Source organism: Salmonella sp. SSDFZ69 (assembly GCF_004010755.1).
GTDB classification, from domain to species: Bacteria; Pseudomonadota; Gammaproteobacteria; order Enterobacterales; family Enterobacteriaceae; genus Salmonella; species Salmonella enterica.
This window is the reverse complement of the sequence record NZ_CP034831.1, coordinates 573,640-688,982: the sequence shown is the minus strand read 5'-3', so window position 1 is coordinate 688,982 and position 115,343 is coordinate 573,640. Positions and strand designations below refer to the sequence as shown.

Below are 115,343 nucleotides of genomic sequence, written 5' to 3'. Positions count from 1 at the left end.
TATTCCTGAAGGTCTGGCGGTTGCCGGTCCGGTTTATGCCGCGACGGGCTCAAAACGTACCGCGATTTTTTGGGCCGGTATCTCCGGCATGGCGGAAATTCTTGGCGGCGTGCTGGCGTGGCTGATTTTGGGCAGTCTGGTTTCGCCAATCGTTATGGCGGCTATCATGGCGGCAGTCGCCGGTATTATGGTGGCGCTCTCTGTCGATGAACTGATGCCGCTGGCAAAAGAGATCGATCCTAACAATAACCCCAGCTATGGCGTGCTTTGCGGTATGTCCATCATGGGGCTCAGTCTCGTCATTTTGCAGACGATAGGTATCGGTTAAGAGAAACGTCGCGCCGGATGCAGGCCTTTAGCCAAGCAACATCCGGCTGCCCGTCAAGGATATGCGCTATTTCTGCTCATTCATCACGCTGTCGCCTTCGCTCGTCTGGCGAAAACGTTTCGTTCGCGCTTCAAGTAATGCATCTCTGTCCTGCCGAAACGCTCTGCAATAACGCTTCATATGGCAAATATACCCTACTACCACCAGAACGATTAATATTATCCAATACCAGGCAATAAACATCCTTTTTACCCTTAAAATTTAACATCACTAAACATTTAACGTTAAAATTTTACATACCCTTATTTTGACGTATTCATATACTGGCATATTTGTGGAACAAATAAATGATTTTGATCATATAAATCAGTGGTGAAACACAATAATGAAAGAGGTATTAAGCAGAAAACAATGTCGATAAGATCACACTTCGTACTAATTTATATTGTTCTTAAAATATCACACTCCTACTATCGACTCACTCAGGCAATTAAAAAATATTGATACAGAATATACTTTAAAATAAGTAATAGCATTATGACTTATATTTAAAGACCAATCATTTACCTCATTTATCATTCATAAAAACATAGTATATTCAGAAGTATTATATTTAGAAGTTGTATATAAGGAGATATATCCATGTTTGACCAATACCGGAAAACAATACTTGCCGGCGCCGTCGCACTGACATGCGGACTCACCGCAGCCAGTACATTTGCTGCAGGTTTTCAACCGGCGCAGCCCGCAGGGAAATTAGGCGCAGTCGTTGTCGATCCTTACGGTAATGCCCCTCTCACCGCACTGGTGGAATTGGATAGCCATATTATTTCAGACGTTAAAGTTACTGTACATGGTAAAGGGGAAAAGGGCGTTCCCGTTACTTATACCGTTGGGAAAGAATCTTTAGAAACCTATGACGGTATTCCTATTTTTGGCCTTTATCAGAAATTTGCCAACAACGTCACGGTAGAATATAAAGAAAACGGCAAAGCCATGAAGGATGACTATGTGGTGCAGACGTCCGCCATCGTCAACCATTATATGGATAACCGTTCTATTTCAGATCTCCAGCAAACGAAAGTTATTAAAGTCGCGCCAGGATTTGAAGATCGTCTTTATCTGGTAAATACCCATACCTTTACGCCGCAGGGCGCTGAATTTCACTGGCACGGCGAAAAAGATAAAAATGCGGGCATTCTTGATGCCGGTCCGGCGGGCGGGGCTTTGCCTTTCGATATCGCCCCTTATACGTTTGTGGTCGACACCCAGGGTGAATACCGCTGGTGGCTGGATCAAGATACCTTCTACGACGGCCACGATATGAATATCAACAAACGCGGCTATCTGATGGGTATTCGTGAAACGCCTCGCGGCACCTTTACCGCGGTGCAGGGCCAACACTGGTACGAGTTTGACATGATGGGGCAAATTCTTGCCGATCATAAACTGCCGCGCGGGTTCCTGGATGCGTCTCATGAATCCATCGAAACCGTGAACGGCACCGTACTGCTGCGCGTCGGCAAACGCGATTACCGCAAAGAAGACGGCATACATGTTCATACTATTCGTGACCAAATCATTGAGGTCGATAAGTCTGGCCGCGTAGTAGACGTTTGGGATTTAACCAAAATCCTCGACCCTATGCGTGATGCGCTGCTCGGCGCGCTGGATGCGGGCGCAGTATGCGTGAACGTCGATCTGGCCCATGCCGGACAGCAGGCGAAACTTGAACCGGATACGCCGTATGGCGATGCGCTTGGCGTTGGTGCCGGTCGTAACTGGGCGCACGTCAACTCTATCGCTTATGACGCGAAAGACGACTCCATCATCCTTTCTTCCCGCCATCAGGGTATTGTAAAAATTGGTCGCGATAAGCAGGTGAAATGGATACTGGCACCGTCTAAAGGCTGGAATAAGCAGCTAGCCAGTAAATTGCTGAAACCGGTAGACGATCATGGTAAGCCGTTGACCTGTGACGAAAATGGCAAGTGTAAGGACACCGATTTCGATTTCACCTATACCCAACATACGGCATGGCTTTCCAGCAAAGGCACGTTAACGGTCTTTGATAACGGCGATGGTCGCGGCCTGGAGCAACCGGCTCTACCGACCATGAAATATTCCCGTTTTGTCGAATATAAGATCGATGAGAAGAAAGGCACCGTACAACAAGTTTGGGAATACGGTAAAGAACGTGGATATGATTTCTATAGTCCTATTACCTCGGTTGTTGAATATCAAAAAGACCGCGACACCATGTTCGGCTTTGGCGGTTCTATTAACCTGTTCGACGTTGGTAAACCCACAGTCGGCAAACTGAATGAGATTGACTATAAAACGAAAGAAGTGAAAGTTGAAATTGATGTGCTGTCGGATAAGCCCAACCAGACTCACTATCGTGCGTTACTGGTTCATCCAACGCAAATGTTTAAATAAATCACGGGAAGGAATTAATATGTCATCTAAATGGATTACCTCTTTATTTAAAAGCGTAGTATTAACCGCGGCATTGGTCACTCCTTTTGCGGCATCGGCTTTTACCGAGGGCACAGATTATATGGTTCTGGAGAAACCGATTCCTAATGCGGATAAAACGCTGATTAAGGTATTTAGCTACGCCTGCCCTTTCTGCTACAAATATGACAAAGCCGTAACAGGTCCGGTTTCTGATAAAGTAGCCGATCTCGTTACGTTCACTCCGTTCCACCTGGAAACAAAAGGCGAATATGGCAAACAGGCCAGCGAAGTATTTGCAGTCCTGATCGCCAAAGATAAAGCTGCCGGGATTTCGTTATTTGATGCTAAATCACAATTCAAAAAAGCGAAGTTCGCCTGGTACGCGGCTTACCATGATAAGAAAGAGCGCTGGTCAGATGGGAAAGATCCGGCGGCATTTATTAAAACCGGGCTGGACGCCGCAGGCATGAGCCAGGCTGATTTTGAAGCGGCGCTGAAAGATCCTGCCGTTCAGGAGACTCTGGAAAAATGGAAAGCCGCCTATGACGTTGCCAAAATTCAGGGTGTTCCGGCTTACGTCGTCAACGGCAAGTACCTTATCTATACCAAAAACATCAAATCCATCGATTCTATGGCTGAACTCGTTCGGGAACTGGCCACTAAAAAATAAGCAGGGAAACGATTATGGATTTTATTAAGGGATTATGGCGAGACCTACGCGCAAGACCAGTAGATACGCTGGTGAGATGGCAGGAACAGCGCTTTCTGTGGCTGTTAATGGCCATCGCGATGGGAGGGTTAATTATCCTGGCGCACTCGTTCTTCCAAATCTATCTCTACATGGCGCCGTGCGAACAGTGTGTTTACATTCGTTACGCGATGTTTGTGATGGTAATTGGCGGGGTGATTGCGGCGATAAATCCCAAAAATATCGTGCTGAAGCTGATTGGCTGCATCGCGGCGTTTTATGGCAGCATTATGGGCATTAAGTTTTCTATTAAGCTTAATGGTATCCATCATGCGGTACATAATGCGGACCCCGATTCACTTTTTGGCGTGCAAGGATGTTCGACTGACCCGACCTTTCCTTTCAACTTACCGTTGGCGGAATGGGCACCGGAGTGGTTTAAACCTACCGGAGACTGCGGTTATGACGCGCCTATCGTCCCTGATGGCGTAACGCTCAGTAGCGTACAGCAGTGGTTTGTCGATCTCTACCAGCAGTCCGAAGGCTGGTATCTGCTTCCGCCCTGGCACTTTATGAACATGGCGCAGGCATGTATGTTGGCCTTTGGGTTGTGCCTGATTCTGCTGCTGGTGATGAGCGGCGCCTGGGCATTGAAACTGGCCAGAGGCAAATAACCTGAATAGATAAACCAAAGCAGAGGTCTGCATTCAGGCCTCTGCTTTTCTCACAATAATTTTACCATTCAGCTTATTCGTCGTTCTTTGAAACTGAACAATATGGCACCGAAGGAATACAAAAAAGCCGATGACATCTCATCGGCTTTTTTCAACCATGATCCGTTCGATCAGCTGGCTTTGCGCTCATGCGCCTGGCGGTAAGCCACCAGATCTTCAATCGTGACTACCGCCATATTATACTGGCCTGCAAACGCGATACACTCCGGCGCGCGCGCCATCGTCCCATCGTCGTTAGTCAACTCGCACAATACACCTGCAGGTTTAAAACCGGCCAGCGTCATCAGATCGATGGTCGCCTCCGTATGACCGCCGCGCGTCAGCACGCCGCCCGCCTGAGCGCGCAGTGGGAAAACGTGCCCCGGACGGTTAAGATCGGACGGTTTTGCGCCATCCTTAATTGCCGCACGCACCGTAGTGACACGGTCAGCGGCGGAAACACCGGTGGTCACGCCTTCTGCGGCTTCAATGGTCACGGTAAAACCGGTGCCGTAGGCGCTGGTGTTGTTTTCCACCATCATTGGCAAGTCGAGCTGCTTACGACGGTCTTCAGTAATACACAGGCAAACAATACCGCTACCGTGACGAATGGTTAACGCCATCTGTTCTACGGTCATCGTCTCTGCGGGGAAAATCATATCGCCTTCGTTTTCACGATCTTCATCATCAAGCACCATCACACCGCGTCCTTCACGCAGCGCATCCAGTGCAAGTTCAACACGTTCAAAAGGCGTACCAAAAGAGGAAAGTAGCGTCTGATTCATGGTAAAAAAACCTCATTAACATTATGGTTACCAGAATCAGGGCAGTCTTAGGAGTGCCGACAAGCGGCAAAAAAATAACGTGAGCGGGTCCATGCCCGACTGGATCGTTACCCTCTCCCATCCGGACTTTAACCGTCGGCCCCGGAATTACACCGGATCTGCTGACCTTTTCGCTATGGCAAAAAGCGCTCGCGGGCTTTCAACCTGCTCTCCGCGTTCCGTCACGGCGCGCCGTGATGAGAAATGCGTTAAACATCGCTGATTTACCGCCGGTGGGGAATTTCGCCCCGCCCTGAGAATAAGCGGGTTAACTATAACGCTATTGATTACCTTCATCAACGCCTTTACTCCGTATGACGTCACACAATTCTGGTTTATGGCGTCCACATATCGCACTACAATAAGAGCTAACACTTACCAGTTCAGGGAAACCACAATGATTGACCCGAAAAAAATTGAGCAAATCGCACGCCAGGTTCATGAGTCAATGCCGAAAGGTATTCGCGAGTTCGGGGAAGATATCGAGAAAAAAATCCGTCAAACGCTGCAATCTCAGCTGACGCGTCTCGATCTGGTGAGCCGCGAAGAGTTTGATGTCCAGACTCAGGTCTTGCTGCGCACCCGGGAAAAACTGGCGCTGCTGGAGCAACGCCTCAGCGAACTGGAAGCTCGCGACAAGCCTGAAGAAGTAAAACCTGCGCCCGCCATCCCGCCAGTCGATCCACAAGAGTAAAAACGTGAACGGGCCTGACGGCCCGCTCATATAAGATCTGAATAATGTCCTGCGCCTGTATAAGGGAGCCTGCATTAGTGTTCTAATTCTAACCTTTTCGCCTGAGTCGCCTGCTGGCAGTAAAGCGCGTAACGCTTGCAAAACCAGTCGCGATGCTCCTCGTCCATATTGCCGGTTACCGCCTGGATATCAACAGGACGCCCCTCCGCCTGCATTCTGGCAAAACTGCGCGCCAGAAAATCAAAATTATTTAGTGAATAGACGTTATTGTTGTTCATCAGCATACCCTCCAGTTATTGAATTCTGTTAAGGCTATATGCTTTTTCTGATTTCAGTATTTCCCTATATGTACGGCGGTTTTATACATAACGTGCGCAAATTTAATGCGCAAAATCACAATATTCACCAAAGATAACGACGGATAAATCGCTTTTCGGACTTAAGGAGATATGGGTCACATGATATTGTAACGCAGTGAAATAACAAGCATGAAAATTATCACGCGAACACCCTTCTGAAGGCGGCGACAAGGATAGAAAATATGACCTTATTTGCGGAGTATAACAGCCCCTATCTGTTTGCCATTGCGTTCGTTTTCTTTATCGGCGTGCTGGAGATGATTTCTCTGATTTTTGGCCACTTTCTTTCAGGCGCGCTCGACGCCCATCTCGATCATTATGACGCCCTGTCATCCGGCCCTGCGGGCCAGGCGCTTCATTATCTGAATATTGGACGCGTTCCCGCCCTGGTCGTCCTCTGTCTATTGGCCGGTTATTTCGGCCTCTTCGGCATTCTCATCCAGCATGGCGGGATCATGCTCTGGCAAGCGCCGCTCAGCAATCTGCTGCTGGTCCCGTTGAGCATTGTCCTGTCGGTCTTTGCCGTGCATTACAGCGGAAAAATCCTCGCGCCCTGGCTACCCAGAGATGAAAGCTCCGCCCTCCGGGAAGAGGAATTTATCGGCGGCATGGCGATAATTACCGGCCACGCCGCCGTCGCCGGTACACCTTGCGAAGGAAAATTTACCGATAAGTTCGGCCAGATTCACTATTTACTGCTGGAACCTGAAAAGGGAAAAGAATTTAAAAAAGGAGACAAGGTGCTGATTGTCTGCCGACTTTCCGCAACGCGTTATTTGGCTGAGCGTACCTTCTATGTCTAATTGAGAGGAACTTACATAATGGATGATGTTTTTGGCATATTGCCATCATGGATGTTTACCGCCATCGTGGCGGTTATCGTCTTACTAATTATCGGGATCATTTTTGCTCGCCTCTATCGCCGCGCATCTGCGGAACAGGCGTTTGTCCGTACCGGGCTTGGCGGGCAAAAAGTGGTGATGAGCGGCGGCGCTATTGTGATGCCAATCTTTCACGAAATTATTCCGATCAATATGAATACCCTAAAACTTGAAGTCAGCCGTGCTACCGTCGATAGCCTGATCACCAAAGATCGTATGCGCGTTGACGTGGTCGTCGCTTTCTTCGTGCGTGTAAAACCCTCTGTTGAAGGTATTGCTACCGCCGCACAAACGCTTGGCCAGCGAACGCTGTCGCCGGAAGATCTTCGTATGCTGGTTGAGGATAAATTCGTTGACGCCTTACGCGCTACCGCAGCCCAGATGACGATGCATGAGCTACAGGATACGCGTGAAAACTTCGTTCAGGGCGTACAAAACACCGTTGCGGAAGATTTGTCGAAAAACGGCCTGGAGCTGGAAAGCGTCTCCTTAACCAACTTTAACCAAACGTCCAAAGAACATTTCAACCCAAACAACGCCTTTGATGCCGAAGGTCTGACGAAACTGACGCAGGAAACCGAACGCCGCCGTCGTGAACGTAATGAAGTGGAACAGGATGTGGAAGTGGCGGTGCGCGAAAAGAACCGCGACGCGCTTGAACGCAAGCTGGAAATCGAGCAGCAAGAAGCCTTTATGACTCTGGAGCAGGAGCAACAGGTTAAAACCCGCACCGCCGAACAAAACGCTAAAATTGCCGCTTTTGAGGCCGAGCGCCATCGTGAAGCAGAACAGACGCGCATTCTTGCTGAGCGGCAGATCCAGGAGACGGAGATCGAACGTGAGCAAGCAGTACGGTCCAGGAAAGTTGAGGCCGAGCGTGAAGTACGTATTAAAGAGATCGAACAGCAACAGGTGACAGAAATCGCCAACCAGACGAAATCTATCGCCATTGCCGCCAAATCCGAGCAGCAATCACAAGCAGAAGCGCGCGCCAACGACGCGCTGGCCGATGCGGTTCGCGCCCAGCAAAACGTAGAAACCACCCGCCAGACCGCCGAAGCGGATCGCGCCAAGCAGGTCGCTCTGATCGCCGCGGCGCAGGATGCGGAAACCAAAGCGGTCGAACTGACCGTTCGGGCAAAAGCAGAGAAAGAAGCGGCAGAATTGCAAGCCGCCGCCATCATCGAACTGGCGGAAGCAACGCGTAAAAAAGGTCTGGCGGAAGCCGAAGCGCAACGGGCGCTGAATGACGCTATCAACGTACTATCTGACGAACAAACCAGCCTCAAATTTAAACTAGCGCTCTTACAATCGTTGCCTGCTGTTATTGAGAAGTCTGTTGAACCGATGAAATCCATCGACGGCATTAAGATTATTCAGGTCGATGGCCTCAATCGCGGCGCGACGGCGGGCGACGTCGCCGCTGGCGGCGCTAACGGGGGAAACCTGGCGGAACAAGCGTTATCTGCCGCGCTCACCTATCGTACCCAGGCGCCGCTGATCGATTCGCTGTTAAACGAGATTGGCATCGCTGGCGGCTCGCTAAAGGCGCTGACCACGCCGTTGGTTTCATCGGCAACGGATGAGATTAATCGCGAAGCAACGATAAAAGAGCAATAACCCCCCGCCATATCTCCTGTCCCTGGTCATAAGACCGGGGATTTTTTTATCTTTTTTCCACCTTGTCTGTACAAAGCGTTATGACCAGCAGGCCATTTTGCGTGGGCGATCCAGTAACGCAAAATCGGCGGGAGAAAGCCCTTGCGCCAGACAGGCCACTCACCAACAATCGCGATGTCAGCAAGGGGCTGAAACGGGAAAGCCCCTCCCGAGGAAGGGGCTTTAATAAGGAAAGGGTTATGATGCACCAGGTCATCATACTGATTGTTCTGTTACTGATAAGTTTCGCAGCTTACTAACAGACAATCAGAGGGGGGAGAGATCCCCTCTCACCCTTATTCCTTTACTTTAGGTCGAAAAAAAAGCAGCGTCAACCGCGAGATACGCGTCGAAACAAAATGTCCGACGCGCCTTCAAAATCAGCGCCCGCTGCGTCTGTAACGCCTGATGACGCGGTTTTACTTCTCGCTCTCGGTCTGGATCTTTTTGATGATATTGGTCGTGGAACAACCATCTTCGAAGTTCAGCACCATGACTTCACCGCCGTTGGCCCAGACCTCTTCGCTGCCCGCGATCTCTTCCGGCTTATAGTCGCCGCCTTTTACCAGCAGATCCGGCAGAATACCGGCAATCAGTCGTTGCGGCGTATCCTCTTCAAAAGAGACAACCCAGTCGACCGACTCCAGCGCGCCCAGCACGATCATACGCTGTTCGAGCGGATTAACCGGACGGCTTTCGCCTTTCAGACGTTTAGTCGAGGCGTCACTATTGACCGCAACAATCAGGCGGTCGCCCAGTTTGCGCGCGTTCGCCAGATAAGAGACGTGGCCCGCGTGCAGAATATCGAAAACGCCGTTGGTCATAACCACTTTCTCGCCACGCTTACGCGCGCTGGCGACGGCCTGTCTCAACTCCTCTTCGGTCATGACGCCGAAGCCGGTATCCGCGCGTCCGCGCACTGCGTTTTCCAGCTCAATAGGGGAAACCGTTGACGTCCCGAGTTTACCTACCACTACGCCCGCCGCCGCATTGGCGAAATAACACGCCTCTTCCAGAGTATTTCCCGCCGCCAGCGTCGCCGCCAGCACGCCGATCACCGTATCGCCCGCACCGGTAACATCATAAACTTCCTGCGCCTGCGTCGGCATATGTAGCGGCGCTTTATTCGGTTGCAGCAGCGTCATTCCCTGTTCGGAACGCGTGACCAACAGCGCGGAAAGGTCGTAATCGGCAATGAGTTTCATGCCACGTTCAACCAGTTCGTCTTCGCTTTTACATTTCCCCGCGACCGCCTCAAATTCAGAAAGGTTTGGCGTCAGCAGCGTGGCGCCGCGGTAACGTTCAAAATCCGTTCCTTTCGGATCGATGAGCACCGGCACGCCCGCCTGGCGCGCCAGGGAAATCATAGTCTGCACGCTGGTCAGAGCGCCTTTGGCATAATCGGACAATACCAGCGCGCCGATCGATCCCAGCGCCTGGTTGATACGCTCATGCAACGGCTGCGGGTCCACGCCCTCAAAGCCTTCTTCAAAATCAAGACGAATGAGCTGCTGATTACGTGATAGTACGCGCAGTTTGGTAATCGTCGGATGCGTCGGCACAGAAACGAAGTCGCACTTCACATTGACCTCCGCCAGCGTTTTGCTCAGCGCGCGCGCGGCGTCATCAATACCCGTCAGGCCGACCAGACGGGCGTTCGCTCCCAGAGACGCAATGTTCATCGCCACGTTCGCCGCGCCGCCCGGACGTTCCTCAACGGTATTTACCTTAACCACGGGCACCGGCGCTTCCGGTGAAATACGGCAAGTGGGGCCATACCAATAGCGATCCAGCATTACATCACCCACAACCATGACGCCTGCACGTTCAAACGCTGGCAGATTTACTTTCATTCCTGTCTCCTGAGAGATTCAAAATTTGCGCGCGATAATAGCATAATTCAAACGGCTACCAGCCACTTCCGCCAGCTTGCCTGCACCAGCGCGCGCTCTTTGCTAAAACATGTCTGCGCCACATGACCGGGAAGCTCCTGCAACGCCAGGTGGTGCAGTTCATCACGCAGTGTGGTGTAGGCTACCGTCAGCGCCTGCGCTTCGTGTTCATCCATAATGCCGTTTTGCGCCAGAAGCTCCAGGATGCGCACGTTATCAGACCAGCGCGTTAATTTAGGTTTTTCATGAGCGTAGCGCAGTACCAGATATTGCGCGATAAACTCAATATCCGTAATACCGCCTTCATCAGCTTTAATATCAAAACGATCGCGATGCTTATTGCCGAGATGCGCCCGCATTTTCTCGCGCATTTCACGCACTTCAGTCTGCAATGTCTTGCCGTCACGCGCCGTCGTCATGATAGTGCGGCGCACCTCATCAAACTGTGAGGTAAGCTGCGGGTCGCCATATACCACGCGAGCGCGTACCAACGCCTGATGTTCCCAGGTCCAGGCTTCATGCTGCTGATAATCGGCAAACGCGTCCGCTGAAGTCACCAGCATTCCCGCCGCGCCAGAGGGGCGTAGACGCGCATCCACCTCATACAAAATGCCGGAGGAGGTGCGCGTACTGAACAGATGCATAATGCGCTGCGCCAGGCGCAGATAAAACTGCCGCCCGTCGATTTCGCGTTCGCCGTTGGTCATGACGTCCATCGGACAGTCATGCAGGAAGATGAGATCCAAATCGGAACTGTAGCCCAGCTCCCATCCGCCCAACTTGCCATAACCGACAACCGCAAACCCCCGCCCCTGGCGCTCGTCCAGATGCGCTGGCTGACCATAACGCGCAACCATTTGCGTCCACGCCTGCTGCACCACAGCATCAATCATCGCCTCCGCCAGCCATGTGAGGTGATCGCTTACTTTCATCACCGGCAGCGTACCGGCAATATCCGCCGCCGCAATCCGCAAAAGCTGTGCCTGTTTAAACTGGCGTAATGCCTCCAGTTGTTGTTCTTCGTCTTCTTCCGGCACGCGCAGTAAATATTGGCGTAATTCGTCGCGGTAAGCGTCGGTAGCCGTCGGCTGATAAAGCGTGCCGGGGTCGAGCAGTTCATCAAGCAACAACGGATAACGCGCCAGTTGGCTCGCTATCATTGGCGAAGCGGCGCAGAGCATAATCAGGTGTTTCAGCGCGCCGGGAAATTCGCTCAGCAGCTCCAGATAGGTGGTGCGAGTGACAATCCCCGCCAGCAACGGCGTTATCCGCGATAGCGTAACAGCGGCGTCTTCGCGAGAGCAGACATCAGCAAGCAGGTGCGGCATCAGTTGGTCCAGCACTTGCCGCCCGCGCGGGCCGATAGGGCGTTTATCCAGTTCCTTACGGAAGTCAGCGATGAGGGTCAGAACTTGTCGCCGATCCTCATCGGCTAAATGCGCCAGCACTGGCGTCGAATCATCCTCCTGTAGCGCATCCTGCCATACTTCACGCCACGGCTCTGAACGTTCTTCCTCCTGCGGGGTATCTGCTTCATCATCGCCAATTAATTCGTTGAATACGCGGCGTACATTAGCCATATGATCCGTCAGTTCGCCAACAAGCTGCGGCCAGTTCTCCGCCTTCATTCCCCAGGCCAGCCGCGCCCGATTCAGATCGTCGGCAGGCAACGTTTGCGTCTGTTCGTCATTGATGCTTTGCAGCAGATTCTCCAGACGACGTAGAAAAAGATAGGCCACGCGCAGTTGCGCCACGTCATTCTCAGGCAGCAAATGCAGCGCAGCGATAGCATCCAGCGTTGGCAGTAACGAACGCGACTGTAGCGACGGCTCGCGTCCGCCGCGGATGAGCTGGAATACCTGCACGATAAACTCAATTTCACGAATACCGCCCGCGCCAAGTTTAATGTTGTCTTTCAAACCGCGGCGTCGCACTTCGCGGGCGATCATCCCTTTCATATTACGTAGCGACTGGATGACGCTGAAATCGATATAGCGGCGGAAAACGAAAGGCCGCAGCATGGCGCGTAATTCACGAGACCAGGCGTCGTCGTTATCGCCCATTAGCCGCGCTTTCACCATGGCGTAGCGTTCCCAGTCGCGTCCTTGCTCCTGATAGTAATCCTCCAGCGCGGCAAAACTCAGTACCAGCGGGCCGCTGTCGCCAAACGGTCGCAGGCGCATGTCCACCCGATAGACAAAACCATCCATTGTGGGCTGATCCAGCGCTTTGATCAGCCGCTGCCCGAGACGCGTAAAAAACTGGGCGTTATCGAGTTCACGACGCCCGCCCCGGGTCTCGCCATGTTCCGGCCAGGCGAAAATCAGATCGATATCAGACGAAAAATTCAGTTCGCCGCCGCCCAGCTTGCCCATGCCTAAAATCAACAGCGGCTGCGGAACGCCCTGCGGGTTACAGGGGGTTCCCCATTCGCGGCAACAGGCGGCATACAGCCAGTCGCGCGCCCCCACAATGAGCGTCTCCGCCAGATGGCTCAACTGTTGTAAAATAGTCTCATCGTCCACCAGCGACAGCGTCTGCGCCCAGGCGATGCGTACCATGATGCGACGACGAAAAAACCTCAGTTCACGCATCAGCGAGGCGTCGTCACAGACACCTGCCAACGCCTCCTGTAACCAGCCAGCATAATGTCGCCATTCATCAGCCTGCGGCGATGCGGATTCCAGTTCGGCAAGCCACTCCGGATGCGCTATCACGCTATCCAGCGCAAAATCGCTAAATGTAAGTACTGACTTCGCCTGCACGCTAAGCGATGTCTCAGTAAATCCTTCTGGTAGGCGCTCAACAACGGTCTGCCAGTACTGCGATAAGGGTGAAGAGAGCGGCGTCATTTAGGGGATATCCTTTAAATAATGCCGGATGGCGGCATTTCGCCTGACCCGGCCTACAAGTCCGCATACCGTAAGCCTGATAAGCGCAGCGTCATCAGGCGCTTTCTACGGTTCTGATTATCGTTTTCCGCTGTGCAACCAGAACGGCTGCTGGTTAATGGCCTCATTACGGAAATGTTCAATTTCAATACGTTGTCCGGTAATAATGGCGTGACGCAATCCCTGCCAGTTTTCCAGCCATGCCTGCGCGACCATCGCATCATAATACCCGGCCAGCAGTAAAACGCTGTCGATATCGCGAGTCAAACGCGGCAACTGGTCGCGATACTTATCACCCAGCGGTTGTCCAAAACTTTTTTTAATTCAGCAGCATGACGAGAAAGATGAATGTCGGCGAAACGCTTAAAAGAATCGGCCATTTTGGCCTGCGCCTTCGCGTCCAGAAATGGCTGCCAGGCTTTCGTCACCAGCCATTCCGTCAATGCCAGTTTCGCCATCGCCGTTTGCGTACTATAAACGGCTGTGACGGCGGACACCGCGGATGTCATCGTCGCTTCCGCCTGGGTAAGTAGATCACGTAAGTGAGCGCTCGCTTTACGTGGAACAATGCCCCCAAAGAGCATTAAGGCATGGCGCACTAATCCCATAGCATCCAGCACGTGTTCTTTCGCCGACTCGTCGCCGCGCAGCCAGAGCTCTTCATGGTACTGCCACTGTGACAACGCCAGATCCAGCGAGGCCTCCAGCCCTTGCTCTACCGTGGCTTTCGCGGCGGTCCGCAGAATTGCCGTTGGTGTATTCTCTCGCGGCGCATTCCCCTGCGCCAGGTGATAACCTCGAGCCGCCTTACTCAGACTGCCCTGACGCAAACCGGTTTGCGACAGCAGTTGCTTCGCCAGTTTTAACACGGCGCGCGTATCGCCGCGAAGCAACTCAAGCTCCAGCTCACAAATCGGTTCGGCAAACTCGCCCGCTTTTACGTCGCCGAGATCGAGCGCAATTTCAATCCTGCTGCCGTCAACGTCCAGACACCATTTTTCCCGGTAAAAATCGGTACTGAACAGCGGCTGTACGCTTGATGCCAGGCCGGCGGGCAGGTTACCATCCGGCCAGACCTCCGCCGGAAGTTGCGTCAGATCCAGCACGGGTTCGCTTAGCGCGACATTGTATTCGGGTCGCTGGTGCAGCCCGCCCGTTACCCGGCCGGCAATTTTCATGGTCATTTCATAGCGCCCATTTTCACCACGAATACGCAGCCCCATATCATGGCGGCGTAGCCAGTTATCAGGCGTTTCGAAGTAGATATTCAGCAACTGGCTGGGCGCATGATGCTCGCCGCCGAGCGTATGAAGATGATTTCGCAGCGCATCTACGGCGTCGTGATTGACGATAAACTTTAATTCGATTTCCTGAGCCATGGCCTTGTACTTATGGGTTATGTCACATCTGGGAAGATTCTTGGCGAACTTACCCGCATTATTTTTGTCAGTAGATAGTATTTTGCGCCAAATTGCCATGCAACGAGCAATTTGACGGGCGTAAAAGTTTGACGTAGCGGCAAAGGCGACACAGATGATTCCGATTGATGTCGACTACTTTGCGTAGCGACACTGATGCCGTTACTATCGTTCCACTTTCTCTGACAATAACGACAGCCTGATGCCAAAATTACGCCTGATTGGACTAACTTTACTTGCGCTTAGCGCCACCGCCGTCTCTCATGCTGAAGAGACGCGTTACGTTTCTGATGAACTGAATACCTGGGTCCGCAGCGGTCCGGGAGATAATTATCGCCTTGTGGGTACCGTCAACGCCGGCGAGGAAGTCACGCTCTTACAGAGCGATGCCAACTATGGTCAAATTAAAGACAGTTCTGGTCGTACTGCCTGGATACCGTTAAAAGAACTGAATACCACGCCAAGCCTGCGTACCCGCGTGCCGGATCTGGAAAATCAGGTCAAAACGTTGACCGATAAACTCAACAATATTGATACCACGTGGAATCAGCGCACCGCCGATATGCAGCAGAAAGTGGCGCAAAGCGACAGCATCATCAACGGGCTAAAAGAAGAGAACCAGAAGCTGAAAAACGAGCTGATTGTCGCGCAGAAAAAAGTCAGCGCCGCGAATCTGCAACTGGATGACAAACAGCGCACCATTATTATGCAGTGGTTTATGTATGGCGGCGGCGTATTGGGTATTGGCTTGCTGTTAGGGCTGGTGCTGCCGCATATGATCCCAAGCCGTAAACGCAAAGACCGCTGGATGAACTAAATCGCCTTCTCTGCGGCACTGTCTTATCATTAGAGGATGATCGTTTTTAAAAGGAAAGTGGCGTGAAGATTTATCTGGTCGGTGGTGCGGTTCGGGATGCGTTGTTAGGGCTACCGGTTAAAGATAAAGATTGGGTCGTTGTCGGCGCCACGCCGCAGGAGATGCTTGATGCGGGCTACCAGCAGGTAGGCCGTGATTTTCCTGTGTTTCTCCATCCGCAAACTCACGAAGAATACGCGCTGGCGCGTACTGAGCGTAAATCCGGTTCCGGCTACACGGGCTTCACCTGTTATGCCGCGCCGGACGTTACCCTGGAAGCCGATCTCCAGCGTCGCGATCTGACCATTAATGCTCTGGCGCGCGACGATGACGGCCAGATTATCGACCCTTACCACGGGCGCCGGGATCTGGAGGCACGTCTACTGCGCCATGTCTCTCCCGCGTTTGGCGAAGATCCCTTGCGCGTATTGCGCGTGGCGCGTTTTGCCGCCCGTTACGCTCATCTTAGTTTCCGTATCGCCGATGAAACACTGGCGCTAATGCGCGAAATGACCGCGGCAGGCGAGCTGGAACATCTGACGCCGGAACGGGTATGGAAAGAGACGGAAAATGCGCTTACCACCCGCAATCCGCAGGTTTACTTCCAGGTATTGCGCGACTGCGGCGCCCTGCGCGTCCTGTTTCCGGAAATCGACGCCCTGTTTGGCGTACCCGCGCCGGCAAAGTGGCATCCGGAAATTGATACCGGAGTTCATACGCTGATGACGCTGTCGATGGCCGCCATGCTCAGTCCGCAGCTTGATGTCCGTTTCGCCACGCTTTGTCATGACCTGGGCAAAGGCTTAACGCCGAAAAACCTCTGGCCGCGCCATCATGGTCACGGCCCGGCGGGCGTGAAACTGGTCGAACAGTTATGCCAGCGTTTGCGCGTCCCCAATGACCTGCGTGATTTAGCTAAACTGGTCGCCGAATACCATGATCTGATCCACACCTTTCCGATACTCCAGCCGAAAACGATCGTTAAGCTGTTTGACGCCATTGATGCATGGCGTAAACCGCAGCGCGTCGAGCAGATTGCGCTGACCAGCGAAGCCGATGTCCGTGGACGTACCGGATTTGAAGCGTCGGATTACCCGCAGGGGCGCTGGCTGCGCGAAGCCTGGCAGGTGGCCCAAGCGGTACCGACGAAAGAGGTGGTGGAGGCCGGATTTAAGGGCATTGAGATTCGCGAGGAGCTGACGAAGCGACGAATTGCAGCGGTCGCCAGCTGGAAAGAGAAGCGCTGCCCGAACCCCGCCAGCTAAACGCCATCCGGCACGATAAATTGCCTGATGGCGCTGCACTTATCAGACCGACAAAACAGTTAGGCCGGACAAGGCGGTACTCCGCCATCCGGCACGGTCAATCATCAGAAGAAGACAACGTAAACGGCAGCCGCCACCACAAAGCGGTAAATCGCAAACGGAATAAACGAGATACGCTTAATCAGTTGCAGGAAGGTCTTGATAGCGATCAGCGCCACCACAAACGCCGTCACAAAGCCCACTGCGAACATCGGAATATCCGCTGCGGTCAGGAATGACCAACTTTTGTAGAGATCCAGAACCGTTGCGCCCATCATCATCGGCACAGCCAGTAAGAACGAGAACTCAGAGGCGGCGTAACGGCTGACGCCCATCAGCATCCCACCGGAAATGGTCGCTCCGGAACGCGAGAAGCCCGGCCACAGCGCCAGACACTGGAAACAGCCAATCATAAACGCCTGACGATACGTCATATCATCCAGCCCCGGCGCGCGCGGTTCTTTCGGCTTCAGGCACTCGGCGGCAATCAGCAACAGACCGCCTACCACCAGCGCGTACATCACGTTAATCGGGTTAAATAGCGACTTGATCGTGTCATGAAAGACTAACCCCAGCACCACCGCCGGAATCATGCCCAGCAGGATGTGAATCAACGTTAATCGACCTTTACTTTCACCTTCACGCTGTAGCGGGCGGCCAAAGTGAATACCGATGAGACCAAACAACCGCCGCCAGAACATCACCACGACCGCCAGAATAGATCCAAGTTGAATCACCACTTCGAATGTCTTGGCCGTATCGCCTTCAAACCCCAGCAGATGACCCACAATAATCATATGGCCCGTGCTGGATACCGGCAAAAACTCCGTCAATCCTTCGACCACACCCAAAATTGCCGCTATCAGCAGCGAGTGCATATCGCTCATCAATAAACCCCTAAAATGAAAAACACTGCAAAAATGGATCTCGCGTTAAGACCCCATATATAACCGTTTGGTTTAAAAAATATAAAATTATTTATTTTTATTTCAGATTATTGCCACGCTCAATAATTACCCCTACGTTCGCCGCGCGCGCGACGGCGCCAGGCTTGCTCAGTTTGATGCGAACCCACGGAGAATTAAATCGGCTAAGCAGCAGATCCGCCACCTCTTCCGCCACGCGCTCGACCAGAGCAAAACGACCGCCTTCGACATGATTTATCACCGTGTCGGCGATATCCGCATAGCTTAGACAATCTGCGACATCATCGCTTTTCGCCGACTTGCGGTTATCCCATGCCATTTCGATATCGAACACCAGTTTTTGCTCGATAGTCTGTTCCCAGTCGTAAACACCGATAGTGGTGATTACCGAAAGTTGCTCTATAAATACAATATCCATCACGACCCGCCTGCTTTTTGGCTAACCCGGATACCACTTCCGGCGAAATGTGCGTATTATCCACAGAAATAGTAAATAAAACGACACTTTCAATACGGAACAGCTTATGAGTGCAATCGCGCCTGGAATGATCCTCTTCGCGTACCTCTGCGGCTCAATTTCCAGTGCCATTCTGGTTTGCCGCATCGCCGGGCTGCCCGATCCGCGAGAAAGCGGTTCCGGCAACCCGGGCGCGACGAACGTATTACGAATCGGTGGCAAGGGAGCGGCTGTCGCGGTACTTATTTTTGACATCCTTAAAGGTATGTTGCCCGTCTGGGGCGCGTATGCGTTAGGAGTTACCCCTTTCTGGCTGGGGCTTATCGCTATCGCCGCCTGTCTGGGGCATATCTGGCCGGTCTTTTTTGGCTTTAAAGGCGGGAAAGGCGTAGCAACCGCGTTTGGCGCCATTGCGCCCATCGGCTGGGATTTAACCGGCGTTATGGCTGGCACCTGGCTGCTGACGGTCCTGTTAAGCGGTTATTCATCGTTAGGGGCGATTGTCAGCGCCTTGATTGCGCCGTTTTACGTCTGGTGGTTTAAACCGCAGTTCACCTTCCCGGTGTCGATGCTGTCATGTCTCATTTTGCTGCGCCATCATGACAACATCCAGCGTCTGTGGCGTCGCCAGGAGACGAAAATCTGGACGAAGCTGAAAAAGAAACGCCAGAAAGATTCGGAGTAGTTTTTTTGCGCTATCGCCGGATAAATAGCTCGGTGATAGGCGTACATATCGAATCCGCCGCGCGTCACCCTTCCACCATTGGCGTGGTTAGGCGCGATTTTCGGCCTGATCTTCCTGGTGCTGCTGATCGTCACCGGGCTGTTGTGGATGCCCGTCGTTTTACTGTAAACCCGTTGGGGCGGCATGATGTCGCCCCCTTTTTTCCGCTTTTACGCCGCCGGCAGCTCGGCCAGCGGCCAGCGCGGACGTACCGTTACGCCAAGATCCGCCGTAACGCCCGCCTTAAACCGCACCATTCCGGCATAAGCGATCATCGCCCCGTTGTCAGTACAAAACTCCGGACGCGCATAGAACACTTCGCCGCGGCGTTTTTGCATCATTTCGGCAAGCTTCGCGCGCAGCGTGCGGTTAGCGCTGACGCCGCCCGCCATGACCAGACGCTTAAAACCGGTGCTTTCCAGCGCGCGCTTGCACTTGATCATCAGCGTATCCACGACCGCATCTTCAAAAGCGCGCGCGATATCAGCGCGAGTTTGTTCGTCGTCGCCATTACTACGAATGGTGTTAGCGGCAAAGGTTTTCAGACCGGAAAAACTAAAATCCAGCCCCGGGCGATCGGTCATCGGGCGCGGAAAGACAAAACGTCCCGCCGTCCCCTGCGACGCCATTTTCGACAGCATCGGGCCGCCAGGATAATCCAGCCCCAACAATTTGGCGGTTTTATCAAACGCTTCACCGGCGGCATCGTCAATCGACTCTCCCAGCAGTTCGTACTGACCGATTCCGGTCACGCTAATGAGCTGCGTATGTCCGCCGGAGACCAGTAGCGCCACAAACGGGAAATCCGGAGGGTTATCTTCCAGCATTGGCGCCAGCAGATGACCTTCCATATGGTGTACAGGAATGGCCGGCACATTCCAGGCAAATGCCAGCGAACGCCCGACGGTTGCGCCGACCAGCAGCGCGCCGACCAGGCCCGGGCCTGCGGTATAGGCCACCGCGTCGATATCGCTCGCCGTCAGACCGGCTTCTTTTAATGCCGCCTGAATCAGCGGCACGGTTTTACGCACATGATCGCGGGAAGCCAGTTCAGGCACTACGCCGCCGTAGTCAGCATGTAATTTCACCTGACTATACAATTGGTTGGCTAACAGACCTTTTTTGTCGTCGTAAATAGCGATGCCGGTTTCATCGCAGGATGTTTCAATACCCAGTACACGCATGACTTGTTTTACCTCGCTCTAATACCGCGCAGTGTAGGTCGAATGCGGGTGGATGTATACCCTCAGTCCCGACTTCGTGTATACTCCCTCACCTTATAAAAGTCCCTTTCAAAAAAGGCCGCGGTGCTTTACAAAGCAGCAGCAATTGCAGTAAAATTCCGCACCATTTTGAAATAAGCTGGCGTTGATGCCAGCGGCAAACCGAATTAATCAAAGGTGAGAGGCACATGCCGGTAATTAAAGTACGTGAAAACGAGCCGTTCGACGTAGCTCTGCGTCGCTTCAAGCGTTCCTGCGAAAAAGCAGGTGTTCTGGCGGAAGTTCGTCGTCGTGAGTTCTATGAAAAACCGACGACCGAACGTAAGCGCGCTAAAGCTTCTGCAGTGAAACGTCACGCGAAGAAACTGGCTCGCGAAAACGCACGCCGTACTCGTCTGTACTAATCTTTTGAGAGCAGGCTGCTCTCAATTCAGATCGAGTTGTAGTTGTAAGGCCGTGCTTCCGAAAGGAATGCGCGGCTTGTTTTCGTTTATGCATTAGCATATACACAAAATCATTCATGCTGCGTCCAGGCGGCAAGAGAGCGAGTCCCCGGCGCTTACGCAAGTCAGCGACAGGGGTGAGCGAACGTAGCCAACACTACGGCAGCCTGAAGAATGACGTGTATAAAAGGGGCATATGGCTGGACGAATCCCACGCGTATTCATTAATGACCTGCTGGCGAGAACCGATATCGTCGATCTGATCGACGTGCGCGTAAAACTCAAGAAACAGGGCAAGAACTATCACGCGTGTTGTCCATTCCATAATGAGAAAACCCCTTCTTTCACCGTAAACGGTGAAAAACAGTTTTATCACTGCTTTGGATGCGGCGCGCATGGCAATGCGATCGACTTTTTGATGAATTACGACAAGCTCGAATTTGTCGAAACCGTCGAAGAATTAGCGGCCATGCATAACCTGGAAATTCCCTATGAAGCAGGCACCGGGCTTAGCCAGATAGAGCGCCATCAACGGCAAAACCTCTATCAGTTGATGAATGGTCTGAATGACTTTTATCAGCAGTCGCTAACCCATCCTGCGGCAAAACCTGCGCGTGACTATCTGCAAAAGCGCGGTCTGAGCGCTGAAATTATTCAGCGTTTCGCCATTGGCTTCGCGCCGCCTGGTTGGGATAACGCGTTAAAGCGCTTCGGTAATAACAGCGATAACAAGGCATTGTTGCTGGATGCCGGAATGCTGGTCAATAACGAGCAGGGCAGCACTTACGATCGTTTCCGTAATCGGGTCATGTTCCCTATTCGGGACAAACGCGGCAGGGTGATTGGTTTTGGCGGCCGAGTTCTGGGGAACGACACGCCGAAATACCTTAACTCTCCGGAAACGGACATTTTCCATAAAGGCCGCCAGCTATATGGTCTTTATGAGGCTCAGCAATATAGTGCTGAACCGCAACGCTTGCTTGTGGTCGAAGGTTATATGGATGTCGTCGCACTAGCGCAATACGACATTAACTATGCGGTCGCTTCGCTGGGTACCTCAACCACGGCAGACCATATGCATATGTTATTCCGGGCGACGAACAACGTGATTTGCTGTTACGACGGCGACCGGGCTGGCCGTGATGCCGCCTGGAGAGCGCTGGAAACAGCAATGCCTTATATGACCGACGGTCGGCAGGTACGCTTTATGTTTTTACCTGACGGCGAAGACCCGGATACGCTGGTGCGTAAAGAAGGCAAGGCGGCTTTTGAAGCGCGGATGGAGCAGGCGCAGCCGCTCTCTACGTTTCTGTTTAATAGCCTCCTGCCGCAGGTGGATTTAAGCTCGCCGGATGGCAGCACGCAGTTAGCCGCGCTGGCGCTGCCGCTCATTAATCAGGTGCCTGGCGACGCGCACCGTATTCAGCTGCGCCAGACGTTGGGGCTGAAGTTAGGCATTTTCGATGATAGTCAGCTTGATCGTTTAGTGCCAAAACAGGCGGAAAGCGGCGTTTCCCGCCCGGCTCCGCAGCTAAAACGCACGACCATGCGTATACTGATAGGATTACTGGTGCAAAATCCGGATCTCGCGCCGTTAGTGCCGCCCTTAGACGCGCTGGATCAGAATAAGCTGCCTGGACTTGGCTTATTTAAAGAATTGGTCAAAACTTGTTTGGCTCAGCCAGGTCTTACTACCGGACAACTTCTGGAACTCTACCGTGGCACAAATGATGCTGCGACCCTTGAAAAATTATCGATGTGGGACGATATAGCAGATAAGGCGATTGCCGAAAAAACCTTTACCGACTCACTCAACCATATGTTTGATTCGCTGCTGCAACTGCGACAAGAAGAGCTGATCGCTCGCGATCGCACTCACGGTTTAAGCAGCGAAGAACGCCGAGAGCTCTGGACGTTAAACCAGGAGCTGGCCAGAAAATGAATTTAACGGCTTAAATGCCGCATATCGATCGGGAAGCCCCCGACAGCCGCAGTGAGAGGCAGCGGCCAAAATATAAGTATGCCCTCGCTTTAAATGTCGACAGCTATACCGTCGACACCAATCAAACGAATAAGTGTGGATACCGTCTTATGGAGCAAAACCCGCAGTCACAGCTGAAACTTCTTGTCACCCGTGGTAAGGAGCAAGGCTATCTGACCTATGCTGAGGTCAATGACCATCTGCCGGAAGATATCGTCGATTCAGATCAAATTGAAGATATCATCCAAATGATCAACGACATGGGTATTCAGGTAATGGAAGAAGCGCCTGATGCCGATGATCTGCTGCTGGCTGAAAATACCACCAGCACCGATGAAGATGCGGAAGAAGCTGCTGCACAAGTTCTGTCCAGTGTTGAGTCTGAAATCGGTCGTACGACTGACCCGGTACGCATGTATATGCGTGAAATGGGCACTGTTGAACTGTTGACCCGGGAAGGCGAAATCGACATCGCTAAACGTATCGAAGACGGGATCAACCAGGTTCAATGCTCCGTTGCCGAATACCCGGAAGCCATTACCTATCTGCTGGAACAGTACGATCGCGTTGAGGCTGAAGAGGCTCGTTTGTCCGATCTTATCACCGGCTTTGTCGATCCGAACGCGGAAGAAGAGATGGCGCCGACCGCAACTCACGTCGGTTCTGAACTCTCCCAGGAAGACCTGGATGATGACGAAGACGAAGATGAAGAAGACGGCGACGATGACGCCGCCGATGACGACAACAGCATTGACCCTGAACTGGCACGCGAAAAATTCGCTGAGCTGCGCGCGCAATACGTCGTTACGCGCGACACCATCAAAGCGAAAGGCCGCAGCCATGCTGCCGCGCAGGAAGAGATTCTGAAGCTGTCTGAAGTGTTCAAACAGTTCCGTCTGGTACCGAAGCAATTCGACTATCTGGTCAACAGTATGCGCGTGATGATGGATCGCGTGCGTACTCAGGAACGTTTGATCATGAAGCTCTGCGTCGAGCAGTGCAAAATGCCGAAGAAGAACTTTATCACGCTGTTTACCGGTAACGAAACCAGCGAAACCTGGTTCAATGCCGCTATCGCGATGAACAAACCGTGGTCGGAAAAACTGCACGATGTCGCGGAAGAAGTGCAACGCTGTCTGCAAAAACTGCGGCAGATTGAAGAAGAAACCGGTCTGACCATCGAACAGGTGAAAGATATCAACCGTCGCATGTCTATCGGGGAAGCGAAAGCCCGCCGTGCGAAGAAAGAGATGGTTGAAGCGAACTTACGTCTGGTTATTTCTATCGCTAAGAAATACACCAACCGTGGCTTGCAGTTCCTTGACCTGATTCAGGAAGGCAACATCGGTCTGATGAAAGCGGTTGATAAATTTGAATACCGTCGTGGTTACAAGTTCTCCACCTACGCTACCTGGTGGATTCGTCAGGCGATCACCCGCTCTATCGCGGATCAGGCGCGCACCATCCGTATTCCGGTGCATATGATTGAGACCATCAACAAGCTCAACCGTATTTCTCGCCAGATGCTGCAAGAGATGGGCCGCGAGCCAACGCCGGAAGAGCTGGCTGAACGGATGCTGATGCCGGAAGATAAAATTCGTAAGGTGCTGAAGATTGCCAAAGAGCCAATCTCCATGGAAACGCCGATCGGCGACGATGAAGATTCGCATCTGGGTGATTTCATCGAGGATACCACCCTCGAGCTGCCGCTGGACTCTGCCACTACCGAGAGCCTGCGCGCCGCCACTCACGACGTTTTGGCTGGCCTGACCGCTCGTGAAGCGAAAGTGCTGCGTATGCGTTTCGGTATCGATATGAACACCGACCACACGCTGGAAGAAGTGGGTAAACAGTTCGATGTTACCCGCGAACGTATCCGTCAGATCGAAGCGAAGGCGCTGCGTAAACTGCGCCACCCGAGCCGTTCTGAAGTGCTGCGCAGCTTCCTCGACGATTAATTCGCCGCACACGTATAAACGCCGCCGCAAGGCGGCGTTTTTTTGTCTATGGAAAACCCCCAGCTAGGCTGGGGGTTCCGGAAAGCTTTCAGCTTTAAGCCAGTTATTAAAACCCCTTTTGATTTGTTAAAACATCTTGCGGTCTGGCAACTGCAAAAGTTCAACAAGAAATCAAAAGGGGGTCCCAATGGGGGACGAAAAGAGCTTAGCGCACACCCGATGGAACTGTAAATATCACATAGTTTTCGCGCCCAAATACCGAAGACAAGCGTTCTATGGAGAGAAGCGTAGGGCAGTAGGCAGCATATTAAGAAAATTGTGTGAATGGAAAAACGTACGAATTCTGGAAGCAGAATGTTGTGCAGATCATATTCACATGCTTCTGGAGATCCCGCCGAAGATGAGTGTGTCGAGCTTCATGGGATATCTGAAGGGTAAAAGTAGTCTGATGCTTTACGAGCAGTTTGGGGATCTAAAATTCAAATACAGGAACAGGGAGTTCTGGTGCAGAGGGTACTATGTCGATACGGTGGGTAAGAACACGGCGAAGATACAGGACTACATAAAGCACCAGCTTGAAGAGGATAAAATGGGTGAGCAATTATCGATCCCTTATCCGGGCAGCCCGTTTACGGGCCGTAAGTAACGAAGTTTGATGCAAATGTCAGATCGTATGCGCCTGTTAGGGCGCGGCTGGTAAGAGAGCCTTACAGGCGCATCTGAAAAACCTCCGGCTATGCCGGAGGATATTTATTTATCAGGCCATGCGCAAGCGCCCTATTTGGCCTGCAGAATTTCTACACAGCGCGAGTATTCGCGCCCTCATTCCCCATTGCTATAGCCCACGCATAATGAGCGCTTGATCCAGTTCGCGATAGGCCTCGACCAGTTTTTCCGTTTTAATTCGGTTTAAGCCACTGGGATTCGGCAACACCCACACCATCGTCGCGCCAATGGCGATCTTTTGTTTACCCCAGGCGATACCGCGCTGGCTGAATCCCTGTTCAAAAGCCTGTTTACCAAGCACCGCCAGCGCCGCGGGCTGGTAGTCCTCTATCTTTTCAATCAGGTTTCGTCCGCCGCTACGTAATTCATGCAACTTCACCTCAGTCGCTTGTACCGTCGGTCGGTCGACGAGTTTCGTTACCCCGCAGCGAAAATCCAGTAATTTTTCCGCCTCTTCCGGTTTCAACTGTCGATCGGTGAAACCGGCCAAATGAATAACTTTCCAAAAACGATTCGCGGGATGCGCAAACGGAAAGCCGGTATTCGCCGAGGAGAGTCCCGGATTGATGCCGCAAAAAACCACCCGTAGCCCTGGCGCCAGTATGTCCTTAACCATTATTACTCCTGAGCAATACAACGTTCTTTAAGTATAACGGGTTGAAAACACATTGTTTATAAAAACAGCACCCGCACGGTTACGGCTGGATTACAGCGTAAAGTTACATTATAATCCACCGCCACGGCCCCTTAGCTCAGTGGTTAGAGCAGGCGACTCATAATCGCTTGGTCGCTGGTTCAAGTCCAGCAGGGGCCACCAAATTTTAGCTTTAAAATCATATAATTAAGCCACTCTAAAGAGTGGCTTTTTTGTTTCTAACAGGGCTCGCCCCATACCGTTATTTACGATGCCAATAGGCTGCCGCACGTACCAGGTGTGGATCAAACCCCTTTTCAAAGCACTGACTTAAACGTTTTACCGTTTTGCCTTCGCCAGTAATCCAAATGAAATAGTCTGATTCTGGTATTGCCAGCTGCGACAGGCGCGTTTGCATTGCCTGTTCATCGTCGCCAACAACATATTCCACAGTAATGTCCGTCAAATGGGCGAGATAATCGCGGTATGCCGCATCCTGAATGCTCACCAGCGCGGTTACCGCAGGGCGCGCAGGCAGACGACTAAGCGATTCCAGACGACGACGTAGCGCAGGCATACCGGACTCATCGCAGACATAAACCTGACAAGCATAATCTTCCGGCACCACCAGCGAACCGCGCGGCCCGCCAATCGTCAGTGTATCGCCTTCACGGGCTTCCATTGCCCAACGGCTGGCTACGCCGCCATCGTGGATAAAGAAATCCAGCGCCAGCTCGCGACGCGCCTCGTCATACAGCGGCGTGTAATCCCTGGAGACCGGACGAACGCCCTCCCCCCAGATAATGCCTTCCTCAGTGACTGTCGGGGGCGTAAAGCGACAGCCTGGCTCAGGGAAAAAAACTTTCGTGTGATCGTCAAAGCCCAGGGAGGTGAAACCGTCCAGCGCCTCGCCGCCAAGTACGATCCGCTGAAAGCCTGCGCTAATACGTTCTACCCGCAGAACGGTCAGCTCGCGAAAACGCAGTTCATTACGAACACGCTGTGGGTAGCGTACGGATGATGTCGTCATTTTTTGCCTTCGTGAAGTAATACGATATATCTAAATTAAAGTTTTAAATGATAATGATTGTTAATCAGTAAAAATGCAACTGTTTTTTGATAGTGCTCTGGCAACGCGTCGCTAACTATAACCTTAAAATAAAACCTTATAAATTAATACATTATAGAAACAAGCGCTTTTGCCCTTGCTAAAACCCATCATTTAGATATAAATTAGATATATCTAAATAAGCAGGAGGCAATGATGCAAAATCAACATGAAGGGTGTTGCAAAAACCAGGATCATAAGCACGATGGTTGCTGCAAAGATCGAGAACATCAGCATGAAGGCTGCCATAACGCGCATCAGCATGAGAACGCCAGTTGCGGCGGCGAACACCGTCACGGACACGGCTGTGGTCGTCATGGACAGGGCGGTGGTCGACGTCAGCGATTTTTTGGCCACGGGGAACTTCGGCTGGTCATTCTTGATATCCTGACCCGGGACGCCAGCCACGGCTATGAACTGATTAAAGCGATAGAAAACCTGACGGGGGGCGGCTATACGCCAAGCGCTGGCGTGATCTACCCTACGCTGGATTTTTTACAGGATCAGCAATTTATCACGATTAGCGACGAAGAAGGCGGGCGGAAAAAAATCGCGATTACCGCGAACGGCGCGCAATGGCTTGATGAAAATCGCGAACACCTGACGCATATTCAGGCGCGGCTAAAAGCCCGTTGTGTGGGCATGGAGTTACGTAAAAATCCGCAGATGAAGCGGGCGCTGGATAACTTCAAGGCCGTGCTGGATCTGCGGATAAACCACAGCGATATCAACGACGCGCAAATCAAACGCATTATCGGCGTGATTGATCGCGCGGCGCTGGAAATCGCCGAACTGGATTAAGCGGGCTGCGTGTCCTCTTCGCGGACGCGGAACACGTTAACCAGCTCTTTTAAATGTAACGCCTGTTCGTTCAGCGACGCCGCGGCGGCAACAGACTCTTCCACAAGGCAGGAGTTTTGTTGCGTGGCGGCGTCAATCAGGCCAATCGCGCTGTTAATCTGCGAAATACCGTCAGTTTGCTCGCGGCTGGCCTGCCCAATCTCACGTAATATCACATCCATCTCTTCGACGTTATCCACCATGCCATTAATCAGGGCGCTGGCTTTCTCCACCAGGTGCATCCCTTCCTGAGTCTGACTGGTTGAATCTTCAATCAAATTACGGATTTCACTGGCTGACGAGGCGCTCTTTTGCGCCAACTGGCGAACCTCTCCGGCGACAACGGCAAAACCACGTCCATGTTCGCCCGCGCGCGCCGCTTCAACCGCCGCGTTCAGCGCCAGAATATTGGTCTGAAAGGCAATGGAATCAATGATATTGATGATATCCGACATACGATTTGCCGTGTCGTTAATGACGCGCATTTTCTGCGTCACTTGATTCATCATCTCCCCGTTGTTTTTCACTACGCTGGCGGCGCCGGCAGAGAGTTTGGTCGCTTCACTGGTATGGTCAGCCGTATTTTTAACCGTGGCGGTAATCTGTTCCATCGACGCCGCCGTTTCTTCAACCGAGCTGGCCTGCTCTTCCGTACGCGCCGCCAAATCCTGGTTACCGGCGACAATTTGCGCCGCCGCCGTGGAGATACTCTCCGAACCGTTTTGCACTTCCTGTACGATATCCAGCAGACGCGTTTTCATCGCCATTAATGCTTGCAGTAGTACGCCTGTTTCATCTTTATAGTCGGTGGTGATATGACGAGTCAGATCGCCATCGGCGATCGCCTCGGCAAAGCGTACCGCGTCATCAAGCGGTCGGGTAATAGAACGCACAATATACCATCCCATTACGCCTCCGGCGGCGATGCTTATCAGCGCCAAAGTGATTAACAACGTCCGATTATTTTTAAAATCCTCTTTGACCTGCACGCTCGCTTCATGCATCTGCGCGTCCTGAACAGCGATAAGTTCCTGGACTTTGTCCTTATAGACTTTTTGCACCTGCACCGTTCTGGTCATCATCTCCTGAATGGCCGCCTGACGATTATTGCTTTGAATATCTTTCAAAATACGGAATCTGGACTCCAGGTATTGCTGGCGCGCTTCACGGATCTCATTAATGATTTTCTGTGAATCCGCATCGTGACTATTTTCCCTGGAAAGCTCATCCAGTAGCGCCGAAATGCGCTGGCTTATCTCACTGAGTTCTTTCTGCGAGCTCTGGCTCCAGCGCCCCTCTTCATCCAGTAACATGAGCTGCTGCGCGATGATGAAATCATTAAAATTATCGATTAACAGATTGGCTTTTACCGTGGTGGGATAATCATTGGTAATAATGTCCTGCATACCCGTATTAGCCCGATCAAGGCTAAACAAAGACAGAGCGGAACTCACCACCATGAGAACAATGAATAAGCCAAAGGCCATAAATAATTTTGAACGTATTTTAATGTTATGCAAAAACATATTTTCTCCCTGGGATTGCATATCCTCATACAGGAAGATTTATCGGCAATAATGTTACTAACTTTATGATATTGATCGCTTTTTATTTCGGAACATTATTAGTAAGTAATATTTATTGTTCACGGAAAGATGAACCAAAAGTGACATAAATTGGCACTAATAATGAAAGAAATACGCTAAAAGGTTAACCATTTCTTATTTATCAACTGAGCTTATACCTATTAATAGGTAGGCAAGAAGAAGGAATAAATATCACATTATTTTTAACATCACAGGCCACTGATACTCTCTATGATGGCAGGCACCGCCTTCTATCAGAGCGCATCCGCCCGGTAAGCTTGTTGCTACCGGGCGGATGTCATTACCGTTGCTACCTACAAATAAATTTAATGCAGTACCGTGACCGCATCCTCCAGCCGGCTGGCACGGTGTTTTACCATCGCGGAGACTTGTGCGCTCTCTTCCACCAGCGCCGCATTCTTCTGGGTTATGCGGTTCAACTCGTCCACGGCGCGAGTCAGGCTGGAAAGCCCATCTGTCTGTTCCTGCGTCGACTGGCTGATCCGTGCGATAAGCAAGGTGACATTTTGCACCTGGGCTACAATGTCATCCATGGTACGGCCTGCGGCGTGAACCTGCTCGGAGCCTGACTGCACCTTTGTTGCGCTGGCGTCAATTAATTTACGAATATCGTTCGCCGCATTAGCGCTACGGCTGGCAAGATGACGTACCTCGCCAGCAACCACGGCAAACCCTTTCCCCTGCTCGCCCGCTCTCGCCGCTTCTACCGCCGCATTCAGCGCCAGGATATTCGTCTGAAAAGCGATATCGTTAATTAGCGTGGTGATCGTCCCGATACGTTGCGTACTGTGAGCGATATCATCCATCGTTTTAATCACCGTATCCATCGCCTCACCTCCCTGAGTCGCCGCGCTACTGGCCGCCATGGAAAGCTTATCCGCAGCGGAAGCCGTCTCGGAATTGAGCTTCACGGACTCCGCCATCTGGTTCATGGTCGTTACCGTTTCCTGAACATTCTCCACGGTCTGACGGGTGTGTTCGTTCAGATCATTGTTACCCTTCGCCAGCCTTTCACTGCCGTTTCTGACGCTGGAAACCTGACTTGATACGTCATTGATCAGCCAGCGGCACATCAAGCCAAGCTGCCCCACGGCCCTCAGCGTCAGCCCCAACTCATCGCTACGATTAAGATGTTGTACGCTGTTGCGTTCGCCGGTCGCCACTTTCAGCGCCTGCGTCGCCACATTTTCAATGGGACGCACAATTTGCCATTCAAATAGCGCCGTACCTGCCAGAATCGCCAACGCGCCCAACAGCAACGTCTGCCATGAGGCATCCGTACCGAACAACGCCAACGCCAGCATTACGGCCATTAGCCCCATAATGCTACGCACTCGCCAGCGAACAGGCATAGCGGGCAGTTTGCCCAGCAAGCCCTGACGAACCACTAAGCCTTTATGAATTCGTTTACTACACCGCCCTTCATTTAGCGCCTGATATAAAGGCTCGACGGCGGCAATCTCATCATCCGTGGCGCGGGTACGGATCGACATATATCCCGTCACACGCCCTTCACGTATCATCGGTACCGCGTTGGCCCGCACCCAATAATGGTCGCCGTTTTTACGCCGGTTTTTCACAATGCCGCTCCACGGTTCGCCCTGTTTTAGGGTATACCACATATCTGCGAAGGCAGCTTTCGGCATATCCGGATGACGCACCAGATTATGTGGCTGCGCCAGTAACTCGTTTAACTGATAGCCGCTCACCTGGACAAAAGTGTCATTGGCGTGAGTGATATAGCTTTCCAGGTCGGTCGTAGACATCAGAGTGGTATCATCATCCAGCGGGGTATTTAGCTGGCTGACGTAGGGATGAGAAGACATGATAGCGTCCTGTGCAGGTTATCTGGATGTTAATTTTTCGCTCAGATGTTATTTCGGCGCTAATCTATTTATCTTTAGTTGTTAAAATTGATCTGGATCGCAATTTGCGATTAATCCTTAATATTTGTACGATTTTCACCTCATCCTGCGCCTTATTTTCATTATGAAATTGTTTAGCGTGGACAACCTTTTTCTTTAAAATCTGCCCTGGCTCACCTTTTTCTCACGCCGCCGCTAACGCAACACACCGTAAACCGTAAAACAAGATCTGCTCAAAATGCATCCAATTGTTAACGTATGACATTAAATGTTGTGTAAATGTGATTATTCCTGGTGTTTATCCCGATTTTCACTATGGGCTTAGACCCCCGCTAATCCCTGCAATACTTAATTCAGTATCATGTGATACACGGCCCTCTGGAGCTCATTTTGAACAGGTTACCTTCCAGCGCATCGGCTTTGGCCTGTAGCGCGCACGCACTGAATCTCATCGAGAAGCGAACGCTAAACCATGAGGAAATGAAAGCACTAAACCGAGAGGTCATTGACTACTTTAAAGAGCATGTAAATCCAGGATTTCTGGAATACCGGAAATCTGTTACCGCCGGCGGGGATTACGGAGCCGTAGAGTGGCAAGCGGGCAGTTTGAATACGCTTGTCGACACCCAGGGGCAGGAGTTTATCGACTGTCTTGGGGGGTTTGGCATCTTTAACGTGGGGCACCGTAATCCTGTTGTGGTATCCGCCGTCCAGAATCAACTCGCAAAACAACCTCTCCACAGCCAAGAGTTACTTGATCCCTTGCGGGCGATGCTGGCAAAAACGCTGGCGGCGCTGACACCGGGGAAACTCAAGTACAGCTTTTTCTGTAACAGCGGCACCGAATCCGTCGAAGCGGCGCTAAAACTGGCAAAAGCGTATCAGTCGCCGCGCGGCAAGTTTACCTTTATCGCCACCAGCGGCGCATTTCACGGCAAATCATTGGGCGCGCTCTCCGCCACGGCCAAATCCACCTTCCGCAGACCCTTTATGCCTTTACTGCCGGGCTTCCGCCATGTGCCGTTTGGCAATATCGACGCGATGAGCATGGCATTTAGCGAAGGCAAAAAAACGGGCGACGAGATAGCAGCCGTGATTCTGGAGCCTATTCAGGGTGAAGGCGGCGTGATCCTGCCGCCGCAGGGATACCTGACAGAGGTACGTAAGCTCTGTGACGAATTCGGCGCGCTGATGATTCTGGATGAAGTACAAACCGGCATGGGGCGTACCGGCAAGATGTTTGCCTGTGAGCACGAAAATGTGCAGCCTGATATTCTGTGTCTGGCGAAAGCCCTGGGCGGCGGCGTGATGCCGATTGGCGCCACCATCGCGACTGAAGAGGTGTTTTCGGTTCTGTTCGACAACCCCTTCCTGCATACCACCACTTTTGGCGGTAATCCGCTGGCTTGTGCTGCCGCGCTGGCGACCATTAACGTCCTGCTGGAACAAAATCTCCCGGCCCAGGCGGAACAAAAAGGCGATACGCTCCTGGATGGTTTTCGACAACTTGCGCGTGAGTATCCCAATCTGGTACACGATGCGCGCGGCAAAGGTATGTTGATGGCCATTGAATTTGTTGACAACGAAACGGGCTACCGTTTTGCCAGTGAGATGTTCCGTCAACGCGTGCTGGTCGCTGGTACGCTGAATAATGCGAAAACAATTCGTATCGAGCCACCGCTCACGCTAACCATTGAACTGTGCGAACAGGTATTGAAATCAGCGCGTAATGCGCTGGCGGCGATGCAGGTGAGCGTTGAAGAGGTTTAAAAACGATGCCGGATGGCGCTATGCTTATCCGGCCTGTTTTCCCCGGGTCGCGGCCTCTTTTTTGAATCCCATCACAATCACCACATTCCCCTTTTCCCTTTTACCTCGCGACGGCTACAGTAGTAACTCATCCGACCACATAACAATAATTTTACATACTGGATACGCTTATGAGCTACCCATCGCTGTTCGCCCCGCTCGATCTGGGCTTTACTACTCTCAGAAACCGCGTGCTGATGGGATCGATGCACACGGGTCTGGAAGAACATCCTGATGGCGCCGAGCGCCTGGCGGCATTTTATGCCGAGCGCGCGCGACACGGCGTAGCGTTAATCGTCACCGGCGGTATTGCGCCCGTTCCCTCCGGGGTCGTGATGACCGGCGGCGCGATGCTGAACGATGCCAGCCAATTAACGCCTCACCGCGTGGTGACCGATGCCGTACATGCGCAAGGCGGTAAAATCGCGCTGCAAATTCTGCACACTGGACGTTACAGCTATCAACCGCACCTGGTCGCGCCGTCGGCAATTCAGGCGCCAATCAACCGCTTTATGCCGCATGAACTGACGCATGATGAAATCTTGCAGTTAATCGACGACTTCGCGCATTGCGCGCAACTGGCGCGGGAAGCAGGCTACGACGGCGTAGAGGTGATGGGATCAGAGGGCTATCTGATTAATGAATTTCTCACCCGGCGAACTAACCATCGCGATGACGAATGGGGCGGCGACTATGCCAGCCGTATGCGCTTCGCGGTTGAGGTAGTACGCGCGGTACGCCAGCGGGTAGGGAACGACTTTATTATTATCTATCGCCTGTCGATGCTCGATCTGGTGGAAAATGGCGGCACGTTCGACGAAACGGTACAACTGGCGCAAGCCATTGAAGCCGCAGGCGCAAGCCTAATTAATACCGGCATTGGCTGGCATGAGGCGCGAATCCCGACCATCGCCACGCCAGTACCGCGTGGCGCCTTTAGCTGGGTGACGCGGAAACTTAAAGGTCATGTGTCGGTTCCGCTGATCGCGACCAATCGCATTAACGATCCGCAGGTCGCCGAGACGATCCTGACGCGCGGCGATGCCGATATGGTGTCGATGGCGCGTCCCTTCCTTGCCGATGCCGAATTCCTGACTAAAGCGCAATCCGGACGCGCAGATGAGATCAACACCTGTATCGGCTGTAATCAGGCCTGTCTGGATCGGATCTTCATCGGCAAAGTGACCTCCTGTCTGGTGAACCCACGCGCCTGTCACGAAACCCACATGCCGATAACGTCGGCCATACGCAAAAAGAATCTGGCCGTTGTCGGCGCAGGCCCGGCGGGGCTAGCTTTCGCGATTAACGCCGCGTCGCGCGGCCATCATGTCACGCTGTTTGACGCCCAGAGTGAAATTGGCGGCCAGTTTACTATCGCCAGGCAGATCCCGGGTAAAGAGGAGTTTTACGAAACGCTGCGCTACTACCGTCGAATGATCGATATTACTGGCGTTACGCTGAAACTGAACCAACGGGTGAACGCAGAGGATCTTCAGCCGTTTGACGAAGCGATCCTCGCTTGTGGAATAGTACCGCGCCGCCCGCCGATAGACGGTATCGATCATCCAAAAGCATTGACCTACCTGGAGGTATTGCGCGATAAGGCGCCGGTTGGTAAGCGAGTGGCGATCATCGGCTGCGGCGGGATCGGTTTTGACACGGCCATGTATCTGAGCCAGCACGGCGAATCCACCAGCCAAAATATTGCTGAATTTTGTACGGAATGGGGAATTGATACCAGCCTGCAACTGGCAGGCGGTCTGCGCCCGGAAGGCCCGCGCCTGGCACGTAGTCCACGGCAAATCGTCATGCTGCAACGCAAAGCCAGCAAGCCGGGCGAAGGGTTAGGTAAAACCACCGGCTGGATCCATCGCGCGACGTTACTGGCGCGCGGCGTGAAGATGATCCCGGCGGTCAGTTACCAGAAGATCGACGACGACGGATTACATCTCTTGATCGGCGGCGAACCGCAGTTGCTGGAAGTGGATCATGTGGTGATCTGCGCCGGACAAGAACCCCGCCGCGAGCTGGCGGACCCGTTACGCGCCGCAGGTAAAACGGTACATCTTATCGGCGGATGCGATGTCGCGATGGAGCTGGATGCCCGACGGGCGATTGCCCAGGGCACCCGACTGGCGCTGGAGATTTAACGACTTTGCCTGATGGCGCTGCGCTTATCGGGCTTACGCCGTCATACCGGTTTTATAGGCCGGTATGACGCTTGAGCGCCTTATCGACGGCGTCCTTGCTTCACCGCTTTCAGAATAACAAATTTATTGTTGGTTGCTATCGTCGCGCAATTACCGAAAATCTTCTTCAGCTTGTGGAAATAGTCCAGATGGCGGTTCGCCACAATATACAGTTCGCCGTTGATTTTCAGGCAGCGGCGGGCATGATGGAACATCTCCCAGGCGATATTATCCGTCAGCGCATGTTTCTGGTGGAACGGCGGGTTGCAGAACACAGCGTTAAAACGGAACGGCTCCACGCCGGAGAGCGCGTTGTTGATCATAAATTCGCAGCGTTCGAACGCTTCCGGCAGGTTCGTTTCTACATTCAAACGGCTGGAATCTACCGCCATCGGCGATTCATCGACAAATACCACGTTCGCCTGTGGATTTTTCGCCAGTAAGCTCAGGCCAATCACCCCATTGCCGCAGCCGAGATCGACAATCTCCCCGTCGAGGTTTTCCGGCAAATGCTGCATAAAGAAGCGCGCGCCGATATCCAATCCGGTACGAGAAAACACATTCGCGTGGTTGTGAATCGTCCAGCCTGTATCTTCCAGTTTCCAGCTTAGCGTTTGCGGCGCGTCGGCCAGTTGCGGATGACTGAAGGTACAGTTAATCAGGCGCGCTTTCTTCCACGCCAGCGTCGTCGTGGTTGGGCCCAGCACTTTTTCAAACAGTTCCAGCGTAGAGGTATGAATATCACGCGCTTTCGCGCCGGCGATAATACGCGTTTGCGCCGTAACGACCTTACGCAAAGCGCGTAACTGCTGTTCCAGCAACGCCAGCGTTTTCGGTACCTTAATCAATACCACGCCCGGCGCCTGCGGGTAGTCAGCGGTACTGTCGAGAAACGTTACGCTGGACTCCGCAATGCCGTTATGGCGTAAATTCTCTCGCGTACCCAGTTCGCTTAAATACGAATCGCCAATACTGTATGGCGAATGCTCCGCCAGCGCACAGCTTAGCGCGCCAAACGTATCATTCAGGATCAGCACCGGGCCGCGAATTTCCGTCTCATCCAACTGTTGCAGCAGATACTCATCGGCCGCCTCCCACGCCAGAAGCGGGTTAACATCATCCGTTTGCGGAAAACGTTTCAGCGTCAGTGAACGGAAACCGTCGTCTACGTGGCTCATTAGGCCTCCTGAATGGTAAAATTGCGGCGTTATCCCTGAAAAGGGTGCGTGAGTATACACTTTTTATCAGCAACATGGAGCTTTGATGACCTCACTAACTTACCTTCAGGGGTATCCGGAACATCTCCTTGCCCAGGTGCGCACCTTAATCGCCGAGCAGCGCCTGGGAGCGGTGCTGGAAAAACGTTATCCCGGCGCGCATGATTACGCCACTGACAAAGCGCTATATCACTATACTCAGGAACTGAAAAGTCAGTTTCTGCGCAATGCGCCGCCCATCAATAAAGTGATGTATGACAGCAAGATCCATGTGCTGAAAAATGCGCTGGGACTGCATACCGCTGTCTCGCGCGTTCAGGGCGGCAAGCTCAAGGCAAAGGCGGAGATCCGCGTCGCCACCGTGTTTCGTAACGCCCCGGAGCCATTCTTACGGATGATTGTGGTTCACGAACTGGCGCACCTGAAAGAGAAAGATCATAACAAAGCGTTTTATCAGCTCTGCTGCCATATGGAGCCGCAGTACCATCAACTGGAGTTTGATACGCGACTGTGGCTGACGCATCAGGCGCTGTCGGCACAATAAATTCTGAAAATGCCCTTTCCCCCGTATCTTTTTAACGGCGTGGGCATAAAATCGGCGCGTTCACATTTCGCTCATTGCCTGCCGCCACGTCAAGGATGACGATCTGTAGAGGGTATTTTTTATCCACCGCCAACGGAACCGCGCAACGACCATGCTCCCACAATGTGTCCGTTTTATCCGCCGCCTCTGTTTTACACGCCGGGCGTTAACAGTGGCGTGCTTTCTGCTTGTCGCGGCAGGCGTCGCGCTTTTCTATTCTAACTGGCTTATCGTTAACGCCTCACAGCATCTGACATGGAATGATATTCAGACCGTTCCCGCCCGCAACGTCGGGCTGGTATTAGGCGCTAAACCCGGCAATCGGTATTTTACCCGGCGGATTAATACTGCCGCCGCGTTGTATCACGCCGGTAAAGTGAAGTGGCTGTTAGTCAGCGGCGATAACGGCAAAAAAGAGTACGATGAACCTTCGGCGATGCAGCAGGCGCTGATAGCGAAAGGTGTGCCGGAAGCGGCCATTTTTTGTGATTATGCCGGATTCTCCACGCTGGACTCCGTGGTTCGCGCCCGGAAAGTGTTTGGCGAAAGCCGCATTACGATTATCTCGCAAGCATTCCATAATCAACGGGCGATCTGGCTGGCGCAACAATATGGCATTGACGCTATCGGCGTTAACGCGCCGGATCTGAATAAAAGGCACGGAACCTACACACGACTTCGGGAAAAGCTGGCGCGGGTTAGCGCGGTGCTGGATGCCAAAATTTTGCACCGTCAGCCTAAATATCTGGGCGCTGGCGTCACTATTGGGGCTGATAGCGCACACGGGTGCCCTTCTCGCCAGTAAAATGCCAGAGTGCGTCGCAGCGCACTGGCAAGGGCGGAAAGGCGTGCTACATTGACGAAAAATCCCTTTCTGGAGTCCGCTGACGTTTATGATACGTTTCGCTGTAATTGGGACTAACTGGATCACGCGCCAGTTTGTCGACGCCGCCCATGAAACCGGCAAATTCAGGCTCGCCGCCGTTTACTCCCGTAGTCTTGAACAGGCGCAGTCTTTCGCAAATGATTATCCCGTCGAGCATCTGTTTACCTCGCTGGAAGCGATGGCGCAAAGCGACGCGATAGAGGCGGTTTATATCGCCAGCCCGAATTCCCTGCATTTCTCCCAGACGCAGCGCTTTTTGCAGCATAAAAAACATGTCATGTGCGAAAAGCCGCTGGCTTCTAACCTGGCGGAGGTTGATGCCGCTATCGCCTGCGCGCGCGATAATCAGCGGGTACTGTTTGAAGCCTTTAAAACCGCCTGCCTGCCCAATTTCCTGCTGCTGCGGGAATCGTTGCCGAAAATCGGCAGAATGCATAAAGCATTCCTAAATTACTGCCAGTACTCTTCACGTTATCAGCGCTATCTGAACGGTGAAAATCCGAATACGTTTAATCCGGCCTTCTCCAATGGTTCGATTATGGATATCGGGTATTACTGTCTGGCGTCGGCGATCGCGCTATGGGGCGAGCCGCGCAGCGTTCAGGCGTCGGCGAATTTATTGGAAAGCGGAGTAGATGCGCACGGCGTCGTGGTTATGGATTACGGCGATTTTAGCATCACGCTACAGCATTCCAAAGTCAGCGACTCGGTACTGGCCAGTGAAATTCAGGGCGAGAGGGGATCGCTGGTCATTGAAAAGCTGTCGGAATGCCAGAAAGTGTGTTTTGCGCCGCGCGGCGCGCTGATGCAGGATCTGACCCAGCCTCAGCATATTAATACCATGCTGTATGAAGCCGGGGCGTTTGCCCAGCTTATTGAAAACCACGCCGTGGAACATCCGGGGTTGTCGCTAAGTCGCGCCACGGCAAAATGGCTGACAGAAATACGCCGTCAAACCGGGGTCATCTTCCCGGCGGACGATCTGACCCATCCCCTTACTGCGTAAAATTATGTAAATCATATGTTACAGGTCATTGACTCTACGCGTGGCCTGTCATACTTTGTTACGCGCAAAGGGGAGTAACTTCATTGCCGGTCGATCGTCATTACGATGTGTGCAAAACCACATCCGGTCACCGGGCAGCCATAAAGGAATGCGTCAGCGTATTCCTTTATTGTTGTAAGTGAGACCTTGCCGAATGGCAAGGTCTATGCATAAAAGCAACGGCTAATGCCATTCGGCGTTAGCCGTTTTTTTTTGCATGGGGAGAAATAATGAATACTGTTGGTACGCCATTATTATGGGGTGGATTCGCGGTTGTTGTGGTGATAATGCTATCCATCGACCTGTTGTTGCAGGGACGCCGTGGCGCACATGCTATGTCGATGAAACAAGCGGCAGGATGGTCAATCCTGTGGGTAACGCTCTCGCTACTGTTTAACGCCGCTTTCTGGTGGTATCTGGCTGAAACGCAAGGGCGCGAAGTTGCTGACCCGCAGGCATTAGCGTTCCTTACCGGCTATCTGATTGAAAAGTCGCTGGCCGTAGATAACGTCTTTGTCTGGCTGATGCTGTTTAGCTATTTCTCCGTCCCTCCGGCTCTGCAACGCCGGGTGCTGGTGTATGGGGTTCTTGGCGCGATCGTGTTGCGTACTATCATGATTTTCGCCGGCACCTGGCTTATCACTCAGTTCGAATGGCTGCTGTATGTGTTCGGTGCCTTCCTGCTGTTTACCGGCGTAAAAATGGCGCTGGCGAAGGAAGACGAATCCGGCATTGGCGAAAAACCGATGGTGCGTTGGCTGCGCGGGCATCTGCGCATGACTGATACGATCGAGAACGAGCACTTTTTCGTACGTAAAAACGGCCTGCTGTATGCCACGCCGCTGCTGCTGGTGCTGATTATGGTTGAGTTCAGCGATGTGATCTTCGCCGTTGACAGTATTCCGGCGATCTTTGCGGTCACCACCGACCCGTTCATCGTACTGACCTCTAACCTGTTTGCCATCTTAGGACTGCGCGCGATGTACTTCCTGCTGTCCGGCGTGGCGGAACGCTTCTCGATGCTGAAATATGGTCTGGCGGTCATTCTGGTCTTTATCGGCATTAAGATGCTGATCGTCGACTTCTACCATATTCCTATCGCGATTTCGCTGGGCGTAGTGTTTGGCATTCTGACCATTACGCTGGTGATTAACGCCTGGGTTAACCATCAGCGCGATAAGAAACTACGAGCGCAATAATCTTTTATCGGGGTAAACCTGCCCCGTCAAAAACGCCCGGCAGCGCACACCTGTCGGGCGTTTTTGTTTAACATGTCACAATACTGTTAATATAAAGTTATAAAACATGATCACAGCAAAAAATCCAGGATATTTCGCTTCCCGAACCTTCAACTTTCCTTATACTCAACCAGGCAAACACTTTGTTACATCCTGAAAGATGCGCCGTAAGAGCGTGCAGGGGATGACCAGCAACACAATACAAGGAACATGAAATGGCTACGCAACGAGCATCAGGGCTACTGCAGCGTTTAGCGCAAGGCAGTCTGGTTAAACAAATTTTAGTGGGTCTGGTACTGGGGATTTTACTGGCATGGATTTCTAAGCCTGCGGCAGAAGCGGTTGGTTTGCTTGGCACCCTGTTCGTCGGCGCCTTAAAAGCGGTCGCCCCCGTTCTGGTGCTGATGCTGGTAATGGCCTCGATCGCCAACCACCAGCACGGCCAAAAAACCAATATTCGCCCTATTCTCTTTCTTTACCTGCTAGGCACCTTTTCAGCCGCGCTGGCGGCCGTTGTGTTCAGCTTCGCCTTCCCTTCAACCCTGCATCTGTCCAGTAGCGCCCAGGATATCGTGCCGCCGTCCGGCATTGTAGAAGTCCTGCGCGGTCTGCTGATGAGCATGGTGTCGAACCCCATCGACGCGCTGCTGAACGCTAACTATATCGGGATTCTGGTGTGGGCCGTCGGTCTGGGATTTGCCCTGCGTCATGGCAATGAAACCACCAAAAACCTCGTGAACGATATGTCTAACGCCGTGACCTTTATGGTGAAACTGGTGATCCGTTTCGCGCCAGTCGGTATTTTTGGTCTGGTTTCATCAACGCTTGCAACCACCGGCTTCTCCACCCTGTGGGGCTATGCGCACCTGCTGGTCGTCTTGATTGGCTGTATGCTGCTGGTCGCGCTGGTGGTCAACCCGCTGTTGGTATTCTGGAAAATTCGTCGCAACCCTTATCCGCTGGTGTTCGCCTGCCTGCGTGAAAGCGGCGTTTATGCCTTCTTTACCCGCAGCTCTGCCGCCAATATTCCAGTGAATATGGCGCTGTGCGAAAAGCTGAATCTGGACAGGGATACTTACTCCGTTTCCATTCCGCTGGGCGCCACTATCAATATGGCCGGCGCGGCAATTACCATTACGGTTCTGACGTTGGCGGCAGTTCATACGTTAGGCGTCCCGGTGGATCTGCCTACAGCGCTGCTGCTGAGCGTGGTGGCCTCGCTGTGTGCTTGCGGCGCCTCCGGCGTGGCAGGCGGTTCATTGCTGCTGATCCCGCTGGCGTGCAACATGTTTGGCATCCCGAACGATATCGCGATGCAGGTAGTAGCGGTCGGCTTTATTATCGGCGTATTGCAGGATTCGTGTGAAACGGCGCTGAACTCATCTACCGATGTTCTGTTCACTGCGGCAGCCTGCCAGGCAGAGGACGAACGTCTGGCGAATAACGCCTTGCGTAGCTAAGTGATTATTGATGCCGGATGGCGTATGCCATCCGGCGTGACGATAGATCTGAATCTCCCAATCCGTAGGCTGTGACGTAAAGCGAATTTATATCCACACGCAACATCCTCGCGTAACGTTATATGTAGATGGCGTCTGCCGCGGCGCTCGGTCAGCGTACAGTATAAAGTGTCAGCCTGTGTAAATCCTCTCGCCACCCTCCCTTGCGATAAGCAAAATCAAAGCTCAACGACGCGTAATTTCTATAACGGACTTCGTTGACCTTTGTTACAATTAGATGCATTTTGAATTTTTGTGTGTTAGTGCTTGCTTACTTCACAACTTAACAAGGAATAGTTCAGGCCGCGAATTTGCCGTTTCCGCAACGCTGATAAAAACTCCAACTCTGTTGCGGCAGTGCAAACCTCAGATCACCGGCGTGACGTTAACCGATTCTCCAGGAATACTGAATGGAACTACTGACTCAATTGCTGAATGCCCTGTGGGCTCAGGACTTTGAAACACTGGCCAATCCTTCCATGATTGGCATGTTATATTTTGTGTTATTTATGATTTTGTTTCTGGAAAATGGGCTGCTCCCTGCCGCCTTTTTGCCTGGCGACAGCCTGTTGATCCTGGTCGGCGTGCTGATCGCCAAAGGCGCGATGGGTTTTCCACAAACCATTTTGCTGCTTACCGTCGCGGCCAGCCTGGGTTGCTGGGTGAGCTATATTCAGGGCCGCTGGCTGGGGAATACCCGCACCGTGCAAAACTGGCTCTCTCATCTCCCCGCACATTATCATCAACGCGCCCATCACCTTTTCCATAAACACGGCCTGTCGGCATTATTGATAGGCCGTTTTATCGCGTTTGTCAGAACGCTGCTGCCCACCATTGCCGGCATATCCGGCCTGAATAACGCGCGCTTTCAGTTCTTCAACTGGATGAGCGGCTTGTTGTGGGTGCTTATCCTGACGTCGCTGGGCTATCTGCTGGGCAAAACGCCCGTCTTTATGAAATATGAAGATCAGTTAATGTCATGCCTGATGCTGCTGCCCGTGGTGCTGCTCTTTTTTGGCCTGGCGGGTTCACTGGTCATGCTGTGGAAAAAGAAGTATGGGAGCCGGGGATAACTTATGCTTAAACCACGCATAACTGCCCGACAACTCATTTGGATCAGCGCTTTTCTACTGATGCTGACCATACTCATGATGACGTGGTCAACGCTGCGTCAGCAAGAGTCGACGCTGGCCATTCGCGCGGTTAACCAGGGCGCCAGTATGCCAGACGGCTTCTCAGTTCTGCATCATCTGGATGCGAACGGCATTCATTTTAAAAGCATTACGCCTAAAAATGACATGTTGCTCATTACCTTCGATTCCCCTGCGCAAAGCGCCGCAGCAAAAACAGTGCTTGATCAAACGTTACCACACGGTTATGTCGTCGCTCAGCAGGACGATGACAACGAAACGGTACAGTGGCTGTCCCGCTTACGGGAAAGCTCACACCGCTTTGGCTAACCTCCAGGAATCCGAATCATATCACTCACTTTGGTGATTTCATTGTTTAATGACTATGATTAATAAAGCGGTGTTTAACCCACCGCGTTATTATCGGGATCACCGCCCCGGACAACGGGTCCGAACATAAGGGAAAGTTCAGGAATGAAATACCGCATCGCTTTGGCTATCACGCTTTTTACACTTAGCGCCGGTAGCTACGCTAATTCGCTTTGTCAGGAAAAAGAGCAGGATATACAAAAGGAAATTAGCTACGCTGAAAAGCACAACAATCAGCGCCGTATTGAGGGTCTGAACAAGGCGCTCAGCGAAGCACGCGCCAATTGTACTGACAGCAAGCTGCGCGCCGAGCATCAGAAAAAGGTCGCTGAGCAAAAAGAAGAGGTAGCCGAACGCCAACGTGATTTAGCCGAGGCAAAAGCAAAAGGCGATGCGGATAAAATAGACAAACGTGAACGTAAGCTGGCCGAGGCTCAGGATGAGCTAAAAAAACTTGAGGCCAGAGACTACTAAATTAACGCCGAATGTAAATACTCACTCACCTGGAGAAAACTATGTCGAAAGATAACACTACGGAACATCTGCGCGCTGAGTTGAAATCCCTGACCGATACGCTTGAAGAAGTGCTGAGCTCTTCGGGCGAAAAGTCGAAAGAAGAGTTGAGTAAGATTCGTAGCAAAGCCGAGCGCGCGCTGAAAGAGAGCCGTTACCGCCTGGGCGAAACGGGTGATGTGATTGCCAAACAGACTCGCGTCGCCGCCGCCCGTGCCGATGATTATGTGCGCGAAAATCCCTGGACAGGCGTAGGCATTGGCGCCGCTGTCGGTCTGGTGTTGGGCGTACTGCTGACGCGTCGTTAATTATGGCGGACTCTCGACAGGCACAAGGACCAGGCAAAAGCGTACTGGGTATCGGGCAGCGGATTGTCACCATTATCGTTGAGATGGTGGAAACCCGGCTGCGACTGGCGGTAGTAGAACTGGAAGAAGAGAAAGCGAACCTCTTTCAGCTTTTGCTGATGGTAGGTCTTACCATGCTCTTCGCGGCGTTTGGCTTAATGAGCCTGATGGTTCTGGTCATCTGGGCTATCGATCCTCAGTACCGTTTGAACGCGATGATCGCTACCACAGTTGTGCTGTTAGTGCTTGCGCTAATCGGCGGCATCTGGACTTTGCGCAAAGCGCGTCAGTCCACGCTATTGCGCCATACGCGGCACGAACTGGCTAACGATCGGCAAATTCTGGAGGACGATCAGTCGTGAGCAGCAAAGGCGAACGCGAAAAACGTAAAGCGCTGCTTCTCAGTCAGATCCAGCAGCAACGGCTGGATCTGTCCGCCAGCCGTCGCGACTGGCTGGAGACCACCGGCGCGTACGATCGCGGCTGGAATACGGTGTTAAGCCTGCGCTCCTGGGCGCTGGTCGGTAGCAGCGTAATGGCCATCTGGACCATCCGTCATCCTAATATGTTGGTACGCTGGGCGAAACGCGGCCTGGGTATCTGGAGCGCCTGGCGCCTGGTAAAAACTACCCTCCGTCAACAACAGCTCCGCGGTTAATATCTTTTCTTTTATAGCATCGCGCCATCAGGTTATCGCCCGATTACACCTGGTGGCGCGATACTTTTATGCATATCGTCTCTTTATCAATTACTCAAATTTTTTGAAAAAATTTGGCAATTTTCCTTGCTAACAATTCCTACACGCCACGTTTATGATTCTCTCCAGCGATAACAATGATGCGCCAAACCGCGTCATTGCTCATGAAAATAGCAGCAGCCGCCGAATCGGCCTCCTGGAGAATAAAATGAAAAAATTAGAAGATGTTGGTGTACTGATAGCGCGTATTTTAATGCCAGTTCTGTTTATTACCGCAGGATGGGGAAAAATTAGCGGCTATGCGGGCACACAACAGTATATGGAAGCGATGGGCGTACCAGGATTCCTGCTGCCGCTCACCATACTGCTTGAGTTCGGCGGCGGTCTGGCGATTCTGCTGGGGTTCCTCACCCGCACCACTGCGCTTTTTACCGCTGGTTTTACGTTGCTGACGGCATTGATCTTCCATAGCAATTTTGCAGAAGGTGTAAACTCGCTGATGTTTATGAAAAACCTGACCATTGCCGGCGGATTCTTATTACTGGCGTTAACCGGGCCTGGCGCGTTCAGCCTTGACCGTCTGCTGAATAAAAAGTGGTAAGCAATCTATACTCAATTAAAAAAGCGAGGGAATAGCGCCTCGCTTTTGTCATCTGAAGGAGAGAGACATGGGACAACTGATCGATGGCGTCTGGCACGATACCTGGTATGACACCAAATCTTCCGGGGGGAAATTTCAGCGTTCAGCGTCGGCTTTCCGCAACTGGCTTACCGCTGACGGCGCGCCCGGACCTTCCGGCGAAGGCGGATTCGCCGCAGAAAAAGATCGTTACCATCTGTACGTTTCCCTTGCCTGCCCCTGGGCGCATCGCACGCTCATTTTCCGTAAACTGAAAGGTCTGGAGCCATTTATTCCGGTTTCCGTCGTGAATCCATTGATGCTGGAAAACGGCTGGACGTTTGATGATACTTTTCCGGCGACCACCGGCGATACCCTCTATCAGCATGAATTTCTCTACCAGTTGTATCTGCACGCCGATCCACACTACAGCGGCCGCGTCACCGTACCGGTCTTATGGGATAAAAAAAATCATACTATCGTCAGCAACGAGTCCGCCGAAATCATTCGTATGTTTAACTCCGCTTTCGATGGGCTGGGCGCTAAAGCCGGGGATTACTATCCCCCCGCGCTGCAAAGCAAAATTGACGAGTTAAACGGCTGGATTTATGACAACGTTAATAACGGCGTTTATAAAGCAGGCTTCGCCACCAGCCAGCAAGCGTATGATGAAGCGGTAGAAAAGGTGTTTACTGCGCTGGCGCGCCTGGAGCAGATTCTCGGACAGCACCGCTATCTGACGGGCGACCAGTTGACCGAGGCGGATATCCGCTTATGGACGACCCTGGTACGCTTTGATCCGGTTTACGTGACTCATTTCAAATGCGACAAATACCGAATCAGCGACTACCTGAATCTGTACGGTTTCCTGCGCGATATCTATCAAATACCGGGCATTGCTGAAACCGTTAATCTTGACCATATTCGTCACCACTATTTCCGTAGCCATAAAACGATTAACCCCACGGGTATCATTTCTGTCGGACCGTGGCAGGATCTGCTCGAACCTCACGGGCGCGACGTGCGCTTTGGCTAATTTCAGGCGTCCTCCGGGACGCCTTATTAATAAATACCACAAATATTTACCAACATTTCATTCGCGGCTATTCTTAGTTTGATTACTTTAAAAACAAGTGATTGAACCATTATTGAGGCGAAAATGGATTGGTATTTAAAGGTTTTAAAAAATTATCTGGGATTTGGCGGCCGCGCGCGACGCAAAGAGTACTGGATGTTTATTCTGGTCAATATCATCTTTACCTTTGTGTTGGGCCTGCTGGACGCCATGCTTGGCTGGCAACGCGCCGGGGGTGAAGGCGTTCTGACCACCATTTACGGCGTTCTGATCTTTTTACCGTGGTGGGCCGTGCAGTTCCGTCGTCTGCATGACACTGACCGCTCCGCATGGTGGCTACTGTTGCTACTTATCCCCATTATCGGCTGGCTTATCATCATCGCGTTCAACTGCCAGAATGGTACGCCGGGCGACAACCGCTTCGGCCCCGATCCGAAACGTTTTTCCTGATGGCGGCGCGGCGCCGCTTTTAAAGCGCCGCGCGCTATTTATTTTCCGGCGAATAGCTTCGGTATTTCCCGCAGGCACCAGGCTTTTGCCTCCCCCATACTGTCGCGCCGCCAGGCCATAATAATATCGATTTCGCTGGTCGATTCCGGGCTGACCACGCGTAGCCGCCCTTCGGCAATATCCTGTTCCACCATCGAATATGGCATGGTCGCGACGCCAAGCCCGGCCAGCAGCGCCTGACGTTTATCTTCAATCGTGCTTACCGTCAGACGTGGCTGCTTATCCAGCAGTTGCACCGTTAATACCGGCCGCTCGCGCGCGGTATCCGCTACCGCTACGCCGCGGTATTTAACCCGCGTCACTTCCGAAAGCGGCTCCGGCTCCTGATGAATAGGGTGGTCAGGCGCGGCGACATACACATTCATTAACGTATACAACTTACGGGAGTTAATTTCCGACGACGATCGAAAATGCATATCCGGGGCGATAACGATATCCGCCCGCCCCTGCTCAAGCCGCTCCCATGCGCCAGCCAGTACTTCGGTAATCAATGAAAGCTGCGTATTGGCTTTAGCGGCCAGCCGGTCGATCAGCGGAAAAAAAGCAGGCGTCGGTACCAGAGCTTCAGTGACCAGCGTCAGATGCGTTTCCCAACCGCGGGCCAACGCTTCAGCATCCGTCGTTAACTTGTCTGCCGCTTCCAGCAATACCCGCCCGCGTTCCAGCAGCATACGTCCGACGTTGGTGAACTTTGTACGATGGCCGGAGCGATCGAACAGTACAACGTCCAACTCTTCTTCCAGCTTCTGCATGGTGTAACTCAGCGCGGAGGGCACCCGCCCCAACTCATCAGCCGCTGCGGCAAAACTGCCCCGGCGGTCAATGGCGTCCATCACACGCAATGCTTCAAGCGTCAGCGCTCTCTCTTTAGCCATAACGTTCTCATTCAGGAAATTTGAACATACCGGGCAGAATATCTGGCTAACAATGCAGCGTCCAGCCCCTTAACATAAAAGGAAGTAAAGAGAGGTTAATAACGATGATTACGACCCGAACCGCCAAACAATGTGGACAGGCAGACTACGGATGGCTACAGGCCCGCTATACCTTCTCCTTTGGACACTATTTCGACCCTACACTGCTGGGCTACGCGTCGTTGCGCGTACTGAACCAGGAAGTGCTGGCGCCGGGCGCCTCTTTTCAGCCTCGAACTTATCCAAAGGTGGATATTTTAAACCTGATTCTGGACGGCGAAGCGGAATACCGCGACAGCGACGGCAACCATGTACAGGCTAAAGCGGGCGAAGCGTTACTGCTCGCCGCGCAGCCGGGCATTAGCTACAGCGAACATAATCTCAGCAAAGTTAAGTCGTTAACCCGAATGCAACTGTGGCTTGACGCCTGTCCTGAACGGGAAAACGCGCTGGTACAAAAAATCCCACTCCTGGCGGCGCAACAACAGCTTCTTGCCTCGCCCGACGGTGAGCAAAACAGCTTACAACTGCGCCAACATGTATGGGTACATCATATTACGCTGGAGAAAGGCGAATCGCTTAATTTCCAGCTTCACGGGCCGCGCGCCTATTTGCAGTCGATTCACGGTACGTTCCACGCGATGACGCACAACGAAGAACGCGAGGCGTTAACCTGCGGAGATGGCGCATTTATTCGTGATGAACCTAACATTACGCTGGTTGCCGATACGCCGCTGCGCGCATTACTGGTAGATTTACCGGTGTAGCCAGCCAGAAAAGGAGTCGCAAGATGAGCAAAAAATCGGCGAAGAAACGTCAGCCCGTGGTAAAACCTGCCGTACAGGAGGCGATGAGCGCCACTGTGCCGCTGGGCTATGAAGAGATGCTAACCGAACTGGAAGCCATCGTGGCGGACGCCGAAGCCCGGCTGGCAGAAGAAGAGGCCGCAGCCTGAAATCATGCCGGATGGCGACGCAAGCGCCCGATCCGGCTGATAACGGGTAGACCCGATAAGCGCAGCGCCATCGGGCAACACGCTGCCCCGACGTCATGCCGGGGCGTTATTATTAATGCGCTTTACTGGCCATAATCTCGATGATCTGCTTGTCTGTCTGCTGCATTGAGCGACACGCCAGCGAACACAAATTCGAAATAGATTGTTCGACATTGTGCGCCACAATCCCTTCGTTTCCGGTCACCGCCGTATCATCCAACGCCATCAGTACGGCTTTCCACGCCGCCGACGCGCTGGTAGAGACTTTCATCGCGCAGCTATTCGACGCGCCATCGCAAATCATCCCGCTGACATCACCAATCATACTGCTGATAGCCATTGCGATAGTGTCGTAACGACCATCTATCAGCCACGCCATACCCGCTGCCGCGCCCATCGCCGCCGTAGTTGCCGCGCACAGCGCCGACAAACGCGGAAGCTGATGGTGAATATAGATAGCGCTCAAATGCGATAACATTAGCGCGCGCGCCAGGCGTTCGTCATCGGCGCCGACATGTTCAGCAACCACCATGACTGGCACCGTGGCGGTAATCCCCTGGTTGCCGGAGCCGGAGTTGCTCATCGCGGGCAACGTGGCGCCGCCCATTCTGGCGTCTGACGCCGCGCTGGTACGGATCAAAATCGCCGTGGAGAGATCTTTCGCCAGCAGACCGCGATCGCACTGTTTGGCCAGCGTCGAACCAATATGCAGCCCCCAGGAACCACGCAAGCCCTCCTGCGACAACGCGCCGTTTAGCCTGGCCGCATCGAGAATAAAGCGGATAGCGTCAAAGGGCACCGCATTCACAAACGCCAGGATCTCTTCCAGCGAGGTATGAGACAGCACTCCCAGTGGCGAGGTTTTTTCTTCTTCCTGCGCATTATCGGCCTGGGTAAATATCACGCCCTTGTCGGTTTCTATCCGCACAATATTTGTATGATCGCCGACGATCGTGACACATGCCCAGCTATCGCCGCTATACACTTTCGCCCGTGAAAACAGGATATCGTTACATGGCTCCTGCAACATCACTGCAACATGTCCGGCGGCCAGCATCGCTTTTGCATCGGCAACGGCTTTAGCGGAAGCGTCTTTTAACACCTCCAACCCGGCTTTCGCATCACCGCCCAACGCGCCAAGCGCCGCGGCGATCGGTAGCCCTACCATTCCCGTTCCTGGAACGGTAACGCCCATACCATTTTTCATCAGATTAGGCGAAACCCACGCGTCAATGCGTTCAACTGTGCCGTCAAGTTCAGCCGCCGCCGCCGCTGCCGCCAGCGCCAGTGAAATTGGCTCAGTACACCCCAGCGCCGGTTTTACTTCTTCCTGTACGGCCAGGATAAAACTTTGCCACAATGGATTTATTTTAGATTCAAACATAACAACAACCTTAATCTCAGGTATATCAAGAGAATGCCAGGAACGGAGAAACGCATAGCAGCAGACCGGTAATAATAATCAGGTACAACGAAGCGCCTTTATATTTGTGCAATGCGGGAACCTTGTAGACCAACCATGCCGGAATTAAACAGCCCACCATACCGAAGATAGGGCTACAAATAGAGGTGAAGCTCAGTACCGGCGCGTTGAGCACAATGGCGCTCCAGGCCAGCAAAATAGCGAAAATCATAATGCCGCGCTGTACCAGATTTTCCTTAATCTTCTCGGCGGGCATTTTGCGGCGCAGGATATTCATCACAATGCCTTGCGTCGCTTCGCGGAATCCTAAATAAACGCCAAAGAAGGCGGTCATGACGGCAAAGATGTTCAGAATTACGCTAACCACTTTGACCCAGCCAGCGCCATCGCCGCTAATAAATTGCGCGGCGATCGCCAGGGCGGAAATATTCTGCTCGTAGGCTTTCACCGCTTCGTCATGCCCCATCGCCAGGGTGAAGGAAACCGCATAGAAAAATACGGTAACGAACAGGATGCCAAACGCGATATTCATGGCACGCAGCGCTTTATGGCGTGCGACCTCAATAGATTTTTCGCGTGAACGGTAAGAGATCACCATTGGGCTTAACGTCTGGATAAATAAAATCGAGGTCAGCGTAAATGGCAGGGTAATAATGGCGTTTTTAATCAGCAGGGCCATCGGCGGCAGCGCGCCAATGTTATACAGATGCCACATACCCACCATAGAGACGCCCAGCGCCGCCACTACCAGTAGCTTGGTCAGCACCATGCCGGTGGAGATTTTGAACAGTAATTTTTCACCGCGTGAGGAAATCGCGACCAGGATGCAGATCAGCACCAGACCATAAAATGGACTATCGGAAAGTAATCCTTCCGTTACGCCGAAAGTATGCAGATAAGAGGCGCTGTCGTTAGTAATCGCCGTAGAATAGACGAACATCCAGATGACGAGCATCACAAAGTACAGCGCACCTAATAAAATACCCCAGTTTTTGCCCAGATAGCCGCTGATCACGCTGGGGTAGTCTTTACATTCCGGGGATTCCGCCAGCGTATTAATAAACAGCCGCTGGAACAGGTACATGGCCGGATAACCAATAATAGAAGAGAGTAAAAAGACCCAAAGTCCCATCAGGCCAACCTGGACAGGAAGAAAAACGATCCCTGCGCCGATCGCCATCCCGATACTCATAATGACCCAGCCGGTGTCGGTACTATCAAATTTGATGGCTTCACGCCATTCGCTTTCTGTCATCCCTGCCCGACGCGCCGGGGCTGATGCGTCGAGGATTACGCTGGTATTACTAGCCGATTCCATAAAATTCTCGCTCAATGTGTAGGTAGAGGTTTTTTTATTTTTCGTGCCGCAGCAAGGCGATATGCAGAACGTGAGGTGCAGGTACTTTCTTGTAATAAGAAAATCATACGCGCACGATAAGAGAAAAACTTACCAATAAAACGCCTGCATTTCTTGTGGGTTAAGAATTATTTTCTATTTACTATTTATTTAATATTGTTATTTTCTCTATTTGACGCGTATCACAACAAAAAAGGGCGCACGTTGGTGCGCCCTTTTCTCAGCTTCTGTCTTCTGCGTTATCCCATAGCCTGCTCACTCTGCGCCTGTCGGGCCTATCCACAAACGACTTTAATCGCCAGACCGCCGCGCGACGTCTCGCGATATTTGTCGTTCATGTCTTTACCCGTTTCGTACATGGTTTCGATCACTTTATCGAGCGAAACCCGCGGCTCAGAGGTACGGCGTAGCGCCATTCGCGCCGCATTCACCGCTTTAACGGCGTTAATCGCATTACGTTCAATACAAGGGATTTGTACCTGACCCGCCACCGGGTCACAGGTGAGGCCAAGGTTATGCTCCATCGCAATTTCCGCCGCAATACAGACCTGCGCCGGGCTACCGCCCAGCAGTTCTGTCAGCCCCGCCGCCGCCATCGAACACGCGACGCCAACCTCGCCCTGACACCCCACTTCCGCGCCGGATATCGAGGCGTTCATCTTGTACAGCATGCCAATCGCCCCCGCCGACAGCAGATAGCGGGCGATAGAGTTGGCATTGACCGGGCGACGGAATTTGTCGTAATAGGCCAGCACCGCGGGAATAATGCCGCACGCGCCGTTGGTCGGCGCGGTGACAACTCGCCCGCCCGCCGCGTTCTCTTCGCTCACGGCCAGGGCGAACATGTTAATCCAGTCAATGACGTTCATCGGATCGCGGGAGAGATTATCGCTGGAGACCAGCAGACGCCGTAACGCTACCGCGCGGCGTGGAACGTTCAGCGGCCCCGGCAGCACGCCCTCAGTATTCATGCCACGTTCAATTCCGGTCGCCATCACCTGCCAGATGCGGGCAAAGCCAGCGTCAATCTGCTCTTTGCTCCGCAACGCCAGTTCATTTTGCATCATCAGGCCGGAAACCGAGAGCCCCTGTCTTTCACACAGCGTCAACAGTTCGCTGGCGGAATGAAAATCATACGGCACCGATTTTTCTACGTCGTGCGACTGACCAAAACGCTCCTCTTCGACAATAAAGCCGCCGCCAATAGAGTAATACGTTTTGTGTAAAAGCGGCGTTTGCCCGTGCCAGGCGGTAATTCGCATACCGTTTTCATGGCGCGCCAGGGTTTCAGCGTGAAAGAGAATACTGTCGGCGACGGGAAAATCCACCACATGCGCGCCACCCGCCACCGATAAACGGCTGCTGCGGGCAACCTCCTGGATAAACGCCGGAATGCTATCAATATTGACATCCTGCGGCGTATTGCCTGCCAGGCCCATAATGATGGCAGTATCGGTCGCGTGGCCTTTGCCCGTCAGCGATAGCGATCCGTAAAGATCAACCGTGATGCGCGTCGTTCGCGGCAGGTCGCCGCTGTCGATCAGCCGATCGATAAAACATTTTCCTGCATTCATTGGCCCTACGGTATGGGAGCTTGAAGGTCCAATGCCAATCTTAAAAATATCAAATGCGCTAATCATATCTCCCCCTAAGATTACCGTTCAGTGAAGATCCGTCGCGGGGCGATCCACACGATCGCCCCGTTCACGTTACATCGCCTGAGTAAAGGTGCGCGAAATAACGTCCTGTTGCTGCTCACGAGTCAGCGCATTGAAGCGCACGGCATAGCCGGAAACGCGGATCGTCAGGTTCGGGTAGTTTTCCGGATGTTCAATCGCATCCAGCAACATTTCACGGTTCATGACATTGACGTTCAGATGCTGCCCGCCTTCTACCTGTGCTTCATGATGGAAATAGCCGTCCAGCAGGCCGACAAGATTGGTTTTCCGCACCGCATCTTCTTTCCCGAGTGCCGCAGGCACAATCGAGAAGGTGTATGAAATACCGTCTTTGGCGTAGGTAAACGGCAGTTTCGCCACCGACGTCAGCGAGGCTACCGCCCCTTTGCGGTCACGACCATGCATCGGGTTCGCCCCCGGCGCGAATGGCGTTCCGGCGCGGCGTCCATCCGGCGTATTGCCGGTCTTCTGCCCGTACACGACGTTCGAGGTGATGGTCAAAATGGACTGCGTCGGCACCGCATTGCGATACGTCGGCAACACGCTAATTTTTTGCATAAAGCGTTTCACCAGGTCGCAGGCGATGCTGTCCACGCGCTCATCGTTGTTGCCGTACTGCGGATACTCGCCTTCAATAGCAAAGTCGATGGCAAGGCCGTTTTCGTCGCGGATCGGCTTCACCTGAGCGTACCTGATGGCGGACAGGGAATCCGCCGCCACCGACAGTCCGGCGATGCCGCACGCCATCGTCCGATACACATCACGGTCGTGCAGCGCCATCAGCGAAGCTTCATAGCTGTACTTATCGTGCATGTAGTGAATGATGTTCAGCGCGCTAATGTACTGCACCGCCAGCCAGTCCATAAAATGGTCGAGGCTCTCCATTACTGCGTCATAATCCAGCACCTCATCCGTTAACGGCGCGGTTTTCGGCCCGACCTGGATTTTCAGTTTCTCATCAACGCCGCCATTGATAGCGTACAGCAACGTTTTGGCAAGGTTGGCGCGCGCGCCGAAGAACTGCATCTGCTTACCGATGACCATCGGGCTGACGCAACAAGCGATAGCATAATCGTCGCTGTTAAAGTCGGTACGCATTAAATCGTCATTTTCATACTGCAAAGATGAGGTCACGATGGAGACCTGCGCAGCATATTTCTTGAATGCCACCGGCAACGCTTCTGACCACAGTATGGTCAGGTTCGGCTCCGGCGCTGGCCCCATCGTGTGCAGGGTATGCAGATAACGGAAAGAGTTCTTCGTCACCAGCGTGCGGCCATCAAGCCCCATCCCGCCAATAACTTCGGTGGCCCAGATCGGATCGCCGGAAAAGAGCGAATCAAATTCCGGCGTGCGCAGGAAGCGCACCATGCGGATCTTCATGATGAAATGGTCGATCAGTTCCTGCGCCTGCTGCTCTGTCAGAAGGCCCGCGTTGAAATCGCGCTCAATGTAGATATCAAGGAACGAGGCGGTTCTTCCCAGCGACATTGCACCGCCATTTTGCGATTTTACCGCCGCCAGATAAGCGAAGTAGAGCCACTGTACCGCTTCCTTCGCGTTCCGCGCCGGGCGGGAGATATCGTAGCCGTATTTCGCCGCCATCTCCTGCATTTGCAGCAGCGCGCGACGATGCTCCGCCAACTCCTCACGCAGGCGAATCGTCGCCTCAAGATTCTGTCCCTGCTCCAGATTCGACTGCAGATCGGCGAATTGCAGCTCGCGTTCGCGCACCAGATAACGGATGCCATACAGCGCGACGCGACGATAATCGCCAATAATGCGCCCGCGACCATAACCATCCGGCAAACCGGTTAATACGCCGGATTTACGGCAGCGCAGCATATCCGGCGAGTAAACATCGAATACGCCCTGATTATGGGTTTTCCGCAGATCGGTAAAGGTATATTCAAAATCGGCGTCCATTTCGCGGCCATAAGCGTGGAATGAACTTTTGATCATGTTAACGCCGCCAAACGGATGCAAAGCGCGTTTAAGCGGCTTATCCGTTTGTAAACCGACGATTTTTTCCAGCTCTTTTTCAATATACCCCGCATCGTGCGCGGTAATCGTCGTCGCGATGTTGGTATCGAAATCCACCGGCGCATGGGTCGCGTTCTCGATACGTATTCCCGCCATCACCTTTTCCCACAACGCTGTGGTCGCTGGCGTCGCGTCGGCGAGAAAAGATTCATCCCCCTCATAGGGCGTATAGTTATGCTGAATAAAATCACGGACATTAATTTCTTCTTTCCAGTCCGTACCTTTAAAATCACGCCATGCTTCGGCATACAGCATATCGCTGGTATCGATATTTACCTTCATGAAAAATAATCTCTCTACAGAACAACCGTTAAGTTATGCAAATTCCACTGGTGCTTTCACGTTGCCTAAATGAATGGCATCAAGGGCAATCATTTTCTCTTCATTCGTGGGAATAACAGCGCAAATAACCTGAGAAGGGTTAGCGGAAATAATGCGCTCGCCGTGAGAATTCGGCTGCTTATTCATTTCAACGTCTAACGTAAGCCCCAGTACGCCCAGATGTTCAATGACCAACTGGCGAATTAATACTGAATTTTCACCAATACCGCCGGTAAAAAGAATGCCATCCAGTCGATGTAACGATGCCGCGTGTCCGGCAATATGACGGGCGATACGGTGGACAAATGTTTTTATCGCTAACCGGGCGCGCTCATGTCCTTCGTGCCAGGCTTTTTCCAGGACTCTAAGGTCGGATGACAACCCGGAGATGCCGAGCAAACCGGACTCTTTATTCACCACTCGCTCCAGATCGCTCAACGTCTGCCCGGTTTCTTTGGCTATCCACGCCATCGCGCCGAAATCAACGTCGCCGCTGCGAGTACCCATCATCAGCCCCTCAAGCGGCGTCATCCCCATTGAGGTATCCACGCTCTGACCATTGCGTACCGCGCAGATAGACGCCCCATTGCCCAGATGCGCGACAATCAGACCCGAGTTTTTTTCATCGAGGTCAAGCAGTTCATACGCGCGCCGCGAAACATAGCGATGCGACGTACCGTGAAAGCCGTAGCGACGCACACCCAGACTGGAAAAATACTCCCACGGCAATCCGTACAAATAGGCTTCCGGCGCCAGCGTCTGGTGGAAACTGGTATCAAATACCGCCACCTGACACACGGCCGGGAAAAGGTGTCGCGCCGCGTCAATGCCGCTTAAATTAGCGTAATTATGCAGCGGCGCTAAAGGTGATACCCGACGAATATTATCGATAATCTCATCGGTAATAATGACGGACTGTGTAAATAGCTCTCCACCGTGCGCGATACGGTGACCAATTAATGCCACGCTATCCGTTAAATCACGTTTTTCCAGCTCAAAGGCAATGGCTTTTAACGCGTCCTCATAATTAGAGTGCGAGAGGTTTATCGGCTTATCGCCATTAATAGATAAAAAGGCGTTTTCAGTATTCATTCCATCTGCTATTCCCGCCATTAAAACATCACAGGTAGCGACATCCAGTACAGAGAATTTGATAGAAGATGATCCGCAATTAATGACCAGAACGACCGGAAATTCATTCATGTAGTGCCTCCGTCGATGTCAGCCTGCGTCCACGCCCTGGGGCGGAACGCAGGCTAAACGTGAGGATTAGAACAATTTGTAGACAATATTCAGGATGGTCAGCAGACCAATCAGGGTGACGAACACGTTATCCAGACGACCACGGTACTTCGCCAGCGACGGCGCTTTACGAATGGCGTACATCGGCAGCAGGCATAACAGCGAGGCGATAATCGGCGCGCCCATCGCTTCAATCAGGTCCAGAATGTTCGGGTTTGCGTAAGCTACGACCCAGGTAGACCCCATAATGAAGATCATGCTGATGGTGTTAAGCTTGCCCATAGAGACTTTGGTTTTATCGCCTTTATAACCGAATTTCAGCACCAGGCCGTTCAGCCCTTCCAGCGTCCCCAGGTAGTGACCGAAGAAAGATTTGAAAATAGCAACCAGCGCGATGATAGACGCGCCATACTCCAGCACCGTTGCAAAAGTGGATTTTGTCCCCGACAAAGAGGCGAAATGGTTGGCCAGGTAGGAAAGTACCGGAATGTTCTGCGCTTTCGCATCCGCCATGTTCTGTGGAGAGAGCGTAAACAGGCAGCTAAAGGCGAAGAACATCACCACGGCGACCATCAGCATACTGGCGCGCGAGATGATCTGTGAACATTTACGCTCGGTAAATTCGCGGCCAAACTCTTTCTCATACTCTTCCCGCTTAGACACCACGAAGGAAGAGACGATGGGCGAAAAGTTAAAGGAGAACACCATGATAGAGATGCCCAGCCACACCGTAACCAGTATGCCATCGTGCCCGGTCAGCGCGATATTACTGAGATCAACCTGATCGATAACCGCCGAGTTCCAGTAAGGAATCAGCGATAATGAGATTAGCACCAGGCTGGCGATAAACGGCCATACCAGGTAACTCATCACCTTAACCATCAGATCTTTACCAAACCAGATCACAAAGGCCATCAGCAGCAGCAAGAACAGCGCCACGAAACCGCGATTCAACGCTGGCATCTGCAACTGGTTTTCCCAAAACGTCATGAACGTGTTAGTGATGGTGACGCCATAAATCCACAGCAGCGGACAAATCGCAAAGAAGTAAAGGAACGTGATAACTACCCCGCCCGTTTTACCAAAGTGCTCTTCGACCGTTTCCGTAATATTGCCGGACGGATTAGATCCGGATAAACACAGACGCGCCAGCGCCCGGTGACAATAGAACGCAATGGGGTAAGCTAAAACCAGCATCAGCAGAATGGGGATAAGCCCGCCAAACCCGGCGCGGATAGGGAAAAACAGCACCCCGGCGCCAATGGCGGTACCAAATAAACCCAGCGTCCACGTCGTGTCCGATTTACGCCATGACGACTGTTTTGCCTGGCTGGATACAATGCTATCAGTAGTACTCATATCCTATCCTCACGAAAAGATTAAGCGTCAACTAAACCCGTAATTTGTGATACACGAGAAAGATCGATATTGCCGCCAGAAATAATACTGACCGTTTTTCTGTTCTGAATATGGCTATCTAATTTCCCGCTTAATAGTGCGGCGCAAGCCAGAGCGCCAGCGCCTTCAGTAATAACCTTATTGCGCTGAATTAAAGCGATCATGCTGTTACGAATTTCATCTTCGCTAACCAGGACAATGTCATCGACTAATTCACGAACGATTTCATAGGTTAAATTACCCGGGCGGGAGACATCACAACCATCCGCCAGGGTGCCGGTCGTTCGGTGCGTGGTTATTTCGCCAGCGTAATAAGACGCCGCCATACCGTGAACATTTTCGGCCTGTACGCCGATAACTTTAATGGTCGGGTTAATCGATTTAATCGCAATGGCAATACCTGCAATTAAACCGCCGCCGCCAATAGGCACGATGACATTATCGACATCGTACAGATCTTCCATAATTTCCAGACCAATAGTGCCCTGCCCGGCAATGACTTTTGGATCGTCGTAAGGCGGAATAAAAATGCGGCCTTCGGTTTCGACAATTTCACTCACCTTAGCAATGGTGTCATTGAAGTTGTCACCGTGGAGCACCACTTCCGCCGAATAATCACAGGTGGCCGCCACTTTTGACTTTGGCGCGCCCTTCGGCATCACGACTTTGCCGTCAATACCCAGCATTGCGCAAGAAAGAGAAACGCCCTGTGCATGATTACCTGCGGAACAGGCCACGACGCCTTTACGTTTTTCCGCCTCCGTTAACGAGCTAAGTTTGTTAAAAGCGCCACGAATTTTAAATGAACCCGTACGCTGCATATTTTCAAACTTGAGAAATATTTCGCCTTTGCAACGTTCACTAAAATAGTTAGAGCGAGGCATTCCCGTTTTATATATCTTCCCCGCCAGTCTTTTTTTCGCTTCGAGGATATCTTCAATTGCAACCGGGAGATCGTATGTAATGTGCATTATAACCTCTTAACTTGGGTATTAAAAATAAGTTACCGTTGCCCACTGTTCAAAAGAAACAGGTGACGTCAATTTCGCTAAATATGTTTATTCCATATCATTCAATTTCTATTAACTGCCTGCGTCTGCATCCATTATATGATGAATATTGTTTAGCCAATTCTACTAATACTGAAGCGGCTTTTTTGATACGATAATTTTTAGACCATACCGCCGCATAACGTGCGACGGGTAATGTGTCTTTGATTGGTATCGTGATAAATTGATTAGAGCCAAAAGGCGTGGTCATATCGCAGGGAATAACAGTTAAGAAATCAGCATTGAGAACAAGATTATATATTGTGACAACGGAATCTGTTTTAACAATGTTTTCGATGCTGATGCCATTTCGTTGTAGAGTGGTGAGTAATTCGCTGTAGTAGCCCATATTCGTTTGCGGCAACACCCACTGTTCGTCTTTTAACGATTCCAGTGTGATGGTGCCGGTGCATGTTCGGGACTTGCTGGCTACCAGGACAAACTCTGATTCAAACAGCGGCTCGACATGCAGATCCTGTAGTTGCATTTCATTACTGAGCGTACCGATAGCAAAGTCCAGCCGCCCGTCGCGCAGGGCCGGCAGGAATGAAGAGAGCTGGGCTTCGTACATGGATACCTGCGCTTTTGGAAATACCTCTTTGAACTTATGAATCATATCGGACATGAAGGTAAAGCCAATCAGCGAAGGAAAGCCAAACGAGACGTCGACAATGGTATTGCACGTCATACTGTTCATCTCGTTGATCATGTTTTTCATTTCGCGGGTGATAGATTCAGACCAGGAAAGCAGTACCTGTCCCGCTTCGGTCAACGTAACGCCGGTATTTTTACGTACAATTAGCTCAACGCCAAAATAGGCCTCAACATCGCTAATGATTTTACTGACGGCGGGTTGGGTTAACCCTAACGATTTTGCGGCAGAACCGATAGAACCACTTCTAATGACTTCCTGAAAGACCACCAAATGCTGTGTTTTAGGGAGAACAAGAGTATTCATATCTACCGCTCTGAAATAACATTGTGAACGGCAGGAAGTGTAGCAAATTAAATCTTAAAGGTTATGTGCGACCACTCACAAATTAACTTACCGCAGTTTTTACATGGTCTTTATTAAATAAAGAAAACCCATTAATTCAATGAGTTACAAAAACAAAACAGCAACTTAGCCTGATTTCAATCAAAAAATAGGGTCGGGATAACGATATATTATGGCGATAACCAGCCTATTTTATCTCCTATTTTCGACATCCCATGAAGACGATATTTCAATCAATTACGGGACATTTTATCGGCAATTCCAGCGTTAAATTTAAAGCGTAATTTCTCAAATTTAAGTATAAACCGAAGGTAAATGCGCTTAAAAACCGTTACACGTCACATTTTTTTACCTTATTTGTTTGTAAAGAAACATTTAATAAAATTTTAACCAAAATATTTCATACATTTAATTTTCATTTACAACAAATAATTTACACCGATTTCTTGCTGTTTTTCAGGATGTAATTTTGTGAAAGAAATCGATTGCTTTTCACTTAAACTAAAAAGAGCGCAATCCATAGCGTTTTGTGTTTCTCATCACAAAAACAAATAATATTATGTCACCACGGCTGTCAATTAATTGCCGGATAGTGACGCTGGCGTCTTCTGCAACCTCTATACCCTTCACCGGCCTGATAAGCAAAAACCCGCCGAAGCGGGTTTTATGAAGAGGTGAAACTGACCGATAAGCCGCTTTCTTTTGGGTATAGCGTCGTGGACAGCCATTCATCCTGCCGCCCGGTAAAAGCATAAACCCGCCAGCTTACACTGACGGGTTTTTGCATGAAGAAGTGAAACTGACCGATAAGGCGGCTTCGTTCAACTATACGCTAGGTATCTACAGCGCTTAGATTGTGTTGTGTCGCAGACTGTATCGCAACAGAAGTCCTAAGATCTTACTCCCTATCAGCAGTATCGAAAGTCCTACTGTATGGACAGTGCTTCGACTTGGTGATGTAAGTAAACGTGTAAATGCTGTTTGAGTAGACGCACAGGGTACGACTATTCTCTGTGGTGGTCTGTTCCGGGTTACGCATGGTTATACGCCCTGCATTGGCGCTGAACGACAACAATAAACTGCAAAATATCAATAGATTACCTTTCACCCCTAACCTCTCAATGTCATTGTTCATCAATCATGACTATTTAGTAGCCTTCTCTCGCACAGGCAATTATAGTAATCACGTTAATCAATTTTAACAATCGATTTTAAAATTTCTATCGATTTAACCAATTGAATGTGGGTTGGCTTTTGCCGTTTTGTTTTACAACTCCAAGTCGGTGTGAAAACCTGAAAGTTCTATATCACAGCATGAAAGGATGATGGCTTTGACTACTAACCAACTGAAAAAAAAGAATCTGTACTTCTATCTCTACATGGCGATCCCGCTACTGTTCCCGGCTACTTACTTTCTCACCATGAATGATAAGGCTGCTCTTGCTGTTTTTTATGTAACCGCCATCGCCTGTATGATTTTCGACCAAAAGGAGATGGTTAAGGCTGGCTACGAATCCGAACCATAATTTGTCGGGTCGGCTCTGGGGATTATGGTTTTTCCACCTCTTTACGTTTACGGCAGGGTTAAAGCTGCTGGCGAAAATTTGAGTAAACGATGGGCGTGGTTCCTCGCATATATTGCAATTGCGTTGGGTTGCTCCTCCATTGCCGTTGTTTGGGATAACAGCGAAGCACTAAAGACGAGCGCGTGTGAGATTACGACTTCAATATTCAAAGACAAGGGGAGTGAGGTGAAGTGTCTGGTTGTGGAGGACGTGAAGAAGGTTTCAGACAAAAACTATCGAGCGAAAGCGGTGTTGAGTAATGGCATTGATATGCCCATCACCATTGAAGAACGCGATGACAATTACATTTACGTGACGTTAGCGCCGTTGAGTGGTTTGCTTGAGTAGTTGACCGACACAGGGGGAGTCATCCCCCCGCCCCTCCGCAGAGCGGGTCCGCGAAGTCCCCCCACCTTGTACACAGCCAGCGGTGCAAATATCACAGTCGCATCCTCAGCACGGCCTAACGGATTTTCTCTGATCGCAATAGCCGCACTGGATCTTTGGCAAATATCTGTAACGGGTGTTAGTGATTGAGACGAGTAACGTTTAAAGTTAATCCGTAACAGGGCAAAGTATGTGCGACAAAAAAGGGAACTGGTACAGGCACGCGGTTTCGATTTGCCGCCGAAGTTCCGCCTCATCATCGGTGTGCCGACCAAGGCTCAGATAGTAATTTTTACCTTCATGGATGGCATAAATAATCCAGTGTCCAGTGATTTTTTGTTCGTTGGAGCGTCGCAACCAATTCTCCTTCACAGCCTCATGGGCGATCAGGGCCGCATCTTCGGCTGTAAAATACCGTTCTTCACCTGATTCAATGACTTTTTCAACCTCTGCTTCTAATCGCGGTAAACCGTAATTTTTCAGGGCGATTTGTATATTCCTAGCCATAACATCTATACCAGCACTGTGATAGTGCTTGTGCCATAGTCCCCGAAGATAAGGCTTCCGGTTAAACATTGTTGGTGGTTTGGTTCTGCTTTCGCCCCGTAAAGGATTGCCTTCCAGGCAAGAAATTTCATCAACGATAATGAACGGGTTTTCGCTTCTGGATATGAAAGAACCGTAAAGTTGCAAAATCAGCAGCCCGCTAATTCTGGTAAGCATTTCCTCTTTTATTCCGAAGCGAAGGATGGTGTTTATTATTTCTTCCGTTTTGTCTTCTTCGCCATTCATAAAGCGGTGGGGATAGCTCATTGATAATGCACCTCAGTTGAACATGACAGGTACATGCTATCACGCAAGTCTAGAGGTAAGTAGTTGGCACATTTAGTTAATAGTGCGTTGAGGTATTTTTGGCAGGTGGAGGAGGAAATGTACTTGGTATCAACAATTGAATCATAATTGATCGCTGGTATCTTTAAGTCAATATGGTAATTTATTGATACCAGATTTGTAGGAGATAGATTGGTATCGTAAAACGTTCCGTTTTTGATACCACTTGAGAGGATGTTATGAGCCGTACTTTTGCATATTGTCGTGTGTCCACCAGCGAGCAAGCGACCGAAAACCAAATCATAGCGATCCGTCAGGCGGGTTATGATGTACTCGATAACCGTGTAGTGTCGGAAGTTGTTTCCGGTGGGGTACAGGCAATGAAGCGTAAAGCTTTTGCCGATATGGTAAATCACAAGCTGGAGTCAGGTGATCGGCTTATCGTGCTCAAACTAGACCGTTTGGGCCGTGATAACATAGACGTACAACAAACTATTGATATGCTTGTTAAGCGTGGCATTGAAGTTGTTTCATTGGATCTGCCCGTTCGTAATCTCACGAGTGCAGAAGGAAAGTTAATGCTACAAATGTTCTCTGCTTTCGCTGAGTTCGAAAAATCCCGAATAATAGAACGAACCAAAGAAGGTCTTGATCGTGCAAAACAGGAAGGAAAACGGTTAGGCCGTCCTGTTGCTACAGACACACGAGAACGTGTTCAAAGAGCCAAAGCTAAAGGTTTGAGCCAGTCCAAAGCAGCTCTTGAATTAGGTGTAAGCCTTCCAACCATAAAGCGGAACTGGAACATCGTAGCGGAATAATATAGCTATAAAATCTACTGGATTGTACTGTTGCTGATATATTTTAGCCGTGAATATAGCTTAAAATTACACCTCTTTCGCATCTAATCCATACTCAGGTCATTTTCAGTGGAGTGTATATTTATCAAATGAACGCAGTGACGAAAGAAAATATTGCTAAACGAGCGTTGAAATGTATTGAATTTATTAATCGACAACTCCTTCGATTTGCAAAAATGCCGCCCAATGAACTGATGGCCTACTTACGCAAACATCCCAGAGAGGCTTTCTGCCAAATCCCCCATCCGAAAGGAAATGGTAACCTCCAGTGTGGTTCTATCGCATGGAACAAGTTAGGTGAACTTGCAGATTTGGCTCTTAAATTGGACACCTGCCTAGGTCGTCGCGTAAGTAGCCAACAAGCAAGAAAAGCCGTAACTGATGCTTTTGTATCAAAGGTATTGCAGGAAGCACGTGAAGCTAATCAGGAGACGGCGATGATGGTTCTCCAAGATGCTTTGGCAATTTTAAGAAATAAGCTCGTAGTCAGGGAACACTACCTACCATGCGTACTCTTCGGCGATGATGCTCCCACAGAGTTTACCGTTGGTCCAGTCACATTCACTCAAAACGCCATGTTCTTCAGGGACAAAAAGTCAGTGTTCAGACATAGCGTTGATATAAACACGAATGCTCATATTAAGAGTGTAACTTCTGCGATCACTCAAGGATTCTTTCGAGAGAATGTGCCCACCCCAGATGAATCAAGAAAATTTGTTGGAGAATTTCAGAAACGCGCTATCAAGATATATAAAGACTATCCGTGGGTTGCAAGTATTAAAGTCACTGATTGTGACGAAGTGACCTCTCAAGAACGGGCCATCCAAGCAACTGAATTGGCAATTCATATTATCCGTATCCTCTTGGGAGCTGAACCAACTCGGAAAATCAGACTAGCATGGTCTCGAAGTAATGCCTTAAATACAGCTCATTTATACTCTGACGCGGATGGTGTAATTCACGCAAGTGTCGGCGCTAATTCTTTAGGACCTGTCGGGATAATCAATTGGTATAAGGCATTGATGAAATGCGATTTAGAGTTAGAAATCCTTGGTTCTGCCTTGTTACCAATAGTCAATCCCATAGAAACCAATCATCTCCATCAACGTCTCATTGATGCTATTAATTGGTTTGGAGACGCGGCAACGGATTCAAACCCGTCTTCGAGTATTGTTAAGTACGTATCTGCAATTGAGCGATTGTTCTTCGGAAAATTTGAGTCGGGACGCACTAAAGTATTTGCAGGAAGAATCAAGTATATTCTGGACGCATTCGGTTGTGACGGCGATCACCAAGTCTACGATCAGGCCCTCAAAGTATACAGAGCCCGTTCTATTTTGGTTCATGGAGAGATATATCAGACCGAAGATGAAGCAAATGAAAGTATTTGCCTTGCTTCATCACTGAGCAGGATGTGCCTTCTCTGTTCTGCTCAGCTGTATTCAATGATGCAAAATGCGTTTGATAATCCAGATGCTCTCGCCTTAGAAGAAATAATGAAACGTATTGGTGCTGAGGGTTTAGATTGGCTGGTAGATGCTGCGGGATTTCATAAGTGAAAGCTAGTGCTGACTAAAGTACGTAGTGATTGTTTAGTGCTCTTAATTACATTATTTTTGTTATACTTTTGTATAATATCGCGGATTATCCAAGGGATAAACTGAGAAAACAAAAAGGGCTACGCCGATGTGAGCGGCAGCCCTCAGGTCATTTGCTAAGCATGATTGAGAATAATGCTTAGTAATTTAAATGCAAGTAGAGGTGATGTATAAAGCAGTCTGCCAAGCAGTCCGTGTAGCTCCCTGAGAGGGTTTTACTATATAGGTAATGTGATGGTACTGCTTGCAATTCAAAATTGAATACAGAGCTTCCTGTGAAGGATTCTAATGCAGCGTATTAGCCGTCTTAAATTTACCCTCGACGCAGAGAATGTTTGCTGCCCTTTACCATTAGAATACTTCCCGCGATTCTTGGCAAGATATGAAATCCGTTTGGTTGGGCTGACTCCATCTTGGACGATTTTACAAGAGAAATGAACATAGTGAGACGGGAAGATATAAACCTTGCCCTACTGGCTGAATCGCAACCCAGAGAAATGAGAAAAAAGCCGCCTGAAGGTAGTCGGAAATGAAGGAAGTAACGGTTGCCACGCTTTAGAATATTCGGGATGGAACAACCGTTGGTGTGCCTCGTTTGTATCACAGTCTGTGTCACATTTTCACCCAGGAAGGGCTGAGACACACCAACGTATTGTTTTAGAATGAGGTGAAACTGACCGATAAGCCGGGTTCTGTCGTGGACAGTCATTCATCTAGGCCAGCAATCGCTCACTGGCTCAAGCAGCCTACCCGGGTTCAGTACGGGCCGTACCTTATGAACCCCTATTTGGCCTTGCTCCGGGTGGAGTTTACCGTGCCACGGACTGTTACCAGCCGCGCGGTGCGCTCTTACCGCACCCTTTCACCCTTACCTGATCCCACTTACGTGGGCCATCGGCGGTTTGCTCTCTGTTGCACTGGTCGTGGGTTTCCCCCCCAGGCGTTACCTGGCACCCTGCCCTATGGAGCCCGGACTTTCCTCCCCTCCGCCCGTCTCCCCGAAAGGACGACGACGAAGCGGCGACTGTCTGGTCAGCTTCGGCGCGCAGTATAGAGGGTTCGCGCGACTTTGTCACCCTGCGCTGCGCATTCCTATCGCCAGAGCGGCAGCAACATTTCTGGATGCCCGATAAATATTGTCAAAAGCGCCCCGAAAAGCCTCCTCCAGCGTCACGATGCGCGTGAGTACGCTAAAGACAGCGTCGATGCCATAATGATGCACTATCCCTACATCGTGCGTCAGGCTGCCGGCAATGCCAATCACTGGCTTATGATATTTTTTCGCCACATTCGCGACGCCAATCGGCACTTTACCGCGAATACTTTGGCTATCAATCCGCCCTTCTCCCGTCACCACCAGCGTACAGTCGTGGATATGCTCCTCCAGGTTCAGTGCCGCCGTGACAATTTCGATCCCGCTGCGTAACTCCGCACCGAGAAAAGCCATTAACGCCGCCCCCATACCGCCTGCCGCGCCTGCGCCGGGCGCCGCCTTTACGTCGACATTCAGCGATTTTTTTATGATGTCGGCATAGTGAGCAAGATTTCTGTCCAGCTCAACAATGTTCTCTTCGGTCGCGCCTTTCTGCGGCCCAAAAATTCGTGATGCGCCGTTGTCGCCGATCAGAGGATTAGATACATCGCATGCGACACGAATCGCGCAGAGTTTTAAACGGGGATCGAGCTCTGAAATATCAATGTCGCTTAGACAATGAAGGCTTCCGCCACCGTAACCGATATCCGCGCCGTTTGCATCGCGCAGTTTTGCGCCCAGCGCCTGCATCATCCCTGCGCCGCCGTCATTTGTCGCGCTGCCGCCAATGCCGATAATGATATTGCTTGCGCCGCTTTCCAGCGCCTGCAATATCAGCTCCCCCGTTCCCCGCGAGGTAGTAATCAAAGGGTTGCGTTTTTCTGGTGGAACCAGCGCCAGTCCGCTGGCCGCCGCCATTTCAATAAACGCGGTTTTACCATCCCCGGACATTCCCCAGCAGGCTTTCACTTTTTCACCCAACGGCCCGGTCACCCATGCGGTGCGTTCAACGCCCTGCGTCGCGGCAATCATGGCTTCGACCGTTCCTTCGCCGCCATCGGCAACCGGAACAGAGACATATTGCGCATCGGGGAAAATTTCCCGAAATCCTTTTTCTATCGCCTGCGCTACCTCGGCGGCAGAAAGGCTTTCTTTATAGGAGTCGGGGGCAATTACGATTTTCATAGTGGTAGCCTGTTACTGCACAACGCCGGATGGCGTTTCACTTATCCAGCCTGAAATTCAGGCCCGGATCGCTACACGCCATCCGGGCACAACGTCGTTAGCGAGTGACTTCCACTTTCGCCAGTTTTTCGTAGTAGCACGCCAGCGCGCTATGGTCGTCATTACCGTGTCCATCCGCGCGTAACGCCTGCATCATTTCCATAACGGCGGCGGTCAGCGGGAGCTGCGCGCCAACGCCGTGGGAGGTATCCAGCGCATTCGCCAGATCTTTAATGTGCAGATCGATACGGAAACCTGGCTTAAAGTTTCTGTCCATGACCATCGGCGCTTTCGCATCCAGTACCGTGCTGCCAGCCAGACCGCCGCGAATCGCCTGATAGACCAGATCCGGGTTGACGCCCGCTTTAGTCGCCAGCGTCAGCGCTTCAGACATGGCGGCGATATTCAACGCCACGATCACCTGGTTAGCCAGTTTTGTGACGTTGCCTGCGCCGATATCGCCGGTATGCACCACTGAACCCGCCATCGCTTTCATCAGGTCGTAGTACTTGTCGAAAATGGCTTTATCGCCCCCCACCATCACCGACAGCGTGCCATCAATCGCCTTCGGCTCGCCGCCGCTGACCGGCGCATCCAACATCTCAACGCCCTTCGCCTTCAGCGCATCGCTGATTTCACGGCTTGCCAGCGGCGCGATAGAACTCATATCAATCAATACGGTTCCCGGCTTCGCGCCTTCGATGATACCGTTCTCGCCCAGCGCAACCTCTTTCACATGCGGAGAGTTAGGCAGCATCGTGATGATGACGTCACACTGTTCAGCGATCGCCTTCGCCGTAGAGGCCGTTTCCGCGCCTGCGGCAATGACGTCAGCAATCGCTTCAGGATTACGATCGGACACCACCAGCGAATACCCTGCTTTCAGTAAGTTTTTGCTCATGGGCTTACCCATGATGCCTAAGCCAATAAAGCCAACTTTCATCGTCATAGCGTTCTCTCTTTCCATACCAGGATTATTTTTTAAAGGTGTCGGCAAGCTTCTGCGTGCTGGCGCGGAATGCGCCTAAATCGCTGCCAACGGCGACAAAGGTCGCGCCCCATTCCAGATAACGGCGGGCATCCGCCTCTACCGGCGCCAGAATGCCGCACGGTTTACCGTGCGCTTTAGCGCGGGCGAAAATATGTTGAATCGTCTGCTGCACGTCAGGGTGAGAAGCATTGCCGAGATGACCCAGCGCGGCGGCCAAATCGCTTGGGCCGACAAAAATGCCATCAACGCCTTCCGTTGCGGCGATGGCATCAACATTGTCGACACCCAACTGGCTTTCGATTTGAACAATAATGGTGATGTTTTTGTTCGACTGCGCAAAGTAATCAGGCACCGTACCGAACATATTCGCGCGGTGAGAAACGGAGACGCCGCGAATGCCTTCCGGCGGGTAACGCGTCGAGGCGACGGCGCGAGCCGCTTCCTCTTGCGTTTCAACAAAGGGGATCAGGAAGTTATAAAACCCAATATCCAGCATCCGTTTGATAATGACCGGTTCATTGGTTGGCACACGTACCACAGGCGCGCTGGCGCTGCCTTTCAATGCCATTAACTGCGGAATTAAGGTGGTCACATCGTTCGGCGCATGTTCGCCATCCAGCACCAGCCAGTCAAATCCCGCCAGACCAAGAACTTCGGTGGTGATTGGGCTTGCCAGTGCAGACCAGCAGCCAATCTGCACCTGTTGCGCCGCTAGCGCCGCTTTAAACTTATTCGGGAAAATAGCGTTATTCATCGCTTATACCTTCGCTTATTTCTTTAATTCTCTACATGTGATGCCGCCACCATAACTTATAGCAACGACAATAAAATGCTTATCTGAAATCAGAATGGGTCTCCGCATTCTATTTCTAATGTGGTACACATCCTGTAGCACAATATACCGTTCTGATATCTTTATCGTCTTTTATTATTATCATGGTATTTTCAAATAACTCGTCAGATACACTGAATTCGCCATTCAGTATAAACAGCCTATGGCGGATAATCATTGTGCAAACGCTCATTAAAAAGGGATTATTTAACGCTTATTTTTGAGCATACGCCCATGATACTGGGCGCTAATGCACACATTTACGCTTTACCCGGCCTACATAAAAAATTTCATAATTTGCGGTGATCTGGATCACATTCTTATATTTATACTCCTGTCATTCTTATTTCATTATGCATGAACTTTATTTCTTATATTGAGATTTAACGATTTAACCATAACCAAAATAGATAATCCTATTTCTATCATCCAGGCTGGAGAATGTTGAACAATGGCCAATATCGAAATTCGCCAGGAATCGCCATCGGCGTTTTATATAAAAGTACATGAAACCGATAATGTCGCAATTATTGTTAATGACCACGGTCTTAAAGCCGGAACACGTTTTCCGGATGGCCTGGAACTGACTGAACATATTCCGCAAGGCCATAAAGTTGCTCTGACGGATATCCCCGCTCACGGCGAAATCATCCGTTATGGCGAAGTCATCGGTTATGCGGTACGCGACATCCCGCGCGGAAGCTGGATCGACGAGTCGCTGGTTGAACTGCCAAAAGCGCCGCCGCTGAATACGCTACCGCTGGCGACCAAAGTACCGGAACCGCTACCGCCGCTGGAAGGCTACACGTTTGAGGGCTATCGTAACGCCGATGGCAGCGTCGGCACCAAAAATCTGCTTGGCATTACCACCAGCGTGCACTGTGTGGCGGGCGTGGTCGATTATGTGGTGAAAGTAATTGAGCGCGATCTGCTGCCCAAATACCCGAATGTCGATGGCGTTGTAGGGCTAAACCATCTGTACGGCTGCGGCGTGGCAATCAACGCGCCAGCGGCGGTCGTGCCGATTCGCACGATTCATAATATCGCGCTCAACCCCAATTTTGGCGGCGAAGTGATGGTGATTGGCCTCGGTTGCGAAAAACTGCAGCCGGAACGACTGCTGGAAGGCACCGAGGATGTTCCCGCCATCGCCGTTGAAAGCGCCAGTATTGTGCGTTTACAGGACGAGCAGCATGTCGGCTTTAAATCAATGGTCGACGATATTTTGCAGGTCGCCGAACGCCATCTGACGAAACTGAACCAGCGCCAGCGCGAAACCTGCCCGGCCTCCGAGCTGGTCGTCGGGATGCAGTGTGGCGGCAGCGATGCGTTTTCCGGCGTCACGGCAAACCCGGCGGTGGGTTATGCTTCCGATCTGCTGGTACGCTGCGGCGCGACAGTCATGTTCTCGGAGGTCACCGAAGTGCGCGATGCCATTCATCTTCTGACGCCGCGCGCCATCAACGAAGCCGTGGGTAAACGCCTACTGGATGAAATGGCCTGGTACGATAACTACCTTGATATGGGGAAAACCGATCGCAGCGCTAACCCGTCCCCTGGCAACAAAAAAGGCGGCCTGGCGAATGTGGTGGAAAAAGCGTTGGGCTCTATCGCTAAATCGGGTAAGAGCGCCATTGTCGAAGTATTATCGCCGGGTCAGCGCCCCACCAAACGCGGCCTGATTTACGCCGCGACGCCCGCCAGCGATTTCGTCTGCGGCACGCAGCAGGTCGCTTCCGGCATTACCGTACAGGTCTTTACCACCGGACGCGGCACGCCGTACGGGCTGATGGCGGTGCCGGTCATTAAAATGGCGACGCGTACCGAGCTGGCGAACCGCTGGTATGACTTAATGGATATCAATGCAGGCACCATCGCCACGGGTGAAGAGACAATCGAAGATGTGGGCTGGAAGCTGTTTCACTTTATTCTCGATGTCGCCAGCGGCCGGAAAAAGACTTTCTCGGACCAGTGGGGCCTACATAACCAACTGGCGATATTTAACCCGGCGCCAGTGACCTGATCCAGTCAGTACCCTTCTCCGACCAGGGTATAACCGCATAATCTGTAGACCGGGTAAGCGCCAGCGCTACCCGGTATTTTTTCGCCCTTAGTCTGTAGCCTGAAGTATGTCTGCCCGACATGCTTTTTTTACTCCTGACTTTCGATAACTTCCACTTTATTTCGAAACTTTCATTTATCAGATCAAAATCACAAAAAAACATTCCGAAAGCCTATAAATTCTTTCACAGAAAACAAACGAAAGATTTCGGAGGAAGGATGTTTATCATTTCAGGCAGAACAATGCTAAAGAAGGCGCAGCAGGAAGGTTATGCTGTGCCGGCGTTTAACATCCACAACCTGGAGACATTGCAAGTGGTGGTGGAAACCGCCGCAGAATTGCGCTCTCCGCTGATTGTCGCCGGTACGCCAGGCACCTTTAGCTACGCAGGCGTCGGTAATATCGTGGCCATCGCCGCAGAACTGGCGAAAAGCTGGAACCATCCTCTCGCGGTACATCTCGATCATCATGAAAAACTGGCCGACATCAAAATGAAAGTCGCCGCCGGGGTACGCTCGGTCATGATCGACGGGTCGCATTTCCCCTTTGCCGACAATATTGCGCTGGTGAAAAGTGTGGTTGATTACTGTCATCGCTACGATGTCAGCGTTGAAGCTGAACTTGGGCGTCTCGGCGGGCAGGAAGACGATCTTATCGTTGACGGTAAAGATGCGCTTTATACCCATCCGGAACAGGCCCGGGAATTTGTAGAAAAAACGGGTATCGACTCGTTAGCCATTGCTATCGGCACCGCTCACGGCCTCTACACCGCTGAACCAAAACTTGATTTTGAACGACTGACGGAAATTCGTCAGCGGGTTGATGTCCCCTTAGTCCTTCACGGCGCCTCTGGCCTGCCGACCCGCGATATTACCCGCGCTATTTCGCTGGGCATTTGCAAAGTTAACGTCGCCACCGAGCTTAAAATCGCCTTTTCCGGCGCGCTTAAAAACTATTTAACGCAACACGCAGAGGCCAGCGATCCCCGCCATTACATGATCCCGGCGAAAGCGGCCATGAAAGAGGTTGTACGTAAAGTGATTGCCGACTGCGGTTGTGAAGGGAAGCTCTAAAGCCCCCGGATTTAGCACGGCAAAGGGCGTTTTCATAGCTGGATCACGAAAGCCATTATTATCCTTTGCCTTCAAACCAAAAATATTATGAAGATAAACAAAAGATATCGGAGCCAGAAGTGAAAGAAATAATTTCTCGTCACAAAGCAGGGGAACAGATAGGGATCTGTTCCGTATGTTCAGCACACCCGCTGGTGATTGAATCCGCATTACGTTTTGATCTGAATAGCGGGAACAAAGTTCTGATCGAAGCGACCTCTAACCAGGTTAATCAGTTTGGCGGTTATACCAGAATGAAACCAGCTGACTTTCGTGATTTTGTCTATGGCATCGCCCAGGAAGTGGGTTTTCCACGCGAACGGCTTATTTTAGGCGGCGATCACCTGGGACCTAACTGCTGGCAAAACGAACCTGCGGATACGGCGATGGAAAAATCCGTCGAACTCATTAAGGCTTACGTCGCTGCTGGGTTTAGCAAAATCCATCTTGATGCCTCTATGTCCTGCGCTGACGATCCGACGCCGCTGGACCCAATGGTTGTCGCTAAACGCGCCGCCCTGCTTTGCCAGGCAGCGGAAACGACGGCGACCGACGAACAAAAACGCCATTTAACCTATGTTATCGGCACTGAAGTTCCGGTTCCGGGCGGAGAAGCCAGCGCCATTAACGCCGTACATGTTACCCGCGAACAGGATGCGGCCCGCACGCTGCAAACGCATCAGGCTGCTTTTCGCGCCCTGGGGCTGGAGGAGGCATTGAACCGGGTTATCGCGATTGTCGTACAGCCGGGCGTAGAATTCGACCATACACAGATTATCCACTATCAACCGCAGGCCGCTAAAGCGCTTTCCGACTGGATAAAAGAAATGCCGATGGTCTATGAAGCACACTCCACCGATTACCAAACTCGCCAGGCCTACCGTGCGCTGGTACGCGATCATTACGCCATTCTGAAGGTCGGCCCGGCGCTCACTTTCGCGCTGCGCGAAGCCATTTTCGCACTTGCGCAAATGGAAAACGAGCTGATCTCCCCGGAACAACGTAGTCGGGTACTGGAGGTCATTGATGAAGTTATGCTAAACGAACCGGGCTACTGGAAAAAATACTACCGTCCAACCTGGAGCCAGGCGATGGTCGACATCCACTTTAGTTTGTCTGACCGTATTCGCTATTACTGGCCGCACCCGCGTATTCGTCAAAGCGTAGAGAAGTTAATCGCCAATCTGAACAACGTCACATTGCCGCTGGGATTAATTAGCCAGTTTATGCCCGTACAGTTTGAACGCCTGTCTGAGGGCGTGCTCACCCCCACGCCGCATAACCTGATTATTGACAAAATTCAGGATGTTCTGCGCGCTTATCGCTTCGGTTGCACGCCGGATGTCGCCTGAATAATGGAGAATTTATGAGCCAACTATTTGTCCGAACCGGAATCACATTCGACTCGAGCCAACAGGCGCTGGCGCACATTGGCAAAGAGATGCTGGCGAAAGGCGTGGTACATGATAGTTATCCGCAGGCGCTGGTGGAACGTGAAGCGTCTTTTCCTACCGGCATTGCGCTGGAGCGTCACGCCGTCGCTATCCCTCATTGCGAGGCGGTTCATGCGAAATCACCCGCTATCTATCTGATTCGTCCAGATAAGCCGGTCATGTTTCAACAGGCGGATGATGACGAAGAGATTGCCGTTTCGTTAATCATCGCCTTAATCGTTGAAAACCCGGCGGCACAGCTAAAACTTCTGCGCCGCCTGTTTAGTGAGCTACAGAACCCAAGCACCCTCGATGCCCTGTTAAGCGCGCCGGATGCCGAACTGGCGATACGCTTTCAGGAAACCATCCTTGAGCCTGAGCAGTGCGTCCAGGTTTGATAATAAATTGATAATAATGAGGAATACCCTATGAAACGTAAAGTAATTGTGGCCTGTGGCGGTGCGGTTGCAACCTCAACGATGGCTGCGGAAGAAATTAAAGAGCTATGTGATGCCAACCATATTGAGCTCGACTTAGTGCAATGCCGGGTCACCGAAATCGAAACCTATATGGACGGCGCCGATCTTATCTGTACCACTGCCAGGGTCGATCGCGCCTTTGGTGATATTCCCGTCGTTCACGGTATGCCTTTTGTTTCCGGCGTGGGTATTGAAGCATTACAGCAAAAAATTCTGTCCATTCTCATGGGGTAACGTATGTTTAGCGAAATAATGCGTTATATCCTCGACTTAGGCCCAACGGTGATGTTGCCTCTGGTGATCATCGTGTTCTCTAAACTGCTGGGAATGAAGCTTGGGGATTGTTTTAAATCGGGTTTGCATATTGGTATCGGCTTCGTGGGTATTGGTCTGGTCATCGGCCTGATGCTGGATTCTATCGGCCCCGCGGCGAAAGCCATGGCGGAACATTTCCAAATCAATCTCCACGTTATTGACGTCGGCTGGCCAGGTTCATCGCCCATGACCTGGGCGTCACAAATCGCGCTGGTCGCGATCCCTGTCGCCATTGGGGTTAACGTCCTGATGCTGGTGACCCGCATGACCCGCGTGGTGAATGTCGATATCTGGAATATCTGGCACATGACCTTCACGGGCGCCATGCTGCATCTGGCGACCGGTTCATACTGGCTGGGGATTCTGGGCGTTGTGGTTCATGCCGCCTTTGTCTACAAACTGGGGGACTGGTTTGCCAAAGATACCCGCGACTATTTTGGCCTCGAGGGGATTGCTATCCCACACGGCTCATCCGCGTACCTGGGCCCCGTGGCGGTGCTCGTTGATACCATTATCGAGAAAATTCCGGGTCTCAATCGTATTCACTTTAGCGCAGATGATGTCCAGAAACGCTTCGGACCGTTTGGCGAGCCGGTGACTGTCGGCTTCGTGATGGGGCTGGTGATTGGTGTACTGGCAGGCTACGACGCCAAAGCCGTTCTGCAACTGGCGGTCAAAACCGCAGCGGTGATGCTGCTTATGCCACGCGTCATTAAACCTATTATGGATGGCCTAACGCCTATCGCGAAACATGCGCGTAAACGTCTACAGGCCAAATTTGGCGGGCAGGAGTTCCTGATAGGCCTTGATCCAGCGCTACTGCTCGGTCATACCTCTGTTGTCTCCGCGAGCCTGATATTCATTCCGCTGACCATCCTGATTGCCGTCTTAGTACCGGGAAACCAGGTGCTGCCGTTCGGCGACCTCGCCACCATCGGTTTCTTTATTGCGATGGCGGTCGCGGTACACCAGGGCAACCTGTTCCGCACGCTGATTTCAGGTGTCATTATTATGGGTATCACCCTGTGGATAGCCACCCAGACGATTGGCCTGCATACCCAACTGGCTGCCAATGCCGGAGCGCTAAAAGCAGGCGGACAAGTCGCCTCGCTGGATCAGGGCGGTTCTCCCATCACCTGGCTGCTGATTCAACTTTTTACCTGGCAGAATATCGTCGGCTTCGCCGCCATTGCCATTATCTATCTGGCCGGCGTACTGCTGACCTGGCGTCGCGCCCGACAGTTTGTCGCGGCTGAGAAAGCCACGGCGCTACAGCAAAGTCAAATCGCCTCTTAATTTTAGGGGAGCAATCGCTCCCCTCACCTTCCTGGAGAATGTTATGAAATCAGTGGTTATTCACGCTGAGGGAGACGTGCGCGTTGAAGAACGTCCCTTACCACAACTGCAAGCCGAGGACGATGTGTTGGTCAAAGTCGTTAGCTCAGGGCTTTGCGGGTCGGATATCCCGCGTATTTTCGCGCAGGGCGCCCATTATTATCCTATTACGTTAGGCCATGAATTCAGCGGCTACGTTGAATCCTACGGCACAGGCGTAACGGATATGCAGCCTGGCGATGCCGTCGCTTGTGTCCCGCTTCTTCCCTGCTTTCACTGTCCGCAATGCGAACGCGGTTACTTTTCTTTATGCAAACAGTATCAGTTTGTAGGATCGCGCAGCGAAGGCGGTAATGCGGAATATGTGGTGGTCAAACGGGCCAATCTTTTCCGCTTGCCGTCTGATATGCCGATTGAAGATGGCGCGTTTATCGAACCGATTACCGTGGGCTTACACGCCTTTCATCTGGCGCAGGGCTGCGAGGGGAAAAACGTAATTATCGTCGGGGCCGGGACAATTGGCCTGCTGGCCTTACAGTGCGCGCGGGAACTGGGCGCGCGAAGCGTAACGGCGATTGATATCAATCCGCAGAAACTGGAACTGGCGAAAGCGCTCGGCGCAACGCATACCTGTAATAGCCGGGAAATGACCGCCGACGACATCCAGACCGCGTTGTCCGACATTCAGTTTGATCAACTGGTTCTCGAAACGGCAGGAACTCCCCAGACCGTCTCGCTGGCTATCGATATCGCCGGGCCGCGCGCGCAACTGGCGCTGGTGGGGACGTTACATCACGATCTCACCCTGACAACGCGTACATTCGGGTTAATTTTGCGTAAAGAGCTCACGCTCCTCGGCAGTTGGATGAACTACTCCGCGCCATGGCCAGGAGAGGAATGGGAAACCGCAGCGCGCCTGTTGGCTGAAAAACGTCTTCAACTGGCCCCTCTCATTGCCCATCGCGGCGATGCGGAAAGCTTTGCAGAAGCAGTCAAAGCGCTTAATGGCGCGCCCATGCAGGGCAAAATCTTACTTCAACTTTCCTGATGGTACGAGCCAGCAACCTGCGCTGGCTCACATTTCCTTTCGAAATTTAGCGTTCACCTTTCGCAATCCTTCGTTTAAACTAGTTACAGTTAATTATCAGGCAAATCAATATGAACTCATTTGAGCGAAGAAATAAAATTGTCGACCTGATTAATACGCAAGGCAGCGTGCTGGTGATGGACCTTTCAAATACCTTTGGTATTTCTGAAGTGACTATCCGTGCTGACCTGCGTCTGCTGGAAGAGAAAGGCCTTGTCACCCGTTTTCATGGCGGCGCGGCAAAACCGGGAAGTCATCTGGCGGAAGGCGACAATCAGGAAGTCATTCTGGAAGATCGGTATCAACTCGCCAGCGATCCGAAAAAGCGGATTGCCCAGGCGGCTGCGGCAATGGTTGAAGAAGGAATGACCATCATTCTGGATAGCGGGAGCACAACATTACTGATTGCGGAAGCGCTCGCGCGAAAAAGCAATATTACGGTGATCACTAACAGCTTGCCTGCCGCTTTTACGCTATCAGAAAATAAAGATCTCACGCTGGTGGTTTGCGGCGGTACGGTACGGCATAAAACCCACTCAATGCACGGCACGATTGCGGAACGATCGCTACACGGCATCAGCGCCGATGTCATGTTTGTCGGGGCGGATGGCATTGATGCGACAAACGGTATTACCACGTTTAACGAAGGTTATTCCATTAGCGGCGTCATGGCGGCGGCTGCACACAAAGTTATCGCGGTACTGGACGCGACCAAATTTAACCGTCGCGGCTTTAACCAGGTATTGCCGATGGACAAGATCGACTGTGTGATAACCGATGACACCATCAGCAAACAGGATAAAGCGGCATTAGCGAAAACAGGCGTGGAATTAATGATCGTCTAAAAAGGAGTCGGTTATGCGTTGCTGATCGCGAGAGTAAGCCCGAAGGAAAGGCCCGGCCCGCTATCACCGCCCAATGCCCCCATCACTTTACCCACATCAATCACCTGATTGAGTATTAACACGATGGCGATAAAAGGCGGTTCCCGGGCGCTCGCTTTTACTCTTCCTGCTGCCCCAGCGCATACTTATACAGCGCATTTTTCTTCACGCCGTGAATTTCTGCTGCCAGCGCCGCCGCTTTTTTCAGCGGCAGTTCTGCCTGTAGCAGCGCCAGCGTGCGCAGCGCGTCGGCGGGCAGGTCGTCTTCTTGCGCTTTATGGCCTTCGACAATCAGCACCATTTCGCCTTTGCGACGGTTTTCATCTTCTTTGACCCACGCCAGCAGCTCGCCGACCGGCGCGCCGTGAATGGTTTCCCAGGTTTTGGTCAGCTCACGCGCCAGCACCACATAACGGGATTCTCCCAATACCGCGACGATATCTTCCAGGCTATCTAACAGGCGGTGGGTTGACTCATAAAAAATCAGCGTTCGCGGTTCCGTTTCAATGGCTTTTAGCGCATCACGGCGGCCTTTGGATTTCGCCGGTAAAAAGCCTTCATAGCAGAAACGGTCAGATGGCAGGCCAGCGGCGCTCAGGGCGGCAATCGCCGCACATGGCCCTGGTAGCGGCACCACGCGAATCCCCGCTTCACGGCAGGTACGCACCAGGTGATAGCCGGGGTCATTAATTAGTGGCGTACCGGCGTCGGAAACCAGCGCAATGTTCTGCCCTTCTTTTAGCTTCGCGACCAGCGTTTCCGCTTTTTGTTGTTCGTTATGGTCGTGCAGCGCGAACAATCGGGCATTAATCCCAAAATGTTGCAGCAATAAACCGGTGTGACGAGTATCCTCGGCGGCAATCAGATCTACAGCCTGTAACACCTCCAACGCACGCTGGGTGATATCCGCCAGATTACCGATAGGAGTAGGTACAATAAAGAGTTGGCCCTGAGAATTATCCGCCGATTCGTTTTGTTTCATTGTGTCGTCCGTATTGCCGATTTAATATTGAGCATTGCGTAAAAAAATATCACTGGATACAGTATGGTACCCTCAACATTTTCTCGTTTGAACGCCGCACGCGCGCTGCCTGTCGTCCTGGCTGCGCTACTTTTCGCCGGGTGCGGCACCCAGGCGCCAGATCAAAGCGCAGCCTATATGCAGGGTTCAGCGCAAGCTGACTCCGCCTTTTACCTGCATCAGATGCAGCAAAGCGCAGATGATAGCAAGACCAACTGGCAATTACTCGCCATTCATGCACTGCTGAAAGAAGGAAAAAGCCAGCAGGCCGTCGACCTGTTCAACCAACTCCCGCAAAATCTGAACGATACCCAGCGTCGCGAACAGTCTTTATTAGCGGTAGAAATCAAACTGGCGCAAAAAGATGTCGCAGGCGCGCAGGCCTTGCTGGATAAACTAAAACCCGCCGACTTTGCGCCAAATCAGCAAGCGCGTTACTGGCAGGCGCAGATCGTTGCCAGCCAGGGACGCCCGTCGCTTACCCTGTTGCGGGCGTTAATCGCCCAGGAACCGCTACTGGCGGCGAAAGATAAACAAAAAAATATCGACGCCACCTGGCAGGCGCTCTCCGCCATGACGCCGGATCAGGCCAGGACGCTGGTTATCAACGCCGATGAAAATGTGCTTCAGGGCTGGCTGGATCTGCAACGCGTCTGGTTTGACAACCGCAACGATCCAGACATGCTGAAAGCCGGGATCGCCGACTGGCAAAAACGCTACCCGCAAAATCCGGGGGCGAAAATGCTGCCGACGCAGCTCGTCAATGTACAACGTTTTAAACCAGCTTCCACCAGCAAAATCGCTCTGCTGCTGCCGCTGAACGGTCAGGCTGCCGTGTTTGGCCGTACCATCCAGCAAGGTTTCGAAGCCGCGAAAAACCTCGGCACCCAGGCGGTGGAGACGCAGCCTGCCGCCGCGCCTGACGCGCCGGTCGAACCTGGCGTGGAGGAGACGCAGCCACAAATGACCAACGGCGTCGCCAGTCCGTCGCAGGCCTCGGTGAGCGATCTGACTGATGACGCTCCATCCCAGTCCGCTACGCCAGTCAGCGCGCCACAAACTCCCCCTGCTACAACAAGCGCGCCGGCGGATCCCTCCGCTGAATTAAAAATCTACGATACCTCTTCCCAGCCGTTGGATCAGGTGCTTGCTCAGGTTCAGCAAGACGGCGCCAGTATCGTGGTCGGGCCGCTGTTGAAAAACAATGTGGAAGCGCTGATGAAAAGCAACACGCCGCTCAACGTGCTGGCGCTCAACCAGCCGGAAACGGTACGTAGCTTCCCTAATATCTGCTATTTCGCGCTCTCTCCAGAAGATGAAGCCCGTGACGCGGCGCATCATATTTATGACCAGGGCAAGCAGTCGCCGCTGCTGTTGATCCCACGCAGCGCGCTTGGCGATCGCGTGGCGAACGCCTTCACCCAGGAGTGGCAAAAACTGGGCGGCGGCATCGTGTTACAGCAAAAATTCGGCTCCGTAGCCGAGCTGAAAATGGGCGTGAACGGCGGCGCGGGTATCGCGTTGACGGGCAGCCCGGTCGCCGCCAGCGTGCCTGCGCAGCCTGGCGTCACCATTGGCGGTCTGACCATCCCTGCGCCGCCGACCGACGCGCAAATCACCGGCGGCGGACGCGTAGACGCGGTCTATATTCTGGCTACGCCGGAAGAGATTGGCTTTATCAAACCGATGATCGCCATGCGTAACGGCACTCAGAGCGGCGCGACGCTGTATGCCAGCTCCCGCAGCGCGCAAGGCACCTCCGGCCCTGACTTCCGTCTGGAAATGGAGGGTTTACAATACAGTGAAATTCCTATGCTGGCAGGCGGCAATATGCCGTTGATGCAGCAGGCGCTGAGCGCTGTACATAACGACTATTCTCTGGCGCGGATGTACGCCATGGGCGTGGATGCCTGGACGCTGGCGAACCACTTTTCGCAGATGCGTCAGGTGCAGGGATTTGAGATCAATGGCAATACCGGCGCATTAACCGCCAGCCCGGATTGTGTGATTAACAGGAAGTTATCATGGCTCAAATACCAGCAAGGGGAGATTGTTCCCGCCAGCTAACGCGTAAACAGGCTGGCGACGCGTGGGAAGCTGCCGCGCGTCGCTGGCTGGAAAGCAAAGGACTGCGGTTTATCGCCGCCAACGTGCGCGAGCGCGGCGGCGAAATCGATCTGATCATGCGCGACGGAAAAACGACGGTTTTTGTTGAGGTCCGCTATCGGCGCTCCGGGCTTTATGGCGGCGCGGCGGCCAGTGTGACCCGCAGCAAGCAACACAAATTATTACATACTGCCCGCTTGTGGCTCGCCCGCCAGAATGGGAGTTTTGATACTGTGGATTGTCGGTTCGATGTGTTAGCCTTCACCGGAAATGAGATTGAGTGGTTTCGGGATGCGTTTAACGACCACTCATAATTGAAGATTTTAAGGATTAGCGTGCTCGAAAGAATCAAAGTTTGCTTTACAGAAAGCATTCAAACTCAAATTGCTGCGGCGGAAGCGCTTCCGGATGCCATTTCCCGCGCCGCCATGACGCTGGTTCATTCCCTGCTTAACGGCAACAAAATCCTCTGTTGTGGAAACGGGACGTCCGCGGCCAACGCACAGCATTTTGCTGCCAGCATGATTAACCGCTTTGAAACGGAGCGACCCAGTTTACCCGCCATTGCACTAAATACCGATAATGTGGTCTTAACTGCGATCGCTAACGATCGCCTGCACGATGAAGTTTATGCAAAACAAGTCCGGGCGCTGGGACATGCAGGCGATGTTTTATTGGCGATCTCTACGCGTGGTAATAGTCGCGATATCGTAAAAGCCGTTGAAGCAGCCGTCACACGTGACATGACCATTGTGGCGCTAACCGGGTATGACGGGGGTGAGCTGGCCGGACTATTAGGGCCGCAGGATGTCGAAATTCGTATCCCTTCACACCACAGCGCGCGCATTCAGGAAATGCATATGCTGACGGTAAACTGCCTGTGCGATTTGATCGATAACACGCTTTTTCCTCACCAGGATGATTAAGGAGTACACATGAAGGCATTTTCGCCGCTCGCAGTCCTTATTTCTGCGTTGCTATTGCAAGGTTGCGTCGCCGCCGCGGTAGTGGGTACGGCAGCCGTCGGCACCAAAGCCGCAACCGACCCGCGTAGCGTGGGCACCCAGGTGGATGACGGAACGCTGGAACTGCGTGTCAGCAGCGCGCTGTCGAAAGATGAGCAAATCAAAAAAGAGACGCGCATCAATGTCACGGCTTATCAGGGCAAAGTTTTGTTAGTGGGCCAGTCGCCAAACAGCGAACTCTCCGCACGCGCTAAACAGATAGCGATGGGCGTTGAAGGCACCACCGAGGTCTATAACGAGATTCGCCAGGGTCAGCCTATCGGCCTGGGGACCGCCTCTAACGATACCTGGATCACCACGAAAGTTCGCTCACAGCTACTGACCAGCGATCAGGTAAAATCGTCAAATGTGAAAGTCACCACCGAGAATGGCGAAGTGTTCCTGCTGGGCCTGGTGACTGAACGTGAAGGTAAAGCGGCAGCAGACATCGCCAGCCGGGTGAGCGGCGTGAAACGCGTGACCACCGCCTTTACGTATATTAAGTAACCGGTGTGCCGGGTGGCGATAAAAATGTGTAAACCGCGTCGCCATCCGGTAAATCATCCGGCTTCGCTACCCCGCTTTTTCCCGCAGTTGCGATGAGGTCAGAATCGTCACGCCTTCTTGTGCTGGCGCCAGCGCTTCCGCCAGCATGGCCCGCGCCACATCCCGCGCATCAATCGATTTCCAGTTTCCTGGCAACAGCCGGAATAGCGGAGCGAAAAGCGTTTCATTCACCCGCCGCGTTGTTCTGTCGCCGAGCAGCATAGAAGGCCGGGCAATCGTCAAACGAGGCCAATTTTGCGCGATTAACGCCTCCTCCATTTCTCCTTTCACCCGATTGTAGAAAAACGGAGAGTGCGCGTTTGCTCCCATTGCGCTGACCACCAACATGTGCTGCGCGCCCAGTCGACGCCCGGTCAGCGCGGTATCAACCACCAACGTATAATCCGCATGAATAAACGCCGCTTTACTTCCCGCTTCACGCCGGGTCGTGCCCAGGCAGCAAAAAACAATATCTACCGGGTCGGTCACCTGAGCTAACGCGTCGGTAAGCTGCGGATCGTGAGGGTTATAAACGCCGACAATATCCGTCAGCGGGCGACGCGTCGGCGCGGCGATAGCGCTCACCTGCGGCGTGTTGATTAACATTCTCAGCAGATGTCCGCCGACCAGTCCGGTCGCGCCGGTAATCAGTACCTGACTCATCCTCGCTCCTTTACAGATTTGTCCACCTTGCACTCTCGGCCCTATCGACCAGGCTTAATAGTCTACGAGGTAAGTATCCATCATTGTGGAAAATTTGCCTTACCCGACGCCACCACTGCGGAGGAAACGCATGAGTAAGAAAATTGCCGTTTTGATTACCGATGAATTTGAAGATTCAGAATTTACCTCGCCGACAGCAGAATTCCGTCAGGCCGGCCATGAGGTCATCACCATCGAAAAAGAGGCGGGAAAAACGGTGAAAGGAAAAAAAGGCGAGGCCAGCGTCACCATTGATAAGGCTATTGATGACGTTCGTCCCGACGAGTTCGACGCCTTGCTATTGCCGGGAGGTCATTCGCCGGACTACCTGCGCGGCGACAGCCGTTTCGTGGATTTTACCCGCGATTTCGTTAACAGCGGTAAACCGGTTTTTGCCATTTGCCACGGCCCGCAGTTGTTGATCAGCGCCGATGTCATTCGTGGCCGCAAACTCACGGCGGTGAAACCGATTATTATCGATGTGAAGAACGCGGGCGCGGAATTTTACGATCAGGAAGTCGTCGTCGATAAAGATCAGCTGGTGACCAGCCGCACGCCTGACGACCTGCCGGCATTTAACCGCGAGGCGCTACGCCTGCTGGGCGCGTGAGTCGCGTAACCAGTGCAGTTTTTTACCAAACCCCAGCGTGTTGTCGGTGAATTTAATTTCATCCAGCCGGATTTCCCATACCGGCGCTGGCAGCACCCTGGCGACCGGGAAGCGACGAAGGTAAGCTTTACGCGCGGCGTCGCTCTCCTCCCCCTCCAGACGGCGAATTTCCCCTTTAAACTGCACGCCGCGAATGCGCGCCACCGTTTTCGGCTGACCATTGACCGTTCCCGCAACTGGCGCGCACGCGCCGGACATTTGCGCATGGCGGGTTTTATCATCCGTTAACAGATACAGCGCGACGTTTTGCGCATCGAACAAATAAAACGCATTGGCGCACCACAGCTCTCCCTCATGGTGTACGCACCAGGTCACCACGTGTTGTTTCGCCAGCCAACGGCCAATAGCGGTAAGTGTGTCCATCTTTATTCTCGCTTATACTGGGAACCTGAAAATTATCATGCTGATGGCGACAATGACACCCTGGTATCTGTATCTGATTCGTACCGCAGACAATGCGCTTTACACCGGAATAACCACCGATGTGGCGCGTCGTTACAGGCAGCATCAAACGGGAAAAGGCGCAAAAGCATTACGGGGAAAAGGCGAGTTAACGCTGGCGTTTGCGGCGCAGGTCGGCGATCGCTCGCTGGCCCTGCGCATAGAGTATCGCATCAAACAGCTCACAAAGCGCCAGAAGGAGCGCCTTGTGACGGAACGCGAAGCGTTTGAGGCGCTGCTGTCCAGCCTGCAAACGCCGGTGCTTAAAAACGATTGAAGTGGTCGTGATACTCCACCAGCCCCGTCACGCCTTCCAGCGCATCCTCAGCCAAACGGTGTACCTGGAAAGCGCTTTCCGTACCGGGCCAACGGCAGTGAAGATCGTAATGCGCGGCCAGTTCAAAACCGAAGCGGCTATATAACGCCGGGTCGCCCAGCGTCACGACCGCCGCGTAGCCGAACTCGTTGAGCGAATCCAGCCCTTCATACACTAACTGGCGCGCCAGCCCTTGCCCGCGATACTTTTCATCGACCGCCAGCGGCGCCATGCCGACCCACTGTAAATCTTCGCCCTGCACATCAACCGGGCTAAAGGCGACATAGCCCACCACCTGGCCTTCATCATCCGTGGCCACCAGTCCGAGCGTCAGAAAACCATCTTCACGCAAATCGTGAACCAGCTTCGCTTCCGCATCGCTTTCGAATGAACGGCGTAACAGCGCATCAATACCAGGCGCATCAATGGGAATTTCTACTCGAATTAGCATGGTTCACCTACCGAGGTCTGTTTGGTTTCCGGCGAGTTTTTCATACCCGCCTCAACAAAATCCGCCAGTTGCAGCAGCATAACGCGTAACGCTTTCGGCATCTGCTCCAGTTCGATGGCGTCCATCAGATTCTTCACATACAACCCTAACTCAGTATCGCCTTCAATGACCAGTCGACGCTGGAAAAAGAGCGTATCCGGATCCTGTTTACGGGCGGCGATCATTAGCAGATCGCTGGCGTCGGCGCTAAAACTGACGTCGGCATCCGCCTGCTGGCTAACGATCAGCTTTTCATTTTCAACTGTGGTATACCATTTTAAGTCGATGTCACGAACATGAATGCTTAACCAACGACCTTCGAGGAATTCCAGCTCTCCATCGGCCAGCGCCTGACGAAACTGCCAGCTCAGAACCTGTTCCAGAACCTGGCGCTTTAGCGCAAAGGGCGTCAGTTTAACCGGTACACTCATCAGAGACGGGCCAGCATGGACTAAGCGTGAACGCAGTTTATCTAACACGAGCTTTACTCCCTGTTTCAATAGTCCTGTTATTTTGCCATATCCAATAAATCACATGGCGGCGTAAATCAACAATTGGGTCTGATTTTCTACCCCATTATTGGTGTTACCAATACGCCTTTAACTGCCTTAAATCAAAAATTGTCGCAGCAAGGTTAACTAAAATCCCTGTTCGTTAACAATTTTGCGTCTCAGACGTAACCCTCAGGATAAATTATGGAGCTGCTCTGCCCTGCCGGAAATCTCCCGGCGCTGAAGGCGGCCATCGAAAACGGCGCTGACGCCGTTTATATCGGGTTAAAAGACGATACCAATGCCCGTCATTTTGCCGGCCTTAACTTTACCGAAAAAAAATTGCAGGAAGCGGTGAGTTTTGTTCACCAGCATCGCCGCAAATTACACATCGCCATTAATACTTTTGCGCATCCGGACGGCTATGCCCGCTGGCAGCGCGCCGTGGATATGGCGGCGCAGCTTGGCGCCGACGCACTGATTCTTGCCGACCTCGCTATGCTGGAATATGCCGCAGAGCGTTACCCACATATTGAGCGCCATGTTTCCGTTCAGGCCTCGGCAACCAACGAAGAGGCGATTCGCTTTTATCACCGCAACTTTGATGTCCACCGCGTAGTACTGCCGCGTGTACTGTCGATTCACCAGGTAAAACAACTGGCCCGCGTCACGCCGGTGCCGCTGGAGGTATTCGCGTTTGGCAGCCTGTGCATTATGGCGGAAGGTCGCTGCTATCTTTCTTCTTACCTGACGGGGGAGTCGCCCAATACCGTCGGCGCCTGCTCTCCCGCCCGCTTTGTCCGTTGGCAGCAAACGCCGCAGGGGCTGGAATCGCGCCTGAATGATGTCCTGATTGACCGTTACCAGGATGGCGAAAACGCGGGCTACCCAACGCTGTGCAAAGGCCGCTATTTAGTGGACGGCGAGCGCTATCACGCGCTGGAGGAGCCAACCAGCCTGAACACGCTGGAACTGCTGCCGGAGCTCATGGCGGCGAACATCGCTTCGGTGAAGATCGAAGGCCGCCAGCGCAGCCCGGCCTATGTCAGCCAGGTGGCGAAAGTGTGGCGCCAGGCGATCGATCGCTGCAAAGCCGCCCCGCAAAACTTCGTTCCACAGCGCGACTGGATGGAGACGCTCGGCGCGATGTCCGAAGGCACTCAAACCACGCTTGGCGCATATCACCGTAAATGGCAGTGAGAGGAGCTATGAAATATTCCTTAGGACCGGTGCTTTATTACTGGCCGAAAGAGACGCTGGAAGATTTTTATCAGCAGGCCGCAAAAAGCAGCGCTGATGTCATTTATCTGGGTGAAGCGGTGTGCAGCAAGCGTCGCGCGACCAAAGTCGGCGACTGGCTGGAAATGGCGAAATCCCTCGCCGCCAGCGGTAAGCAGGTGGCGCTCTCCACCCTGGCGCTGGTACAGGCGTCATCTGAATTAAGCGAGCTGAAACGCTATGTGGACAACGGCGATTTTCTGCTGGAAGCCAGCGATCTTGGCGTGGTGAATCTGTGCGCCGAGCGCAAACTGCCGTTTGTCGCCGGCCATGCGCTGAATTGCTACAACGCGGTCACGCTGCGCCGGTTGCTGAAAGAAGGCATGGTACGCTGGTGTATGCCGGTGGAGCTGTCCCGCGACTGGCTGGTGAATTTGCTTAATCAGTGCGACGAACTGGGCATCCGCAATCAGTTTGAAGTGGAAGTGTTGAGCTACGGCCATCTGCCGCTGGCCTACTCCGCTCGCTGCTTTACCGCCCGTTCGGAAGACCGCCCGAAAGATGAGTGCGAAACCTGCTGTATCAAGTATCCAAACGGTCGTGACGTGTTCTCGCAAGAGAATCAGCAGGTGTTTGTGCTTAACGGTATTCAGACCATGAGCGGCTATGTCTATAACCTTGGCAACGAACTGACGTCGATGCAGGGATTGGTCGATATCGTGCGGCTGTCGCCGTTGGGGACGGAGACATTTGCCATGCTTGATGCCTTTCGCGCTAACGAAAACGGCGGCGCGCCATTACCGCTTGCCGCGCATAGCGACTGTAACGGCTACTGGAAGCGGCTGGCCGGGCTGGAGCTACAGGCCTAGCCGGATGGCGGCATCAATACCTTATCCGGCCTACAAATAGCGCTCCCGTAGGCCCGATAAGCGCAGCGCCATCGGGTATTGTTTTTGCCGTCAGTCTCATAAAGCTCACTTTGTTAACAACATTCGCTAATCTTTAATGCAGTATTAAAAGATTAACCGGTAACAAAGTGAGCCGTTATGACTGACAAAACTATTCCGTTCTCGGTGCTGGATCTGGCGCCGATCCCTGAAGGAGCTTCGGCAAAAGAAGCCTTCACGCACTCGCTTGATCTCGCACGGCTGGCTGAAAAGCGCGGTTATCACCGCTACTGGCTGGCAGAACATCACAACATGACCGGTATCGCCAGCGCGGCGACCTCGGTATTGATTGGTTATCTGGCGGCCAATACCACAACATTACATCTTGGCTCCGGCGGCGTGATGCTGCCTAACCATTCACCGCTGGTGATTGCCGAGCAGTTCGGCACGCTGAATACGCTCTACCCGGGACGTATCGACTTAGGGTTAGGACGCGCACCGGGTAGCGATCAGCCGACGATGCGCGCGCTGCGTCGCCATATGAGCGGCGATATCGATAACTTTCCACGCGATGTCGCAGAGCTGGTGGACTGGTTCGACGCTCGCGACCCTAATCCGCATGTGCGCCCGGTGCCCGGCTACGGCGAGAAGATCCCGGTCTGGCTGTTGGGCTCCAGCCTGTATAGCGCACAACTGGCGGCCCAGCTTGGCCTGCCGTTCGCCTTTGCTTCGCATTTCGCGCCGGATATGTTGTTCCAGGCGCTGCATCTGTACCGTACCCAGTTCAAACCTTCAGCGCGGCTGGAAAAACCGTACGCGATGGTGTGTATCAATATTATCGCCGCCGACAGCAACCGCGACGCCGAATTCCTGTTTACCTCCATGCAGCAGGCTTTCGTGAAGCTACGCCGTGGGGAAACCGGCCAACTGCCGCCGCCGATTGAGAATATGGAGACCTTCTGGTCGCCATCCGAGCAGTATGGCGTGCAGCAGGCGCTGAGTATGTCGCTGGTCGGTGATAAAGCGAAAGTCCGCCACGGGCTGGAATCCATCCTGCGGGAAACCCAGGCGGATGAAATTATGGTCAACGGGCAGATTTTCGACCACCAGGCACGCCTGCATTCGTTTGATTTGGCGATGGATGTGAAGCAGGAATTGTTGGGGTAGCGCATTGTTTTGCCCGGTGGCGCTTCGCTTACCGGGCCTACAGCATCAAGTAGGCCGGATAAGGTGCAACCGCCATCCGGCACAATAACGTTACTGGTACACCGGCAGCAAATTAAAGCTCGACAGAATATGGATAACCGCGTTGCCGACACCGAAGACCAGAATCAGGGCAATCATCGGTTTACCGCCCCAGACGCGGAATTTCGGGCTGCCGAAACGTTCGCGAGATTTGCGCGCCAACAGCGCAGGCACAATGGCCGCCCAGATAGTTGCAGCTAAACCTGCATAGCCAATGGCGTACAGAAAACCGTTCGGGTACAGCAGGCCACCGACAATCGGCGGTACGAAGGTCAGCAGCGCCGTTTTAAAACGCCCCATTGCCGAGTCATCAAAACCAAACAGATCCGCCAGATAGTCAAACAGCCCCAGCGTGACGCCGAGGAAGGAACTGGCGACAGCAAAGTTAGAGAACACCACCAGCAGCAGATCCAGGCTGCGGCTGTTCAGCACGCCGCTCAACGCCTGTACCAGCACATCAATATTGCCGCCTTTCTGCGCAATGCCGATAAATTCCGGACGCGGGATGTTGCCCATCGTCCCCAGCAGCCAGACGGAATAGAGCGCTAGCGCCAGTAACGTCCCATAAATCAGGCATTTGACGATGGTGCGCGGATCTTTGCCGTAATATTTCATCAGGCTCGGTACGTTACCGTGATAACCAAAAGAGGCCAGACAAAATGGCAGCGTCATCAGCAGGTACGGCGTATATGACGCGTGGCTTTCAGCCACGTTAAACAACGTGGCAGGCTGAACGTGCCCTAACAGGCTGCCGAAGGTCAGGAAGAAAGTAATCACTTTCGCGCCCAGCACAATCGCCGTCATCCGGCTGACCGCCTTCGTACTCAGCCACACGACAAACGCCACCAGCAGCGCAAAGGCAAAACCTGCCGCTCGCGCCGGAACGTTCAGCGACATCTCAGCAAAGGTATGATGCAGAATTGAGCCGCTCGCCGAGATATAGGCGTAAGTCAGGATGTAGAGCACAAAGGCAATAGAAATGCCGTTGACCACGTTCCAGCCTTTCCCCAACAGATCTTTGGTGATGGTGTCGAAACTCGAACCTATGCGGTAGTTAAGGTTGGCTTCGAGAATCATCAGCCCGGAGTGCAGCATACAAAACCAGGTAAAGACCAGCGCCGCCATCGACCAGAAGAACCACGCCCCGGACATGACCACCGGCAGGGAGAACATCCCCGCGCCAATGATGGTGCCGCCGATAATCACCACGCCGCCAAGCAGCGAAGGTGACGTTTGGGTGGTGGTAAGTGTTGCCATTCAGCTCTCTCTCCAGTCATTTATAATGTGACTATCTCTCAATACGTTGCACTGTACCAGTACACGAGTACAAAAGAAATAAAAAAAGCCCCGATTGTGACGATCGGGGCTGTATATTTTACTTTACGCTGTGAATGCGCAGGTCAGCGTGAGTTACGCATCACCGCCGAAACGACGGCGACCGGTAGAGTCATCACGACGCGGACCACGGCTTTCACGACGCTCGCCGCTGAAGCGACGACCATCACCACGACCACCTTCACGACGTTCGCCGCTGAAATTACGACCGCCTTCACGACGTTCGCCACTGAAGCTACGACCACCGCCGCGACGTTCGCCGCCCGCGTGCGGAACCGCATCACCCAACAGCTGCATATTCATCGGCTTGTTCAGGATGCGGGTACGCGTGAAGTGCTGGAGCACTTCGCCCGGCATACCTTTCGGCAGCTCGATGGTGGAGTGAGACGCGAACAGCTTAATGTTACCAATGTAACGGCTGCTGATGTCGCCTTCGTTAGCGATAGCGCCCACGATATGACGAACTTCAACGCCGTCATCACGGCCCACTTCAATGCGGTATAACTGCATATCGCCAACGTCACGACGTTCACGACGCGGACGTTCTTCACGGTCGCCACGCGGGCCACGGTCATTACGATCGCGCGGACCACGGTCGTCACGGTCACGGAATTCACGCTTAGGACGCATCGGCGCATCCGGCGGCAGAATCAGCGGACGCTCGCCCTGCGCCATTTTCAGCAGTGCGGCAGCCAGCGTTTCGAGATCCAGCTCTTCGCCTTCGGCAGACGGCTGGATTTTCGCCAGCAGCGCACGGTACTGATCCAGATCGCTGCTTTCCAGTTGCTGCTGAACTTTCGCGGCGAATTTTTCCAGACGGCGTTTACCCAGCAGTTCTGCGTTCGGCAGTTCCACTTCCGGAATGGTCAGCTTCATGGTGCGTTCGATGTTGCGCAGCAGACGACGCTCGCGGTTCTCAACGAACAGCAGCGCGCGACCGGCGCGACCCGCACGGCCGGTACGACCGATACGGTGAACGTAGGACTCGGAATCCATCGGGATATCGTAGTTCACCACCAGGCTGATACGTTCAACGTCCAGACCACGTGCCGCAACGTCGGTAGCGATCAGGATGTCCAGACGACCATCTTTCAGGCGTTCCAGAGTCTGCTCACGCAGCGCCTGGTTCATATCGCCATTCAACGCGGCGCTGTTGTAGCCGCTACGTTCCAGCGCTTCTGCTACTTCCAGGGTCGCGTTTTTGGTACGTACGAAGATAATCGCCGCATCAAAGTCTTCCGCTTCCAGGAAACGCACCAGCGCTTCGTTTTTACGCATACCCCAGACAGTCCAGTAGCTCTGGCTGATGTCAGGACGGGTAGTCACGCTGGACTGAATGCGCACTTCCTGCGGCTCTTTCATAAAGCGGCGGGTAATGCGACGAATCGCTTCCGGCATGGTGGCGGAGAACAGAGCGGTCTGATGACCTTCCGGGATCTGCGCCATAATAGTTTCAACGTCTTCGATGAAGCCCATACGCAGCATTTCGTCGGCTTCATCCAGCACCAGACCACTCAGTTTAGAGAGGTCGAGGGTGCCGCGTTTTAAGTGATCAAGCAGACGTCCCGGCGTACCGACAACGATCTGCGGCCCCTGACGCAGGGCGCGTAACTGCACGTCATAACGCTGACCGCCGTACAGGGCAACCACGTTTACGCCGCGCATGTGTTTAGAGAAATCCGTCATGGCTTCGGCCACCTGTACCGCCAGTTCGCGGGTTGGCGCCAGCACCAGAATCTGAGGTGCCTTCAGCTCAGGATCAAGATTGTTGAGCAGCGGTAAAGAGAACGCTGCGGTTTTGCCGCTACCGGTCTGGGCCATGCCCAGCACGTCGCGACCGCCCAGCAGATGCGGAATGCACTCTGCCTGGATTGGAGATGGTTTTTCGTAACCCAGATCGGTAAGGGCTTCAAGGATAGGAGCCTTCAGCCCCAGATCTGCAAAAGTGGTTTCGAATTCAGCCATGTAGTACGTGTGCCTCAAAATTAATGGCGGCCAGTCTACATAACTCATCATGAAATTGATCTGCAATTTTCATTGAAAAGTGTGAACCGGCTCAAAGTAGGTGTATTAACGAACAACAACGCCCTCACCCGCGAAGGTGATGGCAATCAAAAAGATTACGGGCTGATATGTTCGTCAGCTATTGCTGGTCCGATTCTGCCAGGTCATCTTGGTCCTGGCCCAGGAGCGATAATTCCAACAATGCGTATCGGTGCTCAACAAAGTTATGAACGTTGTTGGCCACCGCCAGTTTGAACAGAGCCGTGGCGCTGTCCAAATCCCCCAGACTTAGGTAATACTTACCTAAATAGAAGTTGGTTTCACTGAGATGCTCAGCGAGCGAGGTGTTATCCGTTGCGTCCGCCTTGAGCCTTTCCATCAGCGTTGCTTCGCTAATGTCGCCCAGGTAGAACTCGACAATGTTCCATCCCCATTGCTCTTTATCCGATTTTTCGAAACGTGCTTTTAACGCTTCTTTCGCCTGCTTCTCATTAAGCTTCTGCTCAACAAGATACAGCCACAGGCTGCGGTAAGGATCATTGGGATCGTCTTGATAAAACGCCAGCAGATCATCTTGCGCTAACTTATCACGGCCGCCGTAATACAATGCGATACCGCGGTTTAAGTGCGCGTAGTTGTAAGTTGGATCAAGCTCTAGTACAGAATCAAACGCTTCATAGGCAGCATCAAAATTGCCTGCCTGCGTTAAATAAATGCCTAAGTAATTGAATACTTCAGGCATATCCGGTCTGATTGCCAGCGCTTGTGAAAAATCATTTCGCGCTAATGCCCTCAAACCAAGACTATCATACAACACTCCGCGCTCATATAAAAGCTGTGCGCGTTCGTCATCGGTTAAAGCCCGACTGGCAAGAATCTGTTCCATACGCGCCAGAATCACTTCCTGCTGTAAAGTCGGTTGCAATGGTACTGCGAGGACTTCACTTTTACGCCAGGCGGAATTACTGCATCCTGCAAGCGTAAGTGCTGTCGCAACGAAACACCAGCGCAAAAAAGGCTTCATTTCCCACTCCCGAAGACAACGATTGAATGAACGTCCTGTTCCCCGGTGGCTCAACAAGGCGTCCAGCCAGGTCTAAAGCCCTCCGCACTGCGGAGGGCAAAAGGCTACCTTACTCGGCCTGTTCGCTCGCCGGAGCTTCCGGCGCAGCCGCAGGTTGAGACTGCTCGGTTGCTTCTTTAATGCTCAGACGTACACGGCCCTGGCGGTCAACTTCCAGAACCTTAACCGGGACTTCCTGACCCATCTGCAGATAGTCGGTCACTTTCTCTACACGCTTATCCGCGATTTGAGAGATGTGAACCAGACCTTCTTTACCGCCGCCGATGGCAACAAACGCGCCAAAGTCAACGATACGGGTCACTTTACCATTGTAGATACGGCCGACTTCGATCTCTGCGGTGATCTCTTCGATACGACGGATAGCGTATTTCGCTTTTTCACCGTCGGTCGCCGCGATCTTCACAGTACCGTCATCTTCAATTTCGATGGTGGTGCCGGTCTCTTCAGTCAGCGCGCGGATCACAGAACCGCCTTTACCGATCACGTCTTTGATCTTGTCCGTGCTGATCTTGATGGTATGGATACGCGGCGCAAATTCAGAGATATCGCCGCGCGGCGCGTTGATCGCCTGTTCCATCACGCCCAGGATGTGCAGACGCGCACCTTTAGCCTGGTTCAACGCAACCTGCATGATCTCTTTGGTGATACCTTCAATTTTGATATCCATCTGCAGCGCAGAGATACCGTCGCGGGAACCCGCCACTTTGAAGTCCATATCGCCCAGGTGATCTTCGTCGCCCAGAATGTCAGACAGTACAACGTAGTTGTCGCCTTCTTTCACCAGACCCATAGCGATACCTGCTACGGCAGCTTTAATTGGCACGCCAGCGTCCATCAGCGCCAGAGAAGCGCCGCACACGGAAGCCATAGAGGAAGAACCGTTGGATTCGGTGATTTCAGACACCACGCGAACGGTGTACGGGAATTTATCCATGTCCGGCATCACTGCCAGCACGCCGCGCTTCGCCAGACGACCGTGACCAATTTCACGACGCTTCGGAGAACCGACCATGCCGGTTTCGCCTACGGAGTACGGAGGGAAGTTGTAGTGGAACAGGAAGCTGTCAGTGCGCTCGCCCATCAGTTCATCAAGCACCTGCGCGTCACGGGCAGTACCCAGAGTCGCGGTAACCAGCGCCTGCGTTTCACCACGGGTAAACAGAGCGGAACCGTGAGTACGCGGCAGTACGCCAGTGCGCACGTCCAGACCACGAATCATGTCTTTTTCACGGCCATCAATACGCGGCTCGCCTGCCAGTACGCGGCTACGCACCACGTTTTTCTCGATGGCGTGCAGGATTTCGCCCAGCTCGTTAGCATCCAGAGTTTCATCTTCTGCAATAAGCTGCTCGATGGTTTCGGATTTGATTACGTCAACCTGAGCATAGCGCTCTTGTTTATCGGTGATGCGGTACGCGTCGCTCAGACGAGATTCAGCAAGCGCAGCAACACGCGCGTTCAACGCGTCGTTGACGGCTTCCGGCTGCCAGTCCCAACGCGGTTTACCGGCTTCTTTCACCAGATCGTTGATCGCCTGGATAACAACCTGCTGCTGCTCGTGACCGAATACCACCGCGCCCAGCATAGTGTCTTCACTCAGCAGTTCAGCTTCGGATTCCACCATCAGCACAGCCGCTTCGGTACCGGCAACCACCAGGTCCAGCTTGCTTTCTTTCAGCTCGTCCTGGGTCGGGTTCAGCACGTACTGGTCATTGATGTAACCTACGCGCGCCGCGCCGATTGGGCCGTTGAACGGAATGCCGGACAGCGACAGCGCAGCAGATGCGCCGATCATGGCAACGATGTCTGGGTTAACCTGCGGGTTAACGGAAACGACGGTCGCAATAACCTGCACTTCGTTAACGAAGCCTTCCGGGAACAGCGGACGAACCGGGCGGTCAATCAGACGCGCGATCAGGGTTTCGCCTTCGCTTGGACGGCCTTCACGACGGAAGAAGCTGCCCGGGATACGACCAGCAGCGTAGGTACGCTCCTGATAGTTAACGGTCAGTGGGAAGAAGTCCTGGCCTGGCTTGGCTTTTTTCTGGCCGACAACGGTAACGAATACGGCGGTGTCATCCATGCTTACCATAACAGCGGCAGTGGCCTGACGCGCCATCATGCCAGTTTCCAGCGTAACGGTATGCTGACCGTACTGGAATTTACGAACGATCGGATTAAGCAAAATAATATCCTTTCCAATTTTTGACGGCATAATACGCGCCGTCGTTAATACCCGATCTTCTGCGCATCCTCGCGACTAATGACAACCCTAACCCTGATATGGGTAAAGCCTCTCATTAGCCGCGCGAACCTCTGCAACGGAAGATCATTCATAGCAACAATACATTAGTTTCCAGCGAATTGCTGCCATCTGCTGGAAAAAAGGGGCCATGAAGGCCCCCTCTTTCTGAAACTCGAAAGAATTAGCGACGCAGACCCAGACGCTCAATCAGCGCGGTGTAGCGTGCAACATCTTTACGTTTCAGGTAGTCGAGCAGTTTACGACGCTGAGAAACCATACGCAGCAGACCACGACGGCTGTGGTGATCTTTTTTATGCTCTGCAAAGTGACCCTGCAGGTGGTTAATCTGTGCAGTCAACAGAGCAACCTGAACATCGGTAGAACCGGTGTCGTTTGCGTCACGACCGAACTCAGAAACGATTTTAGCTGTAGCTTCAGTACTTAGAGACATTTTAAAACTCCAAAGTATTTAAGAATGAGAGGACGCCGATCTCTAATTCAGCGATCCCAGTGTACGCCGCGTAAACTGTTAAATAATTTACGCGACGTTAAGCGGCGGTATTCTACTCGCAGCGCTCTCTTATCGCAAGACGAAGCGACATTACGCTGGGTACTCTACTACCAGCCGACGAGGCGCGACACGGCCTTCGTCGTCAATTTCGCCCATACCGATAAATTTATCGTCTTCACCTTCCGTCACACGAACCAGTCCCTTCAACGGCGCGCCCGTGGTACGAACCGGGTTGCCATTTTTGAAGTATACCGAAGATGTTAACGGCAGATTAACAACAGGATAGTCCGAAGCTGGACTGTCCATTGGCATCAATAATGGATCGAGCAACTGCGCCGCCGGAACGCCCTGCTGCTCCGCCTGTGCTACCAGCTCGCGCAAGTGCTCCAGCGTCACCATACGATCCACCGGATACTTGCTGACCGTCAGACGACGCAGGTAGGTTACGTGCGCGCCACAGCCCAGTTTCTCACCTAAATCATCAATAATGGTACGAATATAGGTGCCTTTGGAGCAATGAACTTCCAGCTCCAGCTCGTTACCTTCATGGCGAATAAACAGCAGCTCATAGACGGTAATCGGGCGGGCTTCGCGCGGCACTTCGATACCCTGGCGGGCATATTCGTACAGCTTCTTGCCCTGATACTTCAGCGCCGAATACATCGAGGGAATCTGTTCGATATCCCCACGAAAGGTCTCCAGCGCGCTCGCAAGCTGCTCAGCGCTGAAAGTCACCGGACGCTCCTGCACGATTTGACCATCGGCGTCAGAGGTATCCGTGCGCTGCCCCAGACGGGCAATAACACGATAGCGTTTGTCAGAATCCAGCAGGTACTGCGAAAATTTTGTCGCTTCGCCGAGGCAAATCGGCAACATGCCGGTCGCCAGCGGGTCCAGCGCGCCGGTATGCCCGGCGCGGTTGGCATTGTAGATGCGCTTAACTTTCTGCAGCACGTCATTGCTGGACATACCCTGCGGCTTATCCAGCAGCAGAACGCCGTGAATGTCGCGGCCACGACGACGAGGACGACTCATCAGTCCTCCTTGCTGTCGTCCGGGTTCACACGACGTTCTTCGTCATGTTTCACCACGTTAGTCACCAGGTTGGACATACGCATCCCTTCCACCAGCGAGTTGTCGTAGAAGAAGGTCAGTTCCGGCACGATGCGCAGACGCATCGCTTTACCCAGCAAGCTGCGGATGAAACCAGACGCTTCCTGCAACGCTTTGATGCCCGCTTTTACTGCGTCTTCATCTTTGTCGTTCAAAAAGGTGACAAACACTTTGGCATAGGCCAGGTCACGGGACATTTCGACACCGGAGACGGTAGTCATCATGCCCAGGCGCGGGTCTTTAATTTCGCGCTGCAGGATGATTGCGATCTCTTTTTGCATCTCTTGCGCTACGCGCTGAGGGCGACCAAATTCTTTCGCCATAATAAATTCTCCAGAATAAAGACAAAAAAGGGGCCATAAGCCCCTTTTTAAATTTCTTGCCGGGTGGCGCTTCGCTTACCCGGCCTACGCCTAATCATCTTCTAAGGATTTTGGATTGCAACAAGGCGGCAAGCTCGTAAATCCCCGGGAGCATAGATAACTATGTGACCGGGGTGAGCGAGCGCAGCCAACGCCGTTGCGGACCAAAAGACGACGAAGATTAAGCGATGGTACGTTGGATCTCGATAATCTCGAACACTTCAATCATATCGCCAACGCGAACGTCGTTGTAGTTCTTCACGCCGATACCACATTCCATGCCGTTACGGACTTCGTTAACGTCATCTTTGAAGCGGCGCAGGGATTCCAGCTCGCCTTCATAGATAACCACGTTGTCACGCAGAACGCGGATTGGGTTATGGCGTTTAATCGTACCTTCGGTAACCATACAGCCCGCGATCGCGCCGAATTTCGGCGATTTGAACACATCGCGCACTTCAGCCAGACCGATGATCTGCTGTTTCAGTTCCGGAGACAGCATACCGCTCATCGCCGCTTTCACTTCGTCGATCAGGTTATAGATGACGGAGTAGTAACGCAGATCCAGGCTTTCAGATTCGATCACTTTACGCGCAGAGGCATCAGCACGAACGTTGAAGCCCACCAGAATGGCGTTGGACGCCGCAGCCAGGGTCGCGTCGGTTTCGGTGATACCACCTACGCCAGAACCGATGATCTTCACTTTCACTTCGTCGGTAGACAGTTTCAGCAAGGAGTCGGAGATCGCTTCCACAGAACCCTGTACGTCGGCCTTCAGCACGATGTTCACTTCGTGAACTTCGCCTTCGGTCATGTTGGCGAACATGTTCTCGAGTTTAGATTTCTGCTGACGCGCCAGTTTAACTTCACGGAATTTACCCTGACGATACAGAGCAACTTCACGCGCTTTCTTCTCGTCACGAACCACGGTCACTTCGTCACCCGCAGCCGGAACGCCGGACAGGCCGAGGATTTCCACCGGAATGGACGGACCCGCTTCCAGCACTTCCTGACCCAGTTCGTTACGCATCGCACGCACGCGACCGTATTCGAAGCCACACAGCACGATATCGCCCTTATGCAGCGTACCTTCGCGTACCAGAACGGTAGCCACCGGACCACGACCTTTATCCAGGAAGGATTCGATCACCGCGCCGCTCGCCATACCTTTGCGTACCGCTTTCAGTTCCAGAACTTCGGCCTGCAGCAGGATAGCGTCCAGCAGTTCGTCGATACCGGTACCCGCTTTCGCAGACACGTGAACGAACTGGCTCTCGCCGCCCCACTCTTCCGGCAGAATGCCGTACTGGGACAGTTCGTTCTTAACGCGATCCGGATCGGCTTCCGGCTTATCGATTTTGTTCACCGCAACCACGACCGGCACACCTGCCGCTTTCGCGTGCTGGATAGCTTCGATAGTCTGCGGCATCACGCCGTCGTCTGCCGCTACCACCAGAACCACGATATCCGTTGCCTGGGCGCCGCGAGCACGCATAGAAGTAAACGCGGCGTGGCCCGGGGTGTCCAGGAAGGTGATCATCCCGTTGTCAGTTTCAACGTGGTAGGCACCGATGTGCTGGGTAATGCCGCCCGCTTCGCCAGAGGCCACTTTCGTGGAACGAATGTAGTCCAGCAGAGAGGTTTTACCGTGGTCAACGTGGCCCATGATGGTCACAACCGGTGCGCGCGGTTCAGCCGCAGCGCCGGTATCACGGTCGCTCATTACCGCTTCTTCCAGTTCGTTTTCACGACGCAGGATAACTTTGTGGCCCATCTCTTCGGCAACCAGCTGTGCGGTTTCCTGGTCGATGACCTGGTTGATGGTGGCCATGGCGCCCAGCTTCATCATCGCTTTGATGACCTGAGAGCCTTTAACCGCCATCTTGTTCGCCAGTTCGCCAACGGTGATGGTTTCACCGATCACCACGTCACGGTTAACGGCCTGAGCGGGCTTCTGGAAGCCTTGCTGTAAAGAAGACCCTTTACGCTTGCCGCCTTTACCGCCGCGAACCGCAGCACGCGCTTCTTCGCGATCGGCTTTGGATTCGGCATGTTTGCCTTTTTTCGCCGGACGCGCCGCTTTTGCATTACGGCCACGACCACGACCGCCTTCAACTTCACGATCGTTTTCGTCTTCGGCCTGGCGAGCGTGCTGAGAAGTGGTGACATGATAGTCACTGGTGTCTTCTACTGGCTCAGGCGTTGCGGTCCATTTGTTTTCTTCCGCCATGCGGCGAGCTTCTTCTGCTACACGACGCGCTTCTTCTTCGAGTTTGCGACGTGCTTCTTCTTCCGCTTTACGCTTCAGCTCTGCAGCTTCATTCTCACGGCGGGCTTTTTCGGCCTGGGCGGTTTTGGTCATATCGTCAGTCTGTTGATTGCTCACTTTGTCTTTTTCCGCAGCTTCACGTTTCGCTTTTTCAGCGGCTTCACGCTTAGCTTGTTCTGCGGCCTCGCGTTCAGCTTTTTGTTGCGCCTCGCGTTTGGCCTGTTCTTCTGCCTCACGACGGGCTTGCTCTTCCGCTTCACGCTGCGCCTGCTCTTCCGCGGCCAGGCGTTCAGCCTCTTGCGGATCGCGTTTCACAAAGGTGCGCTTCTTGCGGACTTCGATTTGTACCGATTTACTTTTTCCACCGGTACCTGGAATATTCAGGGTACTGCGCGTCTTACGCTGCAGCGTCAGTTTATCGGGACCAGAAACCGCTTCGCGGTTCAGGTGCGCCAGTAAAGTCTGTTTTTCTTGTGCGGACACAGAGTCGTCAGCAGATTTCCGGATACCTGCATCAGCAAACTGCTGTACCAGGCGATCCACGGAAACCTGTCTCTCTGCGGCCAGCGCTTTTAGGGTTACATCTGTCATGCTGTTCCTTCCTGCTACAGTTTATTACGCTTCGTCGCCGAACCAGCAAATATTACGGGCAGCCATAATCAGCTCACCGGCTTTTTCGTCGGTCAACCCTTCGATATCAGCCAGATCATCAATGCCCTGGTCGGCGAGATCTTCCAGCGTACAAACACCACGAGCCGCCAGTTTGAAAGCCATATCGCGATCTAATCCTTCCAGATTCAGCAGATCGTCAGCCGGTTTGTTATCACCGAGGCTTGCTTCCTGGTCCTGCGCCAGAGTGGCCAGTGCGTTTTTAGCACGCTCGCGCAGTGCTTCAACGGTCGGCTCATCAAGGCCGTCAATTTCCAGCAGTTCTTTCATTGGCACATAGGCCAGTTCTTCGAGCGTGGAGAAACCTTCTTCTACCAGAACGGTCGCGAACTCTTCATCAATATCAAGATATTTAGTAAAGATCTCGATAGCGGCATGTGCTTCAGCCTGATGTTTAGCCTGCAAGTCATCAACGGTCATTACGTTGAGTTCCCAGCCGCTCAATTGCGAAGCCAGGCGGACGTTCTGACCATTACGTCCGATCGCCTGCGCCAGATTACCGGCTTCAACGGCGATATCCATGGTATGTTTATCTTCGTCCACCACGATAGACGCGACGTCTGCCGGCGCCATCGCATTAATGACGAACTGCGCCGGGTTATCATCCCACAGCACGATATCGATACGCTCACCGCCCAGTTCGGTAGAGACCGCCTGAACGCGCGCGCCGCGCATCCCCACGCAAGCGCCGACCGGATCGATACGTTTATCGTTGGTTTTCACTGCGATTTTCGCACGAGAACCCGGATCGCGAGCCGCCGCTTTAATTTCAATCACTTCTTCGCCGATTTCCGGCACTTCGATGCGGAACAGTTCGATCAGCATTTCCGGCTTGGAACGGGTGACGAACAGCTGCGCGCCACGCGCTTCCGGGCGAACAGCATACAGCACGCCGCGAATACGGTCGCCAGGACGGAAGTTTTCGCGCGGCAGCATATCTTCACGCAGAATCACCGCTTCAGCGTTACCGGCCATCCCTTCAGATTTAATTTCCAGAGAGATATTGTCGCGGTTTACTTTCTTCACCACGCCAGTGACGATTTCGCCTTCCTGGTCGCGGAACTGATCGACAACCATCGCCCGTTCGGCTTCACGCACTTTCTGCACGATAACCTGTTTCGCAGTCTGCGTGGTGATACGGTCAAAGGTGACAGATTCAATCTGATCTTCAACATAGTCGCCGACATTCAGACTTTCGTCTTCAAAGCGCGCCGCTTCCAGCGTAATTTCCTTCGTCGGCATGGTCACTTCTTCAACGATCAACCAACGGCGGAAAGTATCAAAATCACCGCTTTTACGATCGATTTCTACACGAACATCGATCTCCTGCTCATATTTTTTCTTTGTTGCTGTCGCCAGCGCACTTTCCAGCGCTTCAAAAATTTTTTCGCGTGGCAGCGCTTTTTCGTTGGAGACGGCTTCAACAACAGCCAAAATTTCTTTGTTCATCGCGGGCTTTTCACCTCATCCAGACTGTTAAAAGTGGGGAACCAGGTTCGCCTTCTGGATATTACTCAGCGCGAACACTTCATCTTTGCCTTCGACTGTGACGGTAATCATTTCACCGTCCACCGCTTTGATAATGCCCTGCCACTTGCGACGGTTCTGTACCGCCATGCGAAGAACCAGCGCGACTTCTTCACCCTGGAAACGCGCATAATGATCGGCAGTGAACATAGGACGGTCGAGACCCGGTGACGAGACTTCAAGGTTGTAAGCCACGGAGATAGGATCTTCAACGTCCAGCACCGCGCTTACCTGGTGGCTCACATCAGCACAATCATCAACATTGATGCCATCTTCACTATCAATATAGATGCGCAGTGTGGATGTGCGACCGCGAATAAATTCGATGCCGACCAGCTCGTAGCCTAAGGCTTCAACTGGCGCTGTAATCATCTCTGTTAATTTTTGCTCTAATGTGGACAAGCCCACCCCCAAGACATAAAAAAAGGGCCTAAAGCCCAGTTATTCTGTAGTCAGATAACAAAAAACCCCGATAAATCGGGGCTTTAGATAACTGAACCCTATAACCGCAACGGCGGTCTGGTGTACCTTCCGAAAGAATTTTTTTCAAATCCAGCTACGAAGGACATAATCTTCACAGTATATTTGAAAAAGAACTCTAAGGGAAAGTGGTTGCGGGGGCCGGATTTGAACCGACGACCTTCGGGTTATGAGCCCGACGAGCTACCAGGCTGCTCCACCCCGCGCCTGAAACGTGGCAAATTCTACTCGTTTTGGGCAAAATTTGCAAATACTGCTGGGATTTGGTACCGAGGACGGGACGTAAAATCTGCGCACAGTATAGTGACCAGGCATGAGTTATGTCAACCCTATTCCCAATATGCAGATGAATGAATACCACTCTTCGTTATACTCATCCCACCTCTCCGGCTTATACATGCATTTCACAACGTTATTTCAGTAAACCTTCACTAAACGCTTCCTGTCTCTGCTAAAAGATGATTAAATGAAAACTCATTTATTTTGCATAAAAATGCACTAAAGCAGAAACCGATCTCATTATCAGTCAATCAAGCAGGGTTCTATTCTATGACGACGATTCTTAAGCATCTTCCAGCAGGTCAACGTATTGGTATCGCTTTTTCCGGCGGTCTGGACACCAGCGCCGCACTGCTGTGGATGCGACAAAAAGGAGCTGTCCCATATGCTTATACTGCGAATCTGGGACAACCGGATGAGGATGACTATGACGCCATTCCTCGTCGCGCAATGGAGTATGGCGCAGAGAATGCTCGCCTGATTGATTGCCGCAAGCAGTTGGTTGCAGAAGGGATCGCAGCGATTCAGTGCGGCGCTTTCCATAATACGACTGGCGGACTGACCTATTTCAATACCACGCCGCTGGGCCGTGCCGTGACCGGCACGATGCTGGTCGCCGCGATGAAAGAAGACGGCGTGAATATCTGGGGCGACGGCAGCACCTATAAAGGCAACGATATTGAACGTTTCTATCGTTACGGCTTGCTGACCAACGCCGAGCTGCAGATTTACAAACCGTGGCTGGATACCGACTTTATCGATGAGCTGGGCGGCCGTCATGAGATGTCTGAATTTATGATTGCCTGCGGTTTCGACTATAAGATGTCAGTCGAAAAAGCCTACTCCACCGACTCCAACATGCTCGGCGCCACGCATGAAGCGAAAGATCTGGAGTTTCTTAACTCCAGCGTCAAGATCGTCAACCCGATTATGGGCGTGAAGTTCTGGGACGAGAGCGTGAAGATCCCGGCAGAAGAGGTGACCGTCCGCTTCGAGCAGGGCCACCCTGTTGCCCTGAACGGTAAAACCTTCAGCGATGATGTTGAGATGATGCTGGAAGCGAACCGCATCGGCGGCCGTCACGGCCTGGGTATGAGCGACCAAATTGAAAACCGCATCATTGAAGCAAAAAGCCGCGGTATTTATGAAGCCCCCGGAATGGCACTGCTGCACATCGCTTACGAGCGTCTGTTGACCGGTATTCACAACGAAGACACCATTGAGCAATATCACTCTCATGGTCGTCAGTTGGGCAAACTGCTGTATCAGGGCCGCTGGTTCGACTCGCAGGCGCTGATGCTGCGTGACGGCCTGCAACGTTGGGTCGCCAGCCAGATTACCGGTGAAGTGACGTTGGAGCTGCGTCGCGGCAACGACTACTCCATCCTGAACACCGTGTCAGACAACCTGACCTATAAGGCTGAGCGTCTGACCATGGAGAAAGGCGAGTCCGTATTCTCACCGGACGATCGTATTGGCCAGTTGACCATGCGTAATCTGGACATTACCGATACCCGCGAGAAACTGTTCGGCTACGCGAAAGCGGGTCTGTTAACCGCCTCTTCCGCGACCGGTCTGCCGCAGGTTGAGAACCTGGAAAACAAAGGCAAATAAGCCCGCGTCGTTGATGCAACAGGCCGCGAAAGCGGCCTTTTTTGTGAATATCACCCCAGGTTGATGCAAATGGCTGATTTGCCGGTTAATCTAACTGGACAACATTTCGCACCCTGTCAAAGCATTGTGCAGCCATGTCTTTTTCAGTCATCATTATATAGTCAATGCCCCCGCCAAAATCCGGCCCAGCGACAGCCAGTAATGCTGTTGTAGAATGAATTTCTTCATCCCAGCTAAAAAGCTGTCGCCACCTTGTATCATTTTGATTCAGTTCATCTTCCACACTACGTTGGAGAGGAATTGTCCACCCTCCCAGAAGATCGCCGGAATAGCAGGCATCAACTCGATACGGGTTGTCCTGTTCGTAATCACTTAACGCGTCATACCATGATTCATACGCTTTCTGCTGCGTAACGCTTAACCCCTCGCAGACTGACGAAACACTGATAACGGAAAGAGGTTCCAGGCACTCAACCTGTGTACACAATTGCCATGGTTCACGAAATTCAATCTTATTGTAAAAAGCCAGCAAGTCATCTGGCACAGCTAGCGTGCTTAATGTATCTACCTCAACATCGTGCCAGAAAACAAAGGGCTGCCGATCTTCCCAGGTAACATCGACAAAGAAGCTCAATACCCCCCGCCTGGGAAGCAGTGGATCAAACCCCGGGAGTAACGCCAGGTCACTCAAGTTTAGTTGGGCAACGAAAGCAAGCGGAAAATCAACCAACTGATTCTCTATGCGGATGTCAATTTCGGTTAATAACCGCTGCTGCACTAACCGATACTTTTCCTCGTCAAAATCTTCCGCTGGCTGCCCAAGCAGCTTACGCCCTTCATTGAGCAGCTCATAACTCATTTTCATTTCATGAACAAACCTAGCATTTCGCGTTTTTTCAGCTTTCAGCTTTAGTACGCGAGATGTGGCATTAACCGATTTTTTTCGTATAGGCCAGCTTTGTCCTAATGGCCAGTCGGGTAGACCGCCCAACCGCGATGCCCCCACCTTTACTGTTTCCATATCCCGCAGACAACGTTTAAATGCAATAGCAGCACGTGCCTGTTGCACGACTTTCTCCTGAATAGCAGAGCTCAAATTGGATGTGCGCAATTCAGCAATCAATCCAGCACGATCGAAAAATAAACTCATTAATCTCTTCCTTAGATATTCGGCTCAGTGCAAAGGAAGATTAGATAAAACTACTTGAGCAAAAGATATGGAGGGGGATAACAGATACAAGCATTTCAGATTATAGCTGAGCAACTACTGGCTTCAATGAACGAAGATGATCTCGTAATCGGTGGAGTGAACCTGACGCAGGGAGATCACCAGAGAGGACATACATGAGTATGTATGGAGGGCTATCTCAACGTATTGACGGGGCCATGCCAGGGACGCGTGTAAGCGTGCTTCAACCTCCTCTCTGAGAGCAGTTTCAACAGACGAAAAAAAAAGACGCTTTTCAGCGTCTCTTTTCTGGAATATTGGTACCGAGGACGGGACTTGAACCCGTAAGCCCTATTGGGCACTACCACCTCAAGGTAGCGTGTCTACCAATTCCACCACCTCGGCACGGATACTGCTATTAGCGCGGGATATCGCTGGTCGGCTGGGCCGGTGCAGCAGGTTGAGTCTGCTCGGTCTTCGCCGGCGCGCTCAGATTTTCCCACTCGCTTCCTTTATTGGTTTTATTGCTATTGATATTACCCAACACCAGACTGATGATGAAGAACAGCGTCGCCAATACCGCCGTCATTCGGGTCATGAAGTTACCAGAACCACTTGAACCAAATAGCGTAGCGGAAGCGCCTGCTCCGAAGGAGGCTCCCATATCAGCGCCTTTACCTTGCTGCAGCATGATCAGACCTACAAGGCCAATTGCCACAATAAGGAAAACAACTAAAAGAGCTTCGTACATAATCAACCTGTTCCTTGCGGAGTTGCCGCGTACCAATGCTTCTACCAATAAAGCGGGATTTTTACTGTTTCCCACTGAAGCGGGTGTGAATACTAACCAAAGCGAATGACCTTCGCAAGGGCAATTTAAGCGCATTGTATCAACTGCGGAAAAAAACAGCAAAAGCGTTGTTTTTTGCGGGCCGTAAGGCGGCAACCGCCGCCTTTTTAGTCACTTAAACGCTTAAACGGCTTTTACCGCATCCGCGATACGATGGGCGAATGCCGTAACCTGCGCTTCATCCTCGCCTTCAACCATCACGCGAATCAGCGGTTCGGTACCGGATTTACGTAGCAGTACCCGCCCACGATTGCCGAGCGTGGCTTCTACGTCCGCCGTTACCGCTTTCACCGCTTCATTTTCCAGCGGATCGCCGCTACCGGCGGTGTAACGCACGTTAACCAGAATCTGCGGGAACATTTTCATACCGCTGCACAGATCGTGCAGACTCATATGATTACGCACCATCGCCGCCAGAACTTGTAGCCCCGCTACAATACCGTCGCCAGTGGTCGTTTTATCCAACAGAATAACGTGACCAGAGTTTTCCGCGCCGATGCGCCAGCCTTTTTCCTGCAATTTTTCCAGCACGTAGCGGTCGCCCACTTTCGCCCGGGCAAACGGAATGCCAAGCTGCTTGAGCGCCAACTCCAGCCCCATATTGCTCATCAGCGTCCCCACCGCGCCGCCGCGCAGTTGCCCCTGGCGCAGCCCTTCGCGCGCGATGATATACATGATCTGATCGCCATCGACTTTATTGCCTTCATGGTCAACCATGATGACCCGGTCGCCGTCGCCGTCAAGCGCGATGCCGAGGTCCGCCTTCTCCGCCAACACGCGCGCCTGCAACGCGCGCACGTCGGTCGCGCCCACTTCTTCGTTAATGTTGACGCCGTTTGGCTCACAGCCGATGGCGATAACGGTCGCGCCCAGCTCGCGCAGCACATTTGGCGCGATATGGTAGGTAGCGCCGTTGGCGCAATCCACAACCACTTTCAGGCCATTGAGGCTCAGTTCGTTCGGAAAGGTGCCTTTACAGAACTCAATATAGCGTCCGGCGGCATCGACGATGCGGCTCGCTTTCCCCAGCTCGGCGGAGTCTACGCAGGTGATCTCTTTTTCCATTTCGGCTTCGATGGCTTCTTCCACATCGTCAGGCAGTTTCGTACCGTCGATAGAGAAGAATTTAATGCCGTTATCATAGAACGGGTTATGCGAAGCCGAGATAACGATACCCGCCTCCGCGCGGAAAGTCCGCGTCAGATAGGCGACGGCTGGCGTTGGCATAGGCCCGGTAAACGAGGCCGACAGTCCCGCAGCGGCAAGGCCCGCCTCCAGCGCGGACTCCAGCATATAGCCGGAAATACGCGTATCTTTACCGATAATGATTTTACGCGAACCATGACGCGCCAGCACTTTTCCGGCAGCCCAACCCAGTTTAAGCACGAAATCAGGTGTAATGGGGGCATTGCCTACACGTCCGCGAATCCCATCGGTACCGAAATATTTACGATTACTCATAGCGTTTGTTTCCCTTTGCAGACAGAGTGGCTTCTACCACCCGCATCGCCTCTACGGTTTCTTTGACGTCATGGACGCGAATGATCTGCGCGCCCTGCATCGCGGCAATTACCGCGCACGCAAGGCTGCCGTTCAGACGGTCTGATGGTCCCACGTTAAGTAACTGACCAACCATCGTTTTACGTGACATGCCCACCAGCAGCGGCAGGTTAAAATGATGAAACTCACCCAGTCGCGCCAGTAAGGTATAATTGTGAGAGAGATTTTTACCGAAACCGAATCCGGGGTCGAGCAACAATTTCTCTTTTGCGATGCCAGCCTTCTCACAACGTGCTATTTGCTCAATAAAGTAGCGATTCACCTCGGCAAAGACATCGTCATATTTCGGCGCCTCCTGCATGGTTTTGGGGTTGCCCTGCATGTGCATAAGACTGACCGGCAAGCCGGTTTCCGCTGCCGCTTCCAACGCGCCGGGCTCGGAGAGCGAACGGACATCATTGATAATATGCGCGCCCGCCCTTGCCGCTTCACGGATCACCTCGGGTTTAGAGGTATCCACAGAAATCCACACTTCAAAACGTTGCGCGATTGCTTCCAGTACCGGAATAACGCGATCCAGCTCTTCTTCCACGCTCACTTCCGCCGCGCCTGGTCGCGTTGATTCCCCCCCCACATCAATAATTGTCGCCCCGGCATTCACCATTAAATTCGCATGTTTCACAGCCTCAATCAGCGTGTTATGCGCGCCGCCGTCGGAGAACGAATCCGGCGTTACGTTCAGGATACCCATAACATGCGGATGAGTGAGATCGAGCGTGGCGCCCTGAGCGAAGAGTTTCATGGTCAAAATCCCTGTTTTATTTATGGTGAGTTAAAAAAAGAAAAACCCCGGGGCAAGCCCCAGGGTTTCGGTGAGCGCTAAACAAAATGTTGTACAACAAACGCTTATTTGTCGCCCAGCTGCTCTGACATCGTGTTGCCCGGGTTCGGCGTGCGTGGTTCATCAACCGGACGCGGCGCCTGAGGCGTACCATTGCTGTCAGAGTTATTGGTGCCGTTTGGATCTTCCCAGCCCGCAGGCGGACGCACTTCACGACGCGCCATCAGGTCATCAATCTGCGGCGCATCGATGGTTTCATATTTCATCAGCGCATCTTTCATCGCGTGCAGAATATCCATATTGTCAGTCAGGATCTGACGAGCGCGATTGTAGTTACGTTCAATCAGCGCTTTCACTTCCTGGTCGATGATACGCGCAGTTTCATCAGACATATGTTTCGCTTTTGCGACGCTACGGCCGAGGAACACTTCGCCCTCTTCTTCCGCGTACAGCAACGGACCAAGTTTCTCCGAGAAGCCCCACTGGGTGACCATGTTACGCGCCAGGTTAGTCGCGACTTTAATGTCGTTCGACGCGCCGGTAGAAACATGCTCAACGCCGTAGATAATCTCTTCCGCCAGCCGACCGCCGTACAGCGTGCTGATTTGGCTTTCCAGCTTCTGACGGCTGGCGCTGATCGCGTCGCCTTCAGGTAGGAAGAAGGTCACGCCCAGCGCACGACCACGCGGGATAATCGTCACTTTGTGCACCGGATCGTGTTCCGGCACCAGGCGACCGATAATCGCGTGGCCCGCTTCGTGGTACGCGGTCGACTCTTTCTGCGCTTCCGTCATCACCATGGAGCGACGTTCGGCGCCCATCATGATTTTGTCTTTCGCTTTCTCGAACTCAACCATCGACACAACGCGCTTGTTGCCGCGTGCGGCAAACAGCGCCGCTTCGTTGACCAGGTTCGCCAGGTCCGCACCGGAGAAGCCCGGCGTACCGCGCGCAATGATCGCCGCATCAATATCCGTCGCTAACGGTACGCGACGCATATGCACCTTCAAAATCTGCTCACGACCGCGTACATCCGGCAGGCCTACCACCACCTGACGATCAAAACGGCCTGGACGCAGCAGCGCCGGGTCCAGAACGTCCGGACGGTTAGTTGCGGCGATAACGATGATACCTTCGTTACCTTCGAAGCCGTCCATCTCAACCAGCATCTGGTTCAACGTCTGCTCACGTTCATCGTGACCGCCGCCCAGACCTGCGCCACGCTGGCGGCCTACGGCGTCGATTTCATCGATGAAGATAATGCACGGCGCCGCTTTCTTGGCCTGTTCGAACATGTCACGCACACGAGACGCGCCGACACCGACGAACATTTCCACAAAGTCAGAACCGGAAATCGTAAAGAATGGCACCTTCGCTTCACCCGCAATGGCTTTTGCCAGCAGGGTTTTACCGGTACCCGGCGGGCCGACCATCAGGACGCCTTTCGGAATTTTACCGCCCAGCTTCTGGAAACGGCTCGGTTCACGCAGGTATTCAACCAGTTCCGCCACTTCTTCTTTCGCTTCGTCACAACCCGCAACGTCAGCAAACGTGGTTTTGATCTGATCTTCCGTCAGCATACGCGCCTTGCTCTTACCGAACGACATGGCGCCTTTGCCACCGCCGCCCTGCATCTGACGCATGAAGAAGATCCAGACGCCGATCAGCAACAGCATCGGGAACCAGGAAATGAAGATAGAAGCCAGCAGGCTTGGCTCTTCAGGTGGTTCGCCAACAACCTTGACGTTTTTAGTCAGCAGGTTATCAAGCAGCTTCGGATCATTAATCGGAATGTAAGTCGTGTAACGGTTACTATCTTTCTTGGTAACGTTGATCTCACGTCCGTTGATACGCGCTTCGCGAACCTGGTCCTGATTGACCTCTTGCAGGAAGGTAGAGTAATCCACCTTACGGCCATTAGACTCGCTGGGCCCAAAGCTCTGGAATACTGACATCAGCACAACGGCAATGACCAGCCAGAGTATTAGGTTTTTCGCCATGTCACTCAAGGGATTAACCTCTTATTACAACTGTGTTAAAAACAGCGTCAGGATACTCTATATCCAGTTTCTTTCAAACCTTACGTCTGAAATCTGCCGGTTATCACTTTCGCCCGGTCGCTACAATGTACACTTCACGCGAACGCGCACGCGAAGAGTCCGGCTTACGAACTTTAACCTTCGTAAACAGGGAGCGAATTTCCCTTAGATACTCATCGAAACCTTCGCCCTGGAACACCTTCACTACAAAACTTCCGCCTGGCGCCAGCACATCGCGGCACATCTCTAACGCCAGCTCCACCAGATACATGGCGCGGGGGATATCCACCGCCGGTGTTCCGCTCATGTTTGGTGCCATATCCGACATGACAACTTGTACTTTACTGTCACCCACGCGTTCCAGTAACGCTTTCATGACAAGTTCATCACGAAAATCGCCCTGAAGAAAGTCCACACCAACGATAGGATCCATAGGTAAAAGATCACAAGCGATGATGCGGCCTTTGCCGCCAATCTGCGTGACCACATACTGTGACCAGCCTCCTGGCGCAGCGCCGAGATCGACTACCGTCATTCCCGGCTTAAAAAGTTTGTCACTTTGCTGTATTTCATCAAGTTTAAACCAGGCACGGGAGCGTAGCCCCTTTTTCTGCGCCTGTTGAACATATTTATCGCTAAAGTGTTCCTGAAGCCAGCGGCTTGAGCTGGCAGAACGCTTTTTACCTGTCATTTAACTTTCCCGTCGGGGCAGTTCATCGTAGCCAATGGCGTAAATTTCTACACGCCTATTTGGCGATATAAGGGAGATGGCGGTAGAATGACCCGTTTTCAATCCCAACGTAAGCAAAAATATACGATGAATCTGAGTACTAAACAAAAACAGCACCTAAAAGGTCTGGCACATCCGCTCAAGCCTGTTGTTATGCTTGGCAATAATGGTTTGACCGAAGGGGTACTGGCCGAGATTGAACAAGCGTTAGAGCACCATGAACTTATCAAGGTGAAAATCGCCTCGGAAGATCGCGAAACAAAAACCTTGATCGTGGACGCTATCGTGCGCGAAACCGGCGCCTGTAACGTACAGGTCATCGGTAAAACGCTGGTGCTGTATCGCCCAACTAAAGAGCGTAAAATCTCGCTGCCGCGTTAAGGATATCCTAAAGTCGAACACAAAATCTGTGTAAAACGAGGGGTTTTCCACGAGCAGGAGAGCAAAATGCCACGCTCTCTCCGTTGATAAAAGGCCGCTATGCGGCCTTTTTCCTTTCTTTACAATACACCAACAATTTGCGTATTGAGTACTACTTAAAGGTATTCCACTTTAAGCACTTCGTATTCCACATCGCCGCCAGGCGTTTTGATCACCACGACGTCATCCTGCTCTTTGCCGATCAGGCCGCGAGCGATTGGCGAGTTTACCGAAATGAGATTTTGCTTAAAATCCGCCTCATCATCGCCAACAATGCGGTAGGTCTGCACTTCGTCAGTGTCCAGGTTCAGCACCGTGACGGTAGCGCCGAAAATCACGCGACCATTGTTCGGCATTTTAGTGACATCAATCACCTGCGCATTCGACAGTTTTGCTTCGATATCTTTAATGCGCCCTTCGCAGAAACCCTGCTGTTCGCGTGCAGCATGATACTCCGCGTTTTCTTTTAAATCGCCATGTTCGCGCGCTTCGGCGATAGCGGCGATGATTTCAGGACGGCGCACAGATTTCAGAAAATCCAGCTCTTCGCGCAGTTTTTCGGCTCCGCGTAAGGTCATCGGAATAGCTTGCATTTGTTATACCTCTTGAACATTCCTGTAGGGGGCAATGAACTCTACCCCGGCTGCTAAGCCAGCCCCGGCATATGCCATACCAGGGTCAGAAGCAAAAAAACACCAACCCGGGCGCGCAGTCCCAGGTCAGCTACAATTTCCTCTTTGATAACCATTTTACCCTGGAGTTCCCTATGGGTCATCGTTTACTTTTTAGGGCGTTGCGCCGTAGTATGACGGCTTGTTTCCAGGGTGTTAGCGCGAGATTATGCGATTTTCCAGATTTATCATCGGATTGACCACCAGTATAGCGTTCAGCGTTCAGGCCGCGAATATTGACGAATACATCAAACAGCTTCCGGCCGGCGCCAACCTCGCGCTGATGGTGCAAAAGATTGGCGCGCCCGCGCCAGCTATTGATTATCATAGTCAGCAGATGGCGCTTCCCGCCAGTACCCAAAAGGTGATTACCGCGCTGGCGGCGCTGATTCAACTCGGCCCGGATTTCCGTTTTACGACCACGCTGGAGACTAAAGGCAACGTCGATAACGGCATCCTGAAAGGTGACGTAATTGCGCGCTTCGGTGGCGATCCAACGCTAAGACGTCAGGATATTCGCAATATGGTCGCGACGCTGAAAAAGTCAGGCGTCACGCAAATCGACGGTAATGTGCTTATCGATACGTCGATTTTCGCCAGCCACGATAAAGCGCCAGGCTGGCCGTGGAACGACCTGACGCAGTGTTTCAGCGCGCCTCCCGCCGCCGCCATTGTTGACCGCAACTGTTTTTCTGTGTCGCTTTATAGCGCGCAAAAACCAAACGATTTAGCCTTTATTCGCGTGGCCTCTTATTATCCGGTAACGATGTTCAGCCAGGTACGGACTCTGCCGCGCGGTTCGGCAGACGCGCAGTATTGCGAGCTGGATGTTGTGCCTGGCGATTTGAACCGTTATACGCTTACCGGCTGTTTACCACAGCGCGCCGACCCGCTGCCGCTGGCCTTTGCTATTCAGGACGGCGCCAGCTACGCGGGCGCGATCCTCAAGCAGGAACTGAAAGAGGCCGGGATAACTTACCGCGGCACGCTGCTGCGCCAGACGCAGGTTAACGAGCCCGGAACGATCGTCGCCAGTAAACAGTCGGCGCCACTGCACGATCTGCTTAAGATTATGCTGAAAAAGTCAGACAACATGATCGCCGATACTGTTTTTCGGATGATTGGTCATGTCAGGTTTAACGTGCCTGGCACCTGGCGGGCGGGATCGGATGCCGTTCGCCAGATCCTACGCCAACAGGCGGGAATTGATATCGGCAATACCATTATTGCCGACGGTTCCGGTCTTTCTCGCCATAACCTGATCGCTCCCGCCACGATGATGCAGGTGCTGCAATATATCGCCCAACACGATAACGAGCTGAACTTTATCTCTATGCTGCCGCTGGCGGGCTATGATGGTTCATTGCAATACCGCGCCGGACTGCATCAGGCGGGCGTAGACGGTAAGGTTTCGGCGAAAACCGGGTCACTGCAGGGCGTGTATAATCTGGCGGGCTTTATTACCACCGCAAGCGGGCAACGGATGGCATTTGTACAGTATTTGTCCGGCTACGCGGTTCCACCTGCCGATCAGCGTAATCGCCGAATCCCGCTGGTACGCTTCGAGAGTCGGTTGTATAAGGATATTTATCAGACTAACTGAGTGCATTATTGCCGGATGGCGGCGCTAACGCGTCTTATCCGGCCAACAAAGAACATAATAAAACGGGCCGCAAATGCGGCCCGTTGGCTTTTGTAGGCCGGATAAGCGTAAGCGCCATCCGGCTACGAGATTAACGTTTGTAGATGAACTCGACGCCTTCTTCGTCGTCTTCATCCCAGTCGTCATCCCAGTCATCGTCTGCGTCTTCTTCCACTTCAGCCAACTGCTGGCGATGATAATCGTCCCACATGAACTCGACTTTTTC

107 protein-coding genes, 3 tRNA genes, 1 other RNA gene, 3 pseudogenes and 1 riboswitch (2 of these 115 only partly in view) are annotated in these 115,343 nt (G+C 52.5%); of the genes and pseudogenes, 59 read left to right on the top strand and 55 right to left on the bottom strand.

All coding sequences use genetic code 11. The features are described 5' to 3' along the window. A protein-coding gene (gene zupT, locus EOS98_RS03360; RefSeq protein WP_000115874.1) for a zinc transporter ZupT crosses the window boundary here: on the top strand, nt 1-328 show its final stretch. 446 nt of this gene lie to the left of the window's left edge; the window shows 328 of its 774 coding nt (coding positions 447-774); its start codon lies beyond the left edge, outside the window; it ends in the stop codon at nt 326-328. Between the two features lie 66 nt (nt 329-394). Here zupT and EOS98_RS24590 read toward each other — a convergent pair whose 3' ends face one another. Continuing rightward, nucleotides 395-571 (bottom strand): hypothetical protein, encoded by a 177-nt coding sequence (locus EOS98_RS24590; RefSeq protein WP_000469259.1) that lies wholly within the window; start codon nt 569-571, stop codon nt 395-397. 399 nt (nt 572-970) lie between these two features. Here EOS98_RS24590 and EOS98_RS03355 point away from each other — a divergent pair, with 399 nt between their 5' ends. The 3 genes from EOS98_RS03355 to dsbI are packed head-to-tail and all read left to right on the top strand — an operon-like array spanning nt 971 to nt 4,150. Further along, nucleotides 971-2,767, top strand: a complete 1,797-nt coding sequence (locus EOS98_RS03355) for an aryl-sulfate sulfotransferase (protein ID WP_000460259.1) — start codon at nt 971-973, stop codon at nt 2,765-2,767. A 19-nt stretch (nt 2,768-2,786) separates the two neighbouring features. After that, entirely contained in the window at nt 2,787-3,458 is a 672-nt protein-coding gene (locus EOS98_RS03350) for a thiol:disulfide interchange protein DsbA/DsbL (RefSeq protein WP_000096230.1), read from the top strand. 14 nt (nt 3,459-3,472) lie between these two features. Continuing rightward, nucleotides 3,473-4,150, top strand: coding sequence for a protein-disulfide oxidoreductase DsbI (dsbI, locus tag EOS98_RS03345; RefSeq protein WP_000345576.1), 678 nt, complete (start codon nt 3,473-3,475; stop codon nt 4,148-4,150). A gap of 170 nt (nt 4,151-4,320) precedes the next feature. On the opposite strand, the gene ribB is transcribed toward dsbI, so the two are convergent. Beyond that, complete coding sequence (ribB, locus tag EOS98_RS03340) at nt 4,321-4,974, bottom strand: 3,4-dihydroxy-2-butanone-4-phosphate synthase (protein WP_126523826.1); 654 nt, start codon at nt 4,972-4,974, stop codon at nt 4,321-4,323. A gap of 105 nt (nt 4,975-5,079) precedes the next feature. Then, a riboswitch (FMN riboswitch) is annotated at nt 5,080-5,278 on the bottom strand. Between the two features lie 132 nt (nt 5,279-5,410). Here ribB and ubiK point away from each other — a divergent pair. Further along, on the top strand, nt 5,411-5,707 hold the full coding sequence (gene ubiK, locus EOS98_RS03335; protein WP_000566824.1) for a ubiquinone biosynthesis accessory factor UbiK: 297 nt from the start codon (nt 5,411-5,413) through the stop codon (nt 5,705-5,707). A 74-nt stretch (nt 5,708-5,781) separates the two neighbouring features. Here the strand turns inward: ubiK and glgS are convergent, their stop codons facing one another. Next, nucleotides 5,782-5,991 carry a cell surface composition regulator GlgS gene (gene glgS, locus EOS98_RS03330; protein WP_000928927.1) on the bottom strand — a complete coding sequence of 70 codons (210 nt, stop codon included), beginning with the start codon at nt 5,989-5,991 and terminating at the stop codon, nt 5,782-5,784. Nucleotides 5,992-6,248: 257 nt separating this feature from the next. Here glgS and EOS98_RS03325 point away from each other — a divergent pair, with 257 nt between their 5' ends. From EOS98_RS03325 to EOS98_RS24690, 3 genes are all read left to right on the top strand, one after another. After that, nucleotides 6,249-6,869 (top strand): OB-fold-containig protein, encoded by a 621-nt coding sequence (locus EOS98_RS03325; protein WP_000171739.1) that lies wholly within the window; start codon nt 6,249-6,251, stop codon nt 6,867-6,869. A gap of 18 nt (nt 6,870-6,887) precedes the next feature. Continuing rightward, nucleotides 6,888-8,567: a flotillin family protein gene (locus tag EOS98_RS03320; RefSeq protein WP_000342878.1), complete on the top strand. Its 1,680-nt coding sequence runs from the start codon at nt 6,888-6,890 to the stop codon at nt 8,565-8,567. Nucleotides 8,568-8,806: 239 nt separating this feature from the next. Continuing rightward, nucleotides 8,807-8,866, top strand: coding sequence for a type I toxin-antitoxin system Ibs family toxin (locus EOS98_RS24690; protein ID WP_001804776.1), 60 nt, complete (start codon nt 8,807-8,809; stop codon nt 8,864-8,866). Between the two features lie 159 nt (nt 8,867-9,025). Here EOS98_RS24690 and hldE read toward each other — a convergent pair whose 3' ends face one another. The 3 genes and pseudogenes from hldE to EOS98_RS03300 all read right to left on the bottom strand — a co-directional run bounded on the left by hldE (nt 9,026) and on the right by EOS98_RS03300 (nt 14,768). Continuing rightward, nucleotides 9,026-10,459 (bottom strand): bifunctional D-glycero-beta-D-manno-heptose-7-phosphate kinase/D-glycero-beta-D-manno-heptose 1-phosphate adenylyltransferase HldE, encoded by a 1,434-nt coding sequence (hldE, locus tag EOS98_RS03310; protein WP_000867682.1) that lies wholly within the window; start codon nt 10,457-10,459, stop codon nt 9,026-9,028. A 47-nt stretch (nt 10,460-10,506) separates the two neighbouring features. Then, entirely contained in the window at nt 10,507-13,350 is a 2,844-nt protein-coding gene (glnE, locus tag EOS98_RS03305; protein WP_079954170.1) for a bifunctional [glutamate--ammonia ligase]-adenylyl-L-tyrosine phosphorylase/[glutamate--ammonia-ligase] adenylyltransferase, read from the bottom strand. Nucleotides 13,351-13,467: 117 nt separating this feature from the next. Beyond that, nucleotides 13,468-14,768: pseudogene (locus tag EOS98_RS03300) on the bottom strand (inorganic triphosphatase). Between the two features lie 241 nt (nt 14,769-15,009). Here EOS98_RS03300 and EOS98_RS03295 point away from each other — a divergent pair. Both EOS98_RS03295 and EOS98_RS03290 read left to right on the top strand, forming a co-directional pair. Next, a complete protein-coding gene (locus EOS98_RS03295) occupies nt 15,010-15,624 on the top strand; it encodes a TIGR04211 family SH3 domain-containing protein (protein ID WP_001125341.1) in 615 nt (204 codons plus the stop codon). 62 nt (nt 15,625-15,686) lie between these two features. Continuing rightward, nucleotides 15,687-16,928, top strand: a complete 1,242-nt coding sequence (locus EOS98_RS03290; RefSeq protein WP_000708449.1) for a multifunctional CCA addition/repair protein — start codon at nt 15,687-15,689, stop codon at nt 16,926-16,928. Between the two features lie 104 nt (nt 16,929-17,032). On the opposite strand, the gene bacA is transcribed toward EOS98_RS03290, so the two are convergent. Further along, the gene (bacA, locus tag EOS98_RS03285) at nt 17,033-17,854 is read right to left on the bottom strand and encodes an undecaprenyl-diphosphate phosphatase (protein WP_001281933.1); all 822 of its coding nucleotides are present in this window, start codon (nt 17,852-17,854) and stop codon (nt 17,033-17,035) included. Between the two features lie 97 nt (nt 17,855-17,951). Beyond that, nucleotides 17,952-18,311 (bottom strand): bifunctional dihydroneopterin aldolase/7,8-dihydroneopterin epimerase, encoded by a 360-nt coding sequence (gene folB / locus EOS98_RS03280; protein ID WP_000355776.1) that lies wholly within the window; start codon nt 18,309-18,311, stop codon nt 17,952-17,954. A gap of 106 nt (nt 18,312-18,417) precedes the next feature. On the opposite strand from folB, the gene plsY reads away from it, so the two are divergent. After that, complete coding sequence (gene plsY, locus EOS98_RS03275; RefSeq protein ID WP_001272785.1) at nt 18,418-19,035, top strand: glycerol-3-phosphate 1-O-acyltransferase PlsY; 618 nt, start codon at nt 18,418-18,420, stop codon at nt 19,033-19,035. Between the two features lie 23 nt (nt 19,036-19,058). Beyond that, nucleotides 19,059-19,121 (top strand): annotated as a pseudogene (locus EOS98_RS24765) (hypothetical protein); the annotation flags it as partial. A 123-nt stretch (nt 19,122-19,244) separates the two neighbouring features. Here the strand turns inward: EOS98_RS24765 and tsaD are convergent. Further along, the gene (gene tsaD, locus EOS98_RS03265) at nt 19,245-20,258 is read right to left on the bottom strand and encodes a tRNA (adenosine(37)-N6)-threonylcarbamoyltransferase complex transferase subunit TsaD (RefSeq protein WP_001264389.1); all 1,014 of its coding nucleotides are present in this window, start codon (nt 20,256-20,258) and stop codon (nt 19,245-19,247) included. A gap of 227 nt (nt 20,259-20,485) precedes the next feature. On the opposite strand from tsaD, the gene rpsU reads away from it, so the two are divergent. From rpsU to tnpA, 4 genes are all read left to right on the top strand, one after another. Next, entirely contained in the window at nt 20,486-20,701 is a 216-nt protein-coding gene (gene rpsU / locus EOS98_RS03260) for a 30S ribosomal protein S21 (protein ID WP_001144069.1), read from the top strand. A gap of 235 nt (nt 20,702-20,936) precedes the next feature. Next, nucleotides 20,937-22,682: a DNA primase gene (dnaG, locus tag EOS98_RS03255; protein ID WP_000918865.1), complete on the top strand. Its 1,746-nt coding sequence runs from the start codon at nt 20,937-20,939 to the stop codon at nt 22,680-22,682. Between the two features lie 149 nt (nt 22,683-22,831). Further along, nucleotides 22,832-24,679 (top strand): RNA polymerase sigma factor RpoD, encoded by a 1,848-nt coding sequence (rpoD, locus tag EOS98_RS03250; protein ID WP_001519776.1) that lies wholly within the window; start codon nt 22,832-22,834, stop codon nt 24,677-24,679. A gap of 187 nt (nt 24,680-24,866) precedes the next feature. Continuing rightward, a complete protein-coding gene (tnpA, locus tag EOS98_RS03240; RefSeq protein ID WP_000502119.1) occupies nt 24,867-25,325 on the top strand; it encodes an IS200/IS605-like element IS200F family transposase in 459 nt (152 codons plus the stop codon). A gap of 189 nt (nt 25,326-25,514) precedes the next feature. Here tnpA and mug read toward each other — a convergent pair whose 3' ends face one another. Beyond that, the gene (gene mug / locus EOS98_RS03230) at nt 25,515-26,021 is read right to left on the bottom strand and encodes a G/U mismatch-specific DNA glycosylase (RefSeq protein ID WP_000237776.1); all 507 of its coding nucleotides are present in this window, start codon (nt 26,019-26,021) and stop codon (nt 25,515-25,517) included. Nucleotides 26,022-26,146: 125 nt separating this feature from the next. On the opposite strand from mug, the gene EOS98_RS03225 reads away from it, so the two are divergent. Beyond that, nucleotides 26,147-26,222, top strand: a tRNA-Ile gene (locus EOS98_RS03225). A gap of 79 nt (nt 26,223-26,301) precedes the next feature. Here EOS98_RS03225 and EOS98_RS03220 read toward each other — a convergent pair. Then, nucleotides 26,302-27,069 carry a siderophore-interacting protein gene (locus EOS98_RS03220; protein ID WP_126523825.1) on the bottom strand — a complete coding sequence of 256 codons (768 nt, stop codon included), beginning with the start codon at nt 27,067-27,069 and terminating at the stop codon, nt 26,302-26,304. A gap of 231 nt (nt 27,070-27,300) precedes the next feature. Between EOS98_RS03220 and EOS98_RS03215 the strand changes: the two genes are divergently transcribed. Next, nucleotides 27,301-27,948, top strand: a complete 648-nt coding sequence (locus tag EOS98_RS03215; protein ID WP_126523824.1) for a PadR family transcriptional regulator — start codon at nt 27,301-27,303, stop codon at nt 27,946-27,948. On the opposite strand, the gene EOS98_RS03210 is transcribed toward EOS98_RS03215, so the two are convergent. Together EOS98_RS03210 and EOS98_RS03205 are read right to left on the bottom strand one after the other, a co-directional pair. After that, nucleotides 27,945-29,513 (bottom strand): methyl-accepting chemotaxis protein, encoded by a 1,569-nt coding sequence (locus tag EOS98_RS03210; protein WP_000478462.1) that lies wholly within the window; start codon nt 29,511-29,513, stop codon nt 27,945-27,947. The genes EOS98_RS03215 and EOS98_RS03210 overlap by 4 nt on opposite strands. Nucleotides 29,514-29,899: 386 nt before the next feature. Further along, nucleotides 29,900-31,420, bottom strand: a complete 1,521-nt coding sequence (locus EOS98_RS03205) for a PAS domain-containing methyl-accepting chemotaxis protein (protein WP_126523823.1) — start codon at nt 31,418-31,420, stop codon at nt 29,900-29,902. Between the two features lie 429 nt (nt 31,421-31,849). On the opposite strand from EOS98_RS03205, the gene ygjG reads away from it, so the two are divergent. Then, nucleotides 31,850-33,229 carry a putrescine aminotransferase gene (gene ygjG, locus EOS98_RS03200; protein WP_001520281.1) on the top strand — a complete coding sequence of 460 codons (1,380 nt, stop codon included), beginning with the start codon at nt 31,850-31,852 and terminating at the stop codon, nt 33,227-33,229. A gap of 170 nt (nt 33,230-33,399) precedes the next feature. After that, nucleotides 33,400-35,418, top strand: coding sequence for an NADPH-dependent 2,4-dienoyl-CoA reductase (locus EOS98_RS03195; protein WP_126523822.1), 2,019 nt, complete (start codon nt 33,400-33,402; stop codon nt 35,416-35,418). Between the two features lie 80 nt (nt 35,419-35,498). Here EOS98_RS03195 and rlmG read toward each other — a convergent pair whose 3' ends face one another. Then, nucleotides 35,499-36,635: a 23S rRNA (guanine(1835)-N(2))-methyltransferase RlmG gene (rlmG, locus tag EOS98_RS03190; RefSeq protein ID WP_000019989.1), complete on the bottom strand. Its 1,137-nt coding sequence runs from the start codon at nt 36,633-36,635 to the stop codon at nt 35,499-35,501. A gap of 85 nt (nt 36,636-36,720) precedes the next feature. Between rlmG and EOS98_RS03185 the strand changes: the two genes are divergently transcribed. From EOS98_RS03185 to EOS98_RS03120, 14 genes are all read left to right on the top strand, one after another. Then, the gene (locus EOS98_RS03185) at nt 36,721-37,218 is read left to right on the top strand and encodes a M48 family metallopeptidase (protein ID WP_000202969.1); all 498 of its coding nucleotides are present in this window, start codon (nt 36,721-36,723) and stop codon (nt 37,216-37,218) included. A 151-nt stretch (nt 37,219-37,369) separates the two neighbouring features. Next, nucleotides 37,370-38,062: a vancomycin high temperature exclusion protein gene (locus EOS98_RS03180; protein WP_126523821.1), complete on the top strand. Its 693-nt coding sequence runs from the start codon at nt 37,370-37,372 to the stop codon at nt 38,060-38,062. A gap of 88 nt (nt 38,063-38,150) precedes the next feature. After that, a complete protein-coding gene (locus EOS98_RS03175; RefSeq protein WP_126523820.1) occupies nt 38,151-39,149 on the top strand; it encodes a Gfo/Idh/MocA family protein in 999 nt (332 codons plus the stop codon). A gap of 269 nt (nt 39,150-39,418) precedes the next feature. Then, nucleotides 39,419-40,387 (top strand): TerC family protein, encoded by a 969-nt coding sequence (locus EOS98_RS03170; RefSeq protein ID WP_001098833.1) that lies wholly within the window; start codon nt 39,419-39,421, stop codon nt 40,385-40,387. 254 nt (nt 40,388-40,641) lie between these two features. Continuing rightward, the gene (gene sstT, locus EOS98_RS03165) at nt 40,642-41,886 is read left to right on the top strand and encodes a serine/threonine transporter SstT (protein WP_000235363.1); all 1,245 of its coding nucleotides are present in this window, start codon (nt 40,642-40,644) and stop codon (nt 41,884-41,886) included. 449 nt (nt 41,887-42,335) lie between these two features. After that, the gene (gene yqjA, locus EOS98_RS03160; RefSeq protein ID WP_000422141.1) at nt 42,336-42,998 is read left to right on the top strand and encodes a DedA family general envelope maintenance protein YqjA; all 663 of its coding nucleotides are present in this window, start codon (nt 42,336-42,338) and stop codon (nt 42,996-42,998) included. Between the two features lie 3 nt (nt 42,999-43,001). Continuing rightward, nucleotides 43,002-43,385, top strand: coding sequence for an EnvZ/OmpR regulon moderator MzrA (gene mzrA / locus EOS98_RS03155; protein WP_000917516.1), 384 nt, complete (start codon nt 43,002-43,004; stop codon nt 43,383-43,385). A 144-nt stretch (nt 43,386-43,529) separates the two neighbouring features. Further along, nucleotides 43,530-43,898: a DUF1090 domain-containing protein gene (locus tag EOS98_RS03150; protein WP_126523819.1), complete on the top strand. Its 369-nt coding sequence runs from the start codon at nt 43,530-43,532 to the stop codon at nt 43,896-43,898. Between the two features lie 41 nt (nt 43,899-43,939). Then, the gene (locus EOS98_RS03145; RefSeq protein WP_000031219.1) at nt 43,940-44,245 is read left to right on the top strand and encodes a DUF883 family protein; all 306 of its coding nucleotides are present in this window, start codon (nt 43,940-43,942) and stop codon (nt 44,243-44,245) included. A gap of 2 nt (nt 44,246-44,247) precedes the next feature. Further along, complete coding sequence (locus EOS98_RS03140; RefSeq protein ID WP_000785626.1) at nt 44,248-44,646, top strand: phage holin family protein; 399 nt, start codon at nt 44,248-44,250, stop codon at nt 44,644-44,646. Continuing rightward, nucleotides 44,643-44,942, top strand: coding sequence for a YqjK-like family protein (locus EOS98_RS03135; protein ID WP_000095496.1), 300 nt, complete (start codon nt 44,643-44,645; stop codon nt 44,940-44,942). Before EOS98_RS03140 ends, EOS98_RS03135 begins: the two co-directional genes overlap by 4 nt. A 247-nt stretch (nt 44,943-45,189) precedes the next feature. Then, nucleotides 45,190-45,582: a DoxX family protein gene (locus EOS98_RS03130; RefSeq protein ID WP_001592732.1), complete on the top strand. Its 393-nt coding sequence runs from the start codon at nt 45,190-45,192 to the stop codon at nt 45,580-45,582. A 67-nt stretch (nt 45,583-45,649) separates the two neighbouring features. Further along, the gene (locus EOS98_RS03125) at nt 45,650-46,636 is read left to right on the top strand and encodes a glutathione S-transferase family protein (RefSeq protein WP_126523818.1); all 987 of its coding nucleotides are present in this window, start codon (nt 45,650-45,652) and stop codon (nt 46,634-46,636) included. A 123-nt stretch (nt 46,637-46,759) separates the two neighbouring features. Further along, nucleotides 46,760-47,125 (top strand): DUF805 domain-containing protein, encoded by a 366-nt coding sequence (locus tag EOS98_RS03120; protein ID WP_000384139.1) that lies wholly within the window; start codon nt 46,760-46,762, stop codon nt 47,123-47,125. Nucleotides 47,126-47,163: 38 nt separating this feature from the next. Here EOS98_RS03120 and yhaJ read toward each other — a convergent pair whose 3' ends face one another. Then, a complete protein-coding gene (gene yhaJ, locus EOS98_RS03115; RefSeq protein WP_001041026.1) occupies nt 47,164-48,060 on the bottom strand; it encodes a DNA-binding transcriptional regulator YhaJ in 897 nt (298 codons plus the stop codon). A gap of 104 nt (nt 48,061-48,164) precedes the next feature. On the opposite strand from yhaJ, the gene EOS98_RS03110 reads away from it, so the two are divergent. Together EOS98_RS03110 and EOS98_RS03105 are read left to right on the top strand one after the other, a co-directional pair. Further along, a complete protein-coding gene (locus tag EOS98_RS03110; protein ID WP_126523817.1) occupies nt 48,165-48,866 on the top strand; it encodes a pirin family protein in 702 nt (233 codons plus the stop codon). Nucleotides 48,867-48,889: 23 nt separating this feature from the next. Beyond that, on the top strand, nt 48,890-49,054 hold the full coding sequence (locus EOS98_RS03105; protein WP_000039326.1) for a hypothetical protein: 165 nt from the start codon (nt 48,890-48,892) through the stop codon (nt 49,052-49,054). Between the two features lie 112 nt (nt 49,055-49,166). Here the strand turns inward: EOS98_RS03105 and EOS98_RS03100 are convergent, their stop codons facing one another. From EOS98_RS03100 to EOS98_RS24760, 9 genes are all read right to left on the bottom strand, one after another. Beyond that, nucleotides 49,167-50,477 carry a serine dehydratase subunit alpha family protein gene (locus EOS98_RS03100; RefSeq protein ID WP_126523816.1) on the bottom strand — a complete coding sequence of 437 codons (1,311 nt, stop codon included), beginning with the start codon at nt 50,475-50,477 and terminating at the stop codon, nt 49,167-49,169. A 25-nt stretch (nt 50,478-50,502) separates the two neighbouring features. Further along, nucleotides 50,503-51,834, bottom strand: coding sequence for an amino acid permease (locus tag EOS98_RS03095; protein WP_000443187.1), 1,332 nt, complete (start codon nt 51,832-51,834; stop codon nt 50,503-50,505). 314 nt (nt 51,835-52,148) lie between these two features. Beyond that, entirely contained in the window at nt 52,149-53,513 is a 1,365-nt protein-coding gene (tdcG, locus tag EOS98_RS03090) for an L-serine ammonia-lyase (RefSeq protein ID WP_000622071.1), read from the bottom strand. Nucleotides 53,514-53,582: 69 nt separating this feature from the next. Continuing rightward, nucleotides 53,583-55,877 carry a formate C-acetyltransferase gene (gene pflB / locus EOS98_RS03085; protein WP_126523815.1) on the bottom strand — a complete coding sequence of 765 codons (2,295 nt, stop codon included), beginning with the start codon at nt 55,875-55,877 and terminating at the stop codon, nt 53,583-53,585. 33 nt (nt 55,878-55,910) lie between these two features. Beyond that, nucleotides 55,911-57,119: a propionate kinase gene (tdcD, locus tag EOS98_RS03080; RefSeq protein WP_126523814.1), complete on the bottom strand. Its 1,209-nt coding sequence runs from the start codon at nt 57,117-57,119 to the stop codon at nt 55,911-55,913. A gap of 66 nt (nt 57,120-57,185) precedes the next feature. Next, complete coding sequence (gene tdcC / locus EOS98_RS03075; protein ID WP_000108129.1) at nt 57,186-58,517, bottom strand: threonine/serine transporter TdcC; 1,332 nt, start codon at nt 58,515-58,517, stop codon at nt 57,186-57,188. Between the two features lie 20 nt (nt 58,518-58,537). Beyond that, nucleotides 58,538-59,527, bottom strand: a complete 990-nt coding sequence (gene tdcB / locus EOS98_RS03070; protein ID WP_000548368.1) for a bifunctional threonine ammonia-lyase/L-serine ammonia-lyase TdcB — start codon at nt 59,525-59,527, stop codon at nt 58,538-58,540. Between the two features lie 97 nt (nt 59,528-59,624). Continuing rightward, nucleotides 59,625-60,563 carry a transcriptional regulator TdcA gene (gene tdcA, locus EOS98_RS03065; RefSeq protein ID WP_126523813.1) on the bottom strand — a complete coding sequence of 313 codons (939 nt, stop codon included), beginning with the start codon at nt 60,561-60,563 and terminating at the stop codon, nt 59,625-59,627. 937 nt (nt 60,564-61,500) lie between these two features. Further along, nucleotides 61,501-61,710, bottom strand: coding sequence for a hypothetical protein (locus EOS98_RS24760; protein WP_024146519.1), 210 nt, complete (start codon nt 61,708-61,710; stop codon nt 61,501-61,503). Between the two features lie 214 nt (nt 61,711-61,924). Here EOS98_RS24760 and EOS98_RS03050 point away from each other — a divergent pair. After that, nucleotides 61,925-62,515 (top strand): annotated as a pseudogene (locus EOS98_RS03050) (hypothetical protein). 207 nt (nt 62,516-62,722) lie between these two features. Here EOS98_RS03050 and EOS98_RS03045 read toward each other — a convergent pair. Then, the gene (locus EOS98_RS03045; protein ID WP_126523812.1) at nt 62,723-63,367 is read right to left on the bottom strand and encodes a hypothetical protein; all 645 of its coding nucleotides are present in this window, start codon (nt 63,365-63,367) and stop codon (nt 62,723-62,725) included. A gap of 257 nt (nt 63,368-63,624) precedes the next feature. Here EOS98_RS03045 and EOS98_RS03040 point away from each other — a divergent pair, with 257 nt between their 5' ends. Next, a complete protein-coding gene (locus tag EOS98_RS03040; RefSeq protein ID WP_023206304.1) occupies nt 63,625-64,203 on the top strand; it encodes a recombinase family protein in 579 nt (192 codons plus the stop codon). A gap of 128 nt (nt 64,204-64,331) precedes the next feature. After that, on the top strand, nt 64,332-65,801 hold the full coding sequence (locus tag EOS98_RS03035) for a HEPN domain-containing protein (protein ID WP_017441481.1): 1,470 nt from the start codon (nt 64,332-64,334) through the stop codon (nt 65,799-65,801). A 704-nt stretch (nt 65,802-66,505) separates the two neighbouring features. Here the strand turns inward: EOS98_RS03035 and rnpB are convergent. The 4 genes from rnpB to garL form a co-directional block, all read right to left on the bottom strand. Beyond that, nucleotides 66,506-66,880, bottom strand: an RNA gene (gene rnpB / locus EOS98_RS03025) — RNase P RNA component class A. Between the two features lie 32 nt (nt 66,881-66,912). Then, nucleotides 66,913-68,058: a glycerate 2-kinase gene (gene garK, locus EOS98_RS03020; protein ID WP_000706464.1), complete on the bottom strand. Its 1,146-nt coding sequence runs from the start codon at nt 68,056-68,058 to the stop codon at nt 66,913-66,915. Nucleotides 68,059-68,155: 97 nt separating this feature from the next. After that, nucleotides 68,156-69,046: a 2-hydroxy-3-oxopropionate reductase gene (garR, locus tag EOS98_RS03015; protein ID WP_000178106.1), complete on the bottom strand. Its 891-nt coding sequence runs from the start codon at nt 69,044-69,046 to the stop codon at nt 68,156-68,158. Nucleotides 69,047-69,071: 25 nt separating this feature from the next. Beyond that, nucleotides 69,072-69,842: a 2-dehydro-3-deoxyglucarate aldolase gene (garL, locus tag EOS98_RS03010; protein WP_001057715.1), complete on the bottom strand. Its 771-nt coding sequence runs from the start codon at nt 69,840-69,842 to the stop codon at nt 69,072-69,074. Nucleotides 69,843-70,371: 529 nt separating this feature from the next. On the opposite strand from garL, the gene garD reads away from it, so the two are divergent. From garD to EOS98_RS02970, 8 genes are all read left to right on the top strand, one after another. Continuing rightward, nucleotides 70,372-71,943 (top strand): galactarate dehydratase, encoded by a 1,572-nt coding sequence (gene garD, locus EOS98_RS03005; RefSeq protein WP_001273720.1) that lies wholly within the window; start codon nt 70,372-70,374, stop codon nt 71,941-71,943. A gap of 257 nt (nt 71,944-72,200) precedes the next feature. Further along, complete coding sequence (locus tag EOS98_RS03000; RefSeq protein WP_000469979.1) at nt 72,201-73,055, top strand: tagatose bisphosphate family class II aldolase; 855 nt, start codon at nt 72,201-72,203, stop codon at nt 73,053-73,055. A gap of 119 nt (nt 73,056-73,174) precedes the next feature. Next, nucleotides 73,175-74,446: a tagatose-bisphosphate aldolase subunit GatZ gene (gene gatZ, locus EOS98_RS02995; protein ID WP_126523811.1), complete on the top strand. Its 1,272-nt coding sequence runs from the start codon at nt 73,175-73,177 to the stop codon at nt 74,444-74,446. A 14-nt stretch (nt 74,447-74,460) separates the two neighbouring features. After that, complete coding sequence (gene gatA / locus EOS98_RS02990) at nt 74,461-74,925, top strand: PTS galactitol transporter subunit IIA (protein WP_000080445.1); 465 nt, start codon at nt 74,461-74,463, stop codon at nt 74,923-74,925. A gap of 30 nt (nt 74,926-74,955) precedes the next feature. After that, complete coding sequence (gene gatB, locus EOS98_RS02985; protein ID WP_000824293.1) at nt 74,956-75,240, top strand: PTS galactitol transporter subunit IIB; 285 nt, start codon at nt 74,956-74,958, stop codon at nt 75,238-75,240. 3 nt (nt 75,241-75,243) lie between these two features. After that, nucleotides 75,244-76,617 (top strand): galactitol-specific PTS transporter subunit IIC, encoded by a 1,374-nt coding sequence (locus EOS98_RS02980; protein WP_094897543.1) that lies wholly within the window; start codon nt 75,244-75,246, stop codon nt 76,615-76,617. Nucleotides 76,618-76,660: 43 nt separating this feature from the next. Next, complete coding sequence (gatD, locus tag EOS98_RS02975; RefSeq protein WP_000844173.1) at nt 76,661-77,704, top strand: galactitol-1-phosphate 5-dehydrogenase; 1,044 nt, start codon at nt 76,661-76,663, stop codon at nt 77,702-77,704. 110 nt (nt 77,705-77,814) lie between these two features. Beyond that, nucleotides 77,815-78,588 carry a DeoR/GlpR family DNA-binding transcription regulator gene (locus EOS98_RS02970; protein WP_001083899.1) on the top strand — a complete coding sequence of 258 codons (774 nt, stop codon included), beginning with the start codon at nt 77,815-77,817 and terminating at the stop codon, nt 78,586-78,588. A 157-nt stretch (nt 78,589-78,745) separates the two neighbouring features. Here the strand turns inward: EOS98_RS02970 and rsmI are convergent, their stop codons facing one another. Further along, a complete protein-coding gene (rsmI, locus tag EOS98_RS02965) occupies nt 78,746-79,609 on the bottom strand; it encodes a 16S rRNA (cytidine(1402)-2'-O)-methyltransferase (protein ID WP_000812290.1) in 864 nt (287 codons plus the stop codon). A gap of 63 nt (nt 79,610-79,672) precedes the next feature. Here rsmI and EOS98_RS02960 point away from each other — a divergent pair, with 63 nt between their 5' ends. The 4 genes from EOS98_RS02960 to dolP are packed head-to-tail and all read left to right on the top strand — an operon-like array spanning nt 79,673 to nt 83,265. Beyond that, the gene (locus EOS98_RS02960; RefSeq protein ID WP_126523810.1) at nt 79,673-81,715 is read left to right on the top strand and encodes a penicillin-binding protein activator; all 2,043 of its coding nucleotides are present in this window, start codon (nt 79,673-79,675) and stop codon (nt 81,713-81,715) included. Beyond that, complete coding sequence (locus EOS98_RS02955; RefSeq protein ID WP_000057285.1) at nt 81,673-82,068, top strand: YraN family protein; 396 nt, start codon at nt 81,673-81,675, stop codon at nt 82,066-82,068. Before EOS98_RS02960 ends, EOS98_RS02955 begins: the two co-directional genes overlap by 43 nt. 21 nt (nt 82,069-82,089) lie before the next feature. Continuing rightward, complete coding sequence (gene diaA / locus EOS98_RS02950) at nt 82,090-82,680, top strand: DnaA initiator-associating protein DiaA (RefSeq protein WP_000893481.1); 591 nt, start codon at nt 82,090-82,092, stop codon at nt 82,678-82,680. Between the two features lie 9 nt (nt 82,681-82,689). Continuing rightward, nucleotides 82,690-83,265 (top strand): division/outer membrane stress-associated lipid-binding lipoprotein, encoded by a 576-nt coding sequence (gene dolP / locus EOS98_RS02945; RefSeq protein WP_000643280.1) that lies wholly within the window; start codon nt 82,690-82,692, stop codon nt 83,263-83,265. A 66-nt stretch (nt 83,266-83,331) separates the two neighbouring features. On the opposite strand, the gene EOS98_RS02940 is transcribed toward dolP, so the two are convergent. Continuing rightward, a complete protein-coding gene (locus EOS98_RS02940) occupies nt 83,332-83,967 on the bottom strand; it encodes an NAD(P)H-binding protein (protein WP_001517952.1) in 636 nt (211 codons plus the stop codon). 130 nt (nt 83,968-84,097) lie between these two features. Here EOS98_RS02940 and yhbO point away from each other — a divergent pair, with 130 nt between their 5' ends. Then, nucleotides 84,098-84,616, top strand: coding sequence for a protein/nucleic acid deglycase (gene yhbO / locus EOS98_RS02935; protein WP_127821139.1), 519 nt, complete (start codon nt 84,098-84,100; stop codon nt 84,614-84,616). Here the strand turns inward: yhbO and EOS98_RS02930 are convergent. Continuing rightward, nucleotides 84,596-85,039, bottom strand: a complete 444-nt coding sequence (locus tag EOS98_RS02930; protein WP_001608176.1) for a YhbP family protein — start codon at nt 85,037-85,039, stop codon at nt 84,596-84,598. The genes yhbO and EOS98_RS02930 overlap by 21 nt on opposite strands. A 37-nt stretch (nt 85,040-85,076) precedes the next feature. Between EOS98_RS02930 and EOS98_RS02925 the strand changes: the two genes are divergently transcribed. Then, nucleotides 85,077-85,394, top strand: a complete 318-nt coding sequence (locus EOS98_RS02925; protein WP_000928379.1) for a GIY-YIG nuclease family protein — start codon at nt 85,077-85,079, stop codon at nt 85,392-85,394. Here the strand turns inward: EOS98_RS02925 and EOS98_RS02920 are convergent. Together EOS98_RS02920 and ubiT are read right to left on the bottom strand one after the other, a co-directional pair. After that, a complete protein-coding gene (locus EOS98_RS02920) occupies nt 85,381-85,884 on the bottom strand; it encodes a GNAT family N-acetyltransferase (protein ID WP_000908562.1) in 504 nt (167 codons plus the stop codon). The genes EOS98_RS02925 and EOS98_RS02920 overlap by 14 nt on opposite strands. Next, a complete protein-coding gene (gene ubiT, locus EOS98_RS02915; protein ID WP_000884721.1) occupies nt 85,878-86,402 on the bottom strand; it encodes a ubiquinone anaerobic biosynthesis accessory factor UbiT in 525 nt (174 codons plus the stop codon). The genes EOS98_RS02920 and ubiT overlap by 7 nt, the downstream gene beginning before the upstream one ends. Nucleotides 86,403-86,618: 216 nt before the next feature. Here ubiT and ubiU point away from each other — a divergent pair, with 216 nt between their 5' ends. The 3 genes from ubiU to EOS98_RS02900 all read left to right on the top strand — a co-directional run bounded on the left by ubiU (nt 86,619) and on the right by EOS98_RS02900 (nt 89,686). After that, on the top strand, nt 86,619-87,614 hold the full coding sequence (gene ubiU, locus EOS98_RS02910; protein WP_000421309.1) for a ubiquinone anaerobic biosynthesis protein UbiU: 996 nt from the start codon (nt 86,619-86,621) through the stop codon (nt 87,612-87,614). 8 nt (nt 87,615-87,622) lie between these two features. Continuing rightward, a complete protein-coding gene (locus EOS98_RS02905; RefSeq protein ID WP_000877713.1) occupies nt 87,623-88,501 on the top strand; it encodes a U32 family peptidase in 879 nt (292 codons plus the stop codon). A gap of 177 nt (nt 88,502-88,678) precedes the next feature. Beyond that, a complete protein-coding gene (locus tag EOS98_RS02900) occupies nt 88,679-89,686 on the top strand; it encodes a luciferase-like monooxygenase (RefSeq protein WP_023241655.1) in 1,008 nt (335 codons plus the stop codon). Nucleotides 89,687-89,776: 90 nt separating this feature from the next. Here the strand turns inward: EOS98_RS02900 and mtr are convergent, their stop codons facing one another. From mtr to EOS98_RS02840, 12 genes are all read right to left on the bottom strand, one after another. Then, on the bottom strand, nt 89,777-91,021 hold the full coding sequence (mtr, locus tag EOS98_RS02895) for a tryptophan permease (protein WP_023254747.1): 1,245 nt from the start codon (nt 91,019-91,021) through the stop codon (nt 89,777-89,779). Between the two features lie 153 nt (nt 91,022-91,174). After that, nucleotides 91,175-93,064 carry an ATP-dependent RNA helicase DeaD gene (gene deaD, locus EOS98_RS02890; RefSeq protein WP_000807248.1) on the bottom strand — a complete coding sequence of 630 codons (1,890 nt, stop codon included), beginning with the start codon at nt 93,062-93,064 and terminating at the stop codon, nt 91,175-91,177. Continuing rightward, nucleotides 93,057-93,137 (bottom strand): protein YrbN, encoded by an 81-nt coding sequence (yrbN, locus tag EOS98_RS02885; RefSeq protein ID WP_010723222.1) that lies wholly within the window; start codon nt 93,135-93,137, stop codon nt 93,057-93,059. Before yrbN ends, deaD begins: the two co-directional genes overlap by 8 nt. A gap of 105 nt (nt 93,138-93,242) precedes the next feature. Next, a complete protein-coding gene (nlpI, locus tag EOS98_RS02880) occupies nt 93,243-94,127 on the bottom strand; it encodes a lipoprotein NlpI (protein ID WP_000802069.1) in 885 nt (294 codons plus the stop codon). Nucleotides 94,128-94,236: 109 nt separating this feature from the next. After that, entirely contained in the window at nt 94,237-96,372 is a 2,136-nt protein-coding gene (gene pnp, locus EOS98_RS02875; RefSeq protein ID WP_001670767.1) for a polyribonucleotide nucleotidyltransferase, read from the bottom strand. A gap of 241 nt (nt 96,373-96,613) precedes the next feature. Continuing rightward, nucleotides 96,614-96,883: a 30S ribosomal protein S15 gene (gene rpsO, locus EOS98_RS02870; RefSeq protein ID WP_000059465.1), complete on the bottom strand. Its 270-nt coding sequence runs from the start codon at nt 96,881-96,883 to the stop codon at nt 96,614-96,616. A gap of 150 nt (nt 96,884-97,033) precedes the next feature. Beyond that, nucleotides 97,034-97,978, bottom strand: a complete 945-nt coding sequence (gene truB / locus EOS98_RS02865; protein ID WP_000089678.1) for a tRNA pseudouridine(55) synthase TruB — start codon at nt 97,976-97,978, stop codon at nt 97,034-97,036. Further along, nucleotides 97,978-98,379 carry a 30S ribosome-binding factor RbfA gene (rbfA, locus tag EOS98_RS02860; protein ID WP_001040199.1) on the bottom strand — a complete coding sequence of 134 codons (402 nt, stop codon included), beginning with the start codon at nt 98,377-98,379 and terminating at the stop codon, nt 97,978-97,980. The genes truB and rbfA overlap by 1 nt, the downstream gene beginning before the upstream one ends. 220 nt (nt 98,380-98,599) lie before the next feature. Then, nucleotides 98,600-101,278 (bottom strand): translation initiation factor IF-2, encoded by a 2,679-nt coding sequence (gene infB, locus EOS98_RS02855; RefSeq protein WP_000133064.1) that lies wholly within the window; start codon nt 101,276-101,278, stop codon nt 98,600-98,602. A 24-nt stretch (nt 101,279-101,302) separates the two neighbouring features. Next, nucleotides 101,303-102,805: a transcription termination factor NusA gene (gene nusA / locus EOS98_RS02850; protein ID WP_001031038.1), complete on the bottom strand. Its 1,503-nt coding sequence runs from the start codon at nt 102,803-102,805 to the stop codon at nt 101,303-101,305. 27 nt (nt 102,806-102,832) lie between these two features. Further along, nucleotides 102,833-103,285, bottom strand: a complete 453-nt coding sequence (rimP, locus tag EOS98_RS02845) for a ribosome maturation factor RimP (protein WP_000105461.1) — start codon at nt 103,283-103,285, stop codon at nt 102,833-102,835. Between the two features lie 207 nt (nt 103,286-103,492). Next, nucleotides 103,493-103,569 (bottom strand) — tRNA-Met (locus EOS98_RS02840). Between the two features lie 343 nt (nt 103,570-103,912). On the opposite strand from EOS98_RS02840, the gene argG reads away from it, so the two are divergent. After that, the gene (argG, locus tag EOS98_RS02835) at nt 103,913-105,256 is read left to right on the top strand and encodes an argininosuccinate synthase (protein ID WP_000207646.1); all 1,344 of its coding nucleotides are present in this window, start codon (nt 103,913-103,915) and stop codon (nt 105,254-105,256) included. Between the two features lie 85 nt (nt 105,257-105,341). Here argG and EOS98_RS02830 read toward each other — a convergent pair whose 3' ends face one another. From EOS98_RS02830 to rlmE, 7 genes are all read right to left on the bottom strand, one after another. After that, the gene (locus tag EOS98_RS02830) at nt 105,342-106,406 is read right to left on the bottom strand and encodes a DUF1963 domain-containing protein (RefSeq protein ID WP_126523809.1); all 1,065 of its coding nucleotides are present in this window, start codon (nt 106,404-106,406) and stop codon (nt 105,342-105,344) included. Between the two features lie 336 nt (nt 106,407-106,742). Further along, nucleotides 106,743-106,829: transfer RNA gene (locus EOS98_RS02825), tRNA-Leu, on the bottom strand. A 13-nt stretch (nt 106,830-106,842) separates the two neighbouring features. Continuing rightward, nucleotides 106,843-107,175 carry a preprotein translocase subunit SecG gene (secG, locus tag EOS98_RS02820; RefSeq protein ID WP_000272680.1) on the bottom strand — a complete coding sequence of 111 codons (333 nt, stop codon included), beginning with the start codon at nt 107,173-107,175 and terminating at the stop codon, nt 106,843-106,845. A gap of 222 nt (nt 107,176-107,397) precedes the next feature. Beyond that, complete coding sequence (glmM, locus tag EOS98_RS02815; protein WP_000071169.1) at nt 107,398-108,735, bottom strand: phosphoglucosamine mutase; 1,338 nt, start codon at nt 108,733-108,735, stop codon at nt 107,398-107,400. Continuing rightward, nucleotides 108,728-109,576 (bottom strand): dihydropteroate synthase, encoded by an 849-nt coding sequence (gene folP, locus EOS98_RS02810; RefSeq protein ID WP_000764711.1) that lies wholly within the window; start codon nt 109,574-109,576, stop codon nt 108,728-108,730. Before folP ends, glmM begins: the two co-directional genes overlap by 8 nt. Nucleotides 109,577-109,680: 104 nt before the next feature. After that, nucleotides 109,681-111,615: an ATP-dependent zinc metalloprotease FtsH gene (ftsH, locus tag EOS98_RS02805; protein ID WP_001107481.1), complete on the bottom strand. Its 1,935-nt coding sequence runs from the start codon at nt 111,613-111,615 to the stop codon at nt 109,681-109,683. A 103-nt stretch (nt 111,616-111,718) separates the two neighbouring features. Beyond that, nucleotides 111,719-112,345: a 23S rRNA (uridine(2552)-2'-O)-methyltransferase RlmE gene (rlmE, locus tag EOS98_RS02800; RefSeq protein ID WP_000145974.1), complete on the bottom strand. Its 627-nt coding sequence runs from the start codon at nt 112,343-112,345 to the stop codon at nt 111,719-111,721. A 126-nt stretch (nt 112,346-112,471) separates the two neighbouring features. Here rlmE and yhbY point away from each other — a divergent pair, with 126 nt between their 5' ends. Beyond that, nucleotides 112,472-112,765, top strand: a complete 294-nt coding sequence (yhbY, locus tag EOS98_RS02795) for a ribosome assembly RNA-binding protein YhbY (protein WP_001592995.1) — start codon at nt 112,472-112,474, stop codon at nt 112,763-112,765. Between the two features lie 155 nt (nt 112,766-112,920). Here the strand turns inward: yhbY and greA are convergent, their stop codons facing one another. After that, entirely contained in the window at nt 112,921-113,397 is a 477-nt protein-coding gene (greA, locus tag EOS98_RS02790) for a transcription elongation factor GreA (protein WP_127821138.1), read from the bottom strand. Between the two features lie 247 nt (nt 113,398-113,644). Between greA and dacB the strand changes: the two genes are divergently transcribed. Continuing rightward, nucleotides 113,645-115,078 (top strand): serine-type D-Ala-D-Ala carboxypeptidase, encoded by a 1,434-nt coding sequence (dacB, locus tag EOS98_RS02785; protein WP_001212687.1) that lies wholly within the window; start codon nt 113,645-113,647, stop codon nt 115,076-115,078. 130 nt (nt 115,079-115,208) lie between these two features. Here dacB and cgtA read toward each other — a convergent pair whose 3' ends face one another. Then, nucleotides 115,209-115,343, bottom strand: the end of a protein-coding gene (cgtA, locus tag EOS98_RS02780) for an Obg family GTPase CgtA (protein ID WP_000673556.1). 1,038 nt of this gene lie beyond the right edge of the window; the window shows 135 of its 1,173 coding nt (coding positions 1,039-1,173); its start codon lies off the right edge, out of view — the gene reads right to left on this strand; its stop codon occupies nt 115,209-115,211.

Bases quoted from the DNA above. Each gene is read 5' to 3' on its own strand.
- EOS98_RS03035 (WP_017441481.1), top strand. From the start codon at position 64,332: ATGAACGCAGTGACGAAAGAAAATATTGCTAAACGAGCGTTGAAATGT.
- mtr (WP_023254747.1), bottom strand. From the start codon at position 91,021: ATGGCAACACTTACCACCACCCAAACGTCACCTTCGCTGCTTGGCGGC.
- garR (WP_000178106.1), bottom strand. From the start codon at position 69,046: ATGACGATGAAAGTTGGCTTTATTGGCTTAGGCATCATGGGTAAGCCC.
- EOS98_RS03170 (WP_001098833.1), top strand. From the start codon at position 39,419: ATGAATACTGTTGGTACGCCATTATTATGGGGTGGATTCGCGGTTGTT.
- sstT (WP_000235363.1), top strand. From the start codon at position 40,642: ATGGCTACGCAACGAGCATCAGGGCTACTGCAGCGTTTAGCGCAAGGC.
- ribB (WP_126523826.1), bottom strand. From the start codon at position 4,974: ATGAATCAGACGCTACTTTCCTCTTTTGGTACGCCTTTTGAACGTGTT.
- EOS98_RS03045 (WP_126523812.1), bottom strand. From the start codon at position 63,367: ATGAGCTATCCCCACCGCTTTATGAATGGCGAAGAAGACAAAACGGAA.
- yhbO (WP_127821139.1), top strand. From the start codon at position 84,098: ATGAGTAAGAAAATTGCCGTTTTGATTACCGATGAATTTGAAGATTCA.
- infB (WP_000133064.1), bottom strand. From the start codon at position 101,278: ATGACAGATGTAACCCTAAAAGCGCTGGCCGCAGAGAGACAGGTTTCC.
- tdcA (WP_126523813.1), bottom strand. From the start codon at position 60,563: ATGAATACTCTTGTTCTCCCTAAAACACAGCATTTGGTGGTCTTTCAG.
- glgS (WP_000928927.1), bottom strand. From the start codon at position 5,991: ATGCTGATGAACAACAATAACGTCTATTCACTAAATAATTTTGATTTT.
- nlpI (WP_000802069.1), bottom strand. From the start codon at position 94,127: ATGAAGCCTTTTTTGCGCTGGTGTTTCGTTGCGACAGCACTTACGCTT.
- tdcB (WP_000548368.1), bottom strand. From the start codon at position 59,527: ATGCACATTACATACGATCTCCCGGTTGCAATTGAAGATATCCTCGAA.
- greA (WP_127821138.1), bottom strand. From the start codon at position 113,397: ATGCAAGCTATTCCGATGACCTTACGCGGAGCCGAAAAACTGCGCGAA.
- EOS98_RS02955 (WP_000057285.1), top strand. From the start codon at position 81,673: ATGGCTCAAATACCAGCAAGGGGAGATTGTTCCCGCCAGCTAACGCGT.
- EOS98_RS02905 (WP_000877713.1), top strand. From the start codon at position 87,623: ATGAAATATTCCTTAGGACCGGTGCTTTATTACTGGCCGAAAGAGACG.
- ubiK (WP_000566824.1), top strand. From the start codon at position 5,411: ATGATTGACCCGAAAAAAATTGAGCAAATCGCACGCCAGGTTCATGAG.
- argG (WP_000207646.1), top strand. From the start codon at position 103,913: ATGACGACGATTCTTAAGCATCTTCCAGCAGGTCAACGTATTGGTATC.
- dacB (WP_001212687.1), top strand. From the start codon at position 113,645: ATGCGATTTTCCAGATTTATCATCGGATTGACCACCAGTATAGCGTTC.
- EOS98_RS02900 (WP_023241655.1), top strand. From the start codon at position 88,679: ATGACTGACAAAACTATTCCGTTCTCGGTGCTGGATCTGGCGCCGATC.
- EOS98_RS02920 (WP_000908562.1), bottom strand. From the start codon at position 85,884: ATGCTAATTCGAGTAGAAATTCCCATTGATGCGCCTGGTATTGATGCG.
- nusA (WP_001031038.1), bottom strand. From the start codon at position 102,805: ATGAACAAAGAAATTTTGGCTGTTGTTGAAGCCGTCTCCAACGAAAAA.
- EOS98_RS03040 (WP_023206304.1), top strand. From the start codon at position 63,625: ATGAGCCGTACTTTTGCATATTGTCGTGTGTCCACCAGCGAGCAAGCG.
- EOS98_RS02925 (WP_000928379.1), top strand. From the start codon at position 85,077: ATGCTGATGGCGACAATGACACCCTGGTATCTGTATCTGATTCGTACC.
- tdcC (WP_000108129.1), bottom strand. From the start codon at position 58,517: ATGAGTACTACTGATAGCATTGTATCCAGCCAGGCAAAACAGTCGTCA.
- EOS98_RS03350 (WP_000096230.1), top strand. From the start codon at position 2,787: ATGTCATCTAAATGGATTACCTCTTTATTTAAAAGCGTAGTATTAACC.
- EOS98_RS03100 (WP_126523816.1), bottom strand. From the start codon at position 50,477: ATGTTTGAATCTAAAATAAATCCATTGTGGCAAAGTTTTATCCTGGCC.
- bacA (WP_001281933.1), bottom strand. From the start codon at position 17,854: ATGAGCGATATGCACTCGCTGCTGATAGCGGCAATTTTGGGTGTGGTC.
- yhbY (WP_001592995.1), top strand. From the start codon at position 112,472: ATGAATCTGAGTACTAAACAAAAACAGCACCTAAAAGGTCTGGCACAT.
- ftsH (WP_001107481.1), bottom strand. From the start codon at position 111,615: ATGGCGAAAAACCTAATACTCTGGCTGGTCATTGCCGTTGTGCTGATG.
- ubiU (WP_000421309.1), top strand. From the start codon at position 86,619: ATGGAGCTGCTCTGCCCTGCCGGAAATCTCCCGGCGCTGAAGGCGGCC.
- truB (WP_000089678.1), bottom strand. From the start codon at position 97,978: ATGAGTCGTCCTCGTCGTCGTGGCCGCGACATTCACGGCGTTCTGCTG.
- garL (WP_001057715.1), bottom strand. From the start codon at position 69,842: ATGAATAACGCTATTTTCCCGAATAAGTTTAAAGCGGCGCTAGCGGCG.
- EOS98_RS02970 (WP_001083899.1), top strand. From the start codon at position 77,815: ATGAACTCATTTGAGCGAAGAAATAAAATTGTCGACCTGATTAATACG.
- EOS98_RS03150 (WP_126523819.1), top strand. From the start codon at position 43,530: ATGAAATACCGCATCGCTTTGGCTATCACGCTTTTTACACTTAGCGCC.
- yrbN (WP_010723222.1), bottom strand. From the start codon at position 93,137: ATGAAAATTGCAGATCAATTTCATGATGAGTTATGTAGACTGGCCGCC.
- rpsO (WP_000059465.1), bottom strand. From the start codon at position 96,883: ATGTCTCTAAGTACTGAAGCTACAGCTAAAATCGTTTCTGAGTTCGGT.
- EOS98_RS03180 (WP_126523821.1), top strand. From the start codon at position 37,370: ATGCTCCCACAATGTGTCCGTTTTATCCGCCGCCTCTGTTTTACACGC.
- EOS98_RS03295 (WP_001125341.1), top strand. From the start codon at position 15,010: ATGCCAAAATTACGCCTGATTGGACTAACTTTACTTGCGCTTAGCGCC.
- rpoD (WP_001519776.1), top strand. From the start codon at position 22,832: ATGGAGCAAAACCCGCAGTCACAGCTGAAACTTCTTGTCACCCGTGGT.
- rsmI (WP_000812290.1), bottom strand. From the start codon at position 79,609: ATGAAACAAAACGAATCGGCGGATAATTCTCAGGGCCAACTCTTTATT.
- EOS98_RS03130 (WP_001592732.1), top strand. From the start codon at position 45,190: ATGAAAAAATTAGAAGATGTTGGTGTACTGATAGCGCGTATTTTAATG.
- EOS98_RS03140 (WP_000785626.1), top strand. From the start codon at position 44,248: ATGGCGGACTCTCGACAGGCACAAGGACCAGGCAAAAGCGTACTGGGT.
- garK (WP_000706464.1), bottom strand. From the start codon at position 68,058: ATGAAAATCGTAATTGCCCCCGACTCCTATAAAGAAAGCCTTTCTGCC.
- yqjA (WP_000422141.1), top strand. From the start codon at position 42,336: ATGGAACTACTGACTCAATTGCTGAATGCCCTGTGGGCTCAGGACTTT.
- rbfA (WP_001040199.1), bottom strand. From the start codon at position 98,379: ATGGCGAAAGAATTTGGTCGCCCTCAGCGCGTAGCGCAAGAGATGCAA.
- hldE (WP_000867682.1), bottom strand. From the start codon at position 10,459: ATGAAAGTAAATCTGCCAGCGTTTGAACGTGCAGGCGTCATGGTTGTG.
- plsY (WP_001272785.1), top strand. From the start codon at position 18,418: ATGAGTGCAATCGCGCCTGGAATGATCCTCTTCGCGTACCTCTGCGGC.
- secG (WP_000272680.1), bottom strand. From the start codon at position 107,175: ATGTACGAAGCTCTTTTAGTTGTTTTCCTTATTGTGGCAATTGGCCTT.
- dnaG (WP_000918865.1), top strand. From the start codon at position 20,937: ATGGCTGGACGAATCCCACGCGTATTCATTAATGACCTGCTGGCGAGA.
- EOS98_RS02830 (WP_126523809.1), bottom strand. From the start codon at position 106,406: ATGAGTTTATTTTTCGATCGTGCTGGATTGATTGCTGAATTGCGCACA.
- EOS98_RS03195 (WP_126523822.1), top strand. From the start codon at position 33,400: ATGAGCTACCCATCGCTGTTCGCCCCGCTCGATCTGGGCTTTACTACT.
- EOS98_RS03120 (WP_000384139.1), top strand. From the start codon at position 46,760: ATGGATTGGTATTTAAAGGTTTTAAAAAATTATCTGGGATTTGGCGGC.
- deaD (WP_000807248.1), bottom strand. From the start codon at position 93,064: ATGGCTGAATTCGAAACCACTTTTGCAGATCTGGGGCTGAAGGCTCCT.
- gatB (WP_000824293.1), top strand. From the start codon at position 74,956: ATGAAACGTAAAGTAATTGTGGCCTGTGGCGGTGCGGTTGCAACCTCA.
- EOS98_RS03145 (WP_000031219.1), top strand. From the start codon at position 43,940: ATGTCGAAAGATAACACTACGGAACATCTGCGCGCTGAGTTGAAATCC.
- folB (WP_000355776.1), bottom strand. From the start codon at position 18,311: ATGGATATTGTATTTATAGAGCAACTTTCGGTAATCACCACTATCGGT.
- EOS98_RS03110 (WP_126523817.1), top strand. From the start codon at position 48,165: ATGATTACGACCCGAACCGCCAAACAATGTGGACAGGCAGACTACGGA.
- EOS98_RS03205 (WP_126523823.1), bottom strand. From the start codon at position 31,420: ATGTCTTCTCATCCCTACGTCAGCCAGCTAAATACCCCGCTGGATGAT.
- EOS98_RS03215 (WP_126523824.1), top strand. From the start codon at position 27,301: ATGATGCAAAATCAACATGAAGGGTGTTGCAAAAACCAGGATCATAAG.
- EOS98_RS24590 (WP_000469259.1), bottom strand. From the start codon at position 571: ATGTTTATTGCCTGGTATTGGATAATATTAATCGTTCTGGTGGTAGTA.
- tdcG (WP_000622071.1), bottom strand. From the start codon at position 53,513: ATGATTAGCGCATTTGATATTTTTAAGATTGGCATTGGACCTTCAAGC.
- dolP (WP_000643280.1), top strand. From the start codon at position 82,690: ATGAAGGCATTTTCGCCGCTCGCAGTCCTTATTTCTGCGTTGCTATTG.
- EOS98_RS03210 (WP_000478462.1), bottom strand. From the start codon at position 29,513: ATGTTTTTGCATAACATTAAAATACGTTCAAAATTATTTATGGCCTTT.
- glmM (WP_000071169.1), bottom strand. From the start codon at position 108,735: ATGAGTAATCGTAAATATTTCGGTACCGATGGGATTCGCGGACGTGTA.
- EOS98_RS03095 (WP_000443187.1), bottom strand. From the start codon at position 51,834: ATGGAATCGGCTAGTAATACCAGCGTAATCCTCGACGCATCAGCCCCG.
- rlmG (WP_000019989.1), bottom strand. From the start codon at position 36,635: ATGAGCCACGTAGACGACGGTTTCCGTTCACTGACGCTGAAACGTTTT.
- EOS98_RS03355 (WP_000460259.1), top strand. From the start codon at position 971: ATGTTTGACCAATACCGGAAAACAATACTTGCCGGCGCCGTCGCACTG.
- glnE (WP_079954170.1), bottom strand. From the start codon at position 13,350: ATGACGCCGCTCTCTTCACCCTTATCGCAGTACTGGCAGACCGTTGTT.
- EOS98_RS03325 (WP_000171739.1), top strand. From the start codon at position 6,249: ATGACCTTATTTGCGGAGTATAACAGCCCCTATCTGTTTGCCATTGCG.
- mzrA (WP_000917516.1), top strand. From the start codon at position 43,002: ATGCTTAAACCACGCATAACTGCCCGACAACTCATTTGGATCAGCGCT.
- tnpA (WP_000502119.1), top strand. From the start codon at position 24,867: ATGGGGGACGAAAAGAGCTTAGCGCACACCCGATGGAACTGTAAATAT.
- EOS98_RS02980 (WP_094897543.1), top strand. From the start codon at position 75,244: ATGTTTAGCGAAATAATGCGTTATATCCTCGACTTAGGCCCAACGGTG.
- garD (WP_001273720.1), top strand. From the start codon at position 70,372: ATGGCCAATATCGAAATTCGCCAGGAATCGCCATCGGCGTTTTATATA.
- rpsU (WP_001144069.1), top strand. From the start codon at position 20,486: ATGCCGGTAATTAAAGTACGTGAAAACGAGCCGTTCGACGTAGCTCTG.
- EOS98_RS03185 (WP_000202969.1), top strand. From the start codon at position 36,721: ATGACCTCACTAACTTACCTTCAGGGGTATCCGGAACATCTCCTTGCC.
- yhaJ (WP_001041026.1), bottom strand. From the start codon at position 48,060: ATGGCTAAAGAGAGAGCGCTGACGCTTGAAGCATTGCGTGTGATGGAC.
- EOS98_RS03105 (WP_000039326.1), top strand. From the start codon at position 48,890: ATGAGCAAAAAATCGGCGAAGAAACGTCAGCCCGTGGTAAAACCTGCC.
- pflB (WP_126523815.1), bottom strand. From the start codon at position 55,877: ATGAAGGTAAATATCGATACCAGCGATATGCTGTATGCCGAAGCATGG.
- tsaD (WP_001264389.1), bottom strand. From the start codon at position 20,258: ATGCGTGTACTGGGTATTGAAACATCCTGCGATGAAACCGGCATCGCT.
- EOS98_RS03175 (WP_126523820.1), top strand. From the start codon at position 38,151: ATGATACGTTTCGCTGTAATTGGGACTAACTGGATCACGCGCCAGTTT.
- dsbI (WP_000345576.1), top strand. From the start codon at position 3,473: ATGGATTTTATTAAGGGATTATGGCGAGACCTACGCGCAAGACCAGTA.
- gatD (WP_000844173.1), top strand. From the start codon at position 76,661: ATGAAATCAGTGGTTATTCACGCTGAGGGAGACGTGCGCGTTGAAGAA.
- folP (WP_000764711.1), bottom strand. From the start codon at position 109,576: ATGAAACTCTTCGCTCAGGGCGCCACGCTCGATCTCACTCATCCGCAT.
- mug (WP_000237776.1), bottom strand. From the start codon at position 26,021: ATGGTTAAGGACATACTGGCGCCAGGGCTACGGGTGGTTTTTTGCGGC.
- EOS98_RS03000 (WP_000469979.1), top strand. From the start codon at position 72,201: ATGTTTATCATTTCAGGCAGAACAATGCTAAAGAAGGCGCAGCAGGAA.
- EOS98_RS03220 (WP_126523825.1), bottom strand. From the start codon at position 27,069: ATGACGACATCATCCGTACGCTACCCACAGCGTGTTCGTAATGAACTG.
- tdcD (WP_126523814.1), bottom strand. From the start codon at position 57,119: ATGAATGAATTTCCGGTCGTTCTGGTCATTAATTGCGGATCATCTTCT.
- EOS98_RS03320 (WP_000342878.1), top strand. From the start codon at position 6,888: ATGGATGATGTTTTTGGCATATTGCCATCATGGATGTTTACCGCCATC.
- EOS98_RS02940 (WP_001517952.1), bottom strand. From the start codon at position 83,967: ATGAGTCAGGTACTGATTACCGGCGCGACCGGACTGGTCGGCGGACAT.
- gatA (WP_000080445.1), top strand. From the start codon at position 74,461: ATGAGCCAACTATTTGTCCGAACCGGAATCACATTCGACTCGAGCCAA.
- EOS98_RS02960 (WP_126523810.1), top strand. From the start codon at position 79,673: ATGGTACCCTCAACATTTTCTCGTTTGAACGCCGCACGCGCGCTGCCT.
- rlmE (WP_000145974.1), bottom strand. From the start codon at position 112,345: ATGACAGGTAAAAAGCGTTCTGCCAGCTCAAGCCGCTGGCTTCAGGAA.
- EOS98_RS03125 (WP_126523818.1), top strand. From the start codon at position 45,650: ATGGGACAACTGATCGATGGCGTCTGGCACGATACCTGGTATGACACC.
- EOS98_RS02930 (WP_001608176.1), bottom strand. From the start codon at position 85,039: ATGGACACACTTACCGCTATTGGCCGTTGGCTGGCGAAACAACACGTG.